The 115,343-nt window shown below is 70.5% G+C and carries 101 protein-coding genes (1 of these 101 only partly in view); 67 read left to right on the top strand and 34 right to left on the bottom strand.

Going from position 1 to position 115,343, the window contains the following annotated elements:
• On the bottom strand, positions 1-1,111 hold the 5' portion of the coding sequence (locus AB0J88_RS28355) for a glycosyltransferase (RefSeq protein ID WP_364350407.1). The gene continues 56 nt to the left of window position 1, outside the view; only the first 1,111 of its 1,167 coding nucleotides appear in the window; its start codon is at positions 1,109-1,111; its stop codon lies off the left edge, out of view.
• 26 nt (positions 1,112-1,137) lie between these two features.
• Here AB0J88_RS28355 and AB0J88_RS28350 point away from each other — a divergent pair, with 26 nt between their 5' ends.
• The 24 genes from AB0J88_RS28350 to AB0J88_RS28235 all read left to right on the top strand — a co-directional run bounded on the left by AB0J88_RS28350 (position 1,138) and on the right by AB0J88_RS28235 (position 28,778).
• Positions 1,138-1,998 carry a DNA-formamidopyrimidine glycosylase family protein gene (locus AB0J88_RS28350; protein ID WP_364350410.1) on the top strand — a complete coding sequence of 287 codons (861 nt, stop codon included), beginning with the start codon at positions 1,138-1,140 and terminating at the stop codon, positions 1,996-1,998.
• A gap of 242 nt (positions 1,999-2,240) precedes the next feature.
• A complete protein-coding gene (locus AB0J88_RS28345; RefSeq protein ID WP_364351013.1) occupies positions 2,241-3,803 on the top strand; it encodes a sugar transferase in 1,563 nt (520 codons plus the stop codon).
• Between the two features lie 471 nt (positions 3,804-4,274).
• Entirely contained in the window at positions 4,275-5,489 is a 1,215-nt protein-coding gene (locus tag AB0J88_RS28340; RefSeq protein ID WP_364350415.1) for a histidine kinase, read from the top strand.
• Positions 5,486-6,247, top strand: a complete 762-nt coding sequence (locus AB0J88_RS28335) for a LytTR family DNA-binding domain-containing protein (protein ID WP_364350418.1) — start codon at positions 5,486-5,488, stop codon at positions 6,245-6,247. Before AB0J88_RS28340 ends, AB0J88_RS28335 begins: the two co-directional genes overlap by 4 nt.
• A gap of 151 nt (positions 6,248-6,398) precedes the next feature.
• Positions 6,399-8,489: a carboxypeptidase regulatory-like domain-containing protein gene (locus tag AB0J88_RS28330; protein ID WP_364350421.1), complete on the top strand. Its 2,091-nt coding sequence runs from the start codon at positions 6,399-6,401 to the stop codon at positions 8,487-8,489.
• Between the two features lie 11 nt (positions 8,490-8,500).
• The gene (locus AB0J88_RS28325) at positions 8,501-10,582 is read left to right on the top strand and encodes a carboxypeptidase regulatory-like domain-containing protein (protein WP_364350424.1); all 2,082 of its coding nucleotides are present in this window, start codon (positions 8,501-8,503) and stop codon (positions 10,580-10,582) included.
• 116 nt (positions 10,583-10,698) lie between these two features.
• A complete protein-coding gene (locus AB0J88_RS28320; RefSeq protein WP_364350427.1) occupies positions 10,699-11,376 on the top strand; it encodes a response regulator transcription factor in 678 nt (225 codons plus the stop codon).
• Positions 11,373-12,428 (top strand): HAMP domain-containing sensor histidine kinase, encoded by a 1,056-nt coding sequence (locus tag AB0J88_RS28315; RefSeq protein WP_364350430.1) that lies wholly within the window; start codon positions 11,373-11,375, stop codon positions 12,426-12,428. Before AB0J88_RS28320 ends, AB0J88_RS28315 begins: the two co-directional genes overlap by 4 nt.
• Positions 12,425-13,930, top strand: a complete 1,506-nt coding sequence (locus AB0J88_RS28310; protein WP_364350433.1) for a DUF4173 domain-containing protein — start codon at positions 12,425-12,427, stop codon at positions 13,928-13,930. The genes AB0J88_RS28315 and AB0J88_RS28310 overlap by 4 nt, the downstream gene beginning before the upstream one ends.
• A 24-nt stretch (positions 13,931-13,954) precedes the next feature.
• The gene (locus AB0J88_RS28305) at positions 13,955-14,329 is read left to right on the top strand and encodes a hypothetical protein (protein ID WP_364350436.1); all 375 of its coding nucleotides are present in this window, start codon (positions 13,955-13,957) and stop codon (positions 14,327-14,329) included.
• Positions 14,330-15,979: a cation acetate symporter gene (locus tag AB0J88_RS28300; protein WP_364350439.1), complete on the top strand. Its 1,650-nt coding sequence runs from the start codon at positions 14,330-14,332 to the stop codon at positions 15,977-15,979. It begins immediately after the preceding gene.
• A gap of 31 nt (positions 15,980-16,010) precedes the next feature.
• Positions 16,011-16,769 carry an ABC transporter ATP-binding protein gene (locus tag AB0J88_RS28295; protein WP_364351016.1) on the top strand — a complete coding sequence of 253 codons (759 nt, stop codon included), beginning with the start codon at positions 16,011-16,013 and terminating at the stop codon, positions 16,767-16,769.
• Positions 16,760-18,433 (top strand): ABC transporter permease, encoded by a 1,674-nt coding sequence (locus AB0J88_RS28290; protein ID WP_364350442.1) that lies wholly within the window; start codon positions 16,760-16,762, stop codon positions 18,431-18,433. The genes AB0J88_RS28295 and AB0J88_RS28290 overlap by 10 nt, the downstream gene beginning before the upstream one ends.
• A 4-nt stretch (positions 18,434-18,437) precedes the next feature.
• Positions 18,438-18,959, top strand: a complete 522-nt coding sequence (locus AB0J88_RS28285) for a flavin reductase family protein (RefSeq protein ID WP_364350445.1) — start codon at positions 18,438-18,440, stop codon at positions 18,957-18,959.
• A gap of 177 nt (positions 18,960-19,136) precedes the next feature.
• Positions 19,137-19,511 (top strand): DUF485 domain-containing protein, encoded by a 375-nt coding sequence (locus AB0J88_RS28280; RefSeq protein ID WP_364350448.1) that lies wholly within the window; start codon positions 19,137-19,139, stop codon positions 19,509-19,511.
• Positions 19,486-21,162, top strand: a complete 1,677-nt coding sequence (locus AB0J88_RS28275; RefSeq protein WP_364738052.1) for a cation acetate symporter — start codon at positions 19,486-19,488, stop codon at positions 21,160-21,162. Before AB0J88_RS28280 ends, AB0J88_RS28275 begins: the two co-directional genes overlap by 26 nt.
• A 91-nt stretch (positions 21,163-21,253) precedes the next feature.
• A complete protein-coding gene (locus AB0J88_RS28270) occupies positions 21,254-22,231 on the top strand; it encodes an NAD-dependent epimerase/dehydratase family protein (protein ID WP_364350454.1) in 978 nt (325 codons plus the stop codon).
• Positions 22,232-22,331: 100 nt separating this feature from the next.
• A complete protein-coding gene (locus AB0J88_RS28265; RefSeq protein ID WP_364350457.1) occupies positions 22,332-23,564 on the top strand; it encodes an LCP family protein in 1,233 nt (410 codons plus the stop codon).
• A gap of 178 nt (positions 23,565-23,742) precedes the next feature.
• A complete protein-coding gene (locus tag AB0J88_RS28260; protein WP_364350460.1) occupies positions 23,743-24,696 on the top strand; it encodes an LCP family protein in 954 nt (317 codons plus the stop codon).
• A 53-nt stretch (positions 24,697-24,749) separates the two neighbouring features.
• Positions 24,750-25,088 (top strand): rhodanese-like domain-containing protein, encoded by a 339-nt coding sequence (locus AB0J88_RS28255; protein WP_364350463.1) that lies wholly within the window; start codon positions 24,750-24,752, stop codon positions 25,086-25,088.
• A gap of 7 nt (positions 25,089-25,095) precedes the next feature.
• Complete coding sequence (locus AB0J88_RS28250) at positions 25,096-25,878, top strand: glycerophosphodiester phosphodiesterase (RefSeq protein ID WP_364350466.1); 783 nt, start codon at positions 25,096-25,098, stop codon at positions 25,876-25,878.
• Between the two features lie 42 nt (positions 25,879-25,920).
• A complete protein-coding gene (locus tag AB0J88_RS28245) occupies positions 25,921-27,381 on the top strand; it encodes an ATP-binding protein (protein WP_364350469.1) in 1,461 nt (486 codons plus the stop codon).
• Positions 27,382-27,423: 42 nt separating this feature from the next.
• Complete coding sequence (locus tag AB0J88_RS28240) at positions 27,424-27,846, top strand: ATP-binding protein (protein WP_364350472.1); 423 nt, start codon at positions 27,424-27,426, stop codon at positions 27,844-27,846.
• A 53-nt stretch (positions 27,847-27,899) separates the two neighbouring features.
• A complete protein-coding gene (locus AB0J88_RS28235) occupies positions 27,900-28,778 on the top strand; it encodes a DUF5926 family protein (RefSeq protein WP_364350475.1) in 879 nt (292 codons plus the stop codon).
• Positions 28,779-28,835: 57 nt separating this feature from the next.
• Here the strand turns inward: AB0J88_RS28235 and AB0J88_RS28230 are convergent, their stop codons facing one another.
• Complete coding sequence (locus AB0J88_RS28230; protein ID WP_364350478.1) at positions 28,836-30,038, bottom strand: arginine deiminase; 1,203 nt, start codon at positions 30,036-30,038, stop codon at positions 28,836-28,838.
• Between the two features lie 161 nt (positions 30,039-30,199).
• Here AB0J88_RS28230 and AB0J88_RS28225 point away from each other — a divergent pair, with 161 nt between their 5' ends.
• Both AB0J88_RS28225 and AB0J88_RS28220 read left to right on the top strand, forming a co-directional pair.
• A complete protein-coding gene (locus AB0J88_RS28225) occupies positions 30,200-30,925 on the top strand; it encodes a hypothetical protein (protein ID WP_364351019.1) in 726 nt (241 codons plus the stop codon).
• Positions 30,926-31,034: 109 nt separating this feature from the next.
• Positions 31,035-31,523: a hypothetical protein gene (locus AB0J88_RS28220; protein WP_364350481.1), complete on the top strand. Its 489-nt coding sequence runs from the start codon at positions 31,035-31,037 to the stop codon at positions 31,521-31,523.
• A gap of 384 nt (positions 31,524-31,907) precedes the next feature.
• On the opposite strand, the gene AB0J88_RS28215 is transcribed toward AB0J88_RS28220, so the two are convergent.
• Both AB0J88_RS28215 and AB0J88_RS28210 read right to left on the bottom strand, forming a co-directional pair.
• Complete coding sequence (locus AB0J88_RS28215; protein WP_364350483.1) at positions 31,908-33,134, bottom strand: RNA polymerase sigma factor; 1,227 nt, start codon at positions 33,132-33,134, stop codon at positions 31,908-31,910.
• Positions 33,134-33,481 carry a YciI family protein gene (locus AB0J88_RS28210; protein ID WP_364350486.1) on the bottom strand — a complete coding sequence of 116 codons (348 nt, stop codon included), beginning with the start codon at positions 33,479-33,481 and terminating at the stop codon, positions 33,134-33,136. Before AB0J88_RS28210 ends, AB0J88_RS28215 begins: the two co-directional genes overlap by 1 nt.
• 117 nt (positions 33,482-33,598) lie before the next feature.
• Here AB0J88_RS28210 and AB0J88_RS28205 point away from each other — a divergent pair, with 117 nt between their 5' ends.
• Together AB0J88_RS28205 and AB0J88_RS28200 are read left to right on the top strand one after the other, a co-directional pair.
• Positions 33,599-33,991 carry an ACT domain-containing protein gene (locus AB0J88_RS28205; RefSeq protein WP_364350489.1) on the top strand — a complete coding sequence of 131 codons (393 nt, stop codon included), beginning with the start codon at positions 33,599-33,601 and terminating at the stop codon, positions 33,989-33,991.
• Positions 33,992-34,070: 79 nt separating this feature from the next.
• Positions 34,071-34,559 (top strand): hypothetical protein, encoded by a 489-nt coding sequence (locus tag AB0J88_RS28200; RefSeq protein WP_364350492.1) that lies wholly within the window; start codon positions 34,071-34,073, stop codon positions 34,557-34,559.
• 15 nt (positions 34,560-34,574) lie between these two features.
• On the opposite strand, the gene pheA is transcribed toward AB0J88_RS28200, so the two are convergent.
• From pheA to AB0J88_RS28180, 4 genes are all read right to left on the bottom strand, one after another.
• Positions 34,575-35,522 carry a prephenate dehydratase gene (gene pheA, locus AB0J88_RS28195; protein WP_364350495.1) on the bottom strand — a complete coding sequence of 316 codons (948 nt, stop codon included), beginning with the start codon at positions 35,520-35,522 and terminating at the stop codon, positions 34,575-34,577.
• A gap of 208 nt (positions 35,523-35,730) precedes the next feature.
• Positions 35,731-36,465: an AIM24 family protein gene (locus AB0J88_RS28190; protein WP_364350498.1), complete on the bottom strand. Its 735-nt coding sequence runs from the start codon at positions 36,463-36,465 to the stop codon at positions 35,731-35,733.
• Between the two features lie 104 nt (positions 36,466-36,569).
• Positions 36,570-36,929, bottom strand: coding sequence for a metallopeptidase family protein (locus AB0J88_RS28185; protein ID WP_364350501.1), 360 nt, complete (start codon positions 36,927-36,929; stop codon positions 36,570-36,572).
• Positions 36,930-36,960: 31 nt separating this feature from the next.
• A complete protein-coding gene (locus tag AB0J88_RS28180; RefSeq protein WP_089250222.1) occupies positions 36,961-37,389 on the bottom strand; it encodes an OsmC family protein in 429 nt (142 codons plus the stop codon).
• A 37-nt stretch (positions 37,390-37,426) separates the two neighbouring features.
• Between AB0J88_RS28180 and AB0J88_RS28175 the strand changes: the two genes are divergently transcribed.
• The 6 genes from AB0J88_RS28175 (at position 37,427) to AB0J88_RS28150 (ending at position 43,546) form a co-directional block, all read left to right on the top strand.
• Positions 37,427-38,077, top strand: coding sequence for an NAD(P)-binding domain-containing protein (locus AB0J88_RS28175; protein ID WP_364350504.1), 651 nt, complete (start codon positions 37,427-37,429; stop codon positions 38,075-38,077).
• A complete protein-coding gene (locus AB0J88_RS28170) occupies positions 38,077-39,669 on the top strand; it encodes an NAD(P)/FAD-dependent oxidoreductase (protein ID WP_364350507.1) in 1,593 nt (530 codons plus the stop codon). Before AB0J88_RS28175 ends, AB0J88_RS28170 begins: the two co-directional genes overlap by 1 nt.
• 47 nt (positions 39,670-39,716) lie before the next feature.
• On the top strand, positions 39,717-40,454 hold the full coding sequence (locus AB0J88_RS28165; protein ID WP_364350510.1) for a hypothetical protein: 738 nt from the start codon (positions 39,717-39,719) through the stop codon (positions 40,452-40,454).
• 45 nt (positions 40,455-40,499) lie between these two features.
• Complete coding sequence (serS, locus tag AB0J88_RS28160; RefSeq protein WP_364350513.1) at positions 40,500-41,765, top strand: serine--tRNA ligase; 1,266 nt, start codon at positions 40,500-40,502, stop codon at positions 41,763-41,765.
• 165 nt (positions 41,766-41,930) lie between these two features.
• Positions 41,931-42,752, top strand: a complete 822-nt coding sequence (locus tag AB0J88_RS28155; RefSeq protein ID WP_364350516.1) for an HAD family hydrolase — start codon at positions 41,931-41,933, stop codon at positions 42,750-42,752.
• A complete protein-coding gene (locus AB0J88_RS28150) occupies positions 42,749-43,546 on the top strand; it encodes an HAD family hydrolase (protein WP_364350519.1) in 798 nt (265 codons plus the stop codon). Before AB0J88_RS28155 ends, AB0J88_RS28150 begins: the two co-directional genes overlap by 4 nt.
• On the opposite strand, the gene AB0J88_RS28145 is transcribed toward AB0J88_RS28150, so the two are convergent.
• Positions 43,543-44,136 carry a bacterial proteasome activator family protein gene (locus AB0J88_RS28145; protein ID WP_364350522.1) on the bottom strand — a complete coding sequence of 198 codons (594 nt, stop codon included), beginning with the start codon at positions 44,134-44,136 and terminating at the stop codon, positions 43,543-43,545. The genes AB0J88_RS28150 and AB0J88_RS28145 overlap by 4 nt on opposite strands.
• Positions 44,137-44,193: 57 nt before the next feature.
• On the opposite strand from AB0J88_RS28145, the gene AB0J88_RS28140 reads away from it, so the two are divergent.
• Both AB0J88_RS28140 and AB0J88_RS28135 read left to right on the top strand, forming a co-directional pair.
• Positions 44,194-45,009 carry an alpha/beta hydrolase gene (locus AB0J88_RS28140; RefSeq protein WP_364350525.1) on the top strand — a complete coding sequence of 272 codons (816 nt, stop codon included), beginning with the start codon at positions 44,194-44,196 and terminating at the stop codon, positions 45,007-45,009.
• An 88-nt stretch (positions 45,010-45,097) separates the two neighbouring features.
• Positions 45,098-46,300: an ABC transporter substrate-binding protein gene (locus tag AB0J88_RS28135; RefSeq protein ID WP_364350528.1), complete on the top strand. Its 1,203-nt coding sequence runs from the start codon at positions 45,098-45,100 to the stop codon at positions 46,298-46,300.
• Between the two features lies 1 nt (position 46,301).
• Here AB0J88_RS28135 and ddaH read toward each other — a convergent pair whose 3' ends face one another.
• On the bottom strand, positions 46,302-47,135 hold the full coding sequence (gene ddaH, locus AB0J88_RS28130) for a dimethylargininase (protein WP_364350531.1): 834 nt from the start codon (positions 47,133-47,135) through the stop codon (positions 46,302-46,304).
• A gap of 58 nt (positions 47,136-47,193) precedes the next feature.
• On the opposite strand from ddaH, the gene AB0J88_RS28125 reads away from it, so the two are divergent.
• Entirely contained in the window at positions 47,194-47,652 is a 459-nt protein-coding gene (locus AB0J88_RS28125; protein ID WP_364350534.1) for an Lrp/AsnC family transcriptional regulator, read from the top strand.
• Positions 47,653-47,695: 43 nt separating this feature from the next.
• Positions 47,696-49,597, top strand: coding sequence for a beta-propeller domain-containing protein (locus AB0J88_RS28120; RefSeq protein ID WP_364350537.1), 1,902 nt, complete (start codon positions 47,696-47,698; stop codon positions 49,595-49,597).
• 386 nt (positions 49,598-49,983) lie between these two features.
• Here AB0J88_RS28120 and AB0J88_RS28115 read toward each other — a convergent pair whose 3' ends face one another.
• The 3 genes from AB0J88_RS28115 to AB0J88_RS28105 all read right to left on the bottom strand — a co-directional run bounded on the left by AB0J88_RS28115 (position 49,984) and on the right by AB0J88_RS28105 (position 52,252).
• Positions 49,984-51,075, bottom strand: a complete 1,092-nt coding sequence (locus AB0J88_RS28115) for a hypothetical protein (protein WP_364350540.1) — start codon at positions 51,073-51,075, stop codon at positions 49,984-49,986.
• Positions 51,076-51,326: 251 nt separating this feature from the next.
• A complete protein-coding gene (locus AB0J88_RS28110) occupies positions 51,327-51,560 on the bottom strand; it encodes a DUF6457 domain-containing protein (protein WP_364351021.1) in 234 nt (77 codons plus the stop codon).
• Positions 51,557-52,252, bottom strand: coding sequence for an NTP transferase domain-containing protein (locus AB0J88_RS28105; protein ID WP_364738074.1), 696 nt, complete (start codon positions 52,250-52,252; stop codon positions 51,557-51,559). The genes AB0J88_RS28110 and AB0J88_RS28105 overlap by 4 nt, the downstream gene beginning before the upstream one ends.
• A gap of 520 nt (positions 52,253-52,772) precedes the next feature.
• On the opposite strand from AB0J88_RS28105, the gene fdhD reads away from it, so the two are divergent.
• The gene (gene fdhD / locus AB0J88_RS28100) at positions 52,773-53,657 is read left to right on the top strand and encodes a formate dehydrogenase accessory sulfurtransferase FdhD (RefSeq protein ID WP_364350546.1); all 885 of its coding nucleotides are present in this window, start codon (positions 52,773-52,775) and stop codon (positions 53,655-53,657) included.
• A 161-nt stretch (positions 53,658-53,818) separates the two neighbouring features.
• Here the strand turns inward: fdhD and AB0J88_RS28095 are convergent, their stop codons facing one another.
• Together AB0J88_RS28095 and AB0J88_RS28090 are read right to left on the bottom strand one after the other, a co-directional pair.
• Positions 53,819-54,949, bottom strand: a complete 1,131-nt coding sequence (locus AB0J88_RS28095) for a DUF4192 domain-containing protein (protein ID WP_364350549.1) — start codon at positions 54,947-54,949, stop codon at positions 53,819-53,821.
• Positions 54,950-55,094: 145 nt separating this feature from the next.
• Complete coding sequence (locus AB0J88_RS28090; protein ID WP_364350552.1) at positions 55,095-55,601, bottom strand: GNAT family N-acetyltransferase; 507 nt, start codon at positions 55,599-55,601, stop codon at positions 55,095-55,097.
• A gap of 70 nt (positions 55,602-55,671) precedes the next feature.
• Between AB0J88_RS28090 and AB0J88_RS28085 the strand changes: the two genes are divergently transcribed.
• The 9 genes from AB0J88_RS28085 to AB0J88_RS28045 all read left to right on the top strand — a co-directional run bounded on the left by AB0J88_RS28085 (position 55,672) and on the right by AB0J88_RS28045 (position 68,161).
• Positions 55,672-56,562 (top strand): fructosamine kinase family protein, encoded by an 891-nt coding sequence (locus AB0J88_RS28085; protein WP_364350555.1) that lies wholly within the window; start codon positions 55,672-55,674, stop codon positions 56,560-56,562.
• Positions 56,563-57,483: 921 nt separating this feature from the next.
• Positions 57,484-58,515, top strand: coding sequence for a GTP 3',8-cyclase MoaA (gene moaA, locus AB0J88_RS28080; RefSeq protein ID WP_364351024.1), 1,032 nt, complete (start codon positions 57,484-57,486; stop codon positions 58,513-58,515).
• Between the two features lie 200 nt (positions 58,516-58,715).
• Positions 58,716-58,991, top strand: coding sequence for a MoaD/ThiS family protein (locus AB0J88_RS28075; protein ID WP_364350558.1), 276 nt, complete (start codon positions 58,716-58,718; stop codon positions 58,989-58,991).
• On the top strand, positions 58,992-60,254 hold the full coding sequence (locus AB0J88_RS28070) for a metallophosphoesterase (protein WP_364350561.1): 1,263 nt from the start codon (positions 58,992-58,994) through the stop codon (positions 60,252-60,254).
• A gap of 54 nt (positions 60,255-60,308) precedes the next feature.
• A complete protein-coding gene (locus AB0J88_RS28065; RefSeq protein ID WP_364350564.1) occupies positions 60,309-63,482 on the top strand; it encodes a UvrD-helicase domain-containing protein in 3,174 nt (1,057 codons plus the stop codon).
• 128 nt (positions 63,483-63,610) lie between these two features.
• Entirely contained in the window at positions 63,611-64,531 is a 921-nt protein-coding gene (locus tag AB0J88_RS28060) for a flagellar basal body protein FliL (RefSeq protein ID WP_364350567.1), read from the top strand.
• Between the two features lie 123 nt (positions 64,532-64,654).
• Entirely contained in the window at positions 64,655-65,860 is a 1,206-nt protein-coding gene (locus AB0J88_RS28055) for an ATP-binding protein (protein ID WP_364350570.1), read from the top strand.
• Between the two features lie 51 nt (positions 65,861-65,911).
• Positions 65,912-66,520 carry a DoxX family protein gene (locus AB0J88_RS28050; protein ID WP_364350573.1) on the top strand — a complete coding sequence of 203 codons (609 nt, stop codon included), beginning with the start codon at positions 65,912-65,914 and terminating at the stop codon, positions 66,518-66,520.
• Positions 66,521-66,703: 183 nt separating this feature from the next.
• Complete coding sequence (locus tag AB0J88_RS28045; RefSeq protein WP_364350575.1) at positions 66,704-68,161, top strand: glycosyltransferase 87 family protein; 1,458 nt, start codon at positions 66,704-66,706, stop codon at positions 68,159-68,161.
• A gap of 273 nt (positions 68,162-68,434) precedes the next feature.
• Here AB0J88_RS28045 and AB0J88_RS28040 read toward each other — a convergent pair whose 3' ends face one another.
• The 4 genes from AB0J88_RS28040 to moaC all read right to left on the bottom strand — a co-directional run bounded on the left by AB0J88_RS28040 (position 68,435) and on the right by moaC (position 71,222).
• Positions 68,435-68,845 (bottom strand): molybdenum cofactor biosynthesis protein MoaE, encoded by a 411-nt coding sequence (locus AB0J88_RS28040; protein ID WP_364350578.1) that lies wholly within the window; start codon positions 68,843-68,845, stop codon positions 68,435-68,437.
• Complete coding sequence (locus AB0J88_RS28035) at positions 68,842-70,020, bottom strand: molybdopterin molybdotransferase MoeA (RefSeq protein WP_364351027.1); 1,179 nt, start codon at positions 70,018-70,020, stop codon at positions 68,842-68,844. Before AB0J88_RS28035 ends, AB0J88_RS28040 begins: the two co-directional genes overlap by 4 nt.
• 234 nt (positions 70,021-70,254) lie before the next feature.
• A complete protein-coding gene (locus AB0J88_RS28030; protein ID WP_364350581.1) occupies positions 70,255-70,740 on the bottom strand; it encodes a MogA/MoaB family molybdenum cofactor biosynthesis protein in 486 nt (161 codons plus the stop codon).
• Entirely contained in the window at positions 70,737-71,222 is a 486-nt protein-coding gene (gene moaC / locus AB0J88_RS28025) for a cyclic pyranopterin monophosphate synthase MoaC (RefSeq protein WP_364350584.1), read from the bottom strand. The genes AB0J88_RS28030 and moaC overlap by 4 nt, the downstream gene beginning before the upstream one ends.
• 686 nt (positions 71,223-71,908) lie before the next feature.
• Between moaC and AB0J88_RS28020 the strand changes: the two genes are divergently transcribed.
• The 5 genes from AB0J88_RS28020 (at position 71,909) to AB0J88_RS28000 (ending at position 77,509) form a co-directional block, all read left to right on the top strand.
• Entirely contained in the window at positions 71,909-74,434 is a 2,526-nt protein-coding gene (locus AB0J88_RS28020) for a bifunctional diguanylate cyclase/phosphodiesterase (protein ID WP_364350587.1), read from the top strand.
• Positions 74,431-75,693 carry a glycosyltransferase 87 family protein gene (locus AB0J88_RS28015; RefSeq protein ID WP_364350590.1) on the top strand — a complete coding sequence of 421 codons (1,263 nt, stop codon included), beginning with the start codon at positions 74,431-74,433 and terminating at the stop codon, positions 75,691-75,693. The genes AB0J88_RS28020 and AB0J88_RS28015 overlap by 4 nt, the downstream gene beginning before the upstream one ends.
• Positions 75,694-75,697: 4 nt before the next feature.
• Positions 75,698-76,360, top strand: a complete 663-nt coding sequence (locus tag AB0J88_RS28010) for a phosphoribosyltransferase family protein (protein ID WP_364350593.1) — start codon at positions 75,698-75,700, stop codon at positions 76,358-76,360.
• Positions 76,360-76,752, top strand: a complete 393-nt coding sequence (locus AB0J88_RS28005) for a zf-TFIIB domain-containing protein (RefSeq protein ID WP_364350596.1) — start codon at positions 76,360-76,362, stop codon at positions 76,750-76,752. Before AB0J88_RS28010 ends, AB0J88_RS28005 begins: the two co-directional genes overlap by 1 nt.
• A 73-nt stretch (positions 76,753-76,825) precedes the next feature.
• Positions 76,826-77,509, top strand: coding sequence for a maleylpyruvate isomerase N-terminal domain-containing protein (locus AB0J88_RS28000; protein WP_364350599.1), 684 nt, complete (start codon positions 76,826-76,828; stop codon positions 77,507-77,509).
• Between the two features lie 4 nt (positions 77,510-77,513).
• On the opposite strand, the gene dnaB is transcribed toward AB0J88_RS28000, so the two are convergent.
• Entirely contained in the window at positions 77,514-78,926 is a 1,413-nt protein-coding gene (dnaB, locus tag AB0J88_RS27995) for a replicative DNA helicase (RefSeq protein WP_364350602.1), read from the bottom strand.
• 416 nt (positions 78,927-79,342) lie between these two features.
• Here dnaB and AB0J88_RS27990 point away from each other — a divergent pair, with 416 nt between their 5' ends.
• The gene (locus AB0J88_RS27990; RefSeq protein WP_364350605.1) at positions 79,343-82,765 is read left to right on the top strand and encodes a hypothetical protein; all 3,423 of its coding nucleotides are present in this window, start codon (positions 79,343-79,345) and stop codon (positions 82,763-82,765) included.
• 57 nt (positions 82,766-82,822) lie between these two features.
• Here AB0J88_RS27990 and rplI read toward each other — a convergent pair whose 3' ends face one another.
• From rplI to AB0J88_RS27965, 5 genes are all read right to left on the bottom strand, one after another.
• Positions 82,823-83,272 (bottom strand): 50S ribosomal protein L9, encoded by a 450-nt coding sequence (rplI, locus tag AB0J88_RS27985; RefSeq protein ID WP_364350608.1) that lies wholly within the window; start codon positions 83,270-83,272, stop codon positions 82,823-82,825.
• A gap of 14 nt (positions 83,273-83,286) precedes the next feature.
• Entirely contained in the window at positions 83,287-83,526 is a 240-nt protein-coding gene (gene rpsR, locus AB0J88_RS27980) for a 30S ribosomal protein S18 (RefSeq protein ID WP_089250287.1), read from the bottom strand.
• Between the two features lie 22 nt (positions 83,527-83,548).
• Positions 83,549-84,091 carry a single-stranded DNA-binding protein gene (locus tag AB0J88_RS27975; protein ID WP_364350612.1) on the bottom strand — a complete coding sequence of 181 codons (543 nt, stop codon included), beginning with the start codon at positions 84,089-84,091 and terminating at the stop codon, positions 83,549-83,551.
• An 82-nt stretch (positions 84,092-84,173) separates the two neighbouring features.
• On the bottom strand, positions 84,174-84,464 hold the full coding sequence (rpsF, locus tag AB0J88_RS27970; RefSeq protein WP_089250289.1) for a 30S ribosomal protein S6: 291 nt from the start codon (positions 84,462-84,464) through the stop codon (positions 84,174-84,176).
• A 287-nt stretch (positions 84,465-84,751) separates the two neighbouring features.
• The gene (locus tag AB0J88_RS27965; RefSeq protein WP_364350615.1) at positions 84,752-85,636 is read right to left on the bottom strand and encodes a hypothetical protein; all 885 of its coding nucleotides are present in this window, start codon (positions 85,634-85,636) and stop codon (positions 84,752-84,754) included.
• Between the two features lie 175 nt (positions 85,637-85,811).
• On the opposite strand from AB0J88_RS27965, the gene AB0J88_RS27960 reads away from it, so the two are divergent.
• Both AB0J88_RS27960 and AB0J88_RS27955 read left to right on the top strand, forming a co-directional pair.
• Positions 85,812-86,582 (top strand): deoxyribonuclease IV, encoded by a 771-nt coding sequence (locus AB0J88_RS27960; protein ID WP_364350618.1) that lies wholly within the window; start codon positions 85,812-85,814, stop codon positions 86,580-86,582.
• A 1,201-nt stretch (positions 86,583-87,783) separates the two neighbouring features.
• A complete protein-coding gene (locus AB0J88_RS27955) occupies positions 87,784-89,898 on the top strand; it encodes a hypothetical protein (protein WP_364351030.1) in 2,115 nt (704 codons plus the stop codon).
• A gap of 44 nt (positions 89,899-89,942) precedes the next feature.
• Here AB0J88_RS27955 and AB0J88_RS27950 read toward each other — a convergent pair whose 3' ends face one another.
• From AB0J88_RS27950 to AB0J88_RS27940, 3 genes are all read right to left on the bottom strand, one after another.
• Complete coding sequence (locus tag AB0J88_RS27950; RefSeq protein ID WP_364351033.1) at positions 89,943-91,400, bottom strand: glycosyltransferase 87 family protein; 1,458 nt, start codon at positions 91,398-91,400, stop codon at positions 89,943-89,945.
• A 141-nt stretch (positions 91,401-91,541) separates the two neighbouring features.
• On the bottom strand, positions 91,542-93,899 hold the full coding sequence (locus AB0J88_RS27945; RefSeq protein ID WP_364350621.1) for a transglycosylase domain-containing protein: 2,358 nt from the start codon (positions 93,897-93,899) through the stop codon (positions 91,542-91,544).
• Positions 93,900-94,468: 569 nt separating this feature from the next.
• A complete protein-coding gene (locus tag AB0J88_RS27940) occupies positions 94,469-94,885 on the bottom strand; it encodes a DUF5318 domain-containing protein (RefSeq protein WP_089250303.1) in 417 nt (138 codons plus the stop codon).
• Between the two features lie 160 nt (positions 94,886-95,045).
• Between AB0J88_RS27940 and AB0J88_RS27935 the strand changes: the two genes are divergently transcribed.
• Both AB0J88_RS27935 and AB0J88_RS27930 read left to right on the top strand, forming a co-directional pair.
• On the top strand, positions 95,046-95,663 hold the full coding sequence (locus AB0J88_RS27935; protein WP_364351036.1) for a PadR family transcriptional regulator: 618 nt from the start codon (positions 95,046-95,048) through the stop codon (positions 95,661-95,663).
• Positions 95,664-95,682: 19 nt separating this feature from the next.
• Positions 95,683-96,762 carry an inositol-3-phosphate synthase gene (locus tag AB0J88_RS27930; protein WP_364350624.1) on the top strand — a complete coding sequence of 360 codons (1,080 nt, stop codon included), beginning with the start codon at positions 95,683-95,685 and terminating at the stop codon, positions 96,760-96,762.
• Between the two features lie 57 nt (positions 96,763-96,819).
• Here the strand turns inward: AB0J88_RS27930 and AB0J88_RS27925 are convergent, their stop codons facing one another.
• The 4 genes from AB0J88_RS27925 to AB0J88_RS27910 all read right to left on the bottom strand — a co-directional run bounded on the left by AB0J88_RS27925 (position 96,820) and on the right by AB0J88_RS27910 (position 100,380).
• On the bottom strand, positions 96,820-97,710 hold the full coding sequence (locus tag AB0J88_RS27925; protein ID WP_364350627.1) for a hypothetical protein: 891 nt from the start codon (positions 97,708-97,710) through the stop codon (positions 96,820-96,822).
• Between the two features lie 123 nt (positions 97,711-97,833).
• Positions 97,834-98,313 carry a methylated-DNA--[protein]-cysteine S-methyltransferase gene (locus AB0J88_RS27920; RefSeq protein WP_364350630.1) on the bottom strand — a complete coding sequence of 160 codons (480 nt, stop codon included), beginning with the start codon at positions 98,311-98,313 and terminating at the stop codon, positions 97,834-97,836.
• A 30-nt stretch (positions 98,314-98,343) separates the two neighbouring features.
• The gene (locus tag AB0J88_RS27915) at positions 98,344-98,892 is read right to left on the bottom strand and encodes a hypothetical protein (RefSeq protein WP_364350633.1); all 549 of its coding nucleotides are present in this window, start codon (positions 98,890-98,892) and stop codon (positions 98,344-98,346) included.
• 33 nt (positions 98,893-98,925) lie between these two features.
• Positions 98,926-100,380, bottom strand: coding sequence for a CCA tRNA nucleotidyltransferase (locus AB0J88_RS27910; RefSeq protein WP_364350636.1), 1,455 nt, complete (start codon positions 100,378-100,380; stop codon positions 98,926-98,928).
• Between the two features lie 102 nt (positions 100,381-100,482).
• Between AB0J88_RS27910 and murJ the strand changes: the two genes are divergently transcribed.
• The 7 genes from murJ (at position 100,483) to AB0J88_RS27875 (ending at position 108,879) form a co-directional block, all read left to right on the top strand.
• The gene (gene murJ, locus AB0J88_RS27905; protein ID WP_364350639.1) at positions 100,483-102,216 is read left to right on the top strand and encodes a murein biosynthesis integral membrane protein MurJ; all 1,734 of its coding nucleotides are present in this window, start codon (positions 100,483-100,485) and stop codon (positions 102,214-102,216) included.
• Between the two features lie 292 nt (positions 102,217-102,508).
• Positions 102,509-104,077: a protein kinase family protein gene (locus AB0J88_RS27900; RefSeq protein WP_364350642.1), complete on the top strand. Its 1,569-nt coding sequence runs from the start codon at positions 102,509-102,511 to the stop codon at positions 104,075-104,077.
• Between the two features lie 43 nt (positions 104,078-104,120).
• Positions 104,121-104,834, top strand: coding sequence for an RNA polymerase sigma factor SigM (gene sigM, locus AB0J88_RS27895; protein WP_364350645.1), 714 nt, complete (start codon positions 104,121-104,123; stop codon positions 104,832-104,834).
• Positions 104,831-106,072: a hypothetical protein gene (locus tag AB0J88_RS27890; protein WP_364350648.1), complete on the top strand. Its 1,242-nt coding sequence runs from the start codon at positions 104,831-104,833 to the stop codon at positions 106,070-106,072. The genes sigM and AB0J88_RS27890 overlap by 4 nt, the downstream gene beginning before the upstream one ends.
• 120 nt (positions 106,073-106,192) lie before the next feature.
• Complete coding sequence (gene trxB, locus AB0J88_RS27885) at positions 106,193-107,146, top strand: thioredoxin-disulfide reductase (RefSeq protein WP_364350651.1); 954 nt, start codon at positions 106,193-106,195, stop codon at positions 107,144-107,146.
• Positions 107,147-107,245: 99 nt separating this feature from the next.
• A complete protein-coding gene (gene trxA, locus AB0J88_RS27880; RefSeq protein WP_089250323.1) occupies positions 107,246-107,569 on the top strand; it encodes a thioredoxin in 324 nt (107 codons plus the stop codon).
• Positions 107,570-107,700: 131 nt separating this feature from the next.
• Positions 107,701-108,879 carry an N-acetylmuramoyl-L-alanine amidase gene (locus AB0J88_RS27875; protein ID WP_364350655.1) on the top strand — a complete coding sequence of 393 codons (1,179 nt, stop codon included), beginning with the start codon at positions 107,701-107,703 and terminating at the stop codon, positions 108,877-108,879.
• 204 nt (positions 108,880-109,083) lie between these two features.
• Here the strand turns inward: AB0J88_RS27875 and AB0J88_RS27870 are convergent, their stop codons facing one another.
• On the bottom strand, positions 109,084-109,740 hold the full coding sequence (locus AB0J88_RS27870; protein WP_090785979.1) for a GNAT family N-acetyltransferase: 657 nt from the start codon (positions 109,738-109,740) through the stop codon (positions 109,084-109,086).
• 268 nt (positions 109,741-110,008) lie between these two features.
• Here AB0J88_RS27870 and AB0J88_RS27865 point away from each other — a divergent pair, with 268 nt between their 5' ends.
• Both AB0J88_RS27865 and AB0J88_RS27860 read left to right on the top strand, forming a co-directional pair.
• Positions 110,009-111,325 (top strand): PLP-dependent aminotransferase family protein, encoded by a 1,317-nt coding sequence (locus tag AB0J88_RS27865; RefSeq protein WP_364350658.1) that lies wholly within the window; start codon positions 110,009-110,011, stop codon positions 111,323-111,325.
• A gap of 8 nt (positions 111,326-111,333) precedes the next feature.
• A complete protein-coding gene (locus AB0J88_RS27860) occupies positions 111,334-112,296 on the top strand; it encodes a D-alanine--D-alanine ligase (protein ID WP_364350661.1) in 963 nt (320 codons plus the stop codon).
• Here the strand turns inward: AB0J88_RS27860 and AB0J88_RS27855 are convergent.
• Complete coding sequence (locus AB0J88_RS27855; RefSeq protein WP_364350664.1) at positions 112,289-112,798, bottom strand: GNAT family N-acetyltransferase; 510 nt, start codon at positions 112,796-112,798, stop codon at positions 112,289-112,291. The genes AB0J88_RS27860 and AB0J88_RS27855 overlap by 8 nt on opposite strands.
• Between the last annotated feature and the right edge of the window lie 2,545 nt (positions 112,799-115,343).

Below are 115,343 nucleotides of genomic sequence, written 5' to 3'. Positions count from 1 at the left end.
CCACGTCGGGGTGGAACGTGCGCTCGTAGCGCAGTCGGGCCAGCGGCGCCTTGGCCGCCGCTTCGGCCGCCGCGCGCGGGAAGGCGGCAGCCAGCGCGTCGACCTCGGCGGGCACGATCCAGCCCGCGTCGCCCACCTCGTAGGGCACCCCGCCCAGCGCCGTCCCCAGCACCGGCCGCCCGGCGGCCAGCGACTCCAGCACCACGGTCGGCAGCACGTCGTGCCACGTCGGGGTGGCCAGCACCACCGCGGTGGCGGCCAGCGCCGCGTCGATCGCCGGTCGGTCGAGCCGACCCAGGAACTCGACGTCGCCCCGCGCCGCCGCCACCGACTCGACCAACGGGCGCAGGTCGCCGTCGCCGGCCACCCGCAGCGTCCCGTTGGCGCCGTCCGGGTGCCGCTGCCAGGCGTCGAGCAGCAGCCGCACGCCCTTCTCCTCGGAGAGCCGGCCCGAGAAGAACAGGAAGCCCCTGCCGAGCGGCGCCGGCGGGCCGGGGTCAGGGATCGCGTTCGGCTTGACCGTGATGCGGTCCGCCGGGATCCCGTACCCGATCAAATGATCTTTGATGGCGTCGGTCAGCGCGAGGTAACCGTCGACGGAGCGCCACGTCGGCCGGTGCACGGTCAGCGCCGTCGCCATCAGCGCGCTCTGGGCGGTCGAACCCCGATAGCACTTGTGCTTCACCGCCGGCAGCGGCAGCGCGCGTCCCCGGCAGTCGTGGCAGATGCCGCCGTCGCGGAAGTAGAGCCCGGACGCGCAGACCTGCCGGTAGTTGTGCACGGTCTGGACCACCGGCAGGCCGAACCGGTGGGCGGTCCGCACGATCCAGGGCGAGATCAGCGGGTACGGATTGTGCAGGTGCAGCACGTCCGGCCGATGCGCCTGGATCAGCTCCGCGAGGTCCCGTTGCGCCTTTGGCGCATAGATCGGCGAGATCGGCAGCAGCGCCTTGGCGCCGGGAGACATGGTCGCGATCTCGTCCGAGCTGCGCAGGAACGGCAGCACCTCGACACCCGCCGCGGCGAGCTGGTCGATCTCCAGATCGACGATCACGTTCTCGCCCGAGGGCTGGGCCTCGCGATATCTGTTGTGCGCGACGACGACCTTCATGGTGGCGTCAGGCTACCGTTGTCGACGTGCCCGAACTGCCCGAGGTGGAAGCACTCGCCGCATACCTGCGTGACCGTGCCGTCGGCCACCGGGTCCAGCGGCTCGAGGTGGCTTCCTTCAGCGCGCTGAAGACCTACGACCCGGCTCCGTCCGCGGTCGCCGGCAAGGAGATCGTGGACGCCGGCCGGCACGGCAAGTTCCTGGACGTGCTCTTCGAAGGCGGCGTCCACCTGGTCGTGCACCTGTCGCGTGCCGGCTGGCTGCACTACCGCGACGCGTTCCCGAGCGCCGCACCCCTCAAGCCCGGCAAGGGCCCGATCGCCGTACGCGTGCGGCTCGACGACGGGTCCGGTTTCGACCTCACCGAGGCGGGCACGCAGAAACGCCTCGCCGCGTACCTGGTGACCGATCCGGCCGAGGTTCCCGGGATCGCCAAGCTCGGCCCCGACGCGCTCGCGGCCGACGAGGCCACCTTCGCGGCCGCGGTGCGCAGCCGGCGCGGCCAGATCAAGGGTGTGCTCAAGGACCAGGCGGTGCTGGCCGGCATCGGCAACGCGTACTCGGACGAGATCCTGCACGCCGCCAAGCTTTCACCGTTCGCGATGAGCGACCGCCTGACCGACGAACAAATGGCCACGCTGTACGAAGCCACCCAGACGGCCCTCAACGACGCGGTAGGGCGTTCGGTGGGGCAGAAGGCCGCGGAGCTCAAGGGCGAGAAGCGATCCGGCATGAAGGTGCACGCCCGCACCGGCCTGCCCTGCCCGGTCTGCGGCGACACGGTGCGTGAGGTGTCGTTCGCCGACTCGAGCCTGCAGTACTGCCCGACCTGCCAGACCGGCGGCAAGCCCCTGGCGGATCGACGGCTGTCCAAGCTGGTGCGCTGAGTGAGCGGCCGGAAGCCCTGCGTACGAACCTTTTTCGACGCACAACTGTCTTCTTCCGTAGCGCTCGTCTATCGGTATAGTGACCCGGTCCCGCACCGACGGCGCGGGGACGACCCCTCCGGCGGGTGCGGGCGTAATGTCTGCCTTCTGTCCACGGTTCACAACCGTTGACATGGGAGACTGATGCGGTGGGCGACCCGAGCCCGTACGGCGAGTGGGCGGCACGCGTTACCCGGGAGGACGTGCGTGAGGTGACGACCAGCCTCGAGCGCCCGGTAACCAGCAACGGCCGCGGTGGCGTCGTGCGCCACGTCGACAGCTTCGAGATCCAGGTGCCCTCGCCGCCGCCACCAAACGGCGTGCCGCGTTCCGCCTGGGCCCGAGCCCGGCGCCGCGTGTCGCGCTGGCACCGCCCCTTCATCCTGGTGCTCCTCCTGCTCGACTTCGGCGCCGCCGTGCTCGCGAGCTACTTCGCGGTCACCGAGTTCGAGACGGCCCGGGCCGGCTTCCAGGACCGCCCGACGCTGTTCAACCTGATCGCCTACGTCTTCCTGCCGTTCGGCTGGCTGTTCACGCTCTGGGCCAACGGCGCCTACGACCGCCGCTACCTCGGGCTGGGCACCGACGAGTTCAAGCGCGTGACCCGCGCATCGCTCGTGGTAGCGGCCAGCGTGTCGTTCCTGGTCTTCGCCACGAAGATCGATCTGTCACGTATGACGGTCGGTGGCGTCCTGGTGGGCGCATTGCTGCTGATCTGGTTCGCCCGCTACGTCGCCCGCCAGGTCCTGCACCTGGTCCGCCGCCGCGCCGGCGTCGCCGGCCACCGGATGATCCTGATCGGCACGCTGCCCGAGGCGCTCGAGGTCTACACGGCGGTCACCCGGAACCCGTCCGCCGGCCTGGTGCCGGTCGGCATCCACATCACCGACGGCTACGCCGCCGCCCGCGGCATGGAGACGCCGGTCCCGGTCTACGCCGGCCGCGACGTGCTCGGCCTGGTCCGCGAGCTCGGCGCCGACACCATCGCGGTCTGCGGCTCGGCCAGCGCGGAGCCCGGCGAGCTGCGCCGGCTGGCCTGGCAGCTCGAAGGCAGCGGCGTCGACCTGGTCGTGGCACCGCAGCTCACCGACATCGCCGGCCCCCGGGTGCACATCCGCCCCATCGAGGGCCTGCCGCTGCTGCACGTCGAAGAGCCGACCCTGTCCGGCCCGGCGCTGCTGGCCAAGAACATCCTCGACCGGGTGGCCGCCGCGGTGGGGCTGATCGTGCTGCTGCCGCTGCTCGCCGGCATCGCGATCGGCATCAAGATCTCCGACAAGGGCCCGGTCTTCTTCCGCCAGCCGCGCGTCGGCCACGAGGGCCGCACGTTCCGCGTGTGGAAGTTCCGCACCATGTACGTGGACGCCGAAGACCGCCTGGCCGCCCTGGTCGACCAGAACGAGACCGACGGCATGCTCTTCAAGATCCGCCAGGACCCGCGCGTCTTCCCGTTCGGCCGCTTCCTGCGGGCGAGCTCGGTCGACGAGCTGCCCCAGCTGATCAACGTGCTCAAGGGCGAGATGTCACTGGTCGGCCCCCGCCCGCTACCGGCGGACGACGGCGACTTCCTCGGCGACGTCCGCCGCCGCCTACTGGTCCGCCCGGGCATCACGGGCCTGTGGCAGGTCTCGGGCCGCTCGGACCTGTCGTGGGACGAGGCGGTCCGCCTGGACCTCTACTACGTGGACAACTGGTCGCTGGCCTACGACCTCAGCATCCTCTGGCGCACCATCGGCGTCGTCCTAGCCCGCAAGGGCGCCTACTAAACCAAGATCGCCCTCTCGACCAAGAACGCCCTCCAGACCACAGACAAGATCAAGGTCTAGATCACGAGCGCGGTCCAGATCAAGGGCAAGATCAAGGTCTAAAGCAAGGGCGAGATCTGGGCCCGGGTTCGTCGGGGGCGCGACCGTTGCTCCCGCCGGGGACCGCTCCGCTGCGCTGCGCTGCCAGGTCCGCGCAGGGCGAGCAGAGATCTAGGTAAATCGTTGCTGCTCCAGCAGCATTCGATTTCCTAGATCTGCCAGCCGCCGCCCGAGCGGCGGCGTGTCCCGAGCCCGACACGCGGGCGGGGAGACCTCACGCGAGGACGGCCTACGCACGAGCAGAAGCCCGTCGGTCCGGCGCCACGCCCTCACCGCCGCAGCCTCCCCGCGTGTCGGCCGGGAGATTGGTTCGGTGGGTGCCGCCCTTTGAAGGGGTTCCGTAATCGGGGGCGGCGGGTGAAGATTCCGCGCATGGGTGCGGACCTGTCTACGGCGTTGGCGGTGCTGGCTCTTGTCAGCGCGCTCGCCGGGGCGGTCTATGCCGTCGTGCGGTTGCGGGCTCGCAGGGGGATCGCCACCGCGACCCAGCGGGCGACCTACGAGGTGCTGCACACCGCCGGCCTGGCCGCCGAGCCGCTCCGTGGTGGGCTGACCGCCGCCAGCGCGGCCAAGGCCGCCCGGCATCTGCGGATGTTGGTCGGGGCGCCGGGGCTCGCGTTGGCTGACGACAGCGGAGTGCTCGCCCTCGACGGGCGCGGTGGGCATCACTCTCATCAGCTCGAGGCCGCCGCCAAGAAGGCGCTCGCGGTCGGGCGGTCGACCGTGTTGCGGCAGGGCGAGCTGCCCTGCGACCGGGTCGACTGTGAGATCCGCGGTGCCGTCGTCGCGCCCATCCGTGGTGCGACGACGGTCGCGCTGGTCGCCGTCGCGGACGACGAGCCGGCACCCGGGCTCGTGCAGGCCACCCTGGAGACCGCCCGCTGGGCCGCCGCGCAGCTCGCGCTGGCCGAGCTCGACTCCTCCCGCGAGCGGCTCGCCCGCGCCGAGGTGCGTGCCCTTCGCGCACAGATCAGTCCGCACTTCATCTACAACGCGCTCACGGCGATCGCGTCGTTCGTCCGCACCGACCCCGAGCGCGCCCGGGAGCTGATCCTCGAGTTCGCCGAGTTCACCCGCTACTCGTTCCGGGCGCACGGCGAGTTCACCACGCTCGCCGAAGAACTGCGCTCGATCGACCGCTACCTGACCATCGAGCGCGCCAGGTTCGGTGAGCGGCTTCAGGTGCGCCTTCAGATCGCGCCCGAGGTGCTGCCCGTCAGCCTTCCTTTCCTGTGCCTGCAGCCGTTGGTGGAGAACGCCGTGCGGCACGGACTGTCGCGCAAGCCGGGCCTGGGTATGGTGAGCATCGAGGCTCGTGACGCCGGCGCCGAGTGCCACATCACCGTCGAAGACGACGGCGTCGGCATGGATCCGGCGGCGCTCGTCGCAGGAGTGGCCGAGGCGGGCGTGGCTGGTGTCGACGACGCCGGCGCCCACGTCGGCTTGTCCAATGTGGATGAGCGACTGCGGTCGGTGTTCGGCGACAAGTTCGGTCTGGTCGTCGAGACGGGAATCGGGGCGGGAACCAGGGTGAGCATTCGGGTGCCGAAGTTCCACCCCGGCGTGCACGCGGGCGGTGCGGCATGACCGATCGCGGATTCCTGCGCGTGCTCGCCGTCGACGACGAGCCGCCGGCGCTCGACGAGCTCGCCTATCTCCTGCGAGCCGACCCCCGGGTGGCCAGGCTGCACACCGCGGCCGACGCGACCGAGGCGCTGCGGGTGCTCCGTGACACCGACGTCGACGTCGTCTTCCTCGACATCCGGATGCCCGGCCTCGACGGCATGGAGCTGGCCCGGGTGCTGCGCCGGTTCGCCCGACCGCCGGCGATCGTCTTCGTCACCGCGTACGACGACGGCGCCGTCGACGCCTTCGACCTCGGCGTGGCCGACTACGTCCGCAAACCCGTGCAGGTCGAGCGGTTGAGCGAATCGATCCGCCGCGTCGTCAGCGCGCGCGTCGTGGCCAGCCACCCGGCCGCGCTGGCCCGCGCCGAGGAGGACCCGACGATCCCGGTCGAGCTCGCCGGGACGACCCGGATGCTGCCGCGCTCGGCGGTGCGGTGGGTGGAGGCGCAGGGCGACTACGCCCGGCTGCACACCTCCGACGGCTCGCACCTGGTGCGGGTTCCGTTGGCCACGCTCGCCGATCGCTGGGCCGACGCGGGTTTCGTCCGCATCCACCGGTCGTATCTGGTGCAGCTGCGCCTGATCGCCGAGCTCCGGCTGGCCAACTCCGGCTACGTGGTCGTCGTCGACGACGCCGAGCTGCCGGTCTCCCGGCGCCACACCCGCGAGCTGAAGGACAAGCTCGTCCGCGCGGCCAAGCAGGACTGGAACCGCTAGATCATCTCATTCGAACGGCCGAAGACACGAAAGCGAAGTACCTCTATCCTTCGTACGCCTGGCCGAGTCCGGGCGACACGGGGGAACGGAAGTGCCTATCAAAGGCTGCCTCTCCGTGTCCGATGTGGACCGATCAACGGGGAGGAACGAAATGAGACCCAGCGGCAGACGCCGCGCGACGGCCGCATTGGTGGCGGCCGTCCTGCTCGGTGGAATGGCGGCAGGGGCAACACCCGCTCAGGCCGCCGCCAACGGCTCCATCGGCGGGCACCTGAGCCTGTCCAGCGGCGCGCCGGCCGGCGACATCTTGGTCCAGGCATACGACCCGGAGACCTACGAGGGTCGCGGGTTCACCACCAGCGCGGCCGACGGCTCCTACCAGCTCGACGGCCTGGCCGCCGGCAACTACATCGTGGGCTTCTTCGGCTCCGACATCGCCGAGCAGTACTTCGACCGCAAAGACGAGATCTTCGACGCCGACCCGATCGCCGTGACGGATGGCCGCAGCACGCTCGTCAACCAGGATCTGTTCGGCGCCGGCTTCCTCACGGGCCGGTTCACCGACCCGACCGGCGCGCCGCTCGACAACAGCCTCGTGCGGGTCTACCGGGCCGACGACGAGTCCTACGCCGGCGCGGCCGGCACCGACAGCGACGGCACCTTCCGCATCGCCGTGCGGACGGGCACCTATCTCGTGAGCTTCGAGCCGGACGCGGACCTCTACCAGGAGCAGTACGTGCCGGGGAAGCTCGCCCCCGCGGCCGCGCAGCGCTTCGTCGTCACCGAGGGCCAGGAGACCAGCGTCAACGACACCGCGCTGGCTGCCGGCCGCCTGAGCGGACGCGTCACCCAGTCCGACGGCACGCCGGCCCGCGACGTCCAGCTCTACGCGTCGCCGTTCGGTGGAAGCGGTGGCGGCGAGTCAGCGACGACCAACGACAACGGTGATTTCTCGATCCCGAAGCTGCTCGCCGGTCAATACATGGTCGAGTTCTGGGTCGGCTACCGCACCGAGTACTTCGACCGCACGGCCGACCCCGAAGAGGCGGACCCGGTCACCGTCGTCGGGGGCCAGGACAACCGGTTCACGCCGAGCCTGCTGCCGACCGGGAGCGTCCGGGTCCGCGCGGTCGACGCCATCTCCGGCATCACGATCCGGGACTTCTGCGCCAGCGGGGAGTGCAGCGACAGCACCGGTCAGCTCCTGTTGACCGGCCTGACCGAGGGCCGTCAGTCGATCAGCGTCCGGACCGAGAGCAACTACATCAGCCGCGACGTCGACGTCACTGTGCGCACCGGCCAGACCACTGACCTCGTCGTCCGGCTCCTGCCGGGCGCCAAGATCACCACGACGGTCGTCGACAAGGCCACCGGCCAGCCGCTGTCCAATGTCTGCCTGACCGCCTACCGACCCCGCGACGTTTCCATCCAAGAAGGCATGACAGACGACCAGTGCAGCGACGCTGCCGGCAAGGTCACGCTCTCCAGGCTCGAGGCTGGCGACTATCGGCTCTTCGCCGAGCCACGGAACAAGGCCTACGGCCGGCAGTGGGTGACCGCCAACGGCGGCAGCGGCGACGAGCGTCAGGCCGTGACCGTCAAGGCCACGACCGGCAAGACCGCAACCGCTCCGCAGGTGAAGATCGACCGCGCCGGCACCATCCGCGGCCGGGTGACCGACGCCGCGACTGGCGCTCCGATCTACGCCGGCGTGGGCGTGTTCACCCAGAGCCCCGGCACCGGTGGCGGCGAGACGACCACCGACGAGGACGGCCGTTTCGAGATCGACGGCCTCGGCCCGTACCGCTGGCCCCTGCACTACAACGGCTACGAGAACTACGCCTCCTCCTGGACCGGCGGCGCCGTCACCCGCTACGCCACGACCGGCACCCAGGTCACCGCGGGCACCGTGGCGACCGCCGACCTGGCGCTCACCAAGGGCGTCACGGTCCGCGGCAACGTGCTGCCCAGCCGGGGCACCGCGCAGGGCGGGCGCATCAGCGTGCTCAACACGACGACCGGCGACTACGTGGGCACCGTCGACTTCGAGGGCGCGGCCTACCAGCTTCTCGTGCAGCCCGAGCAGGAGATCCGCTTCATCTACAGCATCCGGGTGGACGGCACCACCTACCGGTCCGAGGCCGCCAAGCTGGCACCCGCGGCCCCGGGCGGCCCACTCCGTCCCGCCATCACCGTGCCCGCCGGCGGCGTGACCGCAGACCTGATCGTCCCCATCCCATGAGCAGGAGAAGCATGAGACGAGTACGCGCGACGGCCGCGATCGCGGCCGCCGCCCTGGCCGGAACGATGGCTGTGTGGGCGACCCCCGCACAGGCGGCCGGAACCGGCGTCATCACCGGCAAAATCACGACCGCCAACGGTGCACCGGCCGCCGACATCTGGGTGGCCGCAATGGACTTCGAGGAGTGGGGCGAGCCGGTCGGCTACGCCACGACCGCTGCCGACGGCACCTACCGCATCCAGGGCCTCGCCACCGACAGCTACGTCGTGTCGATGTCCGGCACCGACCACCCGCAGCAGTACTTCGACAGCAAGACCGACATCTGGGAGGCCGACGAGGTCCGCGTCACCAACGGCCAGACCACCACGATCAACCAGCAGCTGATCGCCACCGGCTTCTTGACCGGCCGGATCCTCCAGGCCAACGGCGAGCCGCTCGCGTGGACCTGGATCAACGCCGTCAACGAGTACGGCAGTTCGGTCGGCGGCCAGCCCACCGACGACAACGGCGACTACCGGATCCCGGTGCCGCCGGGCCGCTACCAGGTCTCGTTCTCGCCGATCGAAGACAGCTACCAGGAGCAGTTCATCCCTGGGAAGATCAGCCAGGACGACGCCACCACGTTCACGGTGACCGTCGACCAGGAGACCCGGGCCGACGACACCGTCCTGGCCATCGGCAGCCTGAGCGGCCGGCTGACGAACGACAACGGCACCCCGGTGGCGGACGCCTCCGTCTACGCGAATCCGTTCCAGGCCAACGGCTACCTCGGCGACACCCCCACCAACGCCAACGGCGAGTTCTCGATCCCGCAGGTGCTGGTCGGCACGTACTCGGTCGAGTTCTACGCCGGCAACCGCCACCAGTACTTCGACGGCGCGATCGAGGCGGAAGACGCCGACCCGGTCGTCGTCACCGCGGGCAACAACACCCGCATCACCGACAGCCTGCTGCCGACGGGGACCATCCGCGTGCGGGCCGTCGACGCCATCACCGGCATCACGATCCGGGACTTCTGCGCGTACGACGTCTGCGACGACGGCACCGGCGTGGCGCTGATGACCGACCAGACCGTCGGCACACACGTGATCGACGTCAACGCGTACAGCGGCAACTACCTCAGCCGCTCGGTCACCGCGACCGTGAAGGCGAACCAGACGACCGACGTCGTCGTACGGCTGCTGCCCGGTGCCAAGATCACCACGACGGTCGTCGACAAGGCCACCGGAAGCCCGCTGGCCGATGTCTGCGTCCTCGCCTACCAGCCGGGACGTGCCCGCATTCCGGACAACTACGGTGGCGACCAGTGCAGTGACGCGGCGGGCAAGGTGACGATCGACCGGCTCGCAGCCGGCGACTACCGGCTCTTCGCGGTACCGCGCAACCAGACCTACGGGCAGCAGTGGGTGACCACCAACGGCGGCGCCGGTGACGAGCGACAGGCCACCACGATCACGGTCGCGACGGGCAAGAGCGCGGCCGGCCCCCAGGTGAAGGTCGACCGCGCCGGATCGATCCGCGGGCGGGTGACCGACGCCGCGACCGGCGAGCCGCTGCAGGCCCGCATCGCCCTGTTCACCGCCAACCCCGGGCTGGGCTCGTCCGAGGAGGAGACCGACGAGGACGGCAACTTCCAGGTCGACGGCCTCGGCCCGTACCGCTGGCCGCTCAAGTACAGCTCCTTCGGCTACGCGACCACGTGGACCGGCGGTGCGGTCACCCGCTACAGCGCCACGGGCACCCAGGTGACCGCCGGCGCGGTGGCCACCGCCAATCTCGGGCTGACGCGCGGGGTGACGGTGACGGGCGACCTGGTGATCAGCAAAGGCACGCCGACCGGCTGGGGTCGAGTGAGCGTCCTCAACACGACGACGGGTGACTACGTCGACACCAGCGACTTCGTGGACACCACCGTGTACGAGCTGCACGTGCTGCCCGGTCAGGAGATCCGCTACGTGTACGACGTGGAGATCGACGGCGACTACGTCAGCTCGGACAAGGCCAAGCTGGCTCCGGCCACCCCGGGCGGTCCGGTCCGCTACGCGGTGACCGTGCCTGCCGGCGGCCTGGACGTCGACATCCTCGTCAACTGACCCATCCGCGAAACCGAAAGGCCCGCACCGGCGACGGTGCGGGCCTTCTCGCATCTCCACAGCTTGTTCACATCGCCGGACCGGGATCCCCACGGGCGCTTACTACAGTCGCCGGCATGAGAGAGCGCCGGATCCTGGTGGTGGAGGACGAGCGGACGATCGCCGACTCGATCGCCGTGCGGCTGCGGGCGGAGGGTTTCGCGGTGAGTTTGGCCGGCGACGGCCCGGCCGCGGTCGAGACCGCCCGACGGGAACCACCCGACCTGGTGGTCCTCGACATCATGCTGCCGGGCTTCGACGGCCTCGAGGTGTGCCGGCGGATCCAGGCCGACCGCCCGGTGCCGGTGCTCATGCTCACCGCCCGCGACGACGAGAACGACATGCTCGTCGGCCTCGCGGTCGGCGCCGACGACTACCTCACCAAGCCGTTCTCGATGCGCGAGCTCGCCGCCCGCGTGCACGCGCTGCTGCGCCGGGTGCAGCGGTCCCACTCCGCCGGGCCGGCCCCGATCCGCCTCGGCGACCTGGAGATCAACCAGGCGGAACGGCGGGTCAGCCGGGCCGGCGTCGAGGCGCACCTGACGCCGACCGAGTTCGACCTGCTTGTGCACCTCGCCGGCCGGCCGCGCACGGTGCTGCCCCGCGAACGGCTCCTGGCGGAGGTCTGGGGCTGGGGCGACGGCGCCGGCACCCGCACCGTCGACAGCCACATCAAGGCGCTGCGCCGCAAGCTCGGCGCCGACCTGATCCGCACCGTGCACGGCGTCGGCTACGCGCTGGAGGTACAGCCGTGAAAGACCTGCTCACCCGCGGCCTGGACCTGTTGCCTCGCCCGCTCGACCCGCTCCGGTCGATCAAGCTCAAGCTCGCCGTCCTGCTGTTCGCCTCGGCCCTCGCCGGGCTCGCCTACTTCTGGTACGCGACCCAGTGGATCCCCTACGTCACCTCGGCCACCGCCCTGCTCGTCGGCCTGCTCACCTCGCAGGTGCTCGCGCACGGCATGACCTCGCCGCTGCGGGAGATGACCGCAGCCGTCCGGGCGATGCGTCGCGGCGACTACACCCAGCGGGTCCGGGCCACCTCGCGCGACGAGGTCGGCGAGCTCGCGGAGGCGTTCAACCAGATGGCCGCCGACCTGGCCGCCGCCGACCAGCAGCGCCGCGAGCTGATCGCCAACGTCTCGCACGAGCTGCGTACGCCGATCACCGCCCTGCAAGGTGTCCTGGAGAACATCGTCGACGGCGTCGCCGACCCGCAGCCCGCCACCATGCGCACCGCCCTGCACCAGACCGAGCGGCTCGGCCGACTGGTCGCCGAACTGCTCGACCTGTCCCGCCTCGACGCCGGCGTGCAGCCGATGCACCCGGTCCGGTTCGACGTCGCCGAGTTCCTCGACGAGGTGGCCGACGAGGCGGCGGTCACCGCGAGCGGCGCGGGCCACGACATCAAGCTGGCCGCACACCCGCCGGAGGTACCCGTGACCGTGCACGCCGACCCCGCCCGCCTGCACCAGGTGCTGGCCAACCTGCTCGACAACGCGGCCCGGCACAGCCCACCGGGCGGCACGGTCTCGATCGCCGGCCGGCTCGACGGCGACCACGTGGTGTTCGAGGTGGGCGACGAGGGCGCCGGGATTCCGCCGGCACAGCGGGAAGCGGTCTTCGATCGGTTCACCCGCGGCGACCGCGCGGCCGGCGGCGGCACCGGGCTCGGCCTGGCGATCGCGCAGTGGGTGGTCCAACTGCACGGCGGGACCATCCGGGTGGTCGACCCACCGTCCGGGGTGGGCTGCCTGGTCCGGGTGTCGCTGCCTCGCGTGATCGCACCCGCGGCGGTGGCGGCATGACGGCCCCCTCCAAGGACCTGGTCCTGCGCACGCCGCCCGCGGCGACCCCGAACCCGCCCAAGCCGCCGAGCGGCTGGTCGTGGCCCGGCCCGACCCGTCGACCGACCGTGCCGGCGCTAGTGGCGCTGGTGCTGGCCGCCGCCGTCACGGCCGCGGCCCTGCCGCTCGACCGCACCGGCATCGGTTGGCTGGTCGGGGGCACCGCAAGCATTGTTGCCCTGGCAGTCACGCGAAGAAGGGCTTCCTGGCGCCAGGTCGCCTGGGCGGTCGCCACGCTCGCCCTGCTCGGGGTCGGGACCGTCCGCGCCGCCGGCTGGCTGTTCGTCCTGTGCGTGCTCACCGCGACGGTGACCGGGACGCTCGCCCTGGTCGACGCGCGCACGGTGCGGGCCATGGTCGCGGCCCTCGTCGTGCCGGTCGCCGGTGCGCTGCGCGCGCTGCCCTGGGTGGGTGACGGCGTGCGAGCCCGGTTCACCGGCCGCCCCGGCGCGCCCGCCCGGGTCGCCGTGGTCAGCGCCGTCTCGCTGGTCCTGCTGGTCGTGTTCGGTGCGCTGTTCGCGTCCGCCGACCAGGCGTTCGCCGAGGTCCTCGATCGGGCGACCCCGGCGGTCAGCGACGGCACGCTCGGCCGCGCGATGGTCCTTTTTCCGCTGCTCTTCGCGATGCTGGCCGGCGGCGCCTTCATCCTGGCCGGCCCACCCACGCTGGGCCGGGCCGACCGACCGGCCCGCTACACCTTCCGGCGGACCGACTGGGCCATCCCGGTCGCGCTGCTCGACCTGCTGTTCCTCGCGTTCGTCGCGGTGCAGGCCACGGTGCTGTTCGGCGGCAGCCGACACGTGCTCGGCCCCGGCGGACCGACGTTCGCCGACTACGCCCGCGGTGGTTTCGGGCAACTGCTCGCGATCACCGGCCTGACGCTGGTGGTGGTCGCGGTCGCCGGCCGTTGGGCGCCCCGCGCCGACCGCGCCGACCGGATCGCCGTCCGGGTGCTGCTCGGCGCGCTCGCCCTGCTGACCCTCGTGGTGGTGGCCAGCGCGACGTACCGGATGAACGTCTACGAGCAGGCCTACGGCTTCACCCGGCTGCGGGTCTTCGTGACCGCCGTGGAGCTCGGCCTCGGCGCGGTCTTCGTCGCGATCCTGGTCGCCGGGGTCAGGCTGCGCGGTGGCTGGCTGCCCGGCGCGGTCGTGGCCATCGCCACCGTCGGGCTGCTCGCCCTCGCCGTGGTCAACCCGGACCGGTTCATCGCCGACCGCAACGTCGACAGGTTCCTCACCACCGGCCGGATCGACCTGGTCTACCTCAGCTCGCTGTCCGCGGACGCGGTGCCGGCGCTGGACCGGCTCGACGACCACGAACGCGCGTGCGTGCTGTGGCGCATCGCGAACGCGCTCGACGAGGCACCGGACGACTGGCGATCGGCCAACGTCGCCCGGCACCAGGCCCGGCAGTCGCTCGCCGAGCGGCCGGCAGACCTCTGCGGGGTCTACCGCCGATAGCGGGTGATCGGGGACACTGCCGGCATGACGGAAGGGCGGCGTACCCGAGTGGTGCTCGCCGACGTGCACCACCGCACGCACGACCACGACCGCACCCGCACGGAGCTCGCGGAGCAGACCCAGGTCGGCGAGGCGCTGGTGCGCGGCCTGGTGCGAGCCCAGCTCGCGCTCGCGCTGCGGCTGGCCCTCGTCGTCGGGATCGGCCTCGGTGGGCTGCCCCTGCTGTTCGCCGTGGCACCCGAGGTCAGCAGCGCGCACCTGGCCGGCGTCGACCTGCCGTGGTTGCTGCTAGGCGTGATCGCGTACCCGTTCCTGGTCGTCGTCGGTTGGGCCTACGTGCGCCTCGCCGAGCGCAACGAGCAGGACTTCGTCGCCGTGGTCCGGCGGCCGGAGCGCTGAGTGGACAACCCGTACACCGTCCCGGCGATCCTGCTGGTCACCCTGGTGACCGTCGCGATCGGCTTCTACGGTCTCAAGCTGGCCCGCACCACCTCGGACTTCCTCGTCGCGTCCCGCAGCGTCAGCCCGACCTGGAACGCGGCCGCGATCGGCGGCGAGTACCTCTCGGCCGCGTCCTTCCTCGGCGTCGCCGGCCTGATCCTCAAGTACGGCATCGACGTGCTCTGGTACCCGGTCGGGTTCGCCGCCGGCTATCTCGCCCTACTGCTGTTCGTGGCCGCGCCGTTGCGCCGCTCGGGTGCGTTCACGCTGCCCGACTTCTGCCAGCTCCGGCTCGGCTCGCGCCGGCTGCGCAAGCTGGCCACGGCGTTCGTGGTGTTCATCGGCTGGCTCTACCTGGTGCCTCAGCTCCAGGGCGCCGGACTGACGCTGACCACCGTCACCGGGCAGCCGTACGCCCTCGGCGCCCTGCTGGTCGGCGCGGTGGTCACCTGCAACGTCGCACTCGGCGGAATGCGGGCGATCACCTTCGTGCAGGCCTTCCAATATTGGCTCAAGCTGACCGCGCTGCTCGTGCCCGCCGTGTTCCTGCTGTTGCAGTGGCAGGCCGACGGCCGGCCGGCGGTCGCCGCTCCTGACGGGCCGGTGTTCCACACCTCCACGACGGTCGTGATCGAGGACCACGCGACACTGACCATGGCCGACGGCTCGACCATGACGGTGCGGGCCGGCGAGAAGCTCGACTTCGCCGCGGGTGCACCCGTGCCGCAGGTGTCCACCGTCGACGACACGCGTGGCCCCGACTGGCTGTTGCCCGGTGACAACGACCAGGGGCTGTTCGCCACCTACTCGCTGATCCTGGCCACGTTCCTCGGCACGATGGGCCTGCCGCACGTGTTGGTGCGCTTCTACACCAACCCCGACGGCAACGCCGCCCGGCGTACGACCTGGGTGGTGCTGGGTCTGGTCGGGCTCTTCTACCTGTTGCCGACGCTGTACGGCGTGCTCGGCCGCGTCTACACCCCGCAGCTGCTGATGACCGGCCGCACCGACGCGGTCGTGGTGCTGCTGCCCGGCGCGGCGCTGGGCGGCGGCCTGACCGGCCAACTGCTCGCCGCCCTCGTCGCGGCCGGCGCGTTCGCGGCGTTCCTGTCGAGCTCGTCGGGCCTGCTGACGAGCGTCGCCGGCGTCATCTCCACCGACGTGACCGGGCGCGGCTCGGTGCGTGACTTCCGGCTGGCCACGGTCATCGCCGGAGTGGTGCCGCTCGTGCTGTCGCTGACCATCGCGAGCCTGGACGTGTCGCAGGTGGTCGGTCTCGCGTTCGCCGTCGCCGCGTCGAGCTTCTGCCCACTGCTGGTGCTGGGCATCTGGTGGCGCGGGCTGACCGCGCGGGGCGCCGCGGCCGGCGTGCTCGCCGGCGGCGGCGCGGCCGGTGGCGCGGTGCTGCTCACCGTGCTCGGACCGCCGCTGTCGGGTTGGCCGGCCGCGCTCGTCGGTCAGCCGGCCGCGTGGACGGTTCCGCTGGCCTTCGCGGTGATGGTGATCGTGTCGCTGGCCACCCGCAGCCGCGTACCCACGGATGTCAGTGACGTCATGCTCCGCCTGCACGCTCCCGAAAGCGTGCTCGCCGGTTCACCACGAAGGTGATTGCGACCGATACCGTCAAGGGGTGACGACGGTGAAGGACGATCGGTTCGCCCTGGTGCTACGGGGACTCGCGAAGAGCTTCGACGGCAAGGTCGCGGTCGGTGGTGTCGACCTCGACGTGCCGGCCGGCTCGTTCTACGGCCTGCTCGGCCCCAACGGGGCGGGCAAGACGACCACGTTGTCCATGGCGGTCGGCCTGTTGCGGCCCGACCACGGCCAGGCGTGGGTGCTCGGCCACGACATCTGGGCCGACCCGATCCAGGCGAAGCGCCTCTTCGGGGTGCTGCCCGACGGCGTGCGGCTCTTCGACCGACTCAGCGGCGCCGAGCTGCTGGCGTACAACGGCCTGTTGCGCGGCATGGACCCGGCGGTGGTCGACCAGCGCGCCCAGGAGCTGCTCGACGTGCTGGCTCTCGCCGACGCGGGCCAGACCCTGGTCGTCGACTACTCGGCCGGCATGAAGAAGAAGATCGGGCTGGCCTGCGCGCTGCTGCACGCGCCGCGGCTGCTCGTGCTCGACGAGCCGTTCGAGGCCGTCGACCCGGTGGCGGCCGCGCTGATCCGCGACATCCTCCAGCGGTACGTGGCCGGGGGCGGCACGGTGATCTTCTCCAGCCACGTGATGGAGGTCGTCGAGCGGCTCTGCAGCCACGTCGCGATCCTCGCCGGCGGCGTCATCAAGCGCGTCGGCAGCATCGACGAGGTGCGCGGCGGGCGCTCGCTCGAAGACGTGTTCGTCGAGGTCGTCGGCGGGCGCACGGCGACCGGTGAGGAGCTGGCGTGGTTGTGACAGCCGCCGGCGTGGCCGCGCCGCGTGCGGTGTCGCCGCGCCATTTCGTGCGCCTCAAGCTGCGCATCCTCGGCAACGGCTTTCGCGGCCAGACCCGCAAGGTGCTGCTGTTCTCGCTCGGCATCCTGGTCGGCCTGTTCTACTCGGTCGCGGGGTTCCTCGGCACTGCCCTGCCGGGCCTTGCCGGCAACGCCGACGCCGCGCTGCTCGTGTCGGCTCTCGGTGGCGGCGTGCTGGCGCTGGCCTGGACGCTGCTGCCGCTCGTGTTCTTCGGTGTCGACGAGACGGTCGACCCGACCCGCTTCGCCCTGCTCCCGCTGGGCCGCCGCACGCTGGTCACCGGGCTGCTGACCGCCGCGTTGATCGGTGTGCCGGCGGCCGCGACGCTGATCGCGACCGCCGGGCTGGTGGTTACCGCGGGCAGCCTGGGCGGCGTCGGCGCCGCACTCGTCGCGGTCGTCGGCGTGCTGCTCGGCCTGGTCTTCTGCGTCGCGGTCAGCCGGGCCGTGACCAGCGCCTTCGCCACCTTGCTGCGCTCGCGGCGCACCCGTGACCTGGCGGCCGTGCTGCTCGCGGTGGCGGCGGCGCTGATCGGCCCGCTGCAGATCGCGCTCAACCGGGCGAGCGCCGACACCGACTGGCGGCGCTTCCTGCCGTTGGCCGAGATCGTCGGTTGGACGCCGTTCGGTGCGCCGTACACGGCGGGGCTCGAAATCGCCGACGGCCGTTACTGGGCGGCGCCGCTCAAGCTGCTTATCGCCGGAGCCTCGATCGTCGCCCTGCTGTGGTGGTGGTCGCGCACGCTGGAGTCGGCGATGGTCGGCACGGCCAGCAACGGTCGGGCCGCGCCCCGGACGACCGTCGGTGCGCCGGTCGCCCGGCTCTTCCCGCGGGTGCTGAGCTGGGCCCGGCGGGACCAGTTCGGCGCGGTCCTGGCCCGCGAGGTGCGCTACTGGTGGCGGGACGCCCGGCGCCGCGCCAACCTGATCACGTTCGCGGTCGCCGCGCTGTTCGTCTCGGCGATGGTCAACTTCAGCAACGCCATCTGGGGCACGGAGCCGACCAGCGACCCGGCCGCGTCGCCGACGACCTTCGCCCTGTCGATGATCTTCGTCGGCACGCTCGGCGCGGTGACGCTGGCCAACCAGTTCGGCTTCGACGGCACCGCGTACGCCGCCGACGTGGTGGCCGGGGTGCCCGGCCGCGTCGAGATCGGCGCCCGGGCGGCCGCGTTCGCCGTCTACGTGCTCCCCCTCGTGGTTGTCATCGGTGTGGTCGTCGGCTTCCTCATCGGCGAGCCGGGTTGGATCCCGATGGCCCTCGGCACGCTGGTCGCCACCTTCGGCTGCGGGCTGGCGGCCAACTCGATGCTCTCGGTGATCGGCGCCTACGCGTTGCCCGAGACCGCCAACCCGTTCGCGCTGAACACCGGCGCGGGCATGGCGCGTGGCCTGCTCAGCGTCGTCGCGATGCTGGTCAGCGTGGTGCTGGCAATCCCGATGTTGCTCGCCACGCTGTTCGCCGGCGACGTCTGGCTCTGGCTCGCCCTACCGGTCGGCCTGGTCTACGGCGTCGGTGCGGCCTGGCTGGGCAGCGTGATCGTCGGTGACGTGCTCGACCGGCGCATGCCCGAGCTGCTGCTGACCATCACCCCGCGGCGGTAGGGCCGTGGAACCGCTCGAGCCCGGCGCTCAGATCCACGGCACCGACCCGTTCGCGACGCCCGAGGAGGCCCGCTCGCCGATCCGGCGGTTCCGGGGCCGGCTCGCGTCGCCGGTGACACTGTGGACCGCGCCCGGGCCGGCCGGCTTCACGGTCTCGTCGACCCTCGTCGTCGACGGCGACCCGGGCCGGCTGGTCGGGCACCTCGACGACGAGTCGGATCTGTGGGAGGCCGTGTCCGAGGAGGGGCGGTTCGCGGTGACCCCGCTCGGCGCCGGGCAGGGCCAGCTCGCCGACCAGTTCGCAGGGCTGATGCCCGCGCCCGGCGGACTGTTCCGGAGCGGCCAGTGGACGCAGACGCCGTTCGGCCCGGTGCCCGCCGACGCGGGCGCGTGGGTCGGCTGCCGCCTCGACGGAGCCCGCGAGTTCGGCTGGGGCCTGCTGGTCGAGGCCACCATCGAGCACGTGGAGATCCGCGGTGACGGCCCGCCGCTGATCCACTACCGCGGTCGTTATCTGGGCGCCTGACGGCGCTGACCCATCGGCGCCGTTCAACGACGTGACCGGGGTCACTCGGCGCAGCCACCTGTCCGTTCGGCGCAGGTGGCTGCGCCCGTCGCGCAGAGCCTTCCGGGGTTCGTCGGGCCGTACCTACGGTGCGCCTGTTCAGCCCTGTCCCGACGCCCCCGCGAAGGTGGTGACCACATGAGTACGGAGGCGAGAGACACCGCTCCCACGGAGACACCCGAGGATCGGTATCTGGCCATGCAGCGTTCCCCGGAATTCGCCCAGCTACGTAAGGCGCTCCGCGGCTTCGTGTTCCCGATGACCGTGGCGTTCTTCGTCTGGTACGCGCTCTACGTGATTCTGTCCGCGTACGCCCGCGACTTCATGAGCATCCGGATCGGCGACAGCCACATCAACGTGGCCCTGATCTTCGGACTGCTCCAGTTCGTCACGACCTTCCTGATCGCGTGGCTCTACTCGCGGTACGCCAACCGCAAGGTCGACCCGCTGGCCGACAAGATCCATGAAGAGCTGGGGGAGGTGCCGAGTGCCGAACACGGTCCTCGCGGCTGAGGCGACGAGCAGCACCGCTCGTACGCTGACGATCATCCTGTTCCTGGTCTTCGTGGCCATCACGCTGGCGATCACGGTCTGGGCCAGCCGGCAGACCAAGACGGCGACCGACTTCTACGCCGGCGGCCGGTCGTTCTCGGGTTTCCAGAACGGCATGGCGATCGGCGGCGACTACATGTCGGCGGCGTCGTTCCTCGGCATCGCCGGCATCATCGCGCTCAACGGCTACGACGGCTTCCTCTACTCGATCGGCTTCCTCGTGGCCTGGCTGGTCGCGCTGCTGCTGGTCGCGGAGCTCCTGCGCAACTCCGGCCGCTACACGATGGCCGACGTGCTGGCGTTCCGGATGCGGCAGAAACCGGTCCGCACGGCGGCGGCGGTCTCCACGATCACCGTCTCGATCTTCTACCTGCTGGCCCAGATGGTGGGCGCCGGCGCGCTGGTCGCGCTGCTGCTCGGCATCAAGCCCGGCACCACGTTCATGGGCATGGACGCCAACGCGGCCAAGATCGCGACTATCGTGCTGGTCGGCGCGCTGATGATCATCTACGTGACCATCGGCGGTATGAAGGGCACGACGTACGTCCAGATCGTCAAGGCGTTCCTGCTGATGACCGGCGCGCTGGTCATGACGATCCTGGTGCTGTCGGTCTTCAAGTTCAACCTCTCGTCGCTGCTCGGTGACGCGGCGCAGTCGTCCGGCAAGGGCGAGGCGTTCCTCGAACCCGGGCTCAGATACGGCGTCGAGGTGGCCAATGACGCGACACAGACCTTCTACAACAAGATGGATCTGCTGTCGCTCGGCATCGCGCTCGTGCTCGGCACGGCCGGCCTGCCGCACATCCTGATCCGCTTCTACACCGTGCCGACGGCACGGGCCGCCCGCAAGAGCGTGCTCTGGGCGATCGGCATCATCGGCACGTTCTACCTGTTCACGCTGGCCCTGGGCTTCGGTGCCGCGGCGCTGGTCGGCAGCCAGGCGATCACCGCACAGGACAAGGCCGGCAACACGGCCGCACCACAGCTCGCCCAGGAGCTCGGCCGCCGGTTCCTCGGCGGCGAGACGGGCGGGGCGACCCTGTTGGCGATCATCGCGGCGGTGGCGTTCGCGACCATCCTCGCCGTGGTCGCCGGCCTGACACTGGCGTCGTCGTCGAGCCTCGCGCACGACTTCTACGCCAATGTGGTCAAGGACGGCCAGGCCTCGGAGCGGCAGGAGGTCAACGTCGCCCGGATCTCCGCACTGGTGATCGGCGCGATCTCGATCCTGCTGTCGATCTTCGCCCAGAACCTCAACGTGGCCTTCCTGGTCGCGCTGGCGTTCGCCGTGGCCGCGTCCGGCAACCTGCCGGCGATCCTGTACAGCCTGTTCTGGAAGCGGTTCAACACGTCCGGTGCGACCTGGGCGATCTACGGTGGGTTGATCTCAGCAGTGGTGCTGGTGTTCTTCTCGCCGGTCGTGTCCGGCACCGCGACCTCGATGTTCGCGAAGTCGGACTGGCAGTGGTTCCCGCTGTCCAACCCGGGTCTGATCTCGATCCCGTTCGGCTTCTTCTGCGGCTGGCTCGGCACGATCATCTCCAAGGAGCGTGACGACGCGAAGTACGCGGAGCTGGAAGTTCGTTCTCTGACCGGCTCGGGCGCCCACTAGCTGGTCGGCGGGCCCCGGCGGCGGCACACCGCCGGGGCCCGCACCGCACCCGGGCCCAGCCGGTGATCGGCAGGCTCGGTAGGCTGGGCATATGGTGGTTGCCCAACGTTTCGGAGCCGGTCATCGCGTCCTCGTCACAGGAGGCGCCGGTTTCGTCCCGTCCCACCTGATCGATGCCCTGATCGCCCGGGGTTGCGCGGTGGTCGCGGTGGACAACTTCGTCACCGGGTCCAAGGAGAACGTCACCCACCTGATCGACAACCCGCTGTTCACGCTGGTCGAGGGCGACGTCGCCGACGGCCTGCCGACGCACCACCCCGCGGTCGCGGGCCGCTTCGACGCGATCCTGCACATGGCGTCCCCGGCGAGCCCCAAGGACTTCACCACGCTGCCGATCGAGATCCTCCGGGTCGGCTCGATCGCGACGCTGCACCTGCTCGAACGCGCGGTCGCCGACGGTGCCCGATTCCTGATGGCCTCCACGTCCGAGGCATACGGTGACCCGTTGGTGCACCCGCAGGTCGAGACCTACTGGGGCAACGTCAACCCGGTCGGCATCCGCAGCGTCTACGACGAGGCCAAGCGCTTCTCCGAGGCGTCCACCATGGCCTATCACCGCTACCGCGGCCTCGACACCGCGATCGTGCGGATCTTCAACACGTACGGCCCGCGGATGCGACCCGACGACGGCCGGGCGATCCCGACGTTCATCGCGCAGGCGCTGCGCGGCGAGCCGATCACCGTGCACGGCAACGGGGAGCAGACCCGGTCGATCTGCTACGTCGACGACCTCGTGCGTGGCATCCTGCTGCTGCTCGACTCGACCGAGGCCGGCCCGGTCAACTGCGGCGACGAGCACGAGATGTCCATGCGCGACCTCGCCGAGACGATCGTGCGGCTGACCGGCAGCTCATCCACAGTGACCTTCACGTCACGCACCGCCGACGACCCTGAGATGCGCCGGCCGGATCTGACGCTCGCCCGCACCAAGCTCGGGTTCGAGCCGTTGACCCCTCCCGAGGAAGGCCTCCGGCGTACCATCGAGGACTTCCGCCGCCGCGCCATCTGACCAAACCCGCAGGTCAGACCCGAAATTTTTGCTACCAAGTTCGTGCCGTGCCGGCGTTGGTTGTGAGCCAGACCCAGGTTTGCTTCGTACCCTGAGTGACATGTCTGCGACCACGTCATCCTCCGGTGGCACCTACGGCCGCGCCTCCGTGCCCCGCCGTTCGCCCAGTGCGCCGGTGTCCGGCGCCCCGGTCTCGGGCGCGCCGTCGGGCACCCGGATCAGTGGCCGGGCACACGTGCCCGGAGCCCGCGGCGAGTCCGGCCCGTCCCGTGGAGTCGGTCGCGTGGGTGGTGGCCCTGGCGGCCCGCGCGGTCCGCGTCGCCCCGGCGCCCCTTATCGCAAAGGCCCCCAGCCCAAGTGGGGCCGGATCGCCCTGGTCGCGGTCGCCGCGCTCGCCCTGCTCGGCCTGCTCGGCGCGGGTGGCACCTGGGTCTACGTGCGCGCGCTCAACGGCAACATCGGACGGACCGACCCGTTCTCCGAGATCACCAACGGCCGCCCGGCCAAGACGGCCAGCGGCGCGCTCAACATCCTGATGGTCGGCACCGACTCCCGCGACCCCGACGCCGCGCTCGACAAGGCCGGCAAGTGGCGGGCCGACACGATCATCGTGATGCACATCCCCGCCTCGCAGGACAAGGCCTATCTGGTCTCCATCCCGCGTGACCTCTACGTGCCGGTGCCCAAGTCGGCCAAGTCCGAGTGCTCGGACTCCGAGCGGCACAAGGTCAACTCCGCCTTCGCGTTCGGTGGACTGCCGTTGGCCGTGCGTACCGTCGAGTGCTTCACCGACGTCCGGATGGACCACGTGATGGCGATCGACTTCGCCGGCTTCAAGGAGGTCACCGACGCCCTCGGCGGCGTCGACCTCAACGTCGAGCGCACCATCAAGTCGATCCACAAGCCCTTCCGTACCTTCCAGAAGGGCGTCAACCACATGAACGGCGAAGAGGCGCTCGACTGGGTCCGTCAGCGCAAGCAGTTCCCGGAGGGCGACTTCGCCCGGATGCGCCACCAGCAGGACTTCCTCCGCGCGCTGATGGACAAGGCGGCCAGCACCGGCACGCTGACCAACCCTGGCAAGCTCAACAGCTTCCTCAAGGCGGTCACCAACGCGGTCACGGTCGACGAGAGCTTCTCGCTCGTCGACATGGCGCTCCAGTTCCGCAACCTGCGCGGCGACAACCTGAAGTTCCTGACGAGCCCCTACAGCGGCAGCCAGACCATCGGGGGCGAGTCGGTGGTGGTCTCGGACAAGAATAAGGCGCTGGCGATGTACAAGGCGATGTCGGACGACAAGATGGCAGAGTGGGCCACGGCCAACAAGAAGTGACAAATACCCCGTTCCGGACGAATGACTGGGGTGGCCCTGGCCCGACATATCCGACTTAAGCTGACGCTAGATCGAGGCTTCGGCGGGGTCGGGAGGGGTCATTCCCAGCGCGAAACGCAAAGGCGACGAGCGGCCCCCTGCGCGGGCCGCCCGCCCACGCTGGGCCAAGATCTTCATCGTGGTCGGTGTGGCGCTGGCCGTGCTGGCCGGCCTCAGCCTCGGCGGGCTCAAGTTCCTCTCCGAGCGTCTCGACGACGCGCTGCACAAGGCCGACCTGCTCGACTCGGGTGCGCGGACCGGCACCGGCGAGCTCCGCGGGCCGCTCAACTACCTGTTGATCGGCTCGGACCAGCGCCCGACGAGCCCCAACAGCCACCGCGCCGACTCGATCGTGATCGTGCACATACCGGCCGGCCTCGACCGCGCCTACCTGATCTCCATACCCCGCGACCTGCGGGTGACCATCCCGCCGTACCCCCAAAGCCAGTACAAGGGCGGCCAGGACAAGATCAATGCGGCGTTCCAGTACGGCCAGGCCGACGGCGCCAAGCTACTCTCCGCCACCGTCACGAACCTCACCGGCGTACGGTTCGACGGCGCCGCGATCGTCGACTTCACCGGCTTCCAGCGCGTGGTCGACCTGCTCGGCGGCGTCGACGTCTGCGTGGACCGGCAGGTCACGTCGATTCACACCGGCCACGTCTTCCCCATAGGGTGCTATCGCATGGACGGGGCGCAGTCCCTCGACTACGCGCGGCAGCGCTACGGTCTCCCCCGCGGCGACTACGACCGCCAGCGACACCAACAGCAGATCCTCAAGGCGATCGCCCAGAAGCTCACCGACCCCACCGTGCTGGCCAACCCGCTCAAGCTGGACCAGACGATCCGGGCCATCGGCGGCACGATGACCGTCGACACCAACGGCGTGCCCCTCAACGACCTGGTGCTGGCCCTACGCCACATCCGCGCCGACAACGTCTACGGCATCCGCATGCCCTCCACCGGCGCCCGCATCGACGGCACCTCCTACAACGTCCTCACCCCGGACGCCGACGGCCTGTTCAAGGCCATCCGCGAGGGTGACGTGGCGGGCTGGGCCGCGGCCAACCCGAAGTGGGTGAACCAGATCTAGGGACACGGACCGGCCCAGCGCAGGCCCAAAAACCAGGGCCTACTCTGGGTGTCGTGTGGAGACCGCAACCGGTTCCGTGGGTCAGCGCGGAAGATGTGCCCGAGGACGCCTACCTGCTCGACGTCCGCGAAGACGACGAGTGGGCCGCCGGGCATGCCCCTGACGCGCACCACGTGCCGATGATGGAGGTGCCCGCCCGGCTGGCCGACGTGCCGACCGACGCCGACGTGGTGGTCGTGTGCCGGATGGGTGGCCGCTCGGCCCAGGTCGTGACCTACCTGTCCAAGCAGGGCTGGGACAACGTGCGCAACCTCGACGGCGGCATGGAGGCCTGGCAGTCGGCCGGCCGCCCGATGGTCAGCGAAAACGGCCAGCCGGCCCGCGTCGTCTGAGCCACCTGTGGGCGAGTCGCCGTTGATCTTCGCGCACCGCGGTTCGTCCGCGGTGCTCCCGGAGCACACGCTGCCGGCCTACCTCAAAGCGCTCGACGAGGGCGCCGACGGGGTCGAGTGCGACGTCCGCCTCACCAAGGACGGCCACCTGGTCTGCGTACACGATCGGCGGTTGGACCGCACCAGCAACGGCAAGGGCCGGGTCAGCCGGCACACGCTGGCCGAGCTCGACGCGCTCGAGTTCGGCAACTGGGGTGACCGGTCCGGCACCGACGACCCGCCCGACCCCGACCGGGCCAGGCTGCTCACGCTCGACCGGCTCCTCGCCGCCGTCCGCGACGCCGGGCGCGAGGTCCAGGTGCTGATCGAGACCAAGCACCCGACCCACCACGGCGGCGACGTCGAGCGCGCGCTGGCCGCGGCCCTGCGCCGCTACGGCCTCGACCAGCCCCGCGACAGCGAGCGGGTCGCGGTGACGGTGATGTCGTTCTCGGCCCTTGCCGTGCGCCGGATGCGCGAGCTGGCACCCGGCCTGCCCACCGCCCTGCTGATGGAGCTGCTCCCCTCGGCCCTGCGCGGCACCCTGCCATTCGGCGCCCGGATCGCCGGCCCCGGCATCCACCTGGTGAAAGCCCGGCCACGGCTCGTCCGTACCCTCCAGGCCGCCGGCAACCGCGTCTTCGTCTGGACCGTCAACGACCCCGACGAGATCGACCTGCTGATCGATCTGGGCGTGGACGGCATCATCACCGACCGCCCGGCGTTCGTGCTCAAGCACATCGGTCGTTAACCGCCCCTTTTCCCTGACGCTCGGGTTGTGCACACTCGGGACGTGCCCGCGCGCCCCGACTATGCGACCTTCATCGCCCGCCACGCCGAGGTGGTCGAACGGATCAACTCGGGCGAGGCCGGTCTGCCGATCCTGGGCGTCCTGCTGCGGCTCGCGCAGGAAGCACTCGGCTCCGCCGGCATGACCTTCGCGGAATACGGCCCGTCCGGTGGCCGGATCGTGGCGGCGACGGGCGAGGCCGAGTGGGCGCTTGGCCGCCCGGTCGACAAGGAGTCACCGGTGAGCAAGCGGCTGCTGACCGGCCTGCGCACCCAGGTGATCTCGCTCGACCGGATCGAGGGGAAGTTCCCGGACCAGGCGACCGGCCACGGCCTGCACACCATGCTGGTCACCCGGGTGATCCTGGGCGGGCTGGTGGTCGGCAGCCTCCAGGCGTTCTACCGCGAGGTCGAGGACCTGCCGACCATCGAGCACCACACGGTGATCGAGTTCGTGGCCGTCAACCTGGCACACATGTACGGGCATCAGGCCGGCCTGCCCGTGCACGGCGACGGACCCGTCGTCGCCGCCCTCGCCGACGGCCTGGCGATCATCGACTACGACCGCAAGGTGCGGCTGTGGAACCCGGCCGCCGAGGCGGTCACCGGGCTCAGCACCGCCGACGTGCTCAACGCGACGCTGCCGTTCCCGATCCCGGTGCTCGGCCAGACGCTCGACCACCGTCTCGCCGACGGCCGCTGGCTCAAGATCACCGCAAGCGAGCTGACCGGCACGGTCGACTCGGTCGTCGTCACCTTCCGCGACATCAGCGACCAGCACCGCCGCGAGGGCGACCGCGACCTGTTCGTCGCCCTGACCAGCCACGAGCTGCGTACCCCGGTCACAGTGATCAAGGGGTACGCGGACACGCTGAACAGCCACTGGGACGAGCTTCCCGAGTACGAGCGCCGGCACGCCACCGACGTGATCGGCCAGCGCGCCGGCGAGCTGGCCAAGCTGGTCGACCGGCTCCTCTCCGCGGCCGACCAGAGCGGCCCGACCAGCGGCTCGCCGCCGACGCCCTTCGACCTCGTCGAGGCGTTGCGGGTCGCCGAGCGGGACCTGCCCACCGCACTGCGCCGGCGGTTGCTGGTCCGGCTGCCGGTCGATCTCCCCAAGGCGGTCGGCGACCGGAGCACGATCACCACGATCCTGACGGAGCTCGTGACCAACGCCGACAAGTACAGCAACGACGGCACCGCGATCGAGCTGACCGCGCAGAGTGACGAGCGGACCGTCGTCTTCCGCGTTTCCGATCGGGGCATCGGGGTACGACCCGAACATGTGGAGCGCGCGTTCGACCGTTTCTGGCAAGCCGAATCGGGTGACCGGCGCCGGTATCCGGGGGCCGGATTAGGGCTTTACCTGGTACGAAGGGTGATAGAGCGACAGAACGGATGGGTGTCGCTCCGCCCGAGGGACGGCGGCGGCACGGTCGCGGAGGTTCGACTCCCCCGTGGCTGACGCGACGGTCGCCGTGCGTGACGGTGATTGGGGAGGCGGGGAGTGACGACGGCGGTGGCCGAGCGGTCCTGGCACGTGGTCGTGCCACACCACGCCCGTGGCGCGCGCGCCGCGCGCCACCAGCTGACCACCGAGCTGGCCGGCACGGTGCCGGCGGACCTGCTCGACGACGTGGTCGCCGTGGTCGGCGAGCTGGTCGTCAACGCGGTGCGGCACGCCCGCCCGCTGCCCGGTGGGGTGATCCGGGTCGACTGGAGCGTCACCGCCGACGGGGTCGTCGAGGTGCGGGTCACCGACGGCGGTGGCCAGGTGCGCCCGAGCCCCCGGCCCGCCGGCCCGCAGGCGCTCGACGGCCGGGGCCTCCAGATCGTCTCGGCGCTGTCCGACCGGTGGGGCGTCGAGCAGGGCGGCCAAGGTCAGAGCGTCTGGGCCGAGCTGGGGGAACGCGCACACTCGCTGGCGTGAAACGCCACCCGCGACCGGGTGCCACGCCCGCGATGGCAATAGGCTGTCTCCCCATGAGTAAGAAGCGCCGGATCAGGAACGACGGCACCCCGAAGCGGGAGAAGCTCCCCGACATGTTCTCGGCGCGCCCGTTCGAGGGTTTCGCCGACGAGGTCGAGTGGATCGCGCTGCGTGAGCTGGTCCCCGCGGCCTCGGCGCCGCTGACCCTCACGCCGAAGCTGATCGAGGAGTTCGGCAACCGACCGGTCACCCTCGCCACGGTGCTGCCGATGGCCTGGCCGGCGATGACCAAGCCGGACGGCCGGATCTTCCTGGGTCTCCAGCGGCACGTGCAGTCCGGCCACGCCTCGCGTGACCTCGCGGTGGCGCTGATCCGGGCCCTGCAGACCTCGCCGGGCAGCCCGGTCTCCGTGCCGGCGCACGCCGGTGTCGGCCCGGTGCTCCAGGACCTCGTCGTCGACGGGCCGCTCGAGATCACCCTCCACGACGGCTTCGATTTCTGGCTCGACGACGACGCGGGCGACGACGCCAACGTCAAGGCGTCACTCGAACGGGCGAACGCCTCGATCTACCCCACCGTGCGGCTGGCCGCGGCCAAAGCCGCGTACTGGTGCCGGGTCCCGGACCGCGGCCACGTGCGCTGGGTGCTGCCCGACGACGAGGACGCCGCGCTGGGCGCGCTGGCCCGGCTCGCGGCCAGCGGCGACCTGCTGCTCGGCGAAGGCACCAAGTTCGCCGGCATGTTCCGGGCGCACGGTCGGCTGGTCCCGGTCTGGGACATCCCCCGCGACCCGGACGCGGCCGACTGGGAGGCACCGCTGGAGTCGTTCGCCAAGCGCTACGCGGACGCCCTCGCCGACTCGTCGCCGCTCGACGCCGCCGCCCGCCGCTCCCGCCAGGGCCTGGTCGGCCGCCAGCTCACCCTGCGCTGACTGCCGGTCTCCCGGACCAGGATGGCGGGCCGGCCAGGTCCGCGACGCGAGTCCCGGTCAGACCCCGTTTCGCAGCATCGGGCACGACATACAGCGTGGTCCGCCCCGGCCCGAGCCGAGCTCGGAGCCGGGGATCCGGATCACCTCGATGCCGGCCCGTTCGAGCTGCGCGTTGGTCTCGACGTTGCGCTCGTAGGCGACACAGAGCCGCGGGGCGATGGCCAGCGTGTTGTTGCCGTCGTCCCATTGCTCGCGCTCGGCGGTGACCGGGTCGAGGCCGGTGTCGATGACCCGCAGCGTGCCGATGTCCATGGCGTCGGCCGCCGCGCGCAGGAACGGCGCCGGACCGTCGACCTGCGGCTCACCGTCCGGGCCGGCGATCACGGTGTACGCCTGGAGCGTGTCCGCATATTTCGGATACATGATGACGGCGTCGGCGTCGACCATCGTCACGATGGTGTCCAGGTGCATGGTCGCCCGCTCCTGCGTGATGGGCACAACCAGGATCGTGTGGGCCAACCCGGCCTCGAAGATCCGGCGGGACAGCCGCTCCGCGCCCGCCGGCGTGGTCCGCTCGCCCACTCCGATCGCGATCACGCCCTCGGCCAGCAGCAGCACGTCGCCGCCCTCGACCGGCTCGAGGCTCGCGTCGTAGACGAATTGGGTGCCGACGAACCGCGGGTGGTACCGGTAGATCGCGTCCGTCAGCGTCGTCTCCCGGCGCCGGGCCGGCATGGCCAGGCTGGTCACCGCGGCCCGGTCGCGTACCCAGACCGAGGAGTCCCTGGTGAACAGCAGGTTGGGCAGCGGATCGATGACGAAGTCGTTGCTCGCCATCAGCGAGTAGACCAGGCCGCCCGGCCGGTCCACGCTGGTGCGCAACTCGTCGTGGGCCAACCCGCCGATGAGGACACCGGCGAGGCCCGACGGGTCCAGGTAGGTCAGATGGTCGGCGACCCTGCGCCGCAGGGTGTCACCGAGCCGGGGATCGTCGACGACGCTCGCGGTGATCTCCGCCCGCGCCTCCGGCACCGACAGCGTCTCGGCGAGCAACTGGGACACGTAGAGGACTTCGACGCCACGTGCGCGGAGGGCCGCGGCGAAGGTATCGTGTTCCTCTTGGGCCCGGCCCACCCAGGGAATGCCGTCGAAGAGCAGCGAATCGTTGTTTCGCGGGGTCAGACGGGCCAACTCCCGCCCGGGCCGATGCAAGAGCACAGTCGCCAACCGGCCAACTTCGCTTCCGACGTAGTTCGTCACAAGGCCCGAGCCTAGGCCGTGGTTGTCACCATCCGGGAAAAGAGCCGTACCGTGAATGCGGCATTCATCCGCACTCACTCCACCGGTACGTCTTGCAAGAGTACTGGTGTCACCACGTACGGTAGTTAGACAGCCAAAGCTCGCCCTTGCCGGAGGCAGCGATGACCGTATTTCCTGCGCGTCGAGCCGTCCCCCTCACCCCCCGACGAGCTCTGCCGAGCGCAGAATCCGCCCAGCAAGACCTACTCGAAGCAGCACGTCCGCGCCCGATGGACTGGGCCCGCCGCCGGCGGGCCGAACGAGACGCCCGCCGCATCGAAGCGGCCGGCGCACGCGCCCTCAACCGCATCGAGCACCTCGGCCCCTCGTGGCACGTGGTGGAGTGGCCCCGCACCGACTCGTTCGACGCGCTGTTCACCGGCGCCGACGACCAGGCCGGTTTCTTGGTGATCGGGCCCAGCGGCCTGTTCGCCGTGACGATCGCCGACCACGGCCGCGCCCGCGTGATGGTGGCCGGTGACGTGGTCCAGATCAGCGGCAAGCGTCCGCCCTACGTCTCGGAGGCCATCCGTGACGCCAGGCGCGCCTCCAAGGCGCTCAGCGGCGCCACGGGCCACAGCATTCCGGTGACGCCGGTGTTGACGTTCGTCGGTTCTGGCGTCATCAGCGTCTACGGGCTACCCAAGGACTGCCTGGTCGCGACCCACCGCGAGCTCGACCGCCTGCTCGTGGCCGGAGGCGACCGGATCAGTGCGGCCACCGCCGAAAAGTTGTCCCATGTCGCCAGCCAGCCGACGACGTGGCTCAACATGGCAAACAGCGGCGGAGGCTACCGGTGGTACGAAGACGGACGAACCGCTTCGACCAAACTGGCCACCCGCCGTTGACCGCTGCGGCGCTACCATCCGCAGCACTGGCCGACTGGAGGGTCGTCGGCACGCGAATCACCGGTTAGCGTGACGGTGGGGCAACTGCCGGCGATGCACAGGAGGCGCGGTGGCGCACGTCGAACTCGAGCTCGAGGCACTGACACCTCGCGAATCCGAGGGTGTCGAGCCGACCACTGGCCCGCCCGCGGGTGCCGCGTGGAGCGCAGCACCCTGGTCGACCAGCTTCGACCGCTGGGCCGAGACGGTGTTCGCGGCAGACGAGCCCTGCCTGGTCATCGACAGCTCGATGACCATCGTCGCCGCGTCCGCCGCGTGTTGCGCCCTGCTGGGCCTCGCCGACCCGCGCACCGCGGTCGGTCAACCGCTGCTCGACGCCGGCCTCCGCCTGGTCGACTTCACGGCCGCGCGCAGCGAGCTCACCGAGACCGAGATCGAGAAGATCCCGCCACTGCTCGCGGTCACCTCCGGCCGCCAGGCGAGAGGTCTGCTCCGCGTCCACCACGACGACATCGACGCCACGGTCGACGCGATCGCCACTCCACTTCAGCGCGAAGGCGAGACCGTGGGATCGCTGACCTTCTTCGCCACGGTCTGAGGCCGAAAACCAAGATTAAGTTCGGCGAGATCAAGTTCTTCAAGATCAAGGCGGGGTCCCGGGGCCGTGGTGGTCCGGACCGTTGCTCCCGCCGGGGACCGCTCCGCTGCGCTGCGCTGCCACCTTCGCGGTTGGCGCAGCTTCGAACACTTACCAACCGTCGCGCGTTCGCCGCTTGGGCGCATCGCGCACAGCCAGCGATCAGCGACCTCCGCGCGGGTCATCGCCGCAAGGCGCATCGCGCCGGCAACAGATCATGACCACCCACCGGCCCACCGCCACACGAACGACCTCCGCGCAGGCCACCCCGCGATCGGCGCGTCGCGCCGATAACAGGTCGCGACCTTCCCACCAGCCGCCACGGCGCGGCCGCATGGGTCGTGCCTAGTGGTCAGCGACTTCCGTGCGGCGGCGTAGGAGGTAGGTTCGCTCCGGGTCTGATGTGGTCAGGGTCAGGGCCTCGTCGTAGGCCTTGACCGCTTCCGCTCGGCGGTTCAGCCGGCGCAAGAGGTCCGCGCGGGTGGCCGGCAGCAGGTGGTAGCCGCGCAGGGCGCCTGTTGCGGCAAGGCGGTCGACCAGGGCCAGGCCGGCCTGTGGGCCGTCGGCCATCGCTACCGCTACCGCTCTGTTGAGTTCGACCACCGGTGACGGCGTCAGTTTGGCCAGTTCGGTGTAGAGGCCCGCGATCTCCGTCCAGTCCGTGTCCGCCGCTGTCGGTGCCGTCGCGTGGACGGCGGCGATGGCGGCCTGGACCTGGTACGGGCCGGGGCGCCCGCGCCGCAACGCACGGCGGAGCAGCGCGTCGGCCTCCGCGATCCTGGTGGTGTCCCAGCGCGAGCGGTCCTGGTCCTCCAGCGGCACGAGCTCGCCGGAGGAGTCCAACCGGGCCGCCCGGCGGGCGTCGTGCAGCGTCATGAGGGCCAGCAGGCCGGCGGCCTCGGGCTCGTCGGGCATCAGCGCGACCAGCACCTCGGCCAGCCGGATCGCCTCGCCGGTCAGGTCGACCCGGACGAGGTCGGTGCCGGCCGTGGCCGCGTACCCCTCGTTGAAAAGGAGATAGACCACCGCGAGCACGGCCGCCAGGCGGTCCGGCAGCAGGTGGTCCGGTGGCACCCGGAACGGGATCGCCGCATTGCGGATCTTGCCCTTTGCCCGGAACAGCCGCTGGGCCATGGTCTTCTCCGGCAGCAGGAACGCGCGGGCGATCTCCGCCGTCGAGAGCCCCGCCAGCGTGCGCAGGGTCAACGCCACCTGCGCCTCCTGGTCCAGGGCCGGGTGGCAGCACGTGAAGATCAGCTCGAGCCGGTCGTCAGGGATGCTGTGGGGCACGATCTCCGGCTGGGGCATCGCGACCACCTCCCGCAGCTTCTCGGCCTCGACGGCGGCCCGGCGCACCCGGTCGAGCGCCCTGTTGCGCGCCGTCACCACCAGCCAGCCGCCGGGGCGCGACGGCACACCCTCGTGCCGCCAACGCTCCAGCGCCTTCGCGAACGCGTCCTGGGCGCACTCCTCCGCGAGGTCCCAGTCACCGGTCAGCCGGATCACCGCCGCCACCACGCGACCCCATTCCGCGCGGTAGACGGCGGCGACCTCGGCGTCGACGTCCGCCATCAGTCCCAGAACGGCCGGACGTCGACCATGCCGGCCCAGGCCATCGGGTGCTTCGCCGCGATCTCGATGGCCTCGTCGAGGTTCGCCGCCTCGATGATGTCGAAGCCGGCGATCTGCTCCTTGGTCTCCGCGTACGGCCCGTCGAGCACCACCACCTCCCCGTTGCGCACCCGCACCGTGGTGGCGTCCGAACCCGGCCGGACCCGGTTGCCGTCCAGCCGCGCGCCGCGCGTGTCCATCTCCGTGACCCAGTCCTCGACGGGCATCGGCCCACCGGCCGCATCGATGGACTCCGCTCCCGGTTCGTTGCCGGGTGCCTCGACGCAGATCAGAAACAAGTACTTCATCTCCGGTTCCTTTCCATTTCGCGTCAGCTTCCACCTCTACGACGAACGAGTTGGCCCGCCCACTACCGACCGGGAAAAAGTTCTTCCGAGCGGCAGTCTGGTCGTACGCTTCCTGTCATGCCTGCTCTTGATCTTTTGCCGGAGGATTACGCGGTTTGCCGGCTTCCGCCCGGCTCGGCGCTCCCACCGGACCTGGTCGACGGCAGCGCTGGCAAGAACTCCGTGGTCTCGGTGACCTGGACGGCCGACGAGGTCTCCGTGATCTGCCGGGCCGACCTCGTGCCGGACGGCGCCACCGCCGAGGCACCCTGGCGTTGCCTGCGGGTCGCCGGCCCGCTCGACTTCGCGCTCACCGGCATCCTGGCCTCGATGGTCGCCCCGCTGGCCGCGGCCCGCGTCAACATCATGGCGTTCTCCACCTACGACACCGACTACATCCTCGTGCCGAGCGTCCGCCTCGCGGAAGCGGTCGCGACGCTCGACCAGGCCGGGCATCCGGTGACCGTCTGAGCGGGCATACGATGGCCTGGCCCTCACCCCAGTCGATGCCCCACCCCGAGGTACCGTGCGCCGCCCCATCCCCCTTGGCATGCTTGCCGCGTCCGCGACGGTCGCCCTGCTCGCGGCCGGTTGCGGCACCCCGCCGGAGCTGAACCCGCCCGGCACGACGGTCCCCCGCCCATCGGCGACCGCGAGCCCGAGCCCCAGCACGCTGGCGCCACAGCCGCCCCCACCGCCGCCGCCGAGCCCGACCGCGACGACCGGCTTTCCGGAGAGTCCCGCCGTCGCGTGCGGCGGTCGGCCGTCCGCCGCCCAGGTGATCACGCTGCTGAAGCGGCGCGGAATGCTCGGTTCGTCGTACAACGGGCGGGTGACGGTCGGCCCGATGTGCGCCGGCACCTGGCAGTGGAGCGTGCTCGACACCAGCAACGGCCCGCTCCAGGCGGTCAGCGAGATCAAGGGCAACACGCTGCGGCTGATCACCGCCGGCACCGACGTGTGCAGCATCGAGGTGCGCGCGGGCGCACCGGCGGGGATCCGCGCGGCCGCCTGCGACGCGCTCCCGCCGTCGTTGTAGGGCCCAGGGCCCGTCCTAGCCCTGGCGGATGCGGGCCAGCCAGGCCGCGGCGTCCGCGTAGTCCACATCAGACTGACCGGGCGGCGCCGGCACCGGGCCGTCGCCCTCCGAGCCGGTCCAGCGGTGCCGCGGGTACGAACCCAGGAAGCGCACCTCCGCGCTCACCCGGCGCAGACCGCGCAGCGCTTCGCCCATCCGGTCGTCGGCCACGTGCCCGGTGCAGTCGAGGAAGAACGCGTAGCGGCCGAGTGCCTCGCCGGTCGGGCGCGACTCGATGCGGGTCAGGTTGACCCCGCGCACCGCCAGCTCCATCAGCACCGCGAGCAACGCGCCGACCCGGTCGTGCGCGATGTAGACGGCCAGCGAGGTGCGGTCGTCGCCGGTCGGCGGTGGCGGCGTGCCCGGGCGGGAGACCAGCACGAACCGGGTCACCGCGTCGCCGTGGTCGGCGATTTTCTCGGCCAGCACGGTGAGCCGCTGCTGCGCGGCGCCGATCGCCGCGCAGATCGCCGCGTCGTGCTCGCCGGCAGCGGCACTGCGCGCGGCGGCGCCGTTGGACAGCACGTCGACGACGACGGCGTCCGGCAGGTTGTCGCGCAACCAGCCCCGGCACTGCGTGGACGCCTGCGGGTGGGCGGCGACCGAGCGGATGTCGGCGAGGCCGACACCGGCGCGGGCGGCCAGCACGAACTCGACGGGAAGCACCACCTCGCGCGTGATCACCAACGGCGAGCCGGCGACCATCTCGTCGAGGGTGACGCCAACGCCCCCACCGATCGAGTTCTCCAGCGGCACCAGCGCGGCGTCGGCGTCGCCCGAGCGCACCGCGTCGAGCGCCTCACCGACGCTCCGGGCGGGCGTGCGCTGACCGCGCTCGGCGGCCGGAATGGTCCGCAACGCCTGCTCGGCGAAGGTCCCCTCGGGCCCGAGGAAGACATACCTGGTAGGAGGCGTTCCCGGCATAAGGTTCAGAGTAGGCGGCGGGCGAACAGCAACCCCCGAAGGGGTTGGCGCCGAGCGGGACTCGGCGCCCCGCGAACCGCACCCACAGTCCGCGAAGCGCCGCTGGTGCGGTGTGGTGAGGACGCTGCGACGAAGTCGTCAGCGCCCGGAGCCACACCGCACCAGCTAAGAGGCGCGAAGCCGCCGTGCCGGAGGCGCGGCCAGCAACTCAGTTCCCGAGGAGGCCGCCCAGCACGCCGCCGCTCTGCTGCTGGCCGCCGGCCGCGCCCGCGATGCCGCCCGGGGGCTCCTCGGAGGGCTGCACGACGACGAAGCCCTGGCCGGCGAAGCTCATCGTGAAGGCCTCACCGGTGCTGCGGCCGAGCAGCGTGCCGAGGCCGAGCTGGTCGGCGCGGTGGTAGCCGGTCTGGAGGTTGTGCGACCAGCAGATCGCGGCCTGCGGGTCGACGTAGGTCGGCTGGTCGACGTTGAGCACGACCGGCGTGCCCTTGGTGGTGATGGCGATCCGGCCCTGGCCGCTGAACACGCAGTTGAACAGGCCGGCGGAGGACATCATGCCCATGCCCTGGACCATCTTGATGTCGTATTGAAGCGACGAGTCGAAGGCCAGCACGTTGGCACCGTTGATCGACAGGGCGTCGCCGTGCTCGAGGTCGACCAGGTGGATGTCGGCGGCCCGGTCGCCCAGGAAGACGTCGCCGCGGCCGCTGACCTTCATCAGCGGCACACCCTCGCCGGTCAGCTTCTGCTTGAGGAACTTGCCGATGCCGCCCGAGCCGAGGGCCTGGAACTGCACCTGACCCTGGTAGGCGACCATCGAACCGGTGCGCGCCATGCACTCACCGTTAAGCTCGATCTTGAGCATCTTGGAGTTCTGCAGCCGCATGCCCGGCTGATCCGACTCCTTCTCCAGGTTCTCCGCGGAAAACAGCGCGCTACGCATCTGTGCGTTCCTCCATCGACTGGTGAGTGCTGCACAAGAGCGTAGGTAACCTGCGCAAACGCCAAGCGCCGACTGTCGCCAAACCGACCTTGACCTTCGCGGCATCAGCCCCAGCCGAGCTCGTGGAGGCGCTCGTCGTCGATCCCGAAATGGTGGGCGATCTCGTGGACGACCGTGACCGCGACCTCGTCGACCACGTCCTCGTCGGTGTCACAGATAGACAGGATCGGCAGCCGGTAGATGGTGATCCGGTCGGGCAGCACCCCGGCGTAGTTCCAGCCGCGGTCGGTGAGCGCGTGGCCCTCGTAGAGGCCCAACAGCCGGGTGCCCGGTGGCGACCGGTCCTCGACCAGGATCACCACGTTGTTCATCAGGTCGAGCAGTTCCTGGGGGACCTCGTCAAGCGCGTCGCCGACGAGTTCCTCGAAGCGCTCGCGACTCATCTCGACCGGCACGGCTCCCATTGTGCCGTGCCGGTCGCGACGGAAGACCGACTCAGGCGAGCCGGGCGGTCATGGTGATCTCGGCGCCAGGGGAAAGCAGGCGCGAGATCGGGCAGTTCTCCTTGGCACCCTGGGCGATCTTCTGGAGCTCGCCGTCCTCGATGCCCGGGGCGTCGACGACGCTGTCCAGGTCGATCCGGGTGACCGTCATGCCGGCGTCGGTCTTGTCGAGGTGCACCTTCGCGGTGGTCTCGACCGAGGTCGGGGTGTGGCCGGCGTCGGCGAGGCCCTTCGAGAAGGCCATCGAGAAGCAACCGGCGTGTGCGGCGCCGATGAGCTCTTCGGGGTTGGTGCCCTCACCCTCCTCGAAGCGCGACTTGAAGCTGTAGTTCCCCTCGAAACCGCCCTTGCCGGTGCGGATCGTCCCGGAACCTTCGGTCAGGTTGCCCGACCAGCGGGCGGAAGAAGTGCGGATTGGCATGCCTCGACGCTAGTCCACGGTCCGGCATGATTGCTGGATGCGGATCGGCATCCTCGGCACCGGCGCGGTTGGTCAGACCTTCGGTACCCGGCTGCGCAATCTTGACCATGACGTCACGATGGGTGCGCGCGAATCGGACAATCCGCGCGCACTGGAGTGGGCCGAGGCACACGCGGCCCGGAGCGGCACGTTCGCCGAGGCGGTCACCGGCGCCGAGCTCGTGATCAACGCCACCGCCGGCCAGTACGCGGTCGACGCGCTGCGGATGGCCGGCGGCAACGAAGCCCTGGCCGGCAAGGTGGTGCTCGACGTCAGCAACCCGCTCGACTTCTCCACCGGCGAGATGCGGCTGAGCGTCTGCAACACCGACAGCGTCGGAGAGCAGCTCCAGCGCGCCTTCCCGGACGCCCGAGTCGTCAAGAGCCTCAACACCGTCAACGGCAGCGTGATGGTCGAGCCGACCCTGGTCCCCGGTCAGCACACGATGTTCGTCGCCGGCAACGACCCCGACGCCAAGCGCGTCGTGACGGCGCTCCTCGGCGAGTTCGGCTGGGCCGCCACCAACGTCCTCGACCTCGGCGGCATCGAGGCGTCCCGCGGCATGGAGATGTACCTGCCGCTCTGGGTGTCGATCCTGCGCGCCCTCGACGGCAACCTCGCCTTCAACATCAACGTGATCCAGGGCTGATGGCGGCGTACGACGTCATCGTCATCGGCGGTGGCCACAACGGACTGGTGGCGGCGGCCTATCTGGCCCGGGCCGGTCGCCGCGTGCTGGTGCTCGAACGGCGCGACACGGTCGGCGGCGCGGCGGTCTCCGAGCAGCCGTTCGGCCCCGACTTCACCGTCACCAGCCTGTCCTATGTGGTTAGCCTCCTGCCCGCCGACATGGTGCGGGACCTGCGACTGGTCGAGCACGGCTACCACGTCTACCCGCAGGGGCCGTACTTCGCGCCGCGCGCCGACGGCCGCTACCTGCGGCTCCCCGACGACCCCGCGGAGCGGCACCGGGAGATCAGCCGGTTCTCCGCCCGGGACGCCGACGCGTACGAACGCTGGGACGCCTGGCTCTCCCACCTCGGCCGGCTGGTCGGCCCGCTGCTGCACGAGATTCCGCCGAAGCTGGGCTCGAAGCGACCGCTGGACCTGGCCGCGCAGGCGGGGCTGGCCGGCCGGCTGCGCCGCGTCGACGTGCGCGCCGCCGTCGACCTGACCCGGCTGTTCACCGCGAGCATCGCCGACCTGGTCGAGGACCGCTTCGAGTCCGACGCGATGCGCGGCCTGCTCAGCGTCTCCGGGGTGATCGGCACCTGGGCCGGCCCACGCAGCCCCGGCACCGGCTTCGTGACCCTGCACCACCACCTCGACCAGACCGGCGGCCAGCAGGCCGGCTGGGGCTTCCCGCGCGGCGGCATGGGCGGCGTCACCCAGGCGATGGCGGCGGCCGCCCGCGCCTTCGGCACGGAGATCCGGACCGGGTCGCCGGTCGCCCGGATCGACACGCGCGGCGGCGCGGTCCACGGCGTCACCCTGGCCGACGGTACGGAGCTGCGCGCGCCGACCGTGATCACCACGGCCCACCCACGGATCTCGTTCCTGGAGCTGCTGGACCGGGCCGAGCTGCCGGACGACTTCGTGGCCGACATCGAGGCGTGGCGCAGCCGGTCCGGCACCGTGAAGGTGAACTTCGCGATCGACCGGCTGCCCACGTTCACGAGCCATCCGGCGTACGACCCGCAGGTGCACGGCGGCACGATCGTGCTTGCCGACTCGCTGGAAGAAATCGAACGTTCGTTCACTGAAGCGTCCGCCGGCAGCCCGGCCACCCTGCCGTTCGCCGACATCTGCATCCCGTCGGTCCTCGACCCGACGCTCGCCCCGGAGGGCAAGCACGTGGTCAGCGCGTTCACCCAATGGGTGCCGCACACCTACGCGGCCGCTCCGCACACCGCCGAGCTCGACGCGTACGCCGACCGGTTGGTGGAGCGTCTGGAGACGGTCGCTCCCGGGTTCGCCGGCTCGGTCATCGGCCGCCAGGTCATCGGTCCACACACGATGGAGCAGGAGTACGGCCTGGTCGGCGGCAACATCTTCCACGGCGAGCTGACACCGGGCCAGATGTTCCACGGCCGACCGGCGGCGGGCTATGCCGACCTGCGTACGCCGATCAGGGGTCTTTACCAAGCAGGCAGCGCGACCCACGGCGGTGGCGGGGTGACCGGCATCCCGGGCCGCAACGTGGTCAAGCAGATCCTGCGCGACCGCCGGCGCCGGCCCTGATCAACTGAGCACCCCAGCGGTCGGCGGGCCGTGGCATGCTGATGGGCATGTCCGCAGAGCCCTCCGGCCCGGCCGTCGTCGCGTTCGGTGCCGACGAACCCAGAGCCGACGGCTCGTGGCCGTTCGGCGCACGGCTGCACCGGGTCTTCGGCGACCGGCGGATGCTGACCACGGTCGCCGCCGCGCTGGCCGGCGCAGCCGCCTGTGCCGCCCTGATCGCGCCGTGGTTCTCGGTCATGCTGCCGTTGGGCGAGTCCGACCCGAACAGCGGGCAACAGGCCGAACGGCTCACCGAGTTCCACGTGGGCGACCTCGGCACGTTGGCCGTGGGCTTCCTGCTGTGCCTGCTGATCCTCACGGTCGCGACCGTGCTCGCGGTCGCCGGCCCACCGGCATCCCGCGCGGTCGCGCGGCTGACCGGGCTGACCGTCGCCGGCGCGTCCCTCGCGGTGCTGGTCGCGACCACCGCCAACATCGACAACTACATCCTGCGCAGCTTCTTCTTCCTCTTCCAGGAAGAGATCGACGTCGACTACCGCGGCGGCCTCACCTTCGCCTTCGTGGCCGTGCTCCTGGCCGGCCTGGCCCTCTTGCTGAGCGGCCGTCCGCGCGAGGTCGGTCCCGAGTCCGAAGCCACGACCGGCGCGGCGTGGGGCTGGCCACCGCAGCGCACGACGCGCGACAAGACCGCCGCCGAGATCGCGGCGGCGGCACCACTCGACCTCACCGTGCAGCCGGCACGCCCGTTCACCCATCCGGACGGCGGCGACGACCGCGGCCGCTGATATCCGCGCGACCGCGTTCCAGGGGTCCCGGTAGGCTGATTTACCGTGATTGACCTTCGACTGCTTCGTGACGATCCCGATCTTCTGCGCGCCAGCCAGCGAGCCCGGGGTGAGTCCGAGTCCGTCGTCGACGACCTCCTCGCGGCCGACGAGGCCCGGCGGTCCACCGTCCAGCGCTTCGAGGCGCTGCGGGCCGAGCAGAAGCAGCTCGGCAAGCTCATGCCCAAGGCGACCGGCGCCGAGCGCGACGAGCTGCTGGGCCGCACCAAGGAGCTCTCGGGCGAGGTCAAGGCGGCCGAGACGGCGGTCACCGAGGCCGACGCGGCCCTGCGCCAGGCGCAGCTACGGGTCTCCAACGTGGTCGAGGCGGGCGCACCGGCCGGCGGCGAAGACGACTACGTCGTGCTGCGCGAGGTCGGCACCAAACCCGAGCTGGACAGCCCCCGCGACCACCTGGAGCTCGGCGAGCTGCTGGGCGCGATCGACGTCGAGCGCGGCGCCAAGGTATCGGGCAGCCGGTTCTACTACCTGACCGGTGTCGGCGCCCTGCTCCAGCTCGGCATGCTGCAGATGGCGATCGCGCAGGCGGTCGAATACGGCCTGACCCCGTCGATCGTGCCGGCGCTGGTCAAGCCGGAGGCCATGGAGGGCACCGGTTTCCTCGGTGCGCATGCCAGCGAGGTCTACCGGCTCGAGGCCGACGACCTCTACCTGGTCGGCACCAGCGAGGTGCCACTGGCCGCCTACCACAGCAACGAGATCCTCGATCTCGGCGAGCCGGTCCGCTACGCGGGCTGGTCGAGCTGCTTCCGCCGGGAGGCCGGCTCATACGGGCGCGACGTGCGGGGCATCGTCCGGGTGCACCAGTTCGACAAGGTCGAGATGTTCTCGTACTGCCGGCCCGAGCAGGCACAAGAGGAGCACCTGCGGCTGCTCGCGTGGGAAGAGGAGATGCTGGCCAAGGTCGAGGTCCCCTACCGGGTGATCGACACGGCCGCCGGCGACCTCGGCAGCAGCGCGGCCCGCAAGTACGACTGCGAGGCCTGGGTGCCGTCGCAGGGTCGCTACCGCGAGGTGACCTCGACGTCCAACTGCACGACGTTCCAGGCTCGTCGGCTCAACATCCGCTACCGCGACGAGGCCGGGAAGCCCCAGATCGCCGCGACGCTCAACGGCACGCTGGCCACCACGCGCTGGATCGTGCCGATCCTGGAGAACCACCAGCAACCCGACGGCTCGGTGGTCGTGCCCAAGGCGCTCCGGCCGTACCTGGGCGGTCGCGAGGTCCTGGAGCCGGTCAAGCGCTCCTGACCTGGGGATTTCAGCCGGCGCGGCCACACCTGCGTGGCCGCTGCCCGGCTGCGACGATTTCTCCCAAACGTCATGGCTGGGCTACCGAGTGCGAGGTACGGTTGCTGCCCGGCCGCTCGCGGCTTCCTCCCGGCGGTCCGTCACCGGTCGGGGCGAGGAGGAGCCATGCCCCGACCGGGCCTGCCAAAACTGGTCGCGACCGACCTCGACGGCACGATCGTGCGGAACGACGACACCGTGTCCGCTTACACCCATGAGGTGCTCGACCGGGTACGCGCGGCCGGCATCCCGATCGTCGGCGCCACCGGGCGTGGCCCCCGCCTGACCGAGCTCACCCGCAACGACATCCGCGACGCCGACTTCCTGGTGATGGCCAACGGCGGCCGGGTCGTCGACCAGACCGACCCGGCTGATCCGATCGTGCTGCGCGACGCCCGCCTGTCCGGCCGCGTGCTCGCCCCGGTGATCGCCGAGCTCGAGGCCGCGGTCGGCCCGCTGACCGTGATGGTCGAGGCGCTCGACGGGCACGACGACCCGCTCTGGGGCGATCCCGACCCGGCCTGGCGCTACCCCGACCGGTTCGAGCAGCGCGCCCGGGCCGACTGCTTCTCCGGCGACGTGATCAAGGCGTTCGCCCGCGCACCCGGCCACGACGTCGACGAGCTGCTCACCGCCGCCGTCCGCATCGTCTCCCCTTCGACGGCCAACGTCACCCAGGCCGGGCTCGGCTTCATCGAGATCCTGCCGCCGGGCGTCGACAAGGCCACGGGCCTCGCGGTGGTCGCCGAGGCCATCGGCGTCGACCCCGCCGACGTGCTGGTCTTCGGCGATATGCCCAACGACCTGCCGATGTTCGGGTGGGCCGGCTGGGGCCGGGTGGCCGTGGCCAACGCGCACCCGCTGGTCCGGGCCGCCGCCGACGAGGTCACGGCGAGCAATGAGGACGACGGGGTGGCCGTATACCTCGACCGGCTACTGTCTAGATGATGTTGATCGCCACCGACCTCGACGGAACCCTGCTGCGCGCCGACAAGACGATCAGCCCCCGCACGACAGAGGCCCTCGAGCGGGCCGCCGCCGCGGACGTGCCGGTGGTGCTCGTGACCGGGCGCCCGATCCGCTGGCTCCGGACGGTCTACGCGCAGTTGGCCATCCCGCTGCCGGCCGTCTGTGCCAACGGCGCCGTCGTCTACGACCCGATGCGCGACCAGGTGCTGCGGGCCGACCCCCTGGCGCCCGACGCGCTCGAGGAGATCGCCCGCCGGCTGGCCGAGGAGGTGCCCGAGGCGGTGCTCGCGGTCGAGATCGTCGACGGCCGGCAGATGCGGCACCACGTCGACTATCCGATGCGGTGGGACAGCGAGCACGGCGGTGTCGAGGCCGTGCACGCGGTCAAGGAGCTGCTCACCGAGCCCGCGGTCAAGCTGCTGGTGCGGGCCGGCGACCGCGACCCGGACGAGTTCGCCGACCAGATCTCCAAGGCCTTGGCCGGGGTGGGCGAGGCCACCCACTCGTCGACGTCCGGCCTGGTCGAGGTGTCCGCGTCCGGCGTCACCAAGGCGGCCGGACTGGCCTGGTACTGCGACCGGCTCGGCGTGCCGGCAGCCCAGGTGACGGCGTTCGGCGACATGCCCAACGACGTGCCGATGCTGGCCTGGGCCGGGCGCGCGGTCGCGGTGGGCAACGCGCACCCGGCGGTGAAGGAGATCGCCGACGAGGTGGTCGCCAGCAACGAGGACGACGGCGTCGCCAGCTTTCTGGAAAAGCTGCTCCCGAGCTAGAGGTACTGGCCGGTGCCCCGCCCGCCCTCCTGCGGCGGGTTGGTGCCGGGCATGCCTGGGATCACGCCGGGCACGGCGCCGGGCGGCAGCGCGGGGCGGCCGCCACGCATCTGCTCCAGTTGCATGCGGGCGGCCATCTGCTGGGCCACCAGGGCGGCCTGGATGCCGTGGAAGAGCCCTTCCAGCCAGCCGACCAGCTGGGCCTGCGCGACCCGCAGCTCGCCCTCGCTCGGCGTCGACGTCTCACTGAACGGCAGCGACAGCCGCTCGAGCTCGTCGCGCAGCTCCGGCGACAGGCCGTCTTCGAGCTCGATGATCGAACGCTGGTGTATGTCGCGCAGGCGGACCCGGCTGGCCTCGTCGAGCGGCGCCGCGCGTACCTCTTCCAGCAGTTGCTTGATCATGCTGCCGATCCGCATGACCTTCGCCGGCTGCTCGATCTGACGGCCGGGGTCTTCCTCGCCGCCGTTGTCGGTGTCGACCGTGCCGACCGGTCGGCCGTCCGGCCCGACCACCACCACGGTGCCCGACCGCCGGTTGGGCTCGGCCTGCTCGTCCGGCGCTCCTGGGGTATCGGTCATGGGTCCCATCTTTCCCCAACCCCGCCGGCCGATGCTTCCCGGACCCGGCAAGCTAGCGTTCCGCGCATGGCCGCACGCGAACCGGACCCACGCGACGTGCTCATACTGCCGCCACCGCCCCCCGACGCAGTCGTGCGCTACGGGCCGCACGCCGACCACGTCGCCGACGTCCGGCTGCCGCTCACCGGCGCCGGGCCGCTGGTGGTGGTCGTCCACGGCGGGTTCTGGCGCGCTGAGTACGACCGCGCGCATACCGGACATCTGGCCGCCGACCTGGCCGCGCTTGGCTACGCGGTCGCCCAGCTCGAGTACCGGCGGACCGGGCCGGATGCCGAGGGCGGGTGGCCGACCACCTTCGAGGACGTGCTGGCCGGCGTGGCGGCGTTGCCGGCGCTGGTCGCCGAGGTCGCGGCGGAGCTGGGTCGGCCGGCGCCGATCGAGGGTCCACCGATCCTGGTCGGTCACTCCGCCGGTGGCCACCTCGCGCTCTGGTACGCCGCGCACGCCCCGGCGGATGCCATGCCCGCCGGGGTGCTGGCGCTGGCGCCGGTCGCGGACCTACCCGAGGCGCACCGGCTGGACCTCGACGGCGGCGCCGTGGAAGCGCTGCTCGGCGGCGGACCCTCGGCGCGGGCCGAGGCGTACGCCGCAGCGGACCCACTCCCGTCGATACCGTTACGGTTACCGATAGTGATCCTGCACGGAACGACGGATGTGCAGGTTCCGATCGACCTGAGTCGCCGGTTCGTCGCCGCAGCAGGCACGGTTGATAACGAAATCACGCTCTTGGAACTGCCTGAAACAGGGCATTTCGAGCTGATTGATCCGCGGTCCGCAGCCTGGCGAAAGGTGACGGAGGCGTTGCGGTCCTTGCGGCGGTGATCATATTCATTGACGCAGCGTCGTCCAGACGGTAGGAACCCCGGGGGAGTGTGGCAATCAGCCCACTCGGTCGGGGAGGGTCGTTTCCGTGTCGCAGATTGATCGTCGGCAGGCGTTGCGATTGTTCGCGGGGTTGGGCGCCGCGGGCTTCCTGGCCGCGTGCGGCAATGACGACTCCGCGGACGCGGCCGACGGCAACCGGCTGGTCAGTGACGAGCCGATCAAAATCGGCCTGATCGTGCCGCAGAGCGCCGGCTACAAGACCGTCGGCGACGAGCTGACCCGGGGCTTCAACCTCTATCTAGAGATGAACGACCAGCGGCTGGGCGGGCACCATGTGCAACTGGCCGTGGCCGACGAGGGCGAGACCGTCGAGTCCGGCAAGGCCGCCCTCGACGGGTTGCTGAAGCAGGGCGTGCTGGCGCTGACCGGCGTCGTGAGCTCGACCGTGATGCTCGGCATCCGGGACACCGTCGAGCAGGCCCGGATCCCGCTGATCGGCTCCGCCGCCTCGCCGTCCGCGCTCCAGAGCGTGGTCTACATCTGGCGCACGTCCTATGTGAACAACGAGGCCGGCGAGGCGCTCGCCGGGTACGTCGCCGAGAACGTCAAGGGCAAGATCGGCATCATCGCACCGAACTACGAGGCGGGCCGCGACGCGGTCGAGGGCTTCCGCAACAAGTTCGGCGTCAACGACCCCCGGCTGTCTGCAGGTCCGGTGTGGACGGAATACGTCGCCGAGCCCACCAAGACGTTCTTCAAGAGCGAGATCGACAAGGTACGTCAGGGCAACCCGGAGGCCATCTACTGCTTCTACAGTGGACAGGCCGCCGTCGAGTTCCTGCGCCAGCTGCACAACGACGGCTACCGCGGCCAGATCTACGCGCCGGGCTTCCTCACCGAGGGCGAGGTGCTGGGCGAGCTGAAGAGCAACGAGGCCAACGACGTCTTCACCGCGCTCAACTACTCGCCGGACCTCAACAACGCCGCCAACCGGGAGTTCGCGACCCTCTTCCGCAACAAGTACGGCGCGACGCCGACCACCTACGCGGTCGCCTCCTACGACGCCGCGCAGGTGATCGACAAGGCCGTGCGCCTGGCCGGCCCGAACCCGACCCCGCAAGCGGTCAACCTCGCCATGGGGAAGATTGGCCTGGTCGACAGCCCGCGCGGCGAGTGGCAGTTCAACCAGACCCGCACCCCGCAGCAGAAGTGGTACCTGCGTCAGGTGCGCCGGGACGGGCCGGTGCTGGCCAACGTGGTGATCAACGAGCTGGCGACGCTCGGCTGAGTCAGCCGCGTAGCTCCGCCACGCAGCACTTGACGCTGCCGCCGCCCTTCTTCAGCTCGCTCAGCTCGACCGGGACGGGCGTGTAGCCGGCCTGCGCGATCTTCGTCGCCAGGCCGGTGGCTTCGCTGTTGAGCACGACGTTGCGGCCGTCGCTGACCAGGTTGAGACCGAAGGCCAGGGCGTCGGTCTCGTCGGCGATCAGGGCGTCGGGGAAGAGCTGGGCCAGCACGCGCCGCGATCCGGCGGAGAACGCACCCGGGTAGTACGTGATCCGCTTGTCGTCGAGCGCGGCCAGGGCTACGTCGAGGTGGTAGAAGCGCGGGTCCACGAGCTGCAGTGAGATCACCGGTCGGCCGAGGGCCTCCTGTGCGTGGCTGTGCGCCACGGCCTCGGTGCGGAAGCCGTACCCGGCGAGGATCATGCCGCCGTACGCCTCGGGCAGGTAGGCGAAATCACCCTCGCCCTCGTTGATCTCGGTCGGCTCGACGTACGCCCAGCCCTGCTCGTCGTAGAACGCGCGGTGGGCCTCGGCCTCCCGGGCGCGCTGCGGGTACCGGAAGCGGGCGCCGAACGCCGTACCGTCGACGGTGAAGGCGCCGTTCGCGGCGTAGACCATGTCCGGGAGGCCGTCTTCGGCCGGGAGCACGTGCACGGTGTGGCCGAGCCCGGCGAGCGTCTCGCGGAGCAGCTGCCACTGTTTGAGGGCGAGCTCGGCGTCGACCGGCGCGCTGGTGTCCATCCAGGGGTTGATGGCGTACGACACCGTGAACCGCTCTGGCGGGCACATGAGATATGTCCGCTTACGCGACATCCGCTCGTCCTTCACGATCACCATGATCAGGTACTCTTCGTGGTCAAGACAGCCGAATCTCTTGCTTGCGAGAGGCGAAACGTTGCAGATCGACGACGTAGACCAGCGAATCATTGCGTCGCTCGTCGCTGACGCACGGGCCTCGTACTCGGAGATAGGCGAACGGGTCTCGCTTTCCGCCCCTGCCGTGAAGAGACGCGTCGATCGACTGCGCGCCGCCGGGGTGATCAGGGGCTTCACCGCGGTGGTCGATCCGGCCGCGGTCGGCTGGACGACCGAGGCGTTCGTGGAGCTCTACTGCACCGGACGGACCACCCCGGCCCAGCTCACCGTGGCGACCCGCCGGCACCCGGAGGTGGTCGGCGCGTACACGGTGTCGGGCGAGGCGGATGCCCTGGTGCACCTGCGGGCCGCCGACATCGCCCACCTGGAGCAGGCGCTGGAGCGGCTGCGGGCCGAACCCTTCGTCACCTCGACCCGCAGCATGATCGTCCTGAGCCGGTTGGTCGACGCGCCCAACATCGTGCCGGCACCGAACTGAACTCTTGGGGAACGATGCCGCCCGGGGCGGCGTCCAACCCGGCATGACCCTCGCCCGCCGCGGCGCGTACGCCGTCGTCGCTGTGTTGCTCGTGTCCGGGTGCACGTCGTCGCCGTCCGACCCGGTCGCCGCGCCGCCGTCACCTGCCGTGGCCCTGCCCGCGCCGGCGTTCCGGCTGGTCGCGTTCTCCTCGTGTGCGGACGTGCTGGCCGGGTTGAAGAAGGCCGCGAAGGAGGTCGTGACACCGTGGGGGTTCGACGACTTCTTCCGAGCCCGCGGCGGCGTGGCCGCCCGCACCGGTGTCGTCGAGGATGCCGCGGGCGTTGCCGCCCTCGACAAGCAGGCGCCCGGCGGGTCCGACCAGTCGGGCTATTCCGGCACCAACACCCACGAGGCCGGCGTCGACGAGCCTGACCTGGTCAAGACCGACGGCCGGCGGATCGTGACGGTCTCGGGCGGCACGCTGCGGGTGATCGACCCGGTCACCCGCCGTCTCACGGGCTCGGTCGCGGTGGCCGACGACCTGGGCCATTTCGGCGAGGCCAACCTGCTGCTGTCGGGTGACCGCGCGATGGTGCTCATGCCGGCCGTCGTGCCCGTGTCACCCAGCGCGCGCAAGCCCATGATGCCGTGGGGCGACACGATGGTCCGGCTGGTCACCGTCGACCTCGCCGGCGCGCGGCCCGTGGTGGTCGGCTCGTACACGATCGACGGCAGCCTGGTCGACGCGCGCCAGGTGGGCACGACGGCGCGCATCGTGGTGCGGAGCCGGCCGCGGCTCGACTTCCCCTACCGCGAGAGCGCGACCGACGCCCAGCGGCTGCGGGCCAACCGGGCCGTGATCGATCGGTCCAAGGTCTCTGACTGGCTCCCGCGCTGGTCCGCGTCGAACGGCAGCGAGAAACGCGAGGGCCAGGTCGACTGCGGTGCGCTGCGCAAGCCGGACTCGTTCTCCGGCACGTCACTGATGACGGTGCTGAGCTTCGACATCGGCGGCCGCTACGGGACCGGCGACCCGACGACGATCGTGGCTGACGGCGACTTCGTCTACAGCAACGGCAGCAGTCTCTACGTGGCCAACGACCAACGGTGGCGCTTCATGCGCACGGACATCGCCCGACCGGCGGCGACCGGCCTGGAAACGATCATCTACCGCTTCGACATCACGGGCGCTGGATCGCCTCGTTACGTGGCCTCGGGCTCGGTGCCGGGCGGCTTGATCAACCAATACGCGATGTCGGAGTACGAGGGTCACCTGCGCGTGGCAGCGACGCTGTCGGAGAACTCGTCGTCTGTATATGTGCTGCGTGCGACCGACATGGCGCGCACCGGGGTGGTCTCGGGCCTGGGCAAGGGCGAACGCATCTACGCGGTGCGGTTCGTCGGTCCTGTCGGGTACGTGGTGACCTTCCGGCAGACGGATCCGCTCTACACGCTGGATCTCGGCGATCCGTCGTCGCCGGTGGTGCGTGGGGAACTGAAGATCAATGGGTACTCGTCGTACCTGCATCCCCTCGACGCCGGCCGGCTGGTCGGTGTGGGTCAGGACGCGGATTCGCGCGGCCGGGTGCTCGGGGCGCAGATCTCCGTGTTCGACGTGAGCTCTCTGGCTGATCCGCGCCGGGTCGCCCAGCATCGGGTGAAGGATGGTTGGTCGGAGGCGGAGGGGGATCCGCACGCCTTCCTCTACTGGCCGGCGTCGAAGCTCCTCGTGGTGCCGATGAGCGCGTCGTCGCAGTACGGGATGCTGGCGCTGCGGGTCACCGAGTCAGGGCTGGAGGAGGTCGGCACGGTCCGCCACCCGTCCACCCCGAGCCTGGGCTACGAACCGATGATCCGACGGTCGCTGATCGTCGATGGGACACTGTGGACGGTGTCGGACGCCGGCGTGCGCGCGACCGATTCGACCTCGCTGCGCGACCAAGCCTGGCTCCCGTACGCGTAGCGGCTCCTACCTGCCCGTGCGATCGCGAAGGCCGCACAGGTGCGACAGGGGCGCGTAGAGCGCCCGCGGCAGGTGCCCGGGCATTCGGCTGGAACGCAGTGACAGCGCGGGACGACGCGATGTGCGGCGCAGGCGCACTCAGCCCGCGCCCGTGCGGGGCGGCGCCGGATGGGTCTGTTGGATTGCGGCGCCGCCGTATGGCGGCCCCGGCGTGAGCGGGACTCAGGCCGCGCGCGTGTGCGGCGGCCTGGGTGGGCCTGTTGGATTGCGGCGCCGCCGTATGGCGGCCCCGGCGTGAGCGGGACTCAGGCCACGCGCGTGTGCGGCGGCGCTGGGTGGGTCTGTTGGATTGGGGCCGCGCGGTATGGCGGCCCCGGCGTTGCGGGCTAGAGGTACATGCCCGTCTTGGGCTCCTGGGAGCCGCGGTGGGGTGGCTTGTCTCCTTCGCCGAAGAAGCGCTTGCCGCCGAACTCGCCGTGCAGGCGGTCGTCGAGTTCGTCGGCCAGGCCCGTCATCACCTGGACGGCGAGCATCAGGTGCGTCGCCTGGAAATTGCGGCCGAAGACGGGGATCGACGCCCAGACGGTGTCGTTGGTGCAGTAGAGGCGGCCGATCGGCATGCGGTTTGTCAGCTCGGAGAGCTTCACGTAGAGCTGCTCGGTCGGCTCGACGTCGGTCAGCACCGGCGAGAAGACGTCGACGAGCGGCGGGTTGTCGCGGACGCGTACGAACACCATCGCGGAACCGGCCCGGATGCCGATGTCGCCGTCCGAGTCGACCTTGAGTGCTTCCGCGTCGGACTTCATGAGCGCGGCCACCACGGTGCGGACCCGCTCCTCCAAGGCGATCGTGTCGTCCTCGCCGGCGTCGTCGCCGCGGCTGGCCACCTCCTGGCCGGCCTTTATCGCGCTGTCGAGGTCGAGGCTGCCGGCAAGCTCGGGCCGCGCTGTTGCCAGCGGCTCGACCGGGAGCGGCTCGTCCTCGGAGTCGTGCACGAGGTAGACGAGGAAAGCGGGGTGGGGCGCCCCGTAGACATCACGCAACGTACGCGAAACGGTCGTAGCGATCCTGGACGCGTCCTTGGTCGGCGCGTGCAGCCCGAACTGCTCGCCGGAGTCCGGCAGCACCCCCGGCGGCGACCACCCGAGCGCGACCAGGTCGGCGACGGCGCCGCGGTCGAGCCGGTAGCCCTGGGGCAACCCCGCGTTGCCCACCGCGAGCGCTCGGATCATCCCGTCGCCGATGACCTGCATCTCGACGGAGTAGACCGCGGCCCCCGTGCCAGAGGCGGTCGGATCGAGGGTCAGCTCGACCCGCGCGCCGACCGGCAGCTCCGGGAGCACCTTCGACAACGCACGCGCGAAGTCACGCCAGGCCTCGATGACCTTGCCCCGCAAGTCGGCGGTACTCGCCTCGTCCAGCAGGATGGCATCGGTAAAGCCATCGTCCCCCGTGCTCGCTAGCTGCGCTGACGTCATGATCGCCTCCGTCCGTCAGGCACACCCTACCCAGGGCACCGGCCCCCACGGATAGGCCGGTGTGAGTCGGATAACCGCATTAGATCGCGCTTACACCCGGTCTGCTGACCGAGACCCCGCGCACCCTGTTCGAGCTTCCAACCTGTGCGGCGAATCGACCAGCGATGTTTCAGCATCCGAACCAACGCGAGGATTGCGGCGGTTCCCTCCAACCCCACGCCGGATGACCGGCTGACCCGTCGCGCTGCCCGCTATGTCTCGGTGGCGGACGCGCCCGCGAGAGCCGTCAACCTCGCCGCGGCCTCTTTCGGATCGGCGCCCCGCCCGACCGCCAGCCCCAACAGGTAGGCGGTAACCGGCGCCGCCGGCCGCACCGTGTTGTGCGCGACGTCCCGGGCGAGATCAAGCACCAACGAAACCGAAGCCTCGGACGGGGCGATGCCCAACTCCGCACACGCGGCCCGTACCCACTCGTCGAGCGTCATCCCGCGGTTCTCGCTGTCAGCCATTCCCGCACCTTACGGAGGTCGTCTTCGGTGTCGCAGTCGAACCACGGCGGCGGACCGTCACCGGCCCAGGTCACCTCGACCACGTTGAGCGGTGCGATCAACGCACGCATCGAGGCGCCACGCGTGCCGGAGCCGAGTCCCTGGCCCGCGCCAGCGCCCGAGCCGGCGCGAGGATCGGGTCCGGAGCCGGACCGCATCTCCGTGAGCCGACTTCGCAGGGCATCGGCTCGCCAGACTCCGCACAGCAACTGTCGACGACCGTCCCGATCGACGAACAGTGCACCGTCGGCTGTGGACAGACTCGCTCGGAGGACCTGTACCGCGTCCGCGGTCAAGAGCGGCAGGTCACCGGCGACGACCGCGACCTCCGCCGTCGCCGTCGCCGTCGGTGTCGCCGTCGCCGTCGGTGTCGCCGTCGGTGTCGGTGTCGCTGTCGCCGAGCCCAGCGCCGCCAGCCCAGCCGCCACGGCGGCAACCGGGCCGCCACCTGGCGGTTCTTCCCGCGTGTAGCCCACTCCGGCCGGCACATCGGCGCTCCCACCGACGACGACCCTCGGGTCCGCCGCTCGCAACGCGTCCAGGACGCGATCACGCATAGAGCGCCCCGACACGACCATCGACGGCTTGTCGTCGCCACCCATCCGCCGAGCCGAGCCGCCGGCCAACACGACGGCCGCAAACCCCGCCACAGCGCTCCTCCCAGCCAAGAACCTCCCTACGACCCTACGGCGACGACCGCCGGTTCCGCGTACGCGTGGGCCACGCATTGCCCCGCTGAGACCCCTCCGGAGGTCGCGACAGGCACTGCCGGGTCCCCTTCCGGCCAGCTTGCCCGATCGGCTGAAAGACGGCGGCGAAGTCGCGCGTCGGCCAGCGGCGTCGTCACCAGCGGATCGATTCCGCCTTGGGTTCCTCGGCGATGGTCACTGGCACGTCGACCAGGGCGTTGTCGGCCTCGCCGGCGAACGGGTGGGGCCACTAGCGCCAGTGACAGCGCCCCTATCGAACTGCCTTTTGTCCGCACCGTCCTGCCTCGCTCACCCACCTCCCCGAGCAGCTCGTAACCCGGGCCGGATCCGCCGACGCCAAGCCCAACGGGATGGCGGACCGCAAGCCAGTAATGCCCGCCGCGCGGCGTTTGCCGGGCATCCCTCGGCGGCGAGGGGACCGCGGGGGCAGGATGGGGGCGTGGGACGTGTTACCGACCGGCGCGAGATCGTTCGCATCGACCTCTCCGCCGGGACAACGGTGCGCCGGATGGACTCGATCTCCGGTGAGGAGCCGCTGGAGATCCGGGTGGGTCGCCGCGCCGACGGGTCTGGGCCTCGACGGCCGCTCGCTGTCACCATGCGTACGCCTGGGGACGACATCGACCTCGCGATCGGCTTTCTGCTGACCGAGGGTGTCATCCGCGACGCCGGCGACATCGTCACCGCTCAGCTGTGCGCCGGCACGGATACCCCGAACACGTACAACGTGGTCGACATCGTGCTCGCCGACGGTGTGCCCGCGCCCGACACGGACCCGGCCCGCGCCTTCTACACAACCAGTTCGTGTGGCGTCTGCGGTAAGGCGAGCATCGACGCGATCCGCACCAGGTCGCCGTGGCGCCTCGCCGACCACCCGATGAGCGTCAGCCCGCGGGTGTTGGCCGACCTGCCCGACCGGCTGCGGGCCGCCCAGCAGGCCTTCGACCGCACCGGCGGGCTCCACGCCGCCGGGCTGTTCACCGCGGACGGCGAGCCGGTGCTGGTGCGTGAGGACGTCGGCCGGCACAACGCCGTCGACAAGGTCATCGGGCGGGCGACCGCCGAGCATCGTTTGCCGCTGCGTGAGCACGTGCTGCTGGTTTCCGGGCGGGCGAGCTTCGAGCTCACCCAGAAGGCCTGGATGGCCGGGATCCCGGTGCTCGCCGCGGTGTCGGCTCCAAGCTCGCTGGCCGTCGACCTGGCGCACGAGGCCGGCATGACGTTGGTCGGCTTCCTGCGCGGCTCGACGATGAACGTGTACGCGGGCGCCCACCGAATCACCGAACCCGACCCGGACCGCACAGCGTCGCAGGGTGCGCGCTGACGCCCGTCGGATCACCTGGATCGCCGCCAGGGCCGTGGCAGTCAGGAACACCCACGCGCGGCCGACCGGGCCGGCATCAGCCGCCGGGACCGCCCTGGCTGCCGGCAGTGCCGGAGCCGGCCAGGACGGGTCCGCGATTCCCTGCGATGGCGTCACCACGTCTAACTCGCCTGCTCGAGCCCGATGTGCGGGCTGATCCAGCGACGCCGCGAGCGTCGCGTGGGCGCTCGATGCGGTTGGTCTGCCGCGTCCACCATGATCGACGGCGGCAGGCACTGGTCGAGTACTTCGCCGACCATCCGCGCCAGCGCGTAGTCGGGGTCGATCGCCAACGCCCGCTCGACGGCGATCGACGCCAACGCACCGTGCCCCACGCGCCAAGCGGCGAAGGCCAGGAGGCTCGCCGGCGCGGCGGCCAGGGGTGGGTCGACCCGCCGTACGACGTCGCTCCAGAGGTCGATCTGCCAGTCGTCGTCTGTGGTGTGCTCCCACGCGTGGTCGCGCACCGGGAGATGCACGAGCAGGACGCTGAGCCACGCCACCTCGTCGTCGCCGAGCCGCCGGCCGGCGCGATAGCGGTCGACGGCGTCTTCCACCGCCTCGTTGCCCGCGGCGCGCAACGCCTTGGCCACGCGGGCGTTGGCGCGGACGGCAGCGCCGGCCGCGTGCGCCGACATCGTCCGGAGCCGTGGTGGAGCACTGTCGTCGGCCGCGCGGGCGGTCTCCACGAGCCTGGTCAGGCGCGCGTCGGCGCGTGCGGTGGCCTCCGTCATCGCCGCGCGGGCCGCTCCGTCGACAGGGGCGAGCGACGCCGCCACCGCTTCGCGGTCGGGCAGTGCGACCTGCCCCGCGTACACGGCTGAAGCACCGACGCTGCTCGTCGTCGGGTCGAAGGGTTTGCCCTCCGGTGGGCAGCAGGCCGGGTTCGCGCAGACATATGACCAATAGCGGCCTCCGTCGACGCGTAGGACGTCGAGGGTGGCGATGTCGGTTGACCGCAATGCCGCGCAGACCGCCTCGGCAACCGGGGTCACCGAGGTCGAGGGCCCGTAACCGACGATCGCGATCGCGTCGACGGGGTCCCGGAGCAGCAGCGCGACCAGGCGCCGGGCGACGCGGTCAGTCGAGCTCGCATCGGGTAGGTCGCCTCGCGCCACGAAGCGCACCCGGTCGTCGACGATCGCGATGACCACGATGCTCTCGGCCGGATGGAAGCCGAGCAGGTAAGGCACCGACGCGATGAGGTCGGCGCAAGAACGCAAGGTGATGGTTGGCGCCTCGGTAGCGGTCATGGCGCGGAAGCGTGGTCGATGCCGGTGTGTGATCGCCACCCCACGAAGCGCGACTGTGGATAACTTCGTGCGGTCCAACTCGTGGCACGAAGTTATCCACAGGCAGCCGCGAAGATCCCCGCCGCCGCCCTGCCGCCCGGCACACTCAGCCCCGGAAGCGCAGCCCGTGCAGCTCGATCTCGACGTCGTCCACGGTGGACGGCGAAGGGCGCAGGTCAAGGCTGAGCTCGACAGCGGAGAGGAGGTCGAACCCAGCAGCATGAAGCGACTTCAGAGCATCGACGTTGCGCGACTCCGGTCGGATGGTGAGGCGCGCCAGCGACCGCTTCTTCGCCTCGCCGGTGACATGTTTCAGCAGGGCGGCACCCACGCCCGATCCTCGGCGGCTGGCAGCGACGACGATCGGCTCCACCTCGCCGGTCGTGCCCAGCATCAGCAGACCGACCAGCCCGATGATGCCCTCTTCCGAATCCTCGGCGACCCAGATTCCCGACAGGTCCAGCCGGGTCAGATAGTCCTCGAAGCCGGCGCCCGGGTCAGCGCCGGCCGACTTGCCATAGAGACCGCTACGCCGCTCCGCGAGTTCGACCCACAGTGCCCGACCCGCGGAGTGGTCCTGGGGACGATAGGGGCGGACCACCACATCCGTCATGTCTTCATGCTTACTCTCCGAAGCGACCCGGCGGAACCCAACGCACGACCGGGGTCCAGACTTGGACCCCATGGACCTGGCCTATCTCCGGTCACATCCGCAACATCTGCCGACGTTTCTCAAGCATCAGCGGATCCGCGAGACCCCCGTAGCCGGCGGCAGCATCTCCGCCGCCTCCCGCCTGACGCTCGACGACGGTGCCTCGCTGTTCGTCAAGACCTGGCCAGAGCAGTCGCCGGACCCTGCGCCCGAAGGCTTCTTCATGTCGGAGGCGTCCGGCATCGAGTGGCTGCGGACGCCCGATGGCCCGCCGCTGCCCGAGGTCCTGGTCGCCTTGCCCGACTTGTTGGCACTCGATTGGGTCGAGCCCGGGGCACCGACCAGGGCGGGAGCGGAGGTCTTCGGCCGGCAACTGGCCGCCATGCACCGCACTGGTGCGCCGTCCTTCGGCGCGGAATGGGCTGGATTCATCGGCGCATTGCCTCAGGACAACACCGTCTCGGCTCAACCCTGGCCGCAGTGGTTCGCCGAGCGGCGGCTGCAGCCCTACCTACGACTGTCAGTGGATGGTGGGGCGCTCTCCGCGGCCGACGCCACGGCGACGGAGCAGGTGATCAACCAGATCGAGGTGTACGGGGGTGCCGAGCCGCCGTCCCGCATCCACGGCGACCTGTGGCCGGGCAACCTGCACTGGGCGGCCGACGGCCGAGCCTGGCTGATCGACCCGGCCGCCCACGGCGGTCACCGCGAGACCGACCTGGCGCAGCTCGGGCTCTTCGGTGGGGCACCGGAGCTGGCGACGATCGTCGACGCTTACCGGGAGGAGTGGCCGCTCGCGGACGGCTGGCAGCGACGGGTGCCGTTGCATCAACTCCATCTCCTGCTGGTGCACACGGCGCTGTTCGGGTTGGCCTACCGGACGGCGGTCCGGCAGGCGGTCGACGCGCTGTTGCGCACCTAGACGAGTAAGTCCTAACGGCCCCGCGTCGCAGGCCCGCCGTGGCCCGTGGGCCGTGGCCCGTGGCCCGTGGGCCGTGGCCCGTGGGCCGTGGCCCGTGGGCCGTGGCCCGTGGCCCGTGGCCCGTGGGCCGTGGCCCGTGGCCCGTCAGCCGTGGCCCGTCAGTCGTGGCCTTGGCCCGTGGCCCTTAAGCGCTGTGCCGTGATCGGGTGTGAGCTATCTGGTAGATCCAGGGCCGAAACGTTGATCGTGTGCGCCAGATCTGGTCGACACGCCGTCCCAGGACCAGACCAGCCACACCCGATCAAAGCCCACACCCGTCCGAGACCAGACCAGCCGCACCCGATCAAGGCCTGCGCCGCCAACAACCACCCGGGTCACGACACACCCCCGGCCATAGAGCGACGGGACCAACCCGCCACGGCGCTCCGAGCCAGTCACCGACCTTCACGCACAACCAGGCCTGATCTCTGCCGTCACAAACCGGACCACCCACTCCCCTGGCCACACCAATTAGCGGTAGTTAGGACTTACTCGCTAGGTCGCAGCCGACTACGCGGGCGTTCCGCGGCGAAGGACCACTTCATCGGGGTCGGGGGTAGCGCGCCAGGTCTGCGGCAGGGCGCCAAGTCGTGGCCGCACGGCCGCGCCGGGGTAGCGCGCCAGGTCTGCCGCAGGACGCCAAGTCGTGGCCGCACGGCCGCGCCGGCGGCAGGGCGCCAGGTCGGCGGCCGCATGTCCGCGTCGCCGGCGCCGGCGCGGAGTCCGGACCTGGCGGGCGGTGGAGAGATCCGGTTGGAGTTTTGTCCGGAGCGGATGGCCTATGAGCGGCATCGATTGCAAGCGGACGGTAGGGCACGTTGGGGTCGGCCTTTGCGGGCATCCACGCGATGGGGCATCACGCGATACGGTCGAACGGTGACGATATCCGAGGTCCGCGCCACGAATGGGGTGCTGGGCGACCGCTTCGGGCGGGTAGCTACCGATCTGCGGGTGTCGCTAACAGATCGGTGCAACCTCCGCTGCACGTACTGCATGCCCGCTGAGGGGCTCGCGTGGCTGCCGCGTGAAGAGTTGTTGAGCGACGGCGAGATCGTGCGGTTGGTGCGGGTCGCGGTCGAGTTGTTGGGTGTCACGAATGTCCGGTTCACCGGCGGCGAGCCCCTGATCCGGCCTGGGCTGGTGGAGATCGTCCAGGCATGTGCCGATCTTCGACCGCGGCCGAAGATGTCGGTCACCACCAACGGGATCGGGCTCGAGCGGCTCGCTCCCGCGTTGAAGAGTGCTGGGCTCGATCGGGTCAACGTCTCGCTCGACACGTTGGATCCGGCGCGGTTCAAGACGCTGACCCGTCGCGATCGGCATGCCGCCGTGATCGCGGGGCTCAGAGCGGCTGCCGACGCCGGGCTACTCCCCGTGAAAATCAACTCGGTGTTGATGCGCGGCGTCAACGACGACGAAGCGCCGGAGTTGGTGCGGTTCGCGCTGGAGCACGGCTACGAGTTGCGGTTCATCGAGCAGATGCCGCTCGACGCGCAACACAGTTGGGATCGCGCGACGATGGTCACGGCCGACGAGATTCTGGCGGCGTTGCGGGCGAGCTACACGCTGCTGCCGGATCCGGTCGAGCGCGGCGGGGCGCCGGCCGAGACGTGGCTGGTGGATGGCTACCGGGCGAGTGACGGCGGGCCTGCGCGGGTCGGCGTGATCGGCAGCGTGACGCGCCCGTTCTGCGGCGATTGCGACCGCACCCGGCTCACCGCGGACGGACAGGTGCGCAACTGTCTGTTCGCGACGGACGAGTCCGACCTGCGCGGTGCGCTACGCGGCGGCGCTACCGACGAGGAGCTAGCGAGCCGCTGGCAGGCCGCCATGTGGGGCAAGCGCGCCGGCCACGGCATCGACGACCCGTCGTTCCTCCAGCCAGCACGGCCGATGTCCGCGATCGGCGGCTGACAACAACGCGAGTCTGGGCGGTCAAGCCCGGCGCCACGCCGCCTCGGCAAGGTTCGCTGCGCCCAAGGGAGGCCACGGCGCCGCGGCGCTGAGGCGCTGCGGCCAACCCTCCGCTCGGTCAGCTCCGGTAATTCGACCCCGCTTTCTGCTGCTGTGCTCTCCCCGCCAGGTTGGGTTGGGTGGGAGATAGGCTGATCGTCATGGGTAATCCCGTCGACGGGGCGGCGTCCGGGGTCGTGACCGTTCGGTTTTTCGCCGGTGCGCGGGCGGCTGCCGGGGTCGCGGAAACCAGCGTGGCCGCCGGGTTGACGCATGACGGCTTCGTGGCCGCGCTCGCCGAGCGGCATGGTGATCGGTTGGCTACAGTGCTCAAGGTTGCCAGTTTCCTCGTCGACGGGGTCGCTTGGCGGGACGGTCAGCGGCCGCTTCCCGCCGGGGCCGAAGTCGATGTCCTTCCGCCGTTCGCGGGTGGGTAAGTGGGCATCGTTCTGCTGGTCGTCGTGGCTTTTGCCGTCATCGGTCTGATCCACTTCTACATCTGGAAACGGCTTGTGCGGGACACGACTCGTCCCGGGCGGGTCCGGCGCGTCGGCGCGATCGTGGCCGTCGTGCTCGGTTTGCTGGTGCCTGCCACGTTGATCGGCACGCGTACCGGTGTCACGGCGCTCGCCTGGCCCGGCTACCTGTGGATCGCGCTGATGTTCTACCTGCTGGTCGTGCTGCTCGTGCTGGAGATCCCGATGCTGCTCGTCCGCATCGCGCTCCGCCGCCGCCCCACAGAGAAAGCCGTCGCCGAGGTCCCGGCCGCCGCCGCATCGGCGGCTACCGACCAGCGCGAACAGCCGGCCGGCACCACCGTCGCGACAGAACCGCAGCCGAAGGACGACGACCCCACGCCGCCCGGCATCGAGCGTCGGCTCCTGCTCGCCCGCGGCGCGGCCATCTTCGCCGGCCTCACCGCCACCGGGATCACCGCCTACGGCACCCGGACCGCGCTCAGCGCCCCGCGACTCGACCGCGTCCAGATCACTCTCGCCAAGCTTCCCCGCAGCATGGACGGCTTCCGGATCGCGACCGTCTCCGACATCCACCTCGGACCGCTCGCCGGCCGGGCGCACACCGAACGGGTCGTCGCCGCCATCAACCGGACCCAGGCCGACCTCGTAGCCGTCGTCGGCGACCTGGTCGACGGCAGTGTCGCCGAGCTCGGTGCCGCCGCCGCACCGCTGCGTGACATCCAGTCCAAGCACGGCGCGTTCTTCGTGACCGGCAACCACGAGTACTACTCCGGCGCCGAAGAATGGCTGGCCGAAGTCGAACGGCTCGGCATCCGCACGTTGCGCAACCAGCGCCAGCTGATCACCGCGCCCGGTGGGGCGATCGACCTTGCCGGGGTCAACGACATCGCCGGCGAGGGCACGAGCACCGGCGGGCCGGACATCGCGGGCACCCTCAAAGGCCGCGACCCGGGCATACCCGTCGTCCTGCTCGCACATCAGCCCATCCAGGTCCACGACGCGAAAGACAACAACGTCGACCTGCAGCTGTCCGGGCACACCCACGGCGGGCAGATGGTTCCGTTCAACTTCCTGGTCCGCCTCGAGCAGCCCGTCGTCAACGGCTACGCGCGGTTCGGTGACACCCAGCTCTACGTCACCAACGGCGCCGGGTTCTGGGGGCCGCCCGTTCGCGTCGGCGCACCACCACAAGTCACCCTTGTGGAACTTCGTAGCCCATAAGGACGTGCGACACGCCGCACCACGGTGGACGGTCACCGCATTCGTCGGCGTGGCATGGCACTATGCGGCGTGCTCCCGTACAGCGCCGCACCCTTCGTGGCGGACCTGCACATCCACTCCAAGTACTCCCGCGCCTGCAGTCGCGACCTGACCCTGCCCAACCTCGCGCTGTGGGCTCGCCGCAAAGGCGTCACACTTCTCGGCACCGGCGATTTCACCCACCCGGCCTGGTACGACCACCTGAAGGAAAACCTTCAACCGGCCGAACCCGGACTCTTCCGGCTGAGCCGGGACGCCGAACGGGCCGCGACGCAGCAGCTTCCGCCGCGGCTGGCGAGCTCCGAGGAGCAGGTCCGCTTCACGTTGTCGGTCGAGATCTCCACGATCTACAAGCGGGACGACCGCACCCGCAAGGTGCACCACCTGATCTACCTGCCCGACCTCGACGCCGCGGCCCGGTTCAACACCGCGCTCGGGCGCATCGGCAACCTCGCCTCCGACGGCCGCCCGATCCTCGGCCTCGACTCGCGCGACCTCCTCGAGATCACGCTGGAGGCGAGCCCCGACGGCTACCTGGTCCCGGCACACATCTGGACGCCCTGGTTCTCGGCGCTCGGCAGCAAGTCCGGTTTCGACGCGATCGCCGACTGCTACGCCGACCTGGCCGACCACATCTTCGCCGTCGAGACCGGCCTGAGCTCCGATCCGGCGATGAACTGGCGGGTCTCGAGCCTCGACCGCTACCAACTGGTGTCCAACTCGGACGCCCACTCTCCGCCGGCCCTGGCCCGCGAGGCCACCGTGCTGGCCACCGAGCTCGACTACTTCGCCGTCCGCGAAGCCCTCCGCACCGGCAACGGCCTGGCCGGCACGCTGGAGTTCTTCCCCGAAGAGGGCAAGTACCACGCCGACGGCCACCGCCTCTGCGGCGTCAACTGGCAACCCGCGCAGACCCAGGCGGCGGGCGGCCTCTGCCCCGAATGCCACAAACCACTGACCGTGGGCGTCCTCAGCCGCGTCGAAGAGCTGGCCGACCGACAAGACGGACAAATCCGAAAAGACCCCAAGCCCGTCCAACACCTACTAGCCCTCGCCGAGATCCTCGGCGAGATCGCCGGCGTCGGACCGCGATCAAAAACCGTCGAAGGCAAGCTCAACACCCTCGTAGCCGCGCTGGGTCCAGAGCTGACCATCCTCCGCGACGCCCCGCTCGACGACATCAAGAAGGTCGGCGGCGACCACCTGGAAGAGGCCATCCGCCGCCTACGCCGCGGCGAAGTGCACCGCATCCCCGGCTACGACGGCGCCTACGGCATCATCCGCGTCTTCGACCAGCACGAGCTGCCGAGCAAGGAACCACAGGCCGACACGCTTTTCGACGTACCGCCGCAGGTCAAACGCAAAGCAACGAAAACACCGCCGGACCGCCCGTCAGAGGGATCGGCCCGCCGCGGCCCGGTCAAGCGCGTCGAACCGGCGATCCCGCCACCGCCGCCGCAGCAGGTCTCCCCGCACGAGCCCTTCGAGCCGATGCTCGCCGGCATGGAAGAGGTCGGCACCGGCCTGCTCGACCGCCTGGACGCGATGCAGCGAGTCGCCGCGTCGGCACCCGGCGGCCCGATGCTGATCGTCGCCGGCCCGGGCACCGGCAAGACCCGGACGCTCACCCACCGGATCGCCTACCTCTGCGCCGAGCTGGGCGTCTTCGCCGAGCACTGCCTGGCGATCACGTTCACCAGGCGCGCCGCCGAGGAGCTCAGGACCAGGCTCGACGGCCTGATGGGACCGGTCGCCGCCGACGTCACGGTCGCCACCTTCCACTCGCTAGGCCTGGCCATCCTCCGCGAGAACGCCGCCGCGGCCGGCCTGCCGAAGGACTTCCGCATCGCCGACGACGCCGAGCGGGAGGCGGCCCGCAAGGAGGCCGGCGACGACGACGCCACGTACCAGAAACTGCTCCGCGGCCAGGACCTGGTCGACCTGGACGAGCTCGTCACGCTGCCCCTCAAGCTGCTGTCCGAGGACGCCGACCTGGTCGACCGCTACCAGGGGCGCTGGCGGTGGCTCTTCGTCGACGAGTACCAGGACGTCGACGAGACCCAGTACGAGCTGCTCCGCCTGCTCTGCCCGCCCGACGGCAACCTGTGTGCGATCGGCGACCCGGACCAGGCGATCTACTCGTTCCGCGGCGCCGACGTCGGCTACTTCCTGCGCTTCGCCGAGGACTTCATCGACGCCCGATTGGTCCGGCTGACCCGAAACTACCGGTCCTCCGCGCCCATCCTGGCCGCCGCCGTGCAAGCGATCGCGCCCTCGTCACTGGTGCGCGGACGGCGGCTGGACCCCGCCCGGCTCGATCCCGAGGCACCGTTGGTCGGCCGTTACCCGGCGAGCTCCGCCACCGACGAGGCGGACTTCGTCGCCCGTACCGTCGACGACCTGGTCGGTGGCCTTTCCCACCGCTCGCTCGACTCGGGCCGGATCAGCGGCAACGCCGCCGGCATCTCGTTCTCCGACATCGCCGTCCTCTACCGCACCGACCAGCAGGCCGCGCCGATCGTCGAGGCACTTGCCCGGGCCGGCATCCCGGTCCAGAAGCGCTCGCACAACAGGCTCCGTGACCGGGCGGGCGTCGCGGCGATCGCGCGCGAGATGAGACTCGCTGGGAGCGAGGGTCAACTGCCCGCCCGCGTACGCCGTGCCGGTCAACTCCTCGCCGAACGGTTCGCGACGCCCACCCTGGACAGCACCGGCCACAGCCCGAGCCCGGCCGACGTGTGGTCCGCCGTCGAGGTGCTCACCCCACTGGCCCAGCGCTGCGGCGACGACGTGGAGCAGTTCCTCGCGCAGCTCGCCACCGGCGCCGAGGTCGACGCCCTGGACCCGCGCGCCGAAGCCGTCACGCTGTTGACCCTGCACGCCGCCAAGGGGCTCGAGTTCCCGGTCGTGTTCCTGGTCGGCTGCGAGGACGGCCTGCTCCCGCTGCGCTTCTTCGACGGCCGCACCAGCGACGACGACCTGGCCGAGGAGCGCCGGCTGTTCTTCGTCGGGCTGACCAGGGCGCAGGACCGGCTGTACGTGTCGCACGCGCAGCGCCGTTTCCGGCTCGGCACGGAGCGTGACACCGGACCGTCGCCGTTCCTCGACGCCATCGACGCCGGCCTGTTCGAGCGGCTCGGTGCGACCGAGGAACGCCGGCCCAAGGACCGTCAACTGCGCCTGATCTGACCCGTACGCTGGGCCGGCGGTAGGTTTGGCGCGGTTCCGGGAGGTGAGCACCGCCCGGTAAGCCGCTACGGTGGCCAGAGCACCGCGCCGCAACCGATGAGAACTCCCCTCGGCCAGGAGGAACGTCCATGTCGAACTACGGACCGCCCAACGGTGGACCGTACCCCGGCCAGCCACAGGAGCCTTGGCAAGGTCGTTCGTCGAACGACCCCTATGGCCAGCCATCGGACCCCTGGGGCGGACAGGACCCATGGGGCGGTCAGCCGCAGTCGAGCCCACCCGGCGGGCCGGGCTCACCAAGCTACGGGGGAGGCGGCGACTACGGCAATCCCGGCTACGGCGACCAGATCCCGGGCGGCGGCTACCCGGGGCAGGGCCAGCCCGGCTACGGCCAGGGGCAGGGCCAGCCGACGTACGGCGGCCAGCCCGGGTACGGCCAAGGTCAAGGGCAGCCGACGTACGGCGGCCAACCCGGCTACGGCCAACCGGGCGGCTACGGCCAGCCCGGCTACGGCGCCCAGCCGACCCAGTACGACCAGAACTTCCCGCAGTACGGCACCGAGCCGGCCTGGACGACCCCCGAGGAACCGCCGCGCAAGAAGCGGTTCAGCCCGATCCTCGCGCTCGTCATCACGCTGACGGTGCTGGTGTGCGGTGGTGGCGCGGCGGCGGTCTACTTCGTCGGCCGTCCGGATCCGAACGACAAGCAGAACGTCGCCGCCGAGTCGACGGGCAGCCCGTCGGCGGCTCCGAGCGAGACCGGCAAGCCGTCCGAGCAGCCCAACACCGAGTCGTCGGCCGATGCCCGCTTCGTCAAGAAGGGCCAGTGCGTCAAGAACGTCGGGTCGGCCGATGACCCGAAGCTCGAGATCGCCAAGTGCGCGTCGAAGACGTACCAGGTGCTGGCCCGTTTCGACGCCGCCACCACCGGCCAGGACGATGCCGAGAAGAAGTGCAAGGACGTCGAGGGCTACACCGACTGGTACTTCTTCGACAGCCCGCTGGACCTCAACGACTACGTCCTCTGCCTCAAGCTCCGCGGCGCCTAGCCCGATCTAGGGCCGTCTACGCTGACAGCTAGACGGCCCTAGATCACGACAGAGGACGACACGCCGTACCCGCATCTACGCATTTCTAGGGTCTTTCCTAGATCGACCGATACGGTCATCGACATGGATCCGGTGCGCAACCCCTACGCACCCGGTGCGGGCCAACGGCCCCCGGAGCTGGCCGGGCGCGACCGTGAGCTCGACGTCTTCGACGTGGTGCTCGAGCGGGTCGCCCGTGGCCGCCCCGAACGCAGCCTCGTGCTGACCGGCCTGCGTGGCGTCGGCAAGACCGTCCTCCTCAACTCGCTCCGTTCGCAGGCGATCGGCCGGCTCTGGGGCACGGGCAAGATCGAGGCCCGCCCCGACCAGTCACTTCGTCGTCCGGTCGCCGCGGCGCTGCACATGGCCGTCCGCGAGCTCGCGCCCCGCCACCGCGCGCCCGACCGGATCGACGACTTCCTCGGCGTGCTCAAGGCGTTCGCGCTGCGGTCAAACCAGGCCAACGCCAAGCTGCGCGACCGGTGGCAACCCGGCATCGACGTGCCGGTCAAGGCCGGGCGGGCCGACTCCGGCGACATCGAGATCGACCTGGTCGAGCTGTTCACGGACGCCGCCGCGGTGGCCACCGACGTGGGCACCGGCGTCGCGCTGTTCATCGACGAGATGCAGGACGTCCCGCCTGACGACATCTCGGCCCTGTGCGCCGCCTGCCACGAGCTGTCGCAGCTCGGCGCGCCGCTGATCGTCGTCGGCGCCGGCCTCCCCCATCTGCCCGCGGTGCTGTCCGCGGCCAAGTCCTACTCGGAGCGGCTGTTCCGCTACCAGCGGATCGACCGGCTCGACCGGATCGCGGCCGACCAGGCTCTCGCGGCGCCGGCCGAACGCGAAGAGGTCGAGTACGAGGCGAAGGCGCTCGACCTGCTCTACGAGAAGTCCGGCGGATACCCCTATTTCGTCCAGGCGTACGGGAAGGCGACCTGGGACCACGCCCCGCGTACGCCGATCACCCCCGACGACGTCCGGGTGGCCGCGCCGGAGGCCGAGGCCGAGCTCGCGGTGGGCTTCTTCGGCTCCCGCTTCGAGCGCGCGACGCCGGCGGAGCGCGAGTACATGCGGGCGATGGCGACCCTGTCGGCGGCCAGTCGCGGTGACGACATGGACATCGCGGTGGCGACGTCCGAGGTGGCCCAGGCGCTGGGCCGCAAGCCGGCCAGCCTGTCGCCCGCCCGGGACGCGCTCATCAAGAAAGGCCTGATCTATTCCGGCGAGCGTGGGACGGTCGCCTTCACGGTCCCCCACTTCGGACGGTATCTGCGCACGCAACCCTGAGTCGCACCGTTTGGGGGATACGGCCGGCTCCAACGGGGTAAGAACTAAGCCATGAGTCCCGTACGCACGGTCGCGCGTCTGTTCCTCAGCACGATCTTCGTGGTCAGCGGCGCACGCTCGGTCACTCGGCCGACCCCTTGGGTGCCCCAGGCGGAGAAGGTCGCCGAGAAGGTCGGGCCGCTCTTCGAGAAGACCAGTCCCAAGCTGCCGAGCGACGCCGAGTCGCTGGTCCGGCTCAACGGGGCGGCACAGGTGGCGGCCGGGCTCATGCTGGCGACGGGCCGGTTCACCCGACCTGCCGCGCTCGTGCTCGCCGGCACGCTCGTGCCGACGACGTTGACCGCCCATCCCTTCTGGACGATCAAGGATCCACAGGAGCGGATGCACCAGCAGTCGCACTTCATGAAGAACCTGGGCCTGCTCGGCGGGCTGCTGCTCGCGGCGGCCGACACGCAGGGCAAACCGGGTCTGGCCTGGCGGGCGAGCCACTATGCGGGACACAGCCGACACGCCCTCGAGCACGGCAAGCACAACGTGGAGCATGGTCTGCACACGATCGGGCACAGCGGACAGTCGCTGCGCCGGGCGGCGAAGACCGCCAAGCGTGAAGCGCGAATCGCGTACCGCGCGGCGGCCGCAGGCCGTAAGCTACCGAGCTGAATCAGACAGTAACTACCCGAAGCACATGAACCAGTCGCCCCTAGTTAACGCGGACGAAATGTCGCGAACTAGTGTGGGATCGGACACGGTCAGATAACGCGACGGGTGACGAATGACGGGCCCCTCTAGGCTCGACGACGGACCTGGACGACACGTTACAAAGGGTACGGGGGTGGCCACGCCATGCCGGCGACCGTCGGAAGACGGATGGACCGCCTCGTCCCGACCAACAGCCCTGTCCGTGGGATCTATCGTCGGAACATCGTGCGCCTCGGCATCCTCGCCGGAGCGTTCGTTACGGCCTGGTACGCCATTGGTGCGTTCGGTCGGCCGTACAACTTCTTCGACATGAAGATCTACCACGGTGCGGCTGTCTGGTGGGCGAGCGGGCACGATCTCTACGCATTCGCGGCGCCGGACACGGGGCTGGGTTTCACGTACCCACCCTTCGCCGGTCTGCTCATGTCACCGATGGCGCATGTGCCGTTCGCGGCCGCCGCCTGGATCAACGTGATCGCCAGCCTGCTGGCGCTCGCGGTGGTGATGTGGGCGCTGCTAGGCCCGATCTCCCGGCGTTATGGCTGGTCACGGTGGTTCGCCACCGGTCTGACGGTGGCCGCGGCCGCGGCGATCGAACCGGTCCGCGAGACGCTCGGCTACGGCCAGATCAACCTCCTGCTCTTCCTGCTGATCATGGCTGACATGGTCGCGCTCCGCTGGCGTGCCCGCGCCAGCGCCGGCTTCCTCCCGACCGGCGGTGCCTTGGTCCGCTTCGTCCGCGGGGGTGCGTGGGCCGGCGTCGGCATCGGCCTGGCCGCCTCGATCAAGCTGACGCCCGCGCTGTTCGTCGTGTACTTCCTGGTCACCCGCCAGTGGCGGGCCGCGACCACGGCGGTCTTCACGGCCATCGGCGTCACGGCGGGCACGTTCATGGTCGCCGGCAAGGACTCGGCCGCGTACTGGCTGCGCGTGGTCTTCGAGACCGAGCGTGTCGGCGCCGCCGACATGACGCCGAACCAGTCGCTGGCGGGCGTGCTGGCGCGCCTCTACGACACGGTCGAGGCACCCACGCTGCTGTGGCTCTCGTTCGCGGTGCTGATGCTGGCGCTCGGCCTGTCCCGCGCCTCCCGTGCCCACGCCGACGGCGACGAGCTCACCGCGTTCGTCCTGGTCGGACTGACCGCCAACGTGATCAGCCCGATCTCGTGGACCCACCACCTGGTCTTCGTCATCCCGGCGATCGTGGTCCTGGCGGACGCGGCGATGCGCCGGCGCGACGCGAGCCGAGGCCTGGAAAGCGGCCGCCGCCTGACTCGTCGCGGCCTGACACCGAGCGCCAACATGGGCGGCCTGGCACCGCTGCGCACGCCGATCTGGTTCCCGGCGTTGACGGGCCTCCGCCACGCGAGCGCCGCCGTCGGGGTCTACCTGCTCTTCCTGTACTCACCGATCTGGCCCTACGAGCACCAGCTTCCTGAGTTCTCGCACTACGAGGACGGCCTCTGGGGCGCCCTCATGGAGAACTCACTGGCGCTCGCCCTGATCATCCTGGTCGCCACGCTGCCGTGGCGCCCGGGCGCGGAACCGGCCTTCTACCCGGAAACCATCCGCATCGACCGGCGCGCGATCCACCAGCGCTGAACGACCGGCTGTCCGGGTCCGTCGGGGGCGCGATCGTCGCTCCCGCCGGACCCGCCGGTCGAAAGCACGACGAAGCAGCTGTCCCGGGTCCGTCGCGGGCACGACCGTTGCTCCCGCCGGGGATCGCTTCGCTTGCCAGGTCCGTCGCCGGTCGCTCTCAGATCCAAACCAGCTCGCGAGCCGTAGGCTCCGCGACCTCTGTTCCACGTGGAACGAACCGACCATGGTGCACCGGCTCGGCGCTGCCTGATCCGCTTGCCGTCAGTCGAGCGTTCAGGGGCAGTTGACCCACTCTTCCGTGCCGTCCGCGAAGACCTGGCGCTTCCAGATCGGCAGTCGGGCCTTGGCCTCGTCGACCAGGCGGCCGCAGGCCGCGAAGGCGGCTCCCCGGTGCGCCGTGCTGACCGCTGCGACGATGGCCACGTCGCCGATCTTCAGGGGACCGACCCGGTGGGACACCGCCACCGCGTAGACCTCGGGTTCCTTGGCGATCTCGGCCGCGACCTCACGAAGCACCTCGAGGGCCGACGGGTGGCCCTCGTAGTCCAGGGACACCACCGACCGACCGCCGTCGTGGTCGCGGACCACGCCCTGGAAGGACACGACCGCGCCGGCTCGTGGGTCGGCTACCGCTGCCTCGTGTGCGGCGAGGTCGAGCGGGTCCGGTGTCACGCTGACGATCACGGTCGTTCTCCCGGGAGTAGCGGCAACGGTACGAACGGTACCCGTGCACCCGCCTCGCCGGACGTGCCCGGTGCGATCGCCGCGAAGCCGTGTGCCGAGGCCAGACCGCGCAGCATGGCCGAGCCGACGTGGCGCAGCGGCTTGGCCGTGCGCGTCGCCGCGTCGAGGTGCACGAGCGCGAGGTGCGTGTAGTCGCCCCGGCCCGGCACGGGTTCGGCCAGCTCGACCGAGCCGAGCGTCGGCAGGGCGCGCCCGCGCAGGCCGGCCAGCAGCGGCTCGACCAGCGACGCGAGCGCGACCAGCGCCGACTGGGGGTTGCCGGGCAGGCCGGCGATGAACCTGACTCGGCCGTCGTCGCCGGTCACCCGGGCGACCAGCATCGGGAAGCCGGGCCGGACGGCGACGGTGTTGACGAGGTAGTCAGCGCCCAGCGCCGCCAGCGCCGGGTGCAGGTGGTCGACCGGGCCGTGCATCGTGCCGCCGGTGGTGCAGACCAGGTCGGCGTCGCCGAGCGCGGAGCGGATGGCGGCGACGTGCGCGTCGAGAGTGTCCTCGACGGGGCCGACGACCGCGCCCGGCGCGACCTGGCAGCCGTAGCGCCGGAGCAGGGCGGGGACGTTCGGACCGAGCGCGTCGCGGACCCGGCCGTCGCCGGGTGGTCCTGCGGTGAGGAGCTCGTCGCCGAAGATCCGGACAGCAGCACGCGGCCGTGGGCGCACCGCCAGAGTGTCGTAGCCGCACGACGCCGCGAGCCCGAGCACGCCGGGGTCGACCGGGGTGCCGGCGGGAATCAACAGCTCACCGAGCTCGGCCTCTTCGCCGGGCCGTCGCCATTCGACGGTCTCGCGCAGGCGGCCGGTGATGCGACCGTCGTCGGTGCGGGTGGACTCCTCGACCCTGAGCACCGCGTCGGCCCCCGGCGGCAGCATCCCGCCGGTGGCGATCTCGACGGCGGTGCCGTCGTCGGCGAGCGGGGCGGGGGAGTTGCCGGCCAGCACCTTGCCGACCACCCGCCACGGCGCCGGCCCGCGCACCGCGAAGCCGTCCACACTCGACGTCGGGAACGCCGGCAGGCTGGTCAGAGTGACCAGGTCTTGCGCCAAGGTCAGCCCGTCGGCATCGTCGACCGGCACCTCGACGGGAGCGAGCGCGGCGGCACGACCGGCCTCGTGCATCAGGATGCGGGCCTCGCCCCACGCGGTCGGCGCGGAGGTCGCGACAGTTTCGGCGGTCACCTTGCGAGCCTATCGCCGGTGGGTCGGTCAGGGCCTGTCCTGTCGATCAACGTGAGCCGAGACGGAGTCCAGGTGTCGTCTGGTGGTGGCCGGGGATTGCCGGATACCGATGTTGCGACGCCGCCAGGCGGCGGCTAGGCCCGTCGCAGGCCGCGTTGATCGGCAGGAAAGGCCCTAGATGTTGGGCGCGGGATGATCTCCGCCGCGGAGTTGGTCGACCGCGTGCACCAGGATCGGGCCGAGCACGGCCAGGCCGTCGCGGGCGCCACCCTTGGACCCAGGCAGATTGATCACCAGCGTACGACCGGCCACGCCGGCCACCCCTCGGGACAACGCGGCGGACGGTATCTGCTCCCGGCTGTGCGCCCGGATCGCCTCGGCGATGCCCGGCACCTCGTAGTCGAGCAGCAGCTTGGTCATCTCGGGTGTCTGGTCCGTCGGGGTGATGCCCGTGCCGCCGCTGGTGACCACGACCTCGATGCCCTCGGCGATGGACATCCGCAGCGCCTGCGCCACCGGTTCACCGTCGGGCACCACGATCGGGTCGCCGACCTCGCAGCCGATCTGCCGGAGGCCCTCGACCAGGATCGGACCGCTGGTGTCGGCGTAGACGCCGGCGGCCGCCCGGTTGGAGGCCACGATGACGCGGGCACGGATCACTGCTCGTCCTCCCTGGTCCAGAGACCGGTCTTGCCGCCTTCTTTGCGCAACACCCGGATGCCGTTGATGGACGCGGCCGGGTCGACCGCCTTGACCATGTCGACCAGGGCGAGGCCGGCGGTCGCGACGGCGGTGAGTGCCTCCATCTCCACCCCGGTGCGATCGGCGGTACGGGTCACCGCGGTGATCTCGACCGTGGTCTCGCCGAGCGTGAAGTCGACGGTCACGCCGGTCAGCGCGATGGGGTGGCACAGCGGCACCAGGTCGGGGGTCTTCTTCGCGCCCATGATGCCCGCGATCCGCGCCACCGCCAGCGCGTCGCCCTTCGGCAGACCGTCGCGGCGCAGCAGGTCGATCACCTCCGCGGTGGTCCGGAGCTCGCCGGCGGCGGTGGCTCGCCGGGCGGAGACGTCCTTCGCGGAGACGTCGACCATGCGGGCCGCTCCGCTCTCGTCCACATGCGTCAGGTTGCTCTCACCCACGCCATGAGCCTATCGGTGCACGGTCGGACACCGTGTGCGGCGGACGCTTCCCACCGCAGTTATATCGTTCTCGTACTATCGCACAAATTTTGTCCGCTTCCCGAGCCTTTGTTAATGGCCCGCCTGGAATGGCGTAGGCGGTTATTCATGACCACCACCTGGTGCATGTCGGGTCGACTGATCGGCTACGCAGCGTGGCACTTCGATGGATGAGCCCGGAAATTCATCCACCCTGATCCTGGTTTGTCGAAGTATGCAGATGCGGAGCGTTGACATAAGTCACGCGAGTGGGGGTGGTCCCTTACCGCTTACAGGCCGACAATATCTGCGGAGCCACCATTGCCCACGCACCGCACACAATCGCTGACCGCCCGCGCAAGTTCGATTCCGCCAAGGCTTCGGCCGAATAGTACAAACCGCACCGCGGTGAATGCGCTACGCATTCGCACGAGGACGGATCGTGACAAAACGGTCTAGTGTTAGCGAATCCTGCTCATATTGACATATCCCGGTTCAAATCTCGCGGCCCACAACCTACGCTTGCCCCATCGCCGGAACAAGCCGGCTGGAGCATTGCGGGAGCGGGATATGCGCAGCAGCGACTGGCACTGAATTCGTTGACCAGCACCCGGTCACCGTCCGGTACCCTGGCGTCACTCGCAGACGACCACACCGATGGGGATCGATTGACCAAGGCACACCACAACGCGACCGATCGGCAGCTACGGCTGCTCGTCGGTCTCGTGGTGTTTGTGGCCTCAGTCGCGGTCGTCGGATCGATTTACCTGGTCACGACGGACCACTCGCAAACCGCGCCACTGTGGATGATCCTGGCGTTGACACTGGCGGCGATGGTCTCCCACCGCACCAACATCATCATTCGGCTGGGCGCCAACAAATACGGCCAGGGCTGGAAGGACATCGTCTTTCTCGTCGGTCTGACGCTCCTGCCGCCGCCGTGGATGGTGTTGTGCACCGCCGTCGGCGTCGTCATCGGCTGGCTGGGTGGTCGGGTCGGCCCGATGAAGACGGCATTCGGCGCCGGCAAGGACACGATCGCCGTCGCGGTCGGCGGAGCCGTGGCCTACGCGACCGGTGCCGCGTACGCAGGCGATGATCCGCAGTTCCATCCCGTCGGGCAGTTGCTGATCCTCGTGGCCATAACGGTGGTCGACGAGCTTCTCGTCAATCCCGTCGTCGCGCTGGCCACGCACACGCCATTGGCCAAGCAGATTCGCCGGAACCTCGATATCCGACTCGGATTCATGGCCGCGCGCATACTCGTCGCGCTGCTGCTCGTCTGGTTGTTGTCCATCGACCGCGGCGCACAGATGCTGCTCGTCGCGCCACTGCTGATCTTCACCGCGCATCTGTGGTACCTGTGGCGCGTCCGCAAGCGGGACGAACGCCTTTCGTGGCAGGGTCTGGCCACCTCGGCCGAGGCTCTCAACGACGTCGACCTGCGCCGGGTCATGGAAGTGGCGGTCGAGTGGGCGCCGAAGCTCTTTTCCGCCGACGGCGCCGAAGTAGAGGTATTCCACACCGATCCGCCCCGACTTGTCCGGGGCGCCGGGGGCAGCGTGGACCCGGACGGTGAAGGCGAGTGGCCTGATGACGCTTTCGTTATCACCACTGTTCTCGAGGGCCGCACCGACAAGCGTTCGATCGGCGAGTTCCGGCTTCGTTTCCGCGGACCGGTGACGCTCAACGAAATGGAGAACTACAAGCTCCGCACGTTCGCCTCGGCACTGAACACAGCCATTCGAAATGCTTCGGCGTACGCCGAGCTGCAACGGGTCGCGATCGTGCACGCACACGAGGCCGCACACGACGCGCTGACCGGGCTGGCCAACCGCCGGCAACTGCTGGACCAGGGCCAGAAAGTGATCACCGAAGCCCACGCGGACGGCGTGATCGCGCTGTTGCTGCTCGACCTCAACCACTTCAAAGAGGTCAACGACACCCTTGGGCATGCCGCCGGCGACGAGGTGCTCAAGCAGGTGGCCGACCGGCTCAAGGCGGCCGCCCGCGAAGGTGACCTGGTCTCCCGGCTCGGCGGCGACGAGTTCGCCGTGCTGCTGACCGGCCTGCCGGCGCCGGCCGTCGCCACGCATCGGGCCGAGCGACTGATCAGCGCGTTGCAGGAGCCGATCGAGGTCGAGGGCATGCGGATCACCGTCGAGGCCAGCGGCGGCATCGCCACCCCGCCCGGCACCGGCGGTGTTGCCGAGCTTCTGCGGCGGGCCGACGTCGCGATGTACCAAGCCAAACGGTCCGGCCAGCGGATCGCCACCTACTCGCACGCCCGCGACACCGCCGACATCGGTCGGTTCGCGATCACCGGGGGCCTGAGCAGTGCGGTCGCCGACGGCACGCTCACCGTCGACTTCCAGCCCATCGTCGATCTGGCCAGTGGCGAGGTGCTCGCGGCCGAGACGCTCGCCCGCTGGCACCACCCAGACCACGGCACCGTCGACCCGTTGCGGTTCCTGGAGACGGTCGAGCGCAGCGGTCTGCTGCCGGCGTTCGCCGAAGCCGTGCTCGACCAGGCGCTGCTGGCCTGCGTCTCCTGGCGCGAGGCCGGCTTCGACCTGCCGGTCGCGGTCAACGTCGCGCCGCGCAGCCTGCTCGACCCGCGCTTCCCGGGCTCCGTCATGACCCGGCTGCGCACCCACGACCTGCCGCCCGACCGGCTCATCCTGGAACTGACCGAGACGCTGACCATCAGTCAGCTCGAGGTCGTCGACCGGGTCCTGGGTCGGCTGCGCGACGAGGGCGTGCGGCTGGCGCTCGACGACTTCGGCACCGGCTACTCGTCGCTGTCGGTGCTGTCCCGGATCCCCGTACACGAGCTGAAGATCGACAGTGAGTTCGTCAGCGCGATGGAGACCTCGCCGGAGGCGGGCGCGGTCATCCGGTCCACGGTCGACCTCGGTCGCAGCCTCAACCTCGCGGTCGTGGCCGAGGGTGTCGACAGCGAGCCGCAGCGCCGCGCGCTCTGGGAGCTGGGCTGCACCGCTGGTCAGGGCCACCTGTTCGCCCGCCCGATGACCGCCGCGCGGCTGCTGGCGTCGCTGCACCGCGGTTCCGGCGGGCGACCGGGCACCCTCGCGCCCGCGCTGCACGACGAAGGCGCCGTCATCCGCCTCAGCCCCCACCGGCGAGCGGTGCCGCGACAGCGCAGCGAGCGTTTGCCACACTTGGGCGGGTGATCATCTGGTCCCGGCTCGACCGGGCGGCCGGCGGCCTGGCCTTCGACCTCGGCCTCTACGCCCTGTCCGCCGGCTTCGCCGTGGTCACCGCCGCCACCTCGACGCTGCTCCCGCACCGGGCGTGGGGCTCGGTCGCGGCCTACGGGTACGCCGCGGCGGCGGTCGCGGTCCTGGTGCAATGGCTCGCCGGCAACCGTGATCCACGGCTGCGCGCGACGATCACCGCTTTGGCCTGGCTCGCCACCGCCTGGTTGCCGACGCTGATCCAGAGCGTCGAGCGGGCCGGTGGACGGACCGACCGCGCACAGGAAGAGGTGCTCGTCGTCGAAGACGGTGGCAGCCGGCTCCTGCACCACGCGACGCCGTACCTCTCCGACGACACCATCGCCCGCCTGCCCGCCGACGAGCGGCTGCTGGGCTACCTCCCGTACCAACCGGGAATGTCGTTGTTCGGTCTGCCCCGCGCGGTGGCCGGTGACGCGTGGTGGACGGACGCGCGGATCTGGTTCCTGCTCGCCACCACCGCCGCTCTCGCCGTCGCGATCTCGTTGACCCGGGGGCCGCACGTGCTGCGCGCGGTGCAGTTGACCACGGTGCTCCCGGTCTGCGCGCTGACCACCGCGACCGGCGGCGACGACCTGCCGGTGCTCGCGCTGTGCCTGCTCGCGCTCGCGCTGTGCGCCCGGGAGCGGTGGGCCTGGGCCGGCGTCGCGGCCGGGCTGGCCGGCGCGCTCAAGCTGTTCGCCCTACCGATCGTCGTGGTCCTGTTGATCCACGCGCTGACCCGGCGACGGCTCGGTCCGTTCGCGATCGGCGCGCTCGGGCTGCCCGTGCTCGCGGTCGTGCCACCGCTGCTGCGCGATCCCGGCGCCCTGTTCGACAACGTGATCGGCTTCCCGCTCGGGCACGGGGTGGTCAGCAGCCCGGCCGCATCGCCGTTTCCCGGTCATCTGATCGCCTCCGGCCTGCCCGGCGGACGGTTGATCGCCGCCGCCCTGCTCGGGCTCGCCGGGCTGGCCATCGCGGTCTGGATCATCCGGCGCCCGCCGCGCACCGCGTCCGCCGCGGCCTTGATCAGCGGGTACGGCCTGCTGGCGGCGATCCTGCTGATGCCCGCGACGCGGTTCGGCTATCTGCTGTACCCGGTCGCGCTGCTGGCCTGGGCGCCGGCGCTGGCATGGATCGCCTCGGCCGATGCGGACGAGCCGCGCGATCGGGTGGAAGAGACGGCGGACGGGCGCGCGACGGCGTACACCTGAATGGGTGGAGGGCTCTTTTTCGAACCGGGCGGCGGCCGGCGCGGCGCTCGCTGAGGCGCTGGCCTTGGCCGGCTATGCCCGGCGGCCCGACGCGGTCGTGCTGGGCCTGGTGCGCGGGGGCATCCCGGTCGCCGTCGAAGTGGCCAACCGGCTCGGCCTCACCCTCGACGCGCTGGTCATCCGCAAGCTCGGCGTGCCGCGTGCGCCCGAGGTCGCGTTCGGCGCGCTCGGGCCGGGCGGGGTCGTGGTGCACAACGAAGACGTCGTTGCGGGGGTGGAGCAGCGCGACGCCGAGGCGGTGTTGGATCGCGAGGCCGCGGAGCTCACCCGACGCGAGGCTCTCTACCGGGGCGGCCGTCCGCCGCTGGCGCTGCGCGGCAAGGTCGCGGTGCTGGTCGACGACGGCCTGGCGACCGGCGCGTCGGCACGTGCGGCGGTCGGAGTGGCTCGCGCGCTCGATGCCGAACAGGTGGTGCTGGCTGTTCCGGTCGGCTCGACGCGGGCGCTGAACACGTTGCTGCCACTGGTCGACGAGCTGGTCTGTCCGTTGCGACCGGCGGCGTTCGGCGCGGTCAGCGAGTTCTACGACGACTTCCACCAGGTGACCGACGCGGAGGTGGCCGCAGCGCTCGACTCGGCTGACGTGCGTCCACCCGGTACCGTCTAGTGATGCAGATGACCTGTCCGAAGTGTCGCGGCGAGATGCGTACCTACGAGCGCAGTGGCGTAACCATCGACCAGTGCGGCGAGTGCCGTGGGATCTTCCTCGACCGTGGCGAGCTCGAGAAGCTCTTCGAGGCCGAGGCCAACTGGAACCGTCAGCAGGGCGCACCGGTCGCTCCGGGCCAGCCGGCACCGGGTGGTTACGCGCCGCCGCCCCCGCCGCCGCCGGGCGGTCACGGGCAGCCTTACGCACAGCCGGGCCACGTGCCGCCGCCCCCGCCGCCGGCGCACTACCCGCCGCAGCCGGCCTACGGTCAGCATGGTGGGCATTACGGCTACCACGGCCACTACCGCAACAAGCGCCACAAGGGCTTCCTGGGCGAACTGTTCGACTGAGCCGCGCACGCGCACGGGGGTTGGTGGCCGTTTGGGGGCTGCCGGCCCCCGTTTCGCGTGAGATCGTCTAGAAATGACGGCCCACGCCGGCGCTGCCGCCCTCGCCGCCGCCTATGAGGCGGTCACCGCGACGGTGCTGCCGCTGACTGACGACGACCTGCTGCGCGGCACGCGATGCCGGGGCTGGGTGGTCGCCGACGTGCTGCACCACCTGCTCGAAGACGCGCGGCGGGCGCTGGTGACGCTGGCCAGCACCGTTCCTGGTCCCTCCGATGTGGACTACGTGAGCTACTGGTCGGCGTACCCGGGCAGCGGCGATCCGGCCGTGAGTCGCCATCAGGCCTGGGTAACCCGGCGGGCGGCGAGCGCGTACGACCGGCCGTCGGCGATCGTGGCGGTCTGGGCGGAGACGGCACCGGCCGCCGTGCGGGCCGCGGCCGCGGCGGATCCGGCGCTTTTCGTGGCGACGCAGGGACACGTGCTGGCAGTCGCCGATTTCGTGGCGACGCTGGTGACCGAGACGGTCGTCCACCATCTCGACCTGTCCGTCGAGCTTCCGTCGCCGGTCGCACCGCCGGAGGTGGCGCTGGCCGTTGCCGTGTCCACGATGGACGGCCTGCTGAGCGACGAGGTCGTCAGGCCGGCGAGCTGGTCGCCGACCGACTATCTGCTCAAGGCCAGTGGGCGCAAGCCGCTGACGCAACGCGACCGGGTCGCGCTCGGCGAGGCGGCGGGGTGGTTTCCGTTGCTGTCGTGAGCTGTTAGATCGCCATGTCGACGAACCGCGACAGGTGCAGTTGAGCGGCCACGGTCACCGTGTCGGTCGGGCCGTTTCGGTGCTTGGCCACGATGAAGTCGGCCTCACCCGCCCGCGGCGACTCCTTGTCGTAGTAGTCGTCGCGGTGCAGCAGGATCACGACGTCGGCGTCCTGCTCGATCGAACCCGACTCACGCAGGTCGGACAGCTGCGGACGCTTGTCGGTGCGCTGCTCGGGACCACGGTTGAGCTGCGACACCGCGATCACCGGGCACTCGACCTCTTTGGCCAGCAGCTTGAGGCCACGAGACAGCTCGGCGACCTCCTGCTGGCGGCTTTCGGTGCGCTTGGGCGAGCTCATCAGCTGGAGATAGTCGACCACGATCATCTTGAGGTCGTGACGCTGCTTGAGCCGGCGGGCCTTGGCCCGGATCTCCATGAGGTTCATGTTGGGCGTGTCGTCGACGAACAGCGGAGCTTCGCTGATCTCGCCCATGCGGCGGGCCAGCTTGGTCCAGTCGTCGTCGGAGAGCTGGCCTGAGCGGAGCACGTGCAGCGGCACCCGCGCCTCGGCCGAGAGCAGTCGCATGACGATCTCGACCTTGCTCATTTCGAGTGAGAAGATTGCGCTGGCGCAGTTGTGCCTGATTGCCGCATTGCGGGCAAAGTCCATTGAGGCCGTGCTCTTCCCGAGGCCGGGTCGGCCGGCGACGATCACGAGCTGGCCGGCGTGCAGGCCGTTGAGCAGGCGGTCGAGGTCGGTGAAGCCGGTCGGGACGCCGGTCATCACTCCGCCCTGCGCTCCGACGGCCTCGATCTCGTCGAGGGTCGGCTGCAGCATGTCGGCGAGGATCGCGAAGTCTTCGCTGACCCGCTTCTCGGTGACGTCGTAGATCGCCTGCTGGGCCAGGTCGACCACGTCGTCGACGTCGCGACCGGCGCCCGAGGCGGAGCCGTAGCCGAGCTGGACGATGCGGGTGCCGGCCTCGACCAGCCGGCGCAGCACCGCGCGCTCGGCGACGATGCGTGCGTAGTAGCCGGCGTTGGCGGCCGTCGGCACGCTGGCCATCAGCGTCTGGAGGTAGGGCGCGCCACCGATGCGCATCAGGTCGCCCGAGTCGGCCAGCGCGGCAGCCACGGTCACCGCGTCGGCGGGTTCGCCGCGGCCGTAGAGGTCGAGGATCGCGTCGAAGACGGTCGCATGGATCGGTCGGTAGAAGTCGCCGGTCTTGAGGATCTCGATGACGTCGGCGATCGCGTCCTTGGAGAGCAGCATGCCGCCGAGCACGCTCTGCTCGGCCGCGACGTCCTGCGGTGGCGTCTTGTCGAAGCCGCCACCTTCGCGCTGCGGCGGAGGGGAGTCCTGCTGCGGTGGGCCCGCCGGGCGGCCACCGCGCACGTCGTCGCTGATCGACACGGGAGCCCCCTCTCGTACGGATGTACTATAACCGAAACATGATCGGTGTGCCCCTGACACGACCGGGGGATGCCGCGCCGATTATTCGCTGGCCGAACGGCCACCATATGAGCCCACACGACGACAGGGCAAAAACGCTCGTGGACGAACCTTTGGACAACCTGTGGACAGCAGGCCAGAGGGTGTGCAAAGAGCTGTGCACAGCCTGTGTACGACCACTGTGAACCGCTCGACAGCACGCGTCTGACGTGCGGATCCTTGGTCCCCAACGTGTGGAGGAAAGAAATCCGATGCAACCAGGATCGGCAACCACTCTCTCGGTCGACTACCATCTCTACGCGTCCGTTGCTCGAGATCTGCGCGTGTTGCCGTGACGGACGGATTGCGATCCGATACAGGAAGGTCACGCTCCGGCCGTGGACTATCGGGATTGGGCGCGCGGTGACGAACCCTCGGCGACGTCGCCGAGGTCCCGCTCGTCCCGGTCCGATGACCGGCCGCGCCGCACCGGCGGCCGACGGGGCAACCGGCCTACGGCCGCCGAGCCCAACCCGGACGCTGTCTCCCAGTGGGATCCGCTGGGCGCTTCCGGCGGCGAGCTTGCCGCCATCACGCAGCTCGAGGACACCGCGTCGCTGAAGCTGCCCAAGGAGTTCTGGAAAGACGAGCCCGGGTCCGATGACGACGACATGGTCGTCGTCTCGACGAGCGGCGGCCGCGCTTCCCGGCGCGATGACGACGAGCCCGTCTCACGTCGCCGGCGCCGTGATGACGACGACTGGGACGACGAGATCGAGCTGTCCAGCGGCGGGCGGCGGCGGCTCGACGCCAGTGACTCCCGCACCGGCCGCCGGCGTGACGACGAGATCGAGTTGTCCAGCGGTGGGCGGCGGCGTCGCGACGTCGGCGACTCGCGGGCCGGGCGCTTCCGCGATGACGAGATCGAACTGTCCAGCGGCGGGCGGCGTTCGCGGGATATCTCGGATTCGCGTGCGGGGCGCGACTTCGACGACGACATCGAGCTGTCCAGCGGTGGCCGCCGTCGCAGCGACATCAGCGACTCGCGCGCCGGGCGCCGGCGGGACGACGAGATCGAGTTGTCCAGCGGCGGACGCCGACGCCTCGACGCGAGCGACTCCCGCACCGGGCGCGAGATCGAACTGTCGAGCGGCGGACGCCGTTCCCGGGACATCTCGGACTCACGCACCGGGCGCGACTTCGACGACGACGTCGAGCTCTCCAGCGGCGGACGCCGACGCCTCGACGCCAGTGACTCCCGCACCGGGCGCGAGATCGAACTTTCGAGCGGCGGACGCCGCTCGCGGGACATCTCGGACTCACGCACCGGGCAAGACATTGAGCTGACCAGCGGTGGACGCCGCCTGCGGGACGACATCACCGACTCGCACACGAGGCTCGAGCTGCCCAGCGGCGGACGCCGGCGGGCCGACGACGGCGTCTCCGAGCCGGTCAGCCGTGGCCGGCGCCGCCGCGACGAGGCTGGCGTCGACCCGGGTGTCGGCCGGCGGAGCTGGCAGGACGAGGTCACCGATACCGCGCTGCCCAGCGTCGGCTACTCGACGGGCTCGATCGACACCGGAGGCCGGCGCGCGCGGCGCGACGATGCCGCCGCCGACGGCGAGCCGGTCAGCCGCGCCAGGCGCCGGCGCGACGCGGCCGCCGCGCCGAGCTGGCAGACCGAGCAGACCGACACCGGGCTGCCCGGCATCGCCCGGCACGTCGACACCGGCTCGATCCAGGTGCCGCTCCGGGGACGCCGCAACCGGCACGCCGACGACGCCGATCCGGCTGACCAGCCGATTCAGTCCTGGCACAGTGAGCCGACCGGCCGCGGACGGCGGTCCCGCGACGACAGCGACGCGACCGGCACCAACGGCTGGTCGGCCGGCACCAGCTACCTGGACGCGACCGACACCTCGCGCGGAGGCCGACGCGGCCGGATCGACGACGAGCCGCCCGCCCGCGGCCGCCGCTCCCGCCGTGACGACCCCGACGCACTCGAGTCCTCGACCCGGCGTGGTCGCCACGGCGACGCCGACCCGATCTCGCAGACCGGGCACGGCAGCTGGAGCGAAGGGCTCGACGACACCGCGACCCGGCGCAGCCGGCACGCCGAGACTGACCCGGTCGACCCGCCAAGCCGGGGTCGCCGCGCGCGCACCGACGAGGCCGACCCGATCGAACCGGTCAGTCGCGGTCGACGCGCCAGGGCCACCGAACCCGACCCGGCCGAGCCGGTCGGCCGCGCGCGCCGCAGCAGGACCGACGACGCCGACCCGATCGAGCCCGTCACCCGCGCGCGCCGCAGCAGGACCGACGACGCCGACCCGATCGAGCCCGTCACCCGCGCGCGCCGCAACAGGACCGACGACCCCGACCCGATCGAGCCCGTCACCCGCGCGCGCCGCAACAGGACCGACGACCCCGACCCCGTCGAGCCCGTCTCCCGAAGCCGCCGCAGCAGGACCGACGAGACCGGTTCGATCGAGCCCGTCGGCCGCGCCCGCCGGGGCGACACCGACGTCCCGGCCCGGGACTGGCGTGACGACACCGCCGCGAGCAGGCGCGGCCGGCGCGGCGACGACAGTGACGTGTCGGGTCCGGGCCGTGGCGGCCAGGTCGACCCGGCCGCCCGAGGCTGGCGGGACGAAGCGGCCGCCGCCGACGTGCCGACCCAGCGTCGCCGCGCCCGCGACGACGACCCGGGCGATCAGTCCGGTCGCGGTGGTCGCCGCTCGGCGCCCGACGCGCCCGGCCGGGGCTCCTGGGCCGGCGAGCCCGACTCGGACCGGTGGCGGCACCCGGACATGACCGGGGAGTGGTCGCGCCGAGCCATGGCACCGATCGAGCCCGGGCCTGACCGCGGCGACGACCGGCGCGGCCCCGCATCGGACGACCGTCCGGACCGCGACGGCGGGCGGCGCGGCCGGCGGGAAGCGGGCGACGGAAGCGACACCGGCAGCTGGCGCACCGACGAGCGCGGCCGGCGCGGCGACTCCCACGACACCGGGTCGTGGGAGCGGATGACGGACACGGGCCAGTACGACAGCACCACCTCGACGGGTGAGTGGGATCGACTGGTCGGCAGCATCGAAGACGAAGAGGCCGAGGAGAAGTTCGAGGCGTTCTGGTCCGGGCACCGGCTCGCCGGCGACGACCCGCGCTGGGTCGAGACGCCCGCGACGGCGCCGCGCTCGCCCGCGGTCGGGTTGCCGGAGCCCCGGCGGCCTGAGCCGGACGACTACGACGATGCCCCGCGTCGCGGACGGGCCTCCGACGGTGCACGCGCGGACGCGCTGGCCCGCGCCGCCATGCCGCCCGTCGACGCCACCGACCCCGGCTGGGGTGCGCCGGCCGCCCGCCGTGAGTCGGCCGCGCGGTCCGCTCCAGCACCGCAGAGGCAGCAATATCCTCCGCCGCGCCGCACGATGGGCTGGCAGCAGGAGGAGTTCGAGCAGCTCGACCCCGACAACGGCGGGTTCATGGCCGCGGTGCTCTATGCCGCTGCCTGGTACGCCGTACCCGTGCTGGCCTTCGGCATCTGGTTGATGACCCTGCCGGCCGTCGCGGTCGACGACTGCGTCAGCGACATCACCGGCGGCGGTTGTGAGTCGCCGCGCGCGCAGGCGCTGGAAGGGCTGCTGTCCGGGGTGCCGCAGTTCGGCATCGCGCTCGGGATCAGCCTGATCGCCGCCATCCTGCTGCGCTGGCTCGGCCATAGTTGGCGGGCCGGCAGTGTCGGCCTGGCCGCCGCGGTCGTCGGTGGCGGGCTGGCGACGGTGTTCAACAGCGTGTTCACCGGCCAACCGCTGGGCTGACGGGATACACGAAGGGCGCCGCACCGTGACCGGTGCGACGCCCTTGCGCGGTGTCGCCTACTTGCTGCGGTTGACGTTCACGTCGAAGTTGGCCGTCACCTCGGGGTGCAGCTTGACCTTGACGGGGTAGCTGCCGATCGACTTGATCGCGCCAGGCAGCTCCAGCCGGCGCCGGTCGAGCGACGGGCCACCCGCCGCCTTGACCGCGTCGACGATCTCAACCGGGGTGACCGAGCCGAACAGGCGGCCGCCGTCGCCGGCGCGCACCTGCAGGCTCACCTTGAGGCCCTCGAGCTGGGCCTTCACCTCATTGGCGTGGCCGAGGTCGCGGATCTCACGAGCCCCACGGGCCCGCTTGATGTTGGTGACCTCTTTCTCCGCACCCTTGCTCCAGCGGATGCCGAAGCCCTGCGGCAGGAGGTAGTTGCGGCCGTAGCCGTCCTTCACCTCCACCACGTCGCCCGGCGTGCCGAGGCCGGACACCTCCTGAGTCAGGATGACCTTCATGTCGGTGCCTCCTCTCAGCGAGCCGTAGCGGTGTACGGAAGGAGCGCCATCTCGCGCGCGTTCTTCACGGCACGCGCGATCTGACGCTGCTGCTGGGACGTCACACCGGTGACCCGACGGGCACGGATCTTGCCCCGGTCAGAGATGAACTTGCGCAGCAGCGCGGTGTCTTTGTAGTCGATGTAGGTGATCCCCTCCTTGTCGAGCGGGTTCACCTTCTTCTTCGGCTTGCGTAGCGCGGCAGCCTTAGCCATTGCTCGTGCTCCTGGTGATTTCTTAGAACGGGGGCTCGTCGTCGGAGTAGCTGTTCGACCTGCCCGAACCGCTGGAGGCGCCCGCCGGCGCGGCCGTCGCCCAGGGGTCGTCGAAGTTGCCTCCGCCGCCACCCTGGCCGCCGCCACCGCCGGAGCCGAAGCCGCCACCACCACCGCTGGAGCGGTTCATCTTCTGCACCTTTGCCGTGGCGTAGCGCAGAGACGGGCCGATCTCGTCGACCTCGAGCTCGATGACGGTGCGCTTCTCACCCTCGCGGGTCTCGTAGGACCGCTGCTTGAGCCGGCCCGAAACGATGACCCGAGCACCGCGCTGTAGCGACTCGGCGACGTTTTCGGCCGCCTGCCGCCACACGGTGCAAGAGAGGAAGAGTGGCTCGCCGTCCTTCCACTCGTTGGTCGAGCGGTCCATGATCCGCGGGGTCGAAGCCACGCGGAACTTGGCAACCGCCGCGCCAGACGGAGTGAAGCGCAACTCGGGGTCGTCGGTCAGATTGCCGATGACCGTGATGGTGGTGTCTCCTGCCATGACCGTCTCCTCGTGCACTCATCGAGTCTCTGCCGTAAGGCTGCCAGAGCCGTACGACAGAGTTAGTGAGGCTTGGTTCGGGGGGCCTGCGAGAACGCGCTCAGCGCGTCTCGGGCCGGATGACCTTGGTGCGCAGCACCGACTCGTTGAGTCGCAGCTGACGGTCCAGCTCAGCCACCGCCGCGGGCTCCGCCTGCAGATCGATGACGGCGTAGATGCCCTCGGCCTTCTTGTTGATCTCGAACGAGAGGCGCCGGCGGCCCCACACGTCGAGCTTCTCCACCGAGCCGCCCGCGGTCCGAATCACGTTGAGATACGTGTCGAGCGACGGGGCGACGGTGCGCTCCTCGAGACTGGGATCGAGGATCACCATGACTTCGTAATGACGCAAGACGTGCTCACCTCCTATGGGCTTGGCGGCCGCGGTCCTTCCGCGGCAGGAGGTCGTGCGTCGTTGCCCGAGCACCCTGCTGGTGCGGACAACCCCACCACAATACCGGAACCCCTGGGTACGGGTCCTTCCGGGCGTGCTAAGGGCCCCTTCGCAGTGAAGGGGCCCTTGGTGCAGAGCCGCGGAGCGCCTTTGATCCTCATTCTTTGGGTGGGACCTGGGGAGGAACGACCACACCGACGAGGTTGGACGCGGGCGCCCCGCGGAGCCTTGTAGTGATATTTAGTTTACGCGGCGCGAGTCCGGCTTGCACGTTGAGCGACAATAGCCCGAATTGCCCCAGCAGACACACCGACCAGGCAGACCGTCGCGATCAGCGCGAGCAGGCCCGTCGGACCGCTGTCGCTGACCGGGTCGACCGAGGCCAGCGGCTCAGCCGCCGCGCCGGCGACGGTGGTCGCGCCGTCGAGGCCCGTACCCCCGTTGGGGTTGGCGAAGCTGTCCACCGCGAGCGCCGCGGCGTCGGGGTTGGCCGGGTCGTCGGGGTTGGCGGGATCCGCCGGGTCGGCGTCGGGGTTGTTCGGGTCGACCGCGCCGGGGGAGGCGGCTGCCGCCGGGTCGGCGTTGCCACCGTTCGCGTTCGGGCGCTGGTTCTGGTCGCCCTGGCCGTCGCCGCCCGCGTTCTGGTCGTCGCCGCCGGACGTGTTGCCGTTGCCGTTGCCACCGCCGAACGGGAGCGTCGGCGGGTTCGCCGGGGTGTCGTTGCCGGTCGCCGCGGGCGGCGGAGGCGCCATCACCTCGACGCGCACCGACTTCTCGTCGGCGAGCATGCAGTCGGGCTTGAGGGCGAGCTCGACCGGACCACGGTGGAACAGCACGTCAGCCGTGGCGCCCGACGCCACCTCACCGCGGGTCGCGCCGTCGAGCATCAGCTTGGCCTTGCGACCGGTGTTGTTGACGACCCGCAGCGTGCTCTCGGCCGGCACGGTCACCGACGCGGCGCTCGGCTTGGCGCCGCAGGCCACCCCGAGCAGCCCGTCGCCGCTGAAGGTGACCTGGCTGTTGGTCTCCTGCGCCGGATCCGCGAAGGCGGCGCCGCCGACGGCCAGCGGTGCCGCGACGAAAAAGGCCGCGACAACGGACGCGACGGTACGGCGTCGGATGGCGTGCAACGTTCACAACTCCCGTGGTCGGCCTGTGCCGCGGGACGCTTGGCCCCTGGGCTGGTCTATCGGGGTAACGAAGCGGCACGGGCGCCGGTGACGCAGGCCACTGGGCGATTTGCGAGGAATTCCGGAAGCAGGCACCGTTGCGCGGTTGTCGTACCCGCGACGTAGGCTCGCCTCCATGCGCATCGGAGCCCACGTCGATCCGACCGACCCGTTGGCAGCAGCGGCAGCCCGCGATGCCGACGCGGTGCAGTTCTTCCTGACCGACCCGCAGGGTTACAAGTCGCCGAAACCGCGGGCCGACGCCGAGGCGCTCAAGGCGTCCGAGGTCGACGTCTACATTCACGCGCCCTACCTGATCAACGTCGCGACGCTCAACAACAAGATTCGGATTCCGAGCCGCAAGCTGCTGCTCGCGCACGCTGCCGGCGCCGCCGACGTCGGTGCCAAGGCGCTGATCGTCCACGGCGGACACGTGGGCGCGGTCGACGAGTTGGCGACGGGTTTCGACAACTGGCGCAAGACGTTCGCGTACGCGCAGGAACAAGGTGGTTTCCTCACCCCCGTGCTGATCGAGAACACCGCGGGCGGTGACCACGCGTGCGCCCGCAAGCTCGACATGCTGGCCCGGCTCTGGGACGCGGTCGGCGACTACGAGGTCGGCTTCTGCCTGGACACCTGCCACGCCCACGCGGGCGGCGAAGACCTGCTCGGCCTGGTCGACCGGGTCAAGGCGATCACCGGCCGCATCGACCTGATCCACTGCAACGACTCCAAGGACCCGTTCGACTCGGGCCGGGATCGACACGACAACCTAGGTTCCGGAATGATCGACCCGGAGCTGCTCGTCGCCGTTGTCCGCGCGTCCGGTGCACCGGTCATCGTGGAAACTCCGGGCGACGCCGAAGGCCAAGCGGCCGACATCGCGTTTCTACGCGGCAAGGTGTGACGTTAGGCGCCACTAGGGGGTGCTTCGTGGGTCAGGGCGCGACCGCTGCGTGGTGGTGCGGTGATCGGCGAAGCCCGACCTCCGGTCGGTCGAGAGAAAGAGCGGCATGAACTCGGAACAACCGCCGATGACCGCGCGACACGCGGCACCCGGACCCGAGCCCACCCGCAGGCCCTCCATCGCCAGTGAGGAGGAGCCCGACGAGCCTTACGTGGCCGAGACCGCGCCGCCGCACGACGGCGCGAGCAACGGCCACGACCCACGTGGCGGCGCGACGGCGCCCGACGCGGACCCGCCCGCCGGCGAGCCGGGCGCCGCGACGGATGTCGCTGCCGACCTGGCCGGTGACGACGCGCAGCTGTCCGGCACGAGCGCAGCCGACGGCGGTGGCGATCCGGCCGGCCCCGTCGCGCCTGCGGACCGGACCGGTGCGTCAGCCGCCGGCGGTGGCGACGACGTGGGTGGCGCGGGTGAGACGCTGCCCGGCGAAGCCGTCTCGAAGGGCCGGCGACCACGCAAGCGCGGTGTCGCGGCTTCTGGTGCGCCGGCCGCCGTTGCGATGGGTGCGGCCGTCAGCGAATCGGCGTCAGCCGGAGATGCCAGCAGGACCGACGGTGCCGACGCGGCCCCGAAGCCGAGGAAGCGCGGAGGCGCTGCTGCTGTCGACACGGTGAGCGAATCGGCATCGACCGAAGAAGTGAACACGACCTCTGGCGTCGGCACGGCCCCGAAGCCGGCGAGGAAGCGCGGTGCTGCTGCGGCTGTCGACGCCGACGGGGCCGTCGATGGTCAGCCTGCGGACGGGACCACGGCTGCCGCGCCGAAGGCCAGGAGTCGTGCTCGTCGTGGCGGTTCCGCGTCCGAGGTCAACGCGGAGAGCGCGGCGGGTTCGATAGCCGACGCGGCCGACGACCGCGCCGTGACGACCCCAGATGCGACTCCTCCGAAGGGCAGGGGTCCTGCGGCTGAGCCGGGTGTGGCCCCACAGCAGCGGGTCGGTGCGAAGCCGCAGGTCCAGGAGGAAGCCACGGACGCCGAGGCGTCGGCTACCGCGCAGGCCGCTCCGACCGCGACAGGCGGCGCGACCTCGGCTGAGGTGGTCTCGGAGCGGAGCGACGCGGCCGCCGCGGACGAGACCGCACCTGAGGCGCCGAAGGCGAAGTCCCGGCGCTGGTGGCAGTTCCGGCGGTCGGCGCGCGACATCCCGGCCACGACCGGCGACGCACCTACCACAAAGGACTCGGGCGCTACCGACGCGAAGTCCGAGACCCCGGCGGACAGCGACGCCAGCAGCCGAGACCTGGATACTGGCGCATCCGGCCGGCACGCTGCGGCGTCCGACGGTGGCACGGAGAAGGCCGACGGTGAACGCACCGGCCGGCACTCTGCCGACGACGACAGCGAGGATGCCACCGCGAAGAGCACGGCGGTCGCGGAGAAAAGCGCGGGCAAGACCGACGCGGACACCGCCTCCGACGGCAAGTCGGCTGGTGGTGGCACGGCCACCGCGGTCGCGGAGAAAGACGCGGACAAGGAGCCCGATCGGTGGGCCGAGTTCGCCGGGCGGACTGAGCCGCCGCCGGGTGTCGCTCTCCGCGTCGCGCGGCGGGTCGGGCGGTTCCTGCGCCACGAGTTCACCCTGGCCGCGCTGATCTCCATGGCGGCCGCGGTGGTGATGACGTGGCCGACGCTGCGGTACCCGCGACACACGATCCCCCAGGACATCTGGGACCCGACCCTTCAGGCCTGGCAGATGTCCTGGTCCGGGCACAGTCTCCTGACCGACCCGGGCCGGATCTGGCACTCGAACGCCTTCTATCCGGAGCTCTGGACGTTCGCGTTCTCCGACTCGCTGCTCGGCTACGCGCCGCTCGGCATGATCGGTGAGGGTCCGGTCGCGGCGATCGTCCGCTACAACATCGTCTTCGTGTTGGCACACGCGCTCGCCGCGTTCGGTGCCTACGTGCTGGTGCGCCAGCTCGGCGCCGGACGCACCGGCAGCGCGGTCGCGGCGGCCGGCTACACCTACGCGCCGTGGCTGCTGGCCCAGGCCGGCCACCTGCACATCATCTCCAACGGCGGCATCCCGCTGGCTCTGGCGATGCTCGCTCGCGGGCACGGGTTCTCGTTCCGCCACGGCTACCGGCCCGAGCGCCGGCACGCCGGGTGGGCGCTGGCCGGGTGGTTGGTCGCCGCGTGGCAGCTGAGTCTGGGCTTCGGGATCGGGCTGGTCTTCGCGTACGTGCTGGCCCTGCTCGCGCTCGGCGCACTGCTCACCTGGCTCTTCAAGCGCTTCCGGGTGTGGAGGGAACGCCGTCCGTTCGGGCGCAAGCTGTTCTTCGCCGACCTCGGTGGCGGCGCGATCTTCGTGGCCGTCGGTGGGCTCCTGGCGATTCCGTACTTCGAGGTGGCCGACGACCACCCGTACGCGCGGCGTGGTGTCGAGGAGATCCAGCTCTACTCGCCGCCGTTGCGGGGCTTCTTCACCGCGCCACCCGAGTCGTGGCTCTGGGGTGGTCTGCACGAGCCGCTGCGTGACTCGCTCGGCTGGCCGCCGGAGATGACGCTGCTGCCCGGCTTCGCGCTGATCGGTCTGGCCCTGGCCGGCCTGTTCTTCACCATCTGGACGGTCCGGCAGCGCCTGCTGCTCGCGCTCGGTGTCGTGGTTGCCGCCGTCCTCGCGATGGGCAGCGAGTTCCAGGACGGCCGTTTCACCTACCTGCCGCTGCTCGAACACGTGCCAGGCTGGGACGGCATCCGGACCCCGGGCCGGCTGATGCTGTGGGTGACGTTGCTGCTCGGCATCCTGGCCGCCGGCACCGTGTGCGCGTTGGCCGACCGAGTCAAGGAGATCTCGGCCAACCGGATCCCGCCGTGGCCGAGCCCGTGGCTGCGCCTGGTCACGCTGATCCCGCTGGCACTCGTGCTGGTCGAGGGCATCAACACCACGCCGCACCCGATCGTCCCGGCCCAGCCGGCCGCGATGCGTACCGTAGAGGGTCCGCTTCTGGTCCTGCCCAGCGACCAGCTCCACGACGAGAACTTCATGCTCTGGTCGACGACGAGGTTCCAGGACATCGTCAACGGCGGCAGCGGTTTCGTGCCCAAGAAGCTCGAAGAGGTACGTCAGGTCACCGCGACCTTCCCCGACCAGAACAGCATCAACTACCTGCGCCAGATGGGTGTACGCAACGTCGTCGTGGCGCGCGACATGATCCAGTCGGGTTCACCGCTGCAGACGGCGATCGAGCTGCCGGTCGACTCGCTCGGCATCACCCGCGAGGACATCGGCTCCGTGGTGGTCTACCACCTCTAGCGGCAAGCCGCGGGCCGGGCGTGATGAGCACCTCGGCCCGCGGATCAGGCTCGCGCCGGCACCGGCTCCGCGGCGGGTTCCGGCAAGCGGTCACCGGGGTCCGGTGCGCCGTCGAAGTCGCCGCCGTCCGGGTCGTCCGCGTAGGTCGCCCGGACCGGGTCGAGCTCCGGACGCAGGATGTCGCGGACCACGAAGTAGCAGAGCACGATCACGGTGGCCAGGCGCAGCGTCGCGGCCAGCACGAACACGCCCTCCGGGAAGACCTGCTTGCCGGAGGCACCGAGCAGCTCGCCGTAGAACGCCACGAAGTAGAGGACCTCCGCCACCTGCCAGGCCAGGAACGCGCCCCAGCGGGGACGGGCCAGGATCGCCAGCGGCAGCAGCCACAGGACGTACTGCTGCGACCAGACCTTGCTGAAGATCAGGAACGCGGCCACGACCAGGAAGGCCAGGGCGGCCAGGCGGGGGCGGCGGGGTGCGTACACGGCCAGAGCGGCGATGCCCAGGCAGGCGATGCCGAAGAGGGCGTACGACAGGAAGTTCAGGGTCGGGATGTTGTCGCTCAGCCACTGGAACGGGCCGGCGGAGTTCGGGGACCACTTCGTGTCCAGGTAGCGCCCGATGTACCAGAAGGTGCCCCAGTCGATCGGCCGGGTGCTGTTGAGCTCGAAGAAGCGCTTCCATCCGTCGGGGAACGCGAGCGCGATCGGGATGTTGACCGCCAGCACGGTGGCGGCGCCGACCCAGACCGTGGTCATCGCCGCCCGCCAGCGCTTGGTGCGGAACGCCAGGACCAGGATCGGGCCGAGGACGAACAGTGGCCAGAGCTTCGCAGCGCAGCCGAGACCCAGCAGGACACCGGCCGCGACCGGTCTGTGCCTGGCCCAGGCGAGCATTCCGAAGACCGCCAGCCCGATCGCCAGCAGGTCCCAGTTGACGGTCGCGGTGACCAGCAGCGCTGGAGACAGGGCGAACATCGCCGCGTCCCAGGGTCGTCTCTTGCGCAGGGCGAGCAGGGCGCCGACCGCGCCGACGCCGATCGCGCCGAGGACCAGGGCGTTGAGGTTGTAGAACCACTGGCCCTGGTTGATCTCCGGGCGGTCCTTGCCGAGCTCGTGGACCGGCAGCCCGAGCGCGCCCATGAACGCTCCGGTCAGCACCGGGTATTCGACCGGGTGGTCGGCGTAGGGGACCTTGCCCTCGTTGAGCCCTTCGGCGTAGTAGAGGGCCAGCACGTCGGTGTAGCAGAACCGGGTGTACTGCTGGTGGTTCTGCCAGGCACCGTCCTGGCACGGTGACTTCTGCACCCAGTGCAGCGCCAACGTCAGGCACATCAACGCCAGCACGATGCGGGAGACGGTCCAGAAACCGCCGCCCGAGCGTGCCCCGCCGGCACGCTCGACCGCGTGCTCGCCCATCGGCCCGCCGATCGACTCGGAGAGCCCGCGGACGAAGCCGTCGGAGCGCGACGGCAGGTCGACCGGCCCGGCGTCGTCATGCATCAGGTTTGCACCCACGAAGACGCATCTTTCCGCATCCCACCCGGTGTGCCCCATCCGGAGCGCCGATTTTGTCGGATCGGGTGCCGGTCGGCACGCCGAGCGGCCCAGCCGTGAGGCCGGGCCGCTCGACGGAGAGATCCATCAGCCGCCCGGCGGCGGGACCACCGTGAACGGGTTCTCGTCAGCCGGCTGGTCGTTGTTGCGACCCGGACCACCGTTGCCGGGACCACCGTTGCCGCCGTTGCCGTCGCCGCCCGCGTTGCCGCCGGGGAACTCGTTGCAGCCGGGCTGCCCCGGGAAGCAGACGGGCTGCTCCTGTTGCTTCTGGCCGTTGCCGGCGTCCGGGTCACCGATGTGGGTGCCCGGCTTGAAGCGTTCGATGTCCATGCCCTTGGAGGCGTCGTTCATGAACCGCTTCCAGATGTCCTTCGGCAGGCTCGCACCCTGGATCTTGTTGCCGTACTTGTCCTTGATCGCCTTCTCGCCACCGACGTTGCCGACCCAGACCGCAGTCGCGATCTGCGGCGTCGCGCCGAGCATCCAGGCGTGCGCGTTGTCGGAGCTCTTCTCGTTGAGCTCCCAGGTGCCGGTCTTGCCGGTCGCCGGTCGACCACCGTTGAGCCCGCCGGAGATCTCCTGCAGCACGTCGTTGACGTCGTCGGCGACCTCGGTCCGGATCAGCTGCTTGGGCTTGCGCTGCTCACCGCCGACGGTCTCCCACGCACCGACCTCGTTCTTCTTCTGGACCGAGATGACGAAGTGCGCCTTGTTGTAAACGCCGCGGTTCGTCAGCGTCGCCAGCCCGTTGGCGTGGTCGAGCACGGTGATGGGGTACGCGCCGTAGCCGACCACGTAGTAGAAGGGCGAGCTCTTGCCGATCTTCGTCTTCTTGCTGTTGAGGTCGTAGGGCTTGACCGGGTCGTTGGTCCACATCGTGGTCACGCCGGCGCGGCGGGCCATGTCGATGACCTTGTCAGCGCCGACCTTCTCCGCGATGTGGTAGAAGGGCACGTTGTACGACTGGATGGTCGACTCCCGCAGCGTGCAGCTCTTCGCGCAGCTGGGCTTCCGGCCCGCGTTGATGACCTTGATCTCGGTGCCGGGCACCTCGTAGTCGGTCGCGTCCCAGCGGGAATCGAGCGAGATGCCCTCGTCGAGCGCCGCCGCCAAGGTATAGATCTTGAAGGACGAGCCTGGTGCGTGGCCGCCGGTCAGCTGGCCGTTCTCGATGTTCTTGCCGGCGTAGTCGTGGCCCGTGCCGTTGTCACCGCCGTAGTAGGCGAGCACCCGACCCGACCCCGGGTCGACCGCGACACCGGCCGCCATCAGGTTCTTCGGCTGCCCGGCGAGCTCCGAGCCCTTCTTGCTGCGCTGGATCGCCGCTTCCATCTCGCGCTGCATGCCGATGTTGATGGTCGTCTGGACCTTGAAGCCGCCATCCTTGATCAGCCGCGCGCAGTTCTCCAGGTCGCAGCCGGGGATGTCCATCCCGATCATCTCGTCGCGGACGTAGTTGATGACGTTGCCCAGCGGAGTGTTCACGCCACAGTCCGTGAAACAGGCCTTGTCCGAGGGGAGCGGCTTGACCTTCGGGTATTCGGTCGGCTTCTCGGCGGCGTTGAGCCAGCCCTTCTCGACCATGCCCCCGAGCACGTAGCCCCAACGCGTCTTCGCCTCGTCGGCGTTGTAGCCCGGGTCGAAGCCCTTGTGGGTCGCCGACGGCACCGGCTGCTTGATCACGCCGGCGAGCACCGCGCCCTCGGCGACGCTGAGCTTGCTGACCGACTTGCCGAAGTAGGTCTGCGCGGCCGCCTCGATGCCGTACGCACCTCGACCGAAGTAGATCGTGTTGAGGTACATCTCCATGATCTGGTTCTTGTCGTACTCGTCGTTGAGCTTCGACGCCATGACCGCCTCGCGCACCTTGCGGCCGTAGGTCGCGTCGTCGAGGCCCTTGATCGCGTTCCGTGCGTACTGCTGCGTGATCGTCGAGGCGCCCTGCCGCTCACCGCCGGTGAAGTTGTTCCACGCGGCGCGGGCGATGCCGACGTAGTCGACACCGTCGTGCTCGTAGAACTTGCGGTCCTCGGCGGCGGCAACGGCGTGCTGCACGTACTCCGGGATCTGCTTGATCGAGACGAAGGTGCGGTTGTATTCGCCGAGCTTCGCGATCTGGGTCTTGCCGTCGGAGGCGTAGATCGTGCTCGCCAGCGGCAGGTCGATCTTGTCGGGCACCACGACGTTGGTGGTGTAGTAGGTGCCACCCACCAGACCGGCACCGGCCAGGATGACCAGCACGGCGAACCCGGCGATGCCCCAGTTGATCATTTTCTTGCGGCGGGAGCGCTTCGGCTTGGCGCCGCCGGAGCGGCTGCGGCTGCCCGGCCCGCCTGGGCCGCCCGGCCCGGTCGGCCCACCTGGGCCGCTCTCGCCGGGACCGCCGACCACCGCGCGGCCGACCCGTGCCCGGCCGGCGGTGCCGACGGAGGCGCTGCCCACCGACGCGCTCCCGACCGACGCACTGCCGACGGACGCACTGCCGACCGAGGCGCGACCGGAAGTACCGGAAGCGGGGCTCGAGGGTACGGAGGCGGAGGCGCGACCGACGGTCGCGCGACCGGCCGACGACGGCACGGAGGCCGACCCGCCGGCAGGGGAGGACGGCACTGACGCCGAGGCCCGGGGCACCGACGCCCGACCGCCCGAGGCGGAGCCGCGCGCGGCGGACGGCTGGTCGCCGTATCCGCCGTTGGCGGGCCACCCGCCCAGACCGTCGCCACTCTGCCAGTGGCGATCGTCGCCGGACCCTGGTCCGCTGTTACCACTGGGGCCCGTGGGGCGGGCGTGGCCGCGCGCGGAACTGGATTCGTCGTACGAGTTCATTCGTCACACCCTGCCGGTCGCGGTGACGCGCGTCTGCGCTGCCACCGGGTTGCCGTGAGTTGGACCACGTCGTGCGGTCGTCCGGTTGAGTCGGCCCGCCACAGACATATCTGAAAAAACCGGACTTATCCGGTTAACGATTCGCCCATCAGCCGAAGACGGCGCATGCGATGGGCGAATCGTGATCACCGTTGAGCCTCTCTCCTTCGCCCGGTTGCCTCAGGATCAGCCACGACCAGTCCGTCGCGACCGAGAAGGAACTGCTCGACCAGGTGGTTCCAGGAGCAGCCCTGGCAGACCTCCACCACGTAGACCTGGAACTCACGGAGAGTCATCGCGAGCACCGGCAACTCGGCCAGGGTGCGCGCTTGTCCCGCGGACTGCTTGAGTTCATCGCCGTAAATGTAGTGGACGTGCGTCAGGTTTTCCCGCCGGCAAATGGGACAGCGCTGCTCGGTGGGCTCGCCGTGGAAGCGAGCGGCGCTTTTCAGGTAAGGCGAGGCGTCGCAGACCTCGTAGGTCCCGACACGGCCCGAATAGACGTCACGCAGGACCGCTCGCTTCTGGAGCGAGTAGTCGACGACCTGGCGCTGCGTGCGCATGCGGAAGAGGGTACGCGGTCGAGGCCAGGAGAGCGACAACGCTTACGGAGCGTGATTCCCCGGGTGCGATCAGAGGTTTGCGGAAGGCCTCGGTGTGTCTTACCGTGGGCCGTAGCGATGTATCGGCGCGATACATCGAGAGGCACGAGGGAGGTGGGTGTTGCTCGAGTTCGCGATTCTCGGCCTCCTCCACGAGTCGCAGATGCACGGGTACGAGCTCCGCAAGGAGCTCGCCGCCAAGCTCGGATCGATCCGCGCCGCGATCAGCTACGGCTCGCTCTACCCGACGCTGCGCCGGCTCCAGTCGGCCGGCTACATCACCGAGGCCGGCGAGACACCGCCGACCACCCCCGAGGTCCCGGCCCTCACCAGCAAGCGCGGCCGGGTGGTCTACAAGATCACCGCAGAGGGCAAGGAGCGGTTCGCCGACCTCATCGCCCAGGCCGGGCCGGAGACCTACGACGATGCCGGGTTCGGCATCCACTTCGCCTTCTTCGCGCGCACCGACCAGGCGACCCGCCTTCGCATTCTCGAAGGTCGCCGCCGCAAGGTCGAAGAGCGCCGCGAGAGCATGCGCGACGTGCTCGCCCGCGCGGGCGAGCGCCTCGACGCGTACACCCTCGAGCTGCAGCGTCATGGTTTGGACGCCTGCGAGCGCGAGGTGCGCTGGCTGGAGGAGCTCATCGTCAACGAGCGCTCCGGCCGCGCTCCCGAGGCCCGCTCCGCGGGCTCCGGGACAGCAGAAACCAGCCCGCACGTCCAGGACGAGCGGCCGTAATAAGAAGGAGGCAAACGCGATGGGCTCCGTCCGCGTCGCCATCGTCGGTGTGGGTAACTGCGCCTCGTCCCTGGTCCAGGGTGTGGAGTACTACCGCAACGCCGACCCGAACGACCGCGTCCCGGGTCTCATGCACGTCACCTTCGGCGACTACCACGTATCCGACGTGGAGTTCGTCGCGGCGTTCGACGTGGACGCCAAGAAGGTCGGCATGGACCTCGCGGAGGCGATCGTCGCCAGCGAGAACAACACGATCAAGCTCTGTGACGTGCCGCCGACCGGCGTTCTCGTCCAGCGTGGCCCGACGTTCGACGGTCTCGGGCAGTACTACCGCGAGATCATCGAAGAGTCGGATCAGGCGCCGGTCGACGTGGCCCAGGCGCTGCGCGACGCCCGCGTCGACGTGGTGATCGCATACCTGCCGGTCGGCTCCGAGCAGGCCGACAAGTACTACGCGCAGGCCGCGATCGACGCCGGTTGCGCGTTCGTCAACGCCCTGCCGGTGTTCATCGCGTCCGACCCGGTGTGGGCGCAGAAGTTCACCGACGCCGGCCTGCCGATCGTCGGCGACGACATCAAGAGCCAGGTCGGTGCGACCATCGTCCACCGCGCGCTGGCCAAGCTGTTCGAGGACCGCGGTGTCGAGCTGCTGCGCACGTACCAGCTCAACTTCGGCGGCAACATGGACTTCATGAACATGCTGGAGCGCACCCGCCTGGTCTCGAAGAAGATCTCGAAGACCCAGTCGGTCACGTCCCAGGTGCCGCACGAGATGTCCAAGAGCGACGTGCACATCGGCCCGTCCGACCACGTGCCGTGGCTCGACGACCGCAAGTGGGCCTACATCCGGCTCGAGGGCCGCTCGTTCGGCGACACTCCGCTGAACGCCGAGCTCAAGCTCGAGGTCTGGGACTCGCCGAACTCGGCCGGCGTCATCATCGACGCGCTCCGCGCGGCGAAGATCGCCCTCGACCGGGGCATCGGTGGTCCGATCCTGTCGGCGTCGAGCTACTTCATGAAGTCGCCGCCGGTGCAGTACGCCGACCACGACGCGCACAACGCCGTCGAGTCGTTCATCCGCGGCGACGTCGAGCGCTGACCCGCAACACGCGAAAGGGCGGGAACCCCCGAGGGTTCCCGCCCTTTTTCTCGCGTCTTACTTGGCCCAGTTGGGCTTGCCCGAACGCTTGGCCAGGCCCGACAGCGGCTTGGCCGCCGCGGCCTTGCTGGCGCGCGCGGCCGACGGTGCGGCGCTCAGGGCCATCGCGTCGGGGTTGACCCCGCCGAAGCCCCAGATGATCGTGAACGCGCTGATGTCGAGCAGCACGTGCGCGGCGTTGCCGCTGTTGAAGATGGAGACCACGTCGGGGGTGTCGCCGTTGGAGCCGATGCCCGACACCACGTGGTTGGCGAGCGCGGTCAGCTTGGTGCTGGCCGCGTAGTTGATGACCGAGGTCGCCGGGCGAGCGGCGCCGCCGGGCCACATGGTCAGGTAGCCGTCGCTGAGGGCGCCGGTCACCGTCAGGTTGCCGTGCAGGGCGACCGCGTTGAACGCCAGGTCGCCGATGTAGAGGTGGATCGTTTTGCCAGCGAGCAGGCGGCCCGCCGAGTCGAAGTTGCCCGCCTGGTTGATCACGTAGGCGCGACCCGCGGCGCTGCGGGTGTCGAGCACCCGCTGCGGGATGATCGGCACGAGCTGGGTCGCGGTGAACGAGGTGTGCACCATCTCCGGCAGGCCAGGCACGGCCAGCGTCCAGATGTTGCCGGCGCCGTCGACGCGAAGTGAGCCGACCGGAGCGTCGGGAGCGATCTCGCCCGACGGCGCGAGGTTCAGCGCCGGACCCTCGAGGTTCTCGAGCGTGACCATCGGGTCGGTGCCCTCGCCGGTGTTGATGCCCTGCACGACCGGGTCGCCGGGCGAGGCCTGGGCCGGGGCGGCGACGGCGGCGCTCACGGCGCCCGCACCGACGACACCGGCGGCCACGGTGCCGGCGCGACGCAGCAGGCGGCGGCGGCCCAGGGAGGAGTCAGGTGTCTCTGTGGACATGGGTGGTTCCCCCGTCTATCAGCTGTAGGAGGGTGGAAAGACTGATGGATCATCCAAGGGCGACCCGAGTATCGCCATTGACCGATCGGTTCGTCCTTCGACCGCGAGCTGGTTGATCTTGTGCTAAGCCCAGGCTTGACGCAAGGCGACGCCGGCTTCGAGCTCCAGGAGGAAGCGTTTGGCCGGTAGCCCGCCACCGAAGCCGACCAGCTTGCCGCCGGCGCCGACGATGCGGTGGCACGGCACCACGATGGCGATCGGGTTGCGGTTGCAGGCGACGCCGACGGCGCGGGCCGCGCCCGGATCGCCGACCACCGCCGCCACCTCGCCGTAGGTCTCGGTCGCGCCATAGGGGATGGTGGTCATCCGCCGCCACACCGCCCGCTCGAACTCGGAGCCGCGCTGGACGGAGAGCGGTAGGTCGAAGTCGGTGAGCTCGCCGGTGAAGTAGCCCGCCAGCTGCTCGCTCGCGGCCGCCAGCACACCGGCCGGCGGCGTGAGCTCGACACCGTCGATCGCACCGAAGTTGAGCCGGCACAGCCCGGCGTCGTCAGCCGCCAACGACAGCGGGCCGACCGGCGAGTCGACGACACTCCACCTCATGACACCCATTCAACCTCGGGGGTACGACATTCAGCGCCGGCGGTAGCTGACGACCAGCACACCGTCGTCCTGGCTGAGCGAGTCGCCGGCGCACGCGAGCCGGTAGGACCGACCCTCCGCCGGGTCGTCGCGGAACTTCGTCGGCGACCCGTAGGGCGTGTCGTTCAAGAACAACTGGCTGGTCGCGTCGTTGCCAGCGGGCGTGACCAGGATCGAACCGGGCCGCAGCTCGTAGCGGAAGCGCACCGGCCCGGTGGCCTCCAGCCGGATCGGCCGACCGTCGGGCGCCTGGGCGGTGAACCTGACCCCGTTGCCGTAGTCGGTCTCACCCGTGCCGTCGTCGCGCAACCGCAGGATCGTGCCCGCACCGCCGGTGAAGACCACCGGGCCGGACAACGACGGGACCGGAACCTCCTCGCGGTAGCTGGTCACGTCCCACTCACCGACCGCGCAGCGCAGCGCCGCCCGTTCGCCGGCCCGCGAGGCCTGCACGACGACGATCGCGCCGACCAGCAGAAACAGCAGCACCGAGAGCACCACGATCGGCACCCGGTACGAACGCGGCGCGACGCTCTGCATGCCCGAGACCGTAGCGACCGCGGCCGGCCGCTGTCATTCAGGAGCGATGATGCCTTCGGCCCGCGCCCAGCGCAGCAGTTCGGCCTCGGCCTCGTCGCGGTCGAGCGGACCCTGGTCCAGCCGCAGCTCTTTGAGGTGCCGCCAGGCGCGGCCGACGACCGGCCCGGGTGGCACCCCGAGCAGCTCCATGATCGCGTTGCCGTCCAGGTCGGGGCGGACCCGAGCCAGGTCCTCCTCGGCCGCGATCCGGGCGATCCGCTCCTCGAGCGCGTCGTAGTCGGCGGCCAGCTGCGCCGCCTTGCGCCGGTTGCGGGTGGTCACGTCGGAGCGGGTCAGCTTGTGCAGGCGGGAGAGCAGCGGCCCGGCGTCGGTGACGTAGCGACGCACCGCGGAGTCGGTCCACTCGCCCCGACCGTAGCCGTAGAAGCGCAGGTGCAGCGCCACGAGCTCGACCACCTCGGCGGTGACGTCCTTCGGGAAGCGCATCGCCTTCATGCGCTGCTTGGTCATCCGCGCGCCGACCACCTCGTGGTGGTGGAAGCTGACCCGGCCGTCGGAGGAGACCGCCTTGGTGGCCGGCTTGCCTACGTCGTGCATCAGGGCGGCGAACCGCAGCACGAAGTCGGGACCCTCGCGACCCTCCAGGCGCACGGCGTTGGCGACCACGATCAGCGTGTGCTCGTACACGTCCTTGTGTTGGGCATGCTCGTCGATCTCCAGCTTGAGACCGGAGATCTCGGGGATGAACCGGTCGGCGAGCCCGGTGTCGACCAGCACGCGCAGGCCGTAGACCGGGTCGACGCCGCACATCAGCTTGGTGAACTCGTCGCGGATCCGCTCCGCGGTGATCCGGTCGAGGTCGGCGGCCATCGCGACCATCGCCGCGCGCACCCCGGGGTCGATCGAGAAGCGGAGTTGCGCGGCGAACCGGGCGGCCCGGAGCATCCGCAGCGGGTCGTCGCCGAACGACTGCTCCGGCGTACCCGGCGTCCGCAGCACCTCTTCGGCCAGGTCGTCGAGGCCGCCGTACGCGTCGGTGAAGACGTGGTCGGGGAGGCTGACGGCCATCGCGTTGACGGTGAAGTCCCGCCGGCGGAGGTCCTCGGCCAGGCTGGACCCGTACTGGACGACCGGGTTGCGGCTGACTCCGTCGTACACGTCGGCCCGGAACGTGGTGATCTCCAGGCGGAGCCCGTCGCGCTGGGCGCCGATCGTGCCGAACTCGCGGCCCGTCTCCCAGGTCGCCTCCGCCCAGCCCTTGAGCACCGCCAGGGTCTGGTCGGGGTGGGCGTCGGTCGCGAAGTCGAGGTCGTTGCCGAGCCGGCCCAGCAGTGCGTCACGCACCGAACCGCCGACCAGGTGGAGCTCGTGGCCGGCTTTGGCGAACCGGCGGCCCAGCTCGTCAGCGACCGGCGAGACGCGGATGAGCTCCGCCACGGCGGTCTCCTGAGCCTGGCTGAGGCGGCGGGAGGAGGATGTTCCGGACATGGGACCGCCAGCCTATCTGTCTGTCCGGGGTCGCCGACGCCGTGGGGCAGGGTTGTCCAGGTTAGGGTCGGGCGTACGTCGTCATCCTCGACTGGAGGTCCCGTGAGCAGCGGCCTTTACCGCAGCGCGCACGCCGCGCACGGTGGCGACGGCATTGTCCGAGCCGATCCGGTCGACATACCGCCCCCGGCGGGGCCACCCGCTATCGAAGAGCCGTCCTCCGAGGGTGGCAGCGCCGCCGGCAACAGCGCGGTCATGGCGGTCGGCAGCCTCGTCAGCCGGGGTACGGGCTTCCTGCGCACGCTCGTGATCTCGGCCGCGCTCGGTGTCGCGGTGGGCGACGCGTACACGACGGCCCAGATCCTGCCCGGCATGGTGTTCGAGTTCCTCCTGGGTGGCGTGCTGACCAGCGTGCTGATCCCGGTGCTGGTCCGCCGGCGGGACACCGACCACGACCGCGGTGAGCTCTACACACAGCGGTTGCTGAGCCTCGCGGTGGTCGCTCTGTTCGTGGCGACCGTGCTGGCGGTGCTCGCCGCGCCGCTGCTCACGCTGCTTTACATCAGCGGAGACACACCCGACCAGACGCGCGATCTGATCAACATCCTGGCCCTGCTGATGCTCCCGATGATCTTCTTCAGCGGGTTGTCGGCACTGATGAGCGCGATCCTCAACGTCCGGGGGCACTTCGCCGCCCCGATGTTCACGCCGATCCTCAACAACATCATCGTCATCGCGTCGTTCGGTCTGTTCATCGCGGTGTACGGAGCCCGCGAGGGTCTCAAGACCGGCGACATGAGCGCCACGATGATCCTGCTGGTCGGCGGCGGCACCCTGCTCGGGATCATCGTCCAGGTCGCCGGGCTGGTCCCGGCGCTGCGCAAGGTGGGCTTCCACTACCGCTGGCGTGGCCAGTGGCGCGAGCTCGGCCTGCGCGAGCTGGCCCGGCTCGGTGGCTGGATGTTCTGCTACGTCGCGGTCAGCCAGCTCGGCCTGATCGTCGTCTTCAAGTTGGCCAACGCGGCCAGCGACAAGGGCGACCCCGGCCCACTGATCTACAACAACGTCTTCCTGCTGGTGATGACCGCGCACGGGATCATCGCCGTCTCGATCATCACCGCGCTGCTGCCCCGGATGAGCGCTGCGGCGGCCGAGGGGCGGTTCGGGGACTTCGCCGACGATGTTTCACGTGGAACACGCACCGTGACGGCGGTGCTGGCGCCGATCGCGGTCTGCTACGCCGTGCTCTCGTACCCGATCTCCGTGGTGCTGTTCCACTACGGCGCGTTCACCGGGAAGAACGCCACGGACACGGGGGTCGTGCTGACCACCGGTGCCCTGGCGCTGGTGCCGTTCGCGATCAGCCAGCTCTTCACCTTCGCCTTCTACGCCCTGCCCGACACCCGCACGCCGGCTTTGGTCAACATCCCGGTCGTCGGACTGCGGGTGATCGTGCAGGTGGGCCTGTTCCTGGTGCTGTCCACCTCGACCGTCGCGGCCGGCCTGATGTTCGGCAACGCGGTGTCGTACGTGGCCGCCGCGGTGGTGTTCGCGATACTGCTGCGCCGCCGGATCGGACCGATCGGGGCCGGGCGGATCATGAAGACCTTCGGCAAGGTGTTCGTCGCGGCGGTCGGCGCGGCGCTCGTGGGCTACCTCGTGCTGCTGCTCCTGCCGGACAGCGACTCGGCGGACCGGATGATCGCGATCGCCCGGCTGGCGGTCGGCGGCGCGGCGATCTGCCTGAGCTACCTCGGGCTCGCGATGGCGCTGCGGATCACCGAGGTGACCAGCGTGGTTGGCATGATCCAGCGGCGGCTCGGCCTCGCGCGTTGAACCCGGTCGCGGCCTTGGGTCCGCGACGCGCCGAACGAGAAATCGTACGTTTTTCGGGTTCTCACTATGTCGCCGCAAAGGCTGATTTGCGGGCGTTTGCAGTGCTCAACGGGCCGGATCCGGCGCTGCCAACGGGGGAGCAGGGCCTGTGGAGGTGTGGCCGGTCCCAGGTAAGGTCGCTCCCGACAGATGCGCCGAGCCCCTACGCTATTGAGGTGGCACCGCCCTTCGGTTCTTCACACGGGGCGCAGCGCGCTGCCCCGGGTGACTGCGAGACGGCGAGCGAGTCAGCATGACGAGCGAGAACAGCACCGAAGGAGGACCGGTGACCCAGGTCGGCGAGGGCCAGGAGGCCGAAGAGGCCACACCTCCCGTGCTGACCGTCGGTGCACCGAGGGTCGGCGAGGTCCTCGCGGACCGCTACGAGCTGGCCGAGCACATCAACGACGACGCCGCGGGCCGCCAGGTCTGGCAAGGCGTCGACGTGGTGCTCCGCCGCCCCGTCGCCGTCGTGCTGCGCTATCCCGGCGGCGACTCCGCACAGGAGATGCTCCAGGCCGCGGTCACCGCCAGCCGGGTCATCCACCCGAACCTCGCCGGCGTCTACGACGCGATCGACGAAGACACCCGGGCGTACGTGGTGCGCGAGTGGATCGACGGCGAAGCGCTCCGGGAGCTCGTGGTCGACGGGCCGCTCGACGCCGAGCGCGCGACCTCCATCGCCCACTCGGTGGCCAGCGCGGTCGCCGCGGTGCACGCCACCGGCATGGTCCACGGCAACGTCCACCCCGGCACGGTCATGGTCGGCGACGACTCCCGGGTCGTGCTCGCCGACGCCCGGGCGACCGAGGGCGACACCCCTGACACCGACGTCCGCGCGATCGGCGGCATCCTCTACTTCGCGCTGACCGGCCACTGGCCGCACGCCGAGGTCGGCCCCTCCTCGCTGCCCGACGCGGTGCGCGACGGGTCCGGGGCGATCGCCGCGCCGCGCATGGTGCGCGCCGGCGTGCCCGCCTACCTAGACGACCTGACCATGGACCTGCTCGACGACCGGCTGGCGCTGCCGTCGGCCGACGTGCTGGCCGCCGAGCTCGACCGGCTCGACGTGGCCGCCGACGAGCCGTTCATCGTCGACGCCGGTCCGCTGCGCTTCTCCGCCGTCGAGGATGGCCTGCCCGACCAGCCGCCGGCCACCCGGCGCAAGCTGGTGCTGGGTGTGGCCAGCCTGCTGGTCGTCGCCACCGTGGGCCTGCTCATCGGCATCAGCGTGCTGGCCGACCGAGGCGGCCCCGACGACGGTGCCGCACCCGGGCCGGGTGTCGCCGCGACCGCCACCACCGATCCCGCGGGCGAGAGCACCGCTCCGCCCGCGCCGAAGACCGTCGCGCTCACCCGCGACCAGGTCCGCATCGTCGACCCCGACGGCGACCGCACCGAGCTCGGCGACGCCGCCCTGATGGTCGACGGCAAGCGCGACACGGCTTGGGAGAGCGACACCTATAGGAACCTGCCGTTCGGCGACAAGTCCGGCATGGGCGTCCTGATCAAGTTCGCCGAGCCGACCGACGTCAGCTCGGTGCAGGTCAACCTGTCGGCGACCGGCGCGTCGGCCGAGCTGTTCAGCGGCCAGGGCGACTCCGGCAGCACCCGCACGGGTGACCGGAAGATCATTGCCGACTACAAGACCCGCATCGGCGAGCCGATCGAGAACCACGAGGCGACCACGCTGACCTTCGGTGGGTTCCCGCCGGACGTGAAGCACCAGTACCTGCTGATCTGGTTCACGAAGCTGCCGACCACGCCGGACGGTCGCATGCGGCTCGAGATCCAGGAGATCACGGTCCAAGCACGGGGCTGAGCAGGGCCACGCGGGGATAGCGCCGCGACGATAAGGTGCAGCCGTGACAGCCGGCCGGCGCGACCCCGCCGACCTCGAACCCCTCGACGCACGCGACGACGAGGCGCTCCTGCGCGCCCACGTCGCGGGCGACCCGCAAGCGTTCGGGGAGCTGTTCCGCCGGCATCGCGACCGACTCTGGGCCGTCGCCCTGCGCACGCTGGGCGAACGGGAGGACGCGGCCGACGCCCTTCAGGACGCGCTGCTCTCCGCGCACCGGGCGGCACCGCGGTTCCGCGGCGACGCGGCGGTCACCACGTGGCTGCACCGGATCGTGGTCAACTCCTGTCTGGACCGAATCCGCCGGCGCCAGGCGCACCCGACCGTCCCGCTGCCGGACGGCCACGGCGACCCCGACCGGCCCGGCGGCGTCGAACCGGCGGCGCCGGTGACCGACCACGACACCGCGCTGGTCGTGCGGCAGGCGCTGGCTCGGCTGCCCGAGGAGCAGCGGGCGGCGTTGCTGCTCGTCGACGTGCAGGGCTATCCGGTGGCCGAGGCGGCCGTGTTGCTCGGGGTCGCCGAGGGCACGGTGAAGAGTCGGTGTTCGCGGGGCCGGGCGCGGTTGGCGATGCTGTTGGGGCACCTGCGGTCCGGTGGCGGCGGCGTTGGCGGTGGCGTGGCGTCGGCCACCGCACGGAACCGGTCGAGCGGCGGTGACGTCCGATCAGTGTCGGGCGGCCCGGTGCCTGACAACAGCGGGGAGGGGGTGTCATGAGCGAGCCTGTCGAGGTCGACTTCGACCTGCTGGCCGACTACGTCGGCGGCGCGCTCGACGGCACTCCCGAGCACGACCGGGTGGCGTCCCTGGTGGCCACCGATGTGGCGTGGTCGCAGGAGCACGATCTGCTTCTGGCGGCGCTCGAAGCGACGGCCGACGACCTGGCCACGTTCGCGGAGCAGACCGCCGAGCCCATGCCCGACGCGGTGCTGACCCGACTGCTGGCCGCACTGCCGACGGCCGACGCGACGCCCGTGACCCAGCAGGTCGTCGACACAGCACTGCCCCCTACGGAGAAGGCCGCAGGCGCGCAACCAGCGACCGCTCTGCCGCCGACCGACCAGATCGAGAACGCCGCGCGGGCCGCGCTGCCCCCGGCCGAAATGACGGTGGCTCGCGCTGAAGGCCCCGCCCTGCCCTCGGCCGAGCAGGCGGTCACTCGCACCGAGCGCGCCGCACTGCCGCCGACCGAGCAGGTTGCGGGTGGAGAGCGGGCCGCTCTGCCGCCGACGGAGACGGTCCTGGGCGGGGAGCCGACCGAGCAGGTTGCCGGCGCGGAGACTGCTGGCCCGGGAAGTCGGAGTCGGGCCGTGCGAGATGGTGTCCGGGCTCCCCGCGGGCGGCGGGCGGCGGCCGGTCCTGCGGGTCGGCCCGCCGGGGCTAGGCGCCGGCCGCGGTGGTTGTCGTGGGCCGCGCCGGCCCTCGTCGCGGTGGCCGTGGCGGCGTTCGCCGGGGTGTGGATCAACCAGTCCGTCGGCACCGGCACGAGCGGGGAGACGGCTGCTGGGGCCGCCGACTCGGCGGCGCAGGCGCCGAACTCCGCCGCCGGCGCTGCGCTGGCCGTACCGCGGTTCGCCACCGGCAGGGACTACAACGGTGCTGCCGTCGCGGGTGGGTTCGGCGGCACCTCGGCGCGCGCCTCGGTGAAGGCACAGAGCCCCGGGGTGATGTCGGCCGAGGAGGATCAGCCGGAAGGCGCAGTCGCCAAGTCGGTCGAGCCCGAGTTGCTTCGGCTCAATGCCGAGGCCGCGCTGGCCGTGTGTGTCGACGCGATCGCTCAGGCGCATGGGCAAGGGCCGATCACGGTGTCGGCCGCCGACTTCTCCTCGTACCAGGGACGCCCTGCTGTGATCGTGTTCTTCACCGACTCCGCCGGGCTGCGTTGGGGCTGGGCCGTCGGCCCTGATTGCGGACCGGGCGGCACAGACGAGCTGTTCCGCAGCCGAGTAGGGTGACCGGTAACAGCCCCGGACAGACCGGACGCGCGGCGTGAGGTTGTCCACCCACGGGAATCCTTGGCTCGTACCATGACGTTCTTCCTGGTGCGAGCAACGCCATAACTTCGGGAGACGGCAGTGGACGACGTCCGCAACTTGATCATCATCGGCTCTGGTCCGGCCGGTTACACGGCTGCGGTCTACGCCGCCCGCGCCAACCTGAACCCCCTGGTCATCGAGGGTGTGCAATCGGGTGGCGCGCTGATGACCACCACCGAGGTGGAGAACTTCCCCGGCTTCCCGGACGGCATCCTCGGCCCCGAGCTTATGGACGCCATGCGAAAGCAGGCCGAGCGGTTCGGCGCCGAGTTCCTGACCGACGACGTGACCCGGGTCGAGCTGGTCGACAGCGGGCAGCTCGGGTCGGGCGTGACCCAGGCGGTCTACGTGGGCGAGACGGTCTACCGGGCCAAGGCGGTCATCCTGGCCACCGGTTCGGCGTGGCGGCCGCTCAACGTGCCGGGCGAGCAGGAATACCTCGGGCACGGCGTCTCGTCGTGTGCCACCTGTGACGGCTTCTTCTTCCGCGGCCAGGACATCGTGGTCGTCGGCGGCGGCGACTCCGCGATGGAGGAGGCGAGCTTCCTCACCCGCTTCGCCGCCAGCGTGACGATCGTCCACCGCCGCGACTCGTTCCGGGCGAGCAAGATCATGGCCAAGCGGGCGCTGGACAACCCGAAGATCAAGGTCGAGTGGAACTCCATCGTCACCGAGGTGCTCGGTGAGGACGGCAAGGTCACCGGCGTGAAGCTGCACAACGTCCACAACGGCGAGGCCAAGGAGCTCGCGGTGGCCGGCGTGTTCGTGGCGATCGGCCACGACCCGCGCAGCGAGCTCTTCCGGGGGCAGGTCGACATGGACGAGAACGGGTACGTCAAGGTGTCCGCACCGACCACCCACACCAGCCTTCCGGGCGTGTTCGCGGCCGGCGACCTGGTCGACCACACGTACCGGCAGGCGATCACCGCCGCCGGCACCGGCACCTCGGCAGCCCTCGACGCCGAGCGCTTCATCGCCGCGATCGAGGTCTGATCTTCGGCCGGGCGTGAGTCCGGACACGACATGCCGCCGGGCGTTCCCGGAAACTACATACTCGATTCAGCATTCGTTGGCCCGGAGGAGGGTTTTCAAGTGGGAGCGACCAAATCGGTGACGGACGCCAACTTCGTCAACGATGTCCTGCAGGCGGAAACGCCCGTGCTCGTCGACTTCTGGGCCGAGTGGTGCGCTCCGTGCCGCAAGGTGGAGCCGCTGCTCGAAGAGATCGCCGCTGAGATGGGCGACAAGGTGCGGATCGTCAAGCTCAACATCGACGAGAACCCGGAGACGGCCCGCGCGTACCGCGTGATGTCCGTGCCGACACTCACCGTGTTCAAGGGTGGCGAGCCCGTGCAGTCGGTAGCCGGCGCCCGACCCAAGGGTGACCTGGTCAAGCTCATCGAGGCCGCGTTCTGACCCACGCGTCACACGCCCCCGCATCCACCAGGGTGCGGGGGCGTTCTTCGTCTCACGATCCTTCCGGCCCTGGCCAGGCGGCCACGATAGGCTCCGGAAGCGCGGCTTGTGTCACCCGGAGGAGGTAGTCCGTGCGTGTTGTCCGACGTGGAGACCGTGGTCCCGCGGTTACCGAGATCCGTGGCATCCTCGTCGGCCTCGGGCTGATCCCGGGCGCACACGCCGCCTCGTCGGGCTCGGAGTTCGAGTCGAGCGACTTCGACGAAGCCACCGAGCAGGCGGTGCGGGCCTTCCAGCAGAGCCGCGGCCTCAGCGTCGACGGCGCGGTGGGCGCGGAGACCTGGCGGGCGCTGGTCGCGGCCCGCTGGCGGCTCGGCTCGCGCACCCTCTACCAGGCCATCCCGGAGCCGCTGACCGGCGAAGACGTGCGAACCCTGCAAGAACGACTTCTCGAGATGGGGTACGACGTCGGCCGCGCCGACTCCGTCTACGGCGCCCGGACGGCCCGCGCGGTGGCCCAGTTCCAGCGTGAGGTCGGGCTGGCCCCTGACGGCGCCTGCGGACCACAGACCATGCACGCGCTGCGCCGGCTCGGCCGCAAGGTCACGGGCGGCCGCCCGCAATGGCTACGCGAGTCGGACGCGTTCCGGCACTCCGGCCCCAACCTGGTCGGCAAGACGGTGATCGTCGACCCGGGCCACGGTGGTCCGGACACGGGCTTCGTGGTGCCCGAGGGTGAGCTGCGATGGACCGAGGCGGAGCTGGCGTACGACATGGCGGCGCGCCTGGAAGGTCGCCTCGCGGCGGCCGGCATGCGGGTCCACCTGACCCGAGGGCCGGCGCCGGCGGGTGAGCTGACGGACCTGGAGCGGGCGCAGCTGGCCAACGAGCTCGGTGGTGACCTGTTCATCTCGCTGCACATCGACGGCCACGCGAACCCGGAGGCCGACGGGGTGGCGACCTACCACTACGGCACCGACCACGGCGCCGCGTCGACCGTGGGGGAGCGGCTGGCGGGCCTGGTGCAGCGCGAGATCGTCGTGCGGACCGGGTTGCGCAACTGCCAGACACACGCGAAGACGTGGGAGCTGCTGCGGTTGACGAAGATGCCGGCCGTGCGGGTGGAGGTCGGCTACCTGACGTCGCCTCTCGACCGGGCGAAGCTGGTCGACCCGCGGTTCCGGGATCATGTCGTCGAGGCGGTCGTGGCCGCGGTGCAGCGGATGTACTACCCGATCGACCAGGACGTTCCTACGGGCTCGATCGACGTGCGGGAGCTACGGGCTGCGCTGGCGGCTGGTGCGCTTTAGCTGACGGCCGTCGTCGGGTTTTCTGGGGACGGGGCGATCAGCGCGGTCGATCTTTACGCGACGCCCTCAACGTCTTGGGGTTCGGTTTGGTCCTTTAAGGGTGTGTGCCGCGGACTTGGCAAGCGAAGCGATCCCCGGCGGGAGCAACGGTCGCGCCCCCGGCGGACCCGGGACCATCTCTTGCCTTTGGCTCCTCGCTTGGATCTAACTTTGACTTGCCCTGGTTGCCGGGCGAACTGGGCGGAGGATGTTTTCTGGGCTCATCGAGCCGAGGAGCTTCTCCAGCGCATATTCGACGTCGGACTTCCACGAGAGCGCTGTGCGTAGCTCCAGGCGCAGGCGGGGGTAGCGCGGATGCGGACGAACGGTCTTGAAGCCGACGGACAGGAAGAAATCCACTGGAGCCAGGCAGCCCGGCTCCTCGGGGGCGTCGCCGAACTTCGCGTCTCCGAACGCCTCTATCGCCTTCACGCCGCGTTTCACGAGGTCGCGGGCAACACCCTGGACGAGCATGCGGCCCAGGCCGCCGCCGGCGAAGGCGGTTACCACGTGGGCGTTCATCAGGAGGGCGGCGTCGGCCGAGACCGGTGAGGTCGGGAAGGCCATCGAGCGAGGGACGTAGGCCGGCGGGGCGAACATGACGAAGCCGGCCGGCATGCCGTCTACGTAGATCAGCTTGCCGCAGGAGCCCCATTCGAGGAGGGTCTGCGAGACCCACGCCTCCTTCTCCAGGCCGGGGTCGCCGGCGGCGCAGGCGCGCTCGGCGGAGACGGGGTCGAGCTCCCAGTAGACGCATTGCCGGCACGGGCGCGGCAGGTCTTCCAGGGTGTCCAGAGTCAGGCTGACCAGACGACGTGACATTGCGGAACCTCGAACCGCTCGTTTGCCAGATCACGGCTTTCGGAGCACGGTGGATGTCGCGTGCGGCCCGCCTTGCCCCCAACCAGCGATCGTACGCCGGAACCGCGCAGGAGGGGAGAGGTCGGACATCGCGCGTCCGAGGGGTCTGACCTGCTGGAGGGGGCTCGGGTTCCGCGATATGGACTGCCCTGCGGTAACCCGAAGGTGGCTCGCCGGTGCGCGGTCTACCATCAACCAACCAGCGCAGCGCCCGAAAGTGAGGTAGGGCATGACCGGGACGACGCTCGACGACTATACCGACCGCTATGCGCGGCGGGTTCGCGGCATGACGGCATCGGAGATCCGAGCTCTGTTCGCCGTCGCCAGCCGTCCCGAGGTCGTCTCGCTCGCTGGTGGCGCTCCCTACATCGCCGCACTGCCGCTCGACGCCGTCGGCGAGATGCTCGGCAGCCTGGCCGCCGATCATGGCACGAGCACCCTGCAGTACGGGATCGGGCAGGGGACCCTCGAGCTGCGCGAGCGGATCTGCGAGGTGATGGCCCTCTCCGGCATCGACGCGAGCTCCGGCGCTTCGCCGGACGACGTCGTTGTCACCGTCGGGGGCCAGCAGGCCCTCGATCTCGTGTCACGGCTCTTCCTCGACCCCGGCGACGTGGTGCTCGCCGAAGGGCCGACCTATGTCGGGGCGCTTGGGGCCTTTCAGTCGGCGCAGGCCCAGGTCGTGCACGTGGCGATGGACGACGAGGGCCTGATTCCGTCCGCGCTTGAGGCCGCGATCGCCGAGGTCGCGCGGTCCGGGCGGCGGGCGAAGTTCCTCTACACGATCCCGACCTATCAGAACCCGGCCGGGGTGACGCTGACGGATGCCCGGCGTGACCAGGTGCTCGACATCTGCGAGCGGGCCGGGCTGCTGGTGGTCGAGGACGACCCCTACGGCCAGCTTTCGTTCGACGGCGAGGCTCCGCTGCCGCTGCGGGCGCGTCGGCGCGAGGGGGTTTTCTACCTTTCGACGTTCTCGAAGACGTTCGCGCCCGGGCTGCGGGTCGGCTGGATCCTGGCTCCGCACGCGGTGCGCGAGAAGCTGGTGATCGCGTCCGAGTCGCAGATCCTCTGCCCCAGCGCGTACGCGCAGGCGGCGGTGACAACCTATCTGTCGACGATGCCGTGGCGCGAGCAGATCAAGACGTACCGCGAGGTCTACCGGGAGCGGCGCGACGCGTTGCTGGAGGCGCTGACCGACCTCATGCCCGAGGGCACGACCTGGACGAAGCCGAGTGGTGGCCTGTTCGTCTGGGCGACCCTGCCGCCCGGGCTCGACTCGAAGGCGATGATGCCGCGGGCCATAGCGGCGCGGGTGGCCTATGTGCCTGGCACGGGCTTCTACGCTGACGGCACCGGGGGCGGCAACATGCGGCTCAACTTCTCGTTCCCGTCGCCGGAGCGGATCCGTGAGGGCGTACGCCGGTTGGCGGGCGTGATGGAGCAGGACCTGGCCATGCGGCAGGTGTTCGGCGCGATCAGCGCGGTCGCCAATCGCCGCCGTGGGCAGGCCGGATCCGACGTTCCCGGCCCAGACTTGGCATGATCTGACCCATGGGTACCACCGATCTGCGCGTCCTCGTCCTGGCCGGCGGGCTGTCATACGAGCGGGACGTCTCGCTCAAGTCCGGCCGCAGGGTGATCGACGCCCTCCGCGCGGCTGGGATCGACGCGCAACAGCGCGACGCCGACGTGGCGCTGCTGCCGGCGCTGCGGTCTGATCCGCCGGACGCCGTCGTGATCGCACTGCACGGCGCGACCGGCGAGGACGGGTCGCTGCGCGGGGTGCTCGATCTGTGCGACGTGCCTTATGTGGGCTGTGACGCGCTGGCGTCGCGGCTGGCGTGGGACAAGCCGTCAGCGAAGGCGGTGCTGCGGGAGGCTGGGATCCCCACCCCGGACTGGGTGGCGCTGCCGCACGACCGGTTCTCGGAGCTCGGTGCGGTCGCAGTGCTGGAGCGGATCGCGTCGCGGTTGCAGCTGCCGTTGATGGTCAAGCCGGCCCAGGGCGGCTCCGGCCTCGGAGCGGCGGTGGTCCGTGACGAGAGCGCGTTGCCGGCGGCGATGGTCGGGTGTTTCGCCTATGACTCGACTGCGCTGGTGGAGCGCTATGTGACCGGGATGGACGTCGCGGTCACCGTGATCGACCTGGGGGATGGGCCGCAGGCTCTGCCCGCGGTGGAGATCGTGCCGCGCAACGGGGTGTACGACTATGCGGCGCGCTATACGGCTGGGCTGACTACGTGGCACACGCCGGCGCGGCTGGATCCGGCTGTCGCTGCGACGGTCGCTCAGGCCGCGGTGGCTGCGCACAACGCGTTGGGGCTGCGCGACCTGTCGCGGGTCGATCTGATCGTCGACGAGTCCGGGGCGCCGCAGGTGCTCGAGGTCAACGTGGCGCCGGGGATGACGGAGACGTCGCTGTTGCCGATGGCGATCCAGGCTGCCGGGCTGGACTTCGGGAAGGTCCTCGCGACGATGGTCTCTCGGGCGGCTGGACGCGCGGCGCTCAGGTGATCGTCGGTCGCCGCATACAGACGCGGGGCCAGCGGTCGAGGCCGTGGTCGGCTTCTTGCTGTCGTTTGGCTCTTAGGCCTGGGGTGAGTTCGTCTTCCGGGATGGGTTGGAAGCCGCACCGCTCGTAGTACGGGGCGTTCCAGGGGACGTCCCGGAACGTGGTAAGGGTGAGGGCTGGCATGTCGTTGGCCGCGGCTTCGGCGGCTGCGTGGTCGATGAGGTGGCGCCCCAGGGCCTTGTGAGCGTGCCTTGGGTGTACTGAAACCTGCTCGATGTGCAGGTTGCCGTCGATCGGTTCGGCGATGAGGTAGGCGATCGGGTGGTCGTCGATGGTCGTCACCCAGGCTGTGCCGGCTTGTAGGTAGGCGTCTAGGTCTTCCTCGGTTGGGGGTTCGTCGTCGGCGATCTCTGGCATGCCGATGTCGCGGAACGCTTCTCCGGCTGCTCGCTCTATGGCCTGCAGCGTCGGCACGTCGGCGCGTTGCGCTCTTCGGATCCCCACCTAGCCATTGTGTTGGTGGTTGGTTTCACGTGAAACATCTTTCTGGCTTGGGGTTGGGAGAGGTGGCCTCGGGTCGGGGACGGCGGGTTCGGGTCGTCGCTGGCTCGCCTCTTCGCCGCTGCGGGTTTGGCTTGCGACGCTCGTGTGGACGCGAGCGCTTTGGGTCTTGGGGTGTCGGTCCGTTACCGCGACAGCGGGGCTGCTGTATGCGTGGGGTGCGTCAGTGGCAATGCCGCGGCTTCGGGAGCTGAGCGGCTCTGCGGAGGAAACGCGTGCAGCCGCGGGATCTCGGCGTGGGTCGCGGCCAGCTGCGCCTCGACCCCGGCCCCGCGGGCGACGTCGACCCGCTCCTCCTCGCCGCGACGGCCCGGGCGAGCTCGAAGTCGCGGATCGCTGATGAGTCTGGCTCTGGGCCACGCGGGCGGGCTCGCACGAGCAGAGGAAGGTCCGGCCTGAGGCACTCGCTGACCATCCGCTCGACTTCGGGCCTCAGTGGGGCTGGGCGACGTAGCTAGCCTGAAGGCTGGCATCCGTGGACGGCGCTGGCTTCGCGATGCTTGCCGCACCGCGTGCCCGCGCCTTGTATGGGTCAGGGGTCCTTGGCACCGCCCGCTCGGCACGCGCTTGCTTGTCGTTACGGAGGTTGTTTGTCACGAGCGCTCTGCCGGCAGCTAGCACGCGGCGGTCGTAGGGCACCGCCGTGCCGTCAGCGCCACCCAGCGCCGCGTGGTCACGGCCCGACCGTTCCCATGCCGCTCGGCCGTCACCGCAGAACGGTGGACGCCGGTGCCTTTGATGATTGAACGTCCGCTGTTCCGAGCAAGCTGTCCCCGGGCCATACCAAAAGGCTTTGGTTCCGCCGGCCTAGCGTATGTTCACCGGTCGGGTTCCTCGTCGGTGGCGCACCGCGCTTCCTGGCGACCGGCTTCAGCGCAGCCAGTCGCACATTCCGCAGCGCGTCAGAAGCGCCGTCGCCCCCAGCACGTCCGTCGACTTCGGCGCTACCAAGCGCTACCCGGCGCCTTGGCGCTTGAACGTCCGCTGTTCAAGCGCACGGTTCCGCCACCACGCACTAACAAGGCATAATTCCGCTCGGCCCAGCGCTGTGATGCCATGCATCGCCGTGCCTTAAGGGCCACAACGCTGCGGGGGGGAGTCCGGCGGTGCCGAGTAAGCCCCCGGGCCTTGATGCCGTTGCTCAATCTGTTCCGGAGTCGTCCCGGCCCCGCGACCAAGTGCCTCGAGGCATAGCCCGCTCCGCGCATGCCGATCCAGCGACGGCTGATTGCTCACGAGCTCAGTTCTGTCCGCAGCGCGGCCGGGCTGCACGAGACCGGCCCGGAGCGCGCAGTCGCCGCGTTCGAGGACGCAGTCGGCCGGTCAAGGCAGGCGCCGGTTTCACGGGAAACCGCAAGACGCGATACCGAGCTTCCGCCCGTATCCGGAGTGGCTCGCGCGCGACTCCGTCGGCCGAGAGGAGGGCAGTCGGCGGAGAAGAGGGCTCTGCGTTCTGGTTTCCCATGGGAAATGGGGGCTCTCCTGACTCGTGCCGGCGGACCCGTGAACCACGGCGCGACTGCGGACAAAGCGGTGGAGTGCTCGGCCTCTGCATCAGCCGTGGTGGTCGCTGGACAGGGATCAGCGAGTCGGCGGTGACGCCGGGCCGCCGCACACGTGCATCGCCCGCCGACCGTATAGCCGCCGTCCGTCGTGCCCTGGGCGCCTCCGTGGTACCGCGGTCGCCGACGCGCAGCGGCACTGCTGTTGCGTCTCTTGCCCGGCGGCTCGAAACCATGGTCCGACGTCGTGGTGGTTCGGCTGCGGCGAGCCGGGCGTCGGAAGGCGAGCGACCCCGGTGCCCTGACCTGTCAGGAGTGTGCTGACTAGCCCACGAACCGGGCAAGCGCGAGCCGTGGCGCGCCAGCTTCGACGACCCAGCCCGATGTGGTCCCGGCGTTGTGCGGGTCGCTGAGGACTGGCGACGGCACATCGGTGGGCGCTGGCGCGAGACGTTTGACTCGCCCGAAATCAGGTTCGAGTCCGAAGACGCCGAGGACTTCGGCTCCTAATTTGCGATGGACCGGCGCTGCGACAGCGGCAATCGAGTCACCCGGAATGCCCGACCGCAGTCAAGTAGGGAGCGGCTCGCGCGGCGCGTGGGAAGCAGGGCCAACTGTGCATGCGTCGCGGGTCGTTACGCCTCGGCGGGGAGGCGCACCTGACAAAACACGGCGCAGCCGACGGCCGGGCTCTTGATCGCGCTTGGCCGCAGGCCAGCCTGGACGCGGCACCGCCGGCCACAGGTCGCGAACCGACACCCAGAAGCGGGCGTCAGCGCGTCGTGGGTTGTGTAGGCCTCCGACGAACGCTGCAGAGCAGCTAAGGAACGAGGGATCGCTAGTGCGGGTTCGGTGCTCCCGGCCCAGCAATGTTTCACGGGAAACCTGAAGATCGAGTAGCGCAACGCGGTGCGAGAGCAATGGCGGCTCAGCGGTGCGGCGGCGAGCCGCCTGTGCATCGAGCTAGGCGGAAACCGGCGTGACGG

Origin of the sequence: Asanoa sp. NPDC049475, assembly GCF_040676915.1 — a bacterium.
GTDB lineage: Bacteria > Actinomycetota > Actinomycetes > Mycobacteriales > Micromonosporaceae > Asanoa.
Note: the sequence above shows the minus strand (reverse complement) of the source record. Positions and strands in the feature narration are given on the sequence as shown.

Bases quoted from the DNA above. Each gene is read 5' to 3' on its own strand.
- pheA (WP_364350495.1), bottom strand. From the start codon at position 35,522: ATGCCGGGAACGCCTCCTACCAGGTATGTCTTCCTCGGGCCCGAGGGG.
- AB0J88_RS28305 (WP_364350436.1), top strand. From the start codon at position 13,955: ATGACGGAAGGGCGGCGTACCCGAGTGGTGCTCGCCGACGTGCACCAC.
- ddaH (WP_364350531.1), bottom strand. From the start codon at position 47,135: ATGGTGATCGTGAAGGACGAGCGGATGTCGCGTAAGCGGACATATCTC.
- AB0J88_RS28310 (WP_364350433.1), top strand. From the start codon at position 12,425: ATGACGGCCCCCTCCAAGGACCTGGTCCTGCGCACGCCGCCCGCGGCG.
- AB0J88_RS27870 (WP_090785979.1), bottom strand. From the start codon at position 109,740: ATGTCACGTCGTCTGGTCAGCCTGACTCTGGACACCCTGGAAGACCTG.
- AB0J88_RS28185 (WP_364350501.1), bottom strand. From the start codon at position 36,929: ATGGGAGCCGTGCCGGTCGAGATGAGTCGCGAGCGCTTCGAGGAACTC.
- AB0J88_RS28145 (WP_364350522.1), bottom strand. From the start codon at position 44,136: ATGGGACCCATGACCGATACCCCAGGAGCGCCGGACGAGCAGGCCGAG.
- AB0J88_RS28210 (WP_364350486.1), bottom strand. From the start codon at position 33,481: ATGAAGTACTTGTTTCTGATCTGCGTCGAGGCACCCGGCAACGAACCG.
- AB0J88_RS28170 (WP_364350507.1), top strand. From the start codon at position 38,077: ATGGCGGCGTACGACGTCATCGTCATCGGCGGTGGCCACAACGGACTG.
- AB0J88_RS28035 (WP_364351027.1), bottom strand. From the start codon at position 70,020: ATGCACGAGGCCGGTCGTGCCGCCGCGCTCGCTCCCGTCGAGGTGCCG.
- AB0J88_RS28165 (WP_364350510.1), top strand. From the start codon at position 39,717: ATGTCCGCAGAGCCCTCCGGCCCGGCCGTCGTCGCGTTCGGTGCCGAC.
- AB0J88_RS28085 (WP_364350555.1), top strand. From the start codon at position 55,672: ATGGACCTGGCCTATCTCCGGTCACATCCGCAACATCTGCCGACGTTT.
- AB0J88_RS27950 (WP_364351033.1), bottom strand. From the start codon at position 91,400: ATGCATGACGACGCCGGGCCGGTCGACCTGCCGTCGCGCTCCGACGGC.
- rplI (WP_364350608.1), bottom strand. From the start codon at position 83,272: ATGAAGGTCATCCTGACTCAGGAGGTGTCCGGCCTCGGCACGCCGGGC.
- AB0J88_RS28150 (WP_364350519.1), top strand. From the start codon at position 42,749: ATGATGTTGATCGCCACCGACCTCGACGGAACCCTGCTGCGCGCCGAC.
- AB0J88_RS28055 (WP_364350570.1), top strand. From the start codon at position 64,655: ATGGATCCGGTGCGCAACCCCTACGCACCCGGTGCGGGCCAACGGCCC.
- AB0J88_RS28000 (WP_364350599.1), top strand. From the start codon at position 76,826: ATGACGGCCCACGCCGGCGCTGCCGCCCTCGCCGCCGCCTATGAGGCG.
- AB0J88_RS27920 (WP_364350630.1), bottom strand. From the start codon at position 98,313: ATGAGGTGGAGTGTCGTCGACTCGCCGGTCGGCCCGCTGTCGTTGGCG.
- AB0J88_RS28205 (WP_364350489.1), top strand. From the start codon at position 33,599: ATGCCTGCTCTTGATCTTTTGCCGGAGGATTACGCGGTTTGCCGGCTT.
- AB0J88_RS28120 (WP_364350537.1), top strand. From the start codon at position 47,696: ATGACCCTCGCCCGCCGCGGCGCGTACGCCGTCGTCGCTGTGTTGCTC.
- AB0J88_RS28215 (WP_364350483.1), bottom strand. From the start codon at position 33,134: ATGGCGGACGTCGACGCCGAGGTCGCCGCCGTCTACCGCGCGGAATGG.
- AB0J88_RS28235 (WP_364350475.1), top strand. From the start codon at position 27,900: ATGAGTAAGAAGCGCCGGATCAGGAACGACGGCACCCCGAAGCGGGAG.
- AB0J88_RS28060 (WP_364350567.1), top strand. From the start codon at position 63,611: ATGTCGAACTACGGACCGCCCAACGGTGGACCGTACCCCGGCCAGCCA.
- AB0J88_RS27860 (WP_364350661.1), top strand. From the start codon at position 111,334: ATGGGTACCACCGATCTGCGCGTCCTCGTCCTGGCCGGCGGGCTGTCA.
- AB0J88_RS28200 (WP_364350492.1), top strand. From the start codon at position 34,071: ATGCTTGCCGCGTCCGCGACGGTCGCCCTGCTCGCGGCCGGTTGCGGC.
- AB0J88_RS27930 (WP_364350624.1), top strand. From the start codon at position 95,683: ATGGGCTCCGTCCGCGTCGCCATCGTCGGTGTGGGTAACTGCGCCTCG.
- rpsR (WP_089250287.1), bottom strand. From the start codon at position 83,526: ATGGCTAAGGCTGCCGCGCTACGCAAGCCGAAGAAGAAGGTGAACCCG.
- AB0J88_RS27890 (WP_364350648.1), top strand. From the start codon at position 104,831: ATGAGCGAGCCTGTCGAGGTCGACTTCGACCTGCTGGCCGACTACGTC.
- AB0J88_RS28095 (WP_364350549.1), bottom strand. From the start codon at position 54,949: ATGACCGCTACCGAGGCGCCAACCATCACCTTGCGTTCTTGCGCCGAC.
- AB0J88_RS28090 (WP_364350552.1), bottom strand. From the start codon at position 55,601: ATGACGGATGTGGTGGTCCGCCCCTATCGTCCCCAGGACCACTCCGCG.
- AB0J88_RS28175 (WP_364350504.1), top strand. From the start codon at position 37,427: ATGCGGATCGGCATCCTCGGCACCGGCGCGGTTGGTCAGACCTTCGGT.
- AB0J88_RS28270 (WP_364350454.1), top strand. From the start codon at position 21,254: ATGGTGGTTGCCCAACGTTTCGGAGCCGGTCATCGCGTCCTCGTCACA.
- AB0J88_RS28225 (WP_364351019.1), top strand. From the start codon at position 30,200: ATGACCGTATTTCCTGCGCGTCGAGCCGTCCCCCTCACCCCCCGACGA.
- AB0J88_RS28110 (WP_364351021.1), bottom strand. From the start codon at position 51,560: ATGACGCTCGACGAGTGGGTACGGGCCGCGTGTGCGGAGTTGGGCATC.
- AB0J88_RS28180 (WP_089250222.1), bottom strand. From the start codon at position 37,389: ATGCCAATCCGCACTTCTTCCGCCCGCTGGTCGGGCAACCTGACCGAA.
- AB0J88_RS28065 (WP_364350564.1), top strand. From the start codon at position 60,309: ATGGCACTATGCGGCGTGCTCCCGTACAGCGCCGCACCCTTCGTGGCG.
- AB0J88_RS28155 (WP_364350516.1), top strand. From the start codon at position 41,931: ATGCCCCGACCGGGCCTGCCAAAACTGGTCGCGACCGACCTCGACGGC.
- AB0J88_RS28330 (WP_364350421.1), top strand. From the start codon at position 6,399: ATGAGACCCAGCGGCAGACGCCGCGCGACGGCCGCATTGGTGGCGGCC.
- AB0J88_RS28325 (WP_364350424.1), top strand. From the start codon at position 8,501: ATGAGACGAGTACGCGCGACGGCCGCGATCGCGGCCGCCGCCCTGGCC.
- AB0J88_RS28045 (WP_364350575.1), top strand. From the start codon at position 66,704: ATGCCGGCGACCGTCGGAAGACGGATGGACCGCCTCGTCCCGACCAAC.
- AB0J88_RS28340 (WP_364350415.1), top strand. From the start codon at position 4,275: ATGGGTGCGGACCTGTCTACGGCGTTGGCGGTGCTGGCTCTTGTCAGC.
- AB0J88_RS28115 (WP_364350540.1), bottom strand. From the start codon at position 51,075: ATGACGTCAGCGCAGCTAGCGAGCACGGGGGACGATGGCTTTACCGAT.
- AB0J88_RS28320 (WP_364350427.1), top strand. From the start codon at position 10,699: ATGAGAGAGCGCCGGATCCTGGTGGTGGAGGACGAGCGGACGATCGCC.
- AB0J88_RS27940 (WP_089250303.1), bottom strand. From the start codon at position 94,885: ATGCGCACGCAGCGCCAGGTCGTCGACTACTCGCTCCAGAAGCGAGCG.
- AB0J88_RS27960 (WP_364350618.1), top strand. From the start codon at position 85,812: ATGCGCATCGGAGCCCACGTCGATCCGACCGACCCGTTGGCAGCAGCG.
- AB0J88_RS28050 (WP_364350573.1), top strand. From the start codon at position 65,912: ATGAGTCCCGTACGCACGGTCGCGCGTCTGTTCCTCAGCACGATCTTC.
- AB0J88_RS27915 (WP_364350633.1), bottom strand. From the start codon at position 98,892: ATGCAGAGCGTCGCGCCGCGTTCGTACCGGGTGCCGATCGTGGTGCTC.
- AB0J88_RS27910 (WP_364350636.1), bottom strand. From the start codon at position 100,380: ATGTCCGGAACATCCTCCTCCCGCCGCCTCAGCCAGGCTCAGGAGACC.
- AB0J88_RS28075 (WP_364350558.1), top strand. From the start codon at position 58,716: ATGGGTAATCCCGTCGACGGGGCGGCGTCCGGGGTCGTGACCGTTCGG.
- AB0J88_RS27925 (WP_364350627.1), bottom strand. From the start codon at position 97,710: ATGTCCACAGAGACACCTGACTCCTCCCTGGGCCGCCGCCGCCTGCTG.
- AB0J88_RS28265 (WP_364350457.1), top strand. From the start codon at position 22,332: ATGTCTGCGACCACGTCATCCTCCGGTGGCACCTACGGCCGCGCCTCC.
- AB0J88_RS28190 (WP_364350498.1), bottom strand. From the start codon at position 36,465: ATGCGTAGCGCGCTGTTTTCCGCGGAGAACCTGGAGAAGGAGTCGGAT.
- AB0J88_RS28335 (WP_364350418.1), top strand. From the start codon at position 5,486: ATGACCGATCGCGGATTCCTGCGCGTGCTCGCCGTCGACGACGAGCCG.
- AB0J88_RS27865 (WP_364350658.1), top strand. From the start codon at position 110,009: ATGACCGGGACGACGCTCGACGACTATACCGACCGCTATGCGCGGCGG.
- AB0J88_RS28280 (WP_364350448.1), top strand. From the start codon at position 19,137: ATGAGTACGGAGGCGAGAGACACCGCTCCCACGGAGACACCCGAGGAT.
- AB0J88_RS28140 (WP_364350525.1), top strand. From the start codon at position 44,194: ATGGCCGCACGCGAACCGGACCCACGCGACGTGCTCATACTGCCGCCA.
- AB0J88_RS27900 (WP_364350642.1), top strand. From the start codon at position 102,509: ATGACGAGCGAGAACAGCACCGAAGGAGGACCGGTGACCCAGGTCGGC.